The 115,343-nt window shown below is 42.0% G+C and carries 101 protein-coding genes, 4 tRNA genes, 1 other RNA gene, 2 riboswitches and 1 other annotated feature (1 of these 109 running past the window's edge); of the genes, 12 read left to right on the top strand and 94 right to left on the bottom strand.

Features of this window, described 5'->3' with window-relative positions; genetic code table 11:
• The 4 genes from tuf to rpsL all read right to left on the bottom strand — a co-directional run.
• Positions 1-302, bottom strand: the 5' end (the start) of a protein-coding gene (tuf, locus tag LI164_RS02610; RefSeq protein ID WP_005331928.1) for an elongation factor Tu. It extends 892 nt beyond the left edge of the window; only the first 302 of its 1,194 coding nucleotides appear in the window; the start codon lies at positions 300-302; the stop codon falls past the left edge of the window.
• A 129-nt stretch (positions 303-431) separates the two neighbouring features.
• Positions 432-2,549: an elongation factor G gene (gene fusA / locus LI164_RS02605; protein ID WP_005331926.1), complete on the bottom strand. Its 2,118-nt coding sequence runs from the start codon at positions 2,547-2,549 to the stop codon at positions 432-434.
• A 17-nt stretch (positions 2,550-2,566) separates the two neighbouring features.
• Positions 2,567-3,037: a 30S ribosomal protein S7 gene (gene rpsG / locus LI164_RS02600; RefSeq protein WP_207635665.1), complete on the bottom strand. Its 471-nt coding sequence runs from the start codon at positions 3,035-3,037 to the stop codon at positions 2,567-2,569.
• A gap of 257 nt (positions 3,038-3,294) precedes the next feature.
• The gene (gene rpsL, locus LI164_RS02595; RefSeq protein WP_005331923.1) at positions 3,295-3,714 is read right to left on the bottom strand and encodes a 30S ribosomal protein S12; all 420 of its coding nucleotides are present in this window, start codon (positions 3,712-3,714) and stop codon (positions 3,295-3,297) included.
• Positions 3,715-3,999: 285 nt separating this feature from the next.
• Between rpsL and LI164_RS02590 the strand changes: the two genes are divergently transcribed.
• The gene (locus tag LI164_RS02590) at positions 4,000-4,761 is read left to right on the top strand and encodes a TSUP family transporter (protein ID WP_227086702.1); all 762 of its coding nucleotides are present in this window, start codon (positions 4,000-4,002) and stop codon (positions 4,759-4,761) included.
• A gap of 86 nt (positions 4,762-4,847) precedes the next feature.
• On the opposite strand, the gene LI164_RS02585 is transcribed toward LI164_RS02590, so the two are convergent.
• From LI164_RS02585 to LI164_RS02490, 20 genes are all read right to left on the bottom strand, one after another.
• The gene (locus LI164_RS02585; protein WP_117657457.1) at positions 4,848-5,537 is read right to left on the bottom strand and encodes a response regulator transcription factor; all 690 of its coding nucleotides are present in this window, start codon (positions 5,535-5,537) and stop codon (positions 4,848-4,850) included.
• Positions 5,530-7,026: a HAMP domain-containing sensor histidine kinase gene (locus LI164_RS02580; protein WP_227086701.1), complete on the bottom strand. Its 1,497-nt coding sequence runs from the start codon at positions 7,024-7,026 to the stop codon at positions 5,530-5,532. Before LI164_RS02580 ends, LI164_RS02585 begins: the two co-directional genes overlap by 8 nt.
• Positions 7,027-7,157: 131 nt before the next feature.
• Positions 7,158-8,345 carry a methionine adenosyltransferase gene (gene metK / locus LI164_RS02575; protein ID WP_040015373.1) on the bottom strand — a complete coding sequence of 396 codons (1,188 nt, stop codon included), beginning with the start codon at positions 8,343-8,345 and terminating at the stop codon, positions 7,158-7,160.
• A gap of 135 nt (positions 8,346-8,480) precedes the next feature.
• A riboswitch (SAM riboswitch) is annotated at positions 8,481-8,579 on the bottom strand.
• A gap of 86 nt (positions 8,580-8,665) precedes the next feature.
• Complete coding sequence (locus LI164_RS02570) at positions 8,666-9,958, bottom strand: UDP-N-acetylglucosamine 1-carboxyvinyltransferase (protein WP_005331917.1); 1,293 nt, start codon at positions 9,956-9,958, stop codon at positions 8,666-8,668.
• 272 nt (positions 9,959-10,230) lie between these two features.
• Positions 10,231-10,725 carry a shikimate kinase gene (locus LI164_RS02565; RefSeq protein ID WP_005338021.1) on the bottom strand — a complete coding sequence of 165 codons (495 nt, stop codon included), beginning with the start codon at positions 10,723-10,725 and terminating at the stop codon, positions 10,231-10,233.
• A 102-nt stretch (positions 10,726-10,827) separates the two neighbouring features.
• Positions 10,828-11,238, bottom strand: coding sequence for a C-GCAxxG-C-C family protein (locus LI164_RS02560; protein WP_117606407.1), 411 nt, complete (start codon positions 11,236-11,238; stop codon positions 10,828-10,830).
• A 252-nt stretch (positions 11,239-11,490) separates the two neighbouring features.
• Positions 11,491-11,874 (bottom strand): hypothetical protein, encoded by a 384-nt coding sequence (locus tag LI164_RS02555; RefSeq protein WP_173793735.1) that lies wholly within the window; start codon positions 11,872-11,874, stop codon positions 11,491-11,493.
• Positions 11,875-11,979: 105 nt separating this feature from the next.
• The gene (locus LI164_RS02550) at positions 11,980-12,414 is read right to left on the bottom strand and encodes an ATP synthase subunit K (protein WP_005331894.1); all 435 of its coding nucleotides are present in this window, start codon (positions 12,412-12,414) and stop codon (positions 11,980-11,982) included.
• Positions 12,415-12,437: 23 nt separating this feature from the next.
• Entirely contained in the window at positions 12,438-14,288 is a 1,851-nt protein-coding gene (locus LI164_RS02545) for a V-type ATP synthase subunit I (RefSeq protein ID WP_005331893.1), read from the bottom strand.
• A complete protein-coding gene (locus LI164_RS02540; protein WP_005331891.1) occupies positions 14,285-14,899 on the bottom strand; it encodes a V-type ATP synthase subunit D in 615 nt (204 codons plus the stop codon). Before LI164_RS02540 ends, LI164_RS02545 begins: the two co-directional genes overlap by 4 nt.
• Positions 14,900-14,911: 12 nt before the next feature.
• Positions 14,912-16,207 (bottom strand): V-type ATP synthase subunit B, encoded by a 1,296-nt coding sequence (locus tag LI164_RS02535; RefSeq protein WP_005331890.1) that lies wholly within the window; start codon positions 16,205-16,207, stop codon positions 14,912-14,914.
• An 11-nt stretch (positions 16,208-16,218) separates the two neighbouring features.
• Positions 16,219-17,949 carry a V-type ATP synthase subunit A gene (locus tag LI164_RS02530; RefSeq protein WP_005331889.1) on the bottom strand — a complete coding sequence of 577 codons (1,731 nt, stop codon included), beginning with the start codon at positions 17,947-17,949 and terminating at the stop codon, positions 16,219-16,221.
• 13 nt (positions 17,950-17,962) lie between these two features.
• Positions 17,963-18,484, bottom strand: coding sequence for a hypothetical protein (locus tag LI164_RS02525; RefSeq protein WP_005331888.1), 522 nt, complete (start codon positions 18,482-18,484; stop codon positions 17,963-17,965).
• Positions 18,485-18,496: 12 nt separating this feature from the next.
• Positions 18,497-19,057, bottom strand: a complete 561-nt coding sequence (locus tag LI164_RS02520) for a hypothetical protein (RefSeq protein ID WP_005331887.1) — start codon at positions 19,055-19,057, stop codon at positions 18,497-18,499.
• A gap of 339 nt (positions 19,058-19,396) precedes the next feature.
• A complete protein-coding gene (locus LI164_RS02515; protein ID WP_005331883.1) occupies positions 19,397-19,909 on the bottom strand; it encodes a tRNA (cytidine(34)-2'-O)-methyltransferase in 513 nt (170 codons plus the stop codon).
• Between the two features lie 252 nt (positions 19,910-20,161).
• A complete protein-coding gene (locus LI164_RS02510; RefSeq protein ID WP_005331879.1) occupies positions 20,162-21,328 on the bottom strand; it encodes an aminotransferase class I/II-fold pyridoxal phosphate-dependent enzyme in 1,167 nt (388 codons plus the stop codon).
• Positions 21,328-21,819, bottom strand: a complete 492-nt coding sequence (locus tag LI164_RS02505) for an Lrp/AsnC family transcriptional regulator (protein WP_005331874.1) — start codon at positions 21,817-21,819, stop codon at positions 21,328-21,330. Before LI164_RS02505 ends, LI164_RS02510 begins: the two co-directional genes overlap by 1 nt.
• Positions 21,820-21,846: 27 nt before the next feature.
• Positions 21,847-22,716 carry an AIR synthase-related protein gene (locus LI164_RS02500; protein WP_227086700.1) on the bottom strand — a complete coding sequence of 290 codons (870 nt, stop codon included), beginning with the start codon at positions 22,714-22,716 and terminating at the stop codon, positions 21,847-21,849.
• A gap of 113 nt (positions 22,717-22,829) precedes the next feature.
• Complete coding sequence (locus LI164_RS02495; RefSeq protein WP_227086699.1) at positions 22,830-24,302, bottom strand: VanW family protein; 1,473 nt, start codon at positions 24,300-24,302, stop codon at positions 22,830-22,832.
• 182 nt (positions 24,303-24,484) lie between these two features.
• Positions 24,485-26,233, bottom strand: a complete 1,749-nt coding sequence (locus LI164_RS02490) for a B12-binding domain-containing radical SAM protein (RefSeq protein WP_227086698.1) — start codon at positions 26,231-26,233, stop codon at positions 24,485-24,487.
• A 160-nt stretch (positions 26,234-26,393) separates the two neighbouring features.
• Between LI164_RS02490 and ffs the strand changes: the two genes are divergently transcribed.
• Positions 26,394-26,657: signal recognition particle sRNA large type (ffs, locus tag LI164_RS02485), an RNA gene on the top strand.
• A gap of 50 nt (positions 26,658-26,707) precedes the next feature.
• On the opposite strand, the gene tadA is transcribed toward ffs, so the two are convergent.
• From tadA to LI164_RS02465, 4 genes are read right to left on the bottom strand one after another with little or no spacing between them, the layout of a single operon-like run.
• On the bottom strand, positions 26,708-27,181 hold the full coding sequence (gene tadA, locus LI164_RS02480; protein WP_005331869.1) for a tRNA adenosine(34) deaminase TadA: 474 nt from the start codon (positions 27,179-27,181) through the stop codon (positions 26,708-26,710).
• A gap of 12 nt (positions 27,182-27,193) precedes the next feature.
• Positions 27,194-28,225 carry a hypothetical protein gene (locus tag LI164_RS02475; protein WP_227086697.1) on the bottom strand — a complete coding sequence of 344 codons (1,032 nt, stop codon included), beginning with the start codon at positions 28,223-28,225 and terminating at the stop codon, positions 27,194-27,196.
• Positions 28,226-28,260: 35 nt separating this feature from the next.
• On the bottom strand, positions 28,261-29,700 hold the full coding sequence (locus LI164_RS02470) for a deoxyguanosinetriphosphate triphosphohydrolase (protein ID WP_117657450.1): 1,440 nt from the start codon (positions 29,698-29,700) through the stop codon (positions 28,261-28,263).
• Between the two features lie 35 nt (positions 29,701-29,735).
• Entirely contained in the window at positions 29,736-31,037 is a 1,302-nt protein-coding gene (locus LI164_RS02465) for a hypothetical protein (protein WP_227086696.1), read from the bottom strand.
• Positions 31,038-31,331: 294 nt separating this feature from the next.
• Here LI164_RS02465 and aroF point away from each other — a divergent pair, with 294 nt between their 5' ends.
• Positions 31,332-32,345: a 3-deoxy-7-phosphoheptulonate synthase gene (aroF, locus tag LI164_RS02460; RefSeq protein WP_005331864.1), complete on the top strand. Its 1,014-nt coding sequence runs from the start codon at positions 31,332-31,334 to the stop codon at positions 32,343-32,345.
• 67 nt (positions 32,346-32,412) lie between these two features.
• Entirely contained in the window at positions 32,413-33,474 is a 1,062-nt protein-coding gene (aroB, locus tag LI164_RS02455) for a 3-dehydroquinate synthase (RefSeq protein ID WP_173793729.1), read from the top strand.
• Positions 33,475-34,245: 771 nt separating this feature from the next.
• Here aroB and LI164_RS02450 read toward each other — a convergent pair.
• The 5 genes from LI164_RS02450 to LI164_RS16255 form a co-directional block, all read right to left on the bottom strand.
• A complete protein-coding gene (locus tag LI164_RS02450) occupies positions 34,246-34,971 on the bottom strand; it encodes an HAD family hydrolase (RefSeq protein ID WP_227086695.1) in 726 nt (241 codons plus the stop codon).
• A 113-nt stretch (positions 34,972-35,084) separates the two neighbouring features.
• Positions 35,085-36,245, bottom strand: coding sequence for a phosphopentomutase (locus tag LI164_RS02445; protein WP_005338144.1), 1,161 nt, complete (start codon positions 36,243-36,245; stop codon positions 35,085-35,087).
• Between the two features lie 168 nt (positions 36,246-36,413).
• A complete protein-coding gene (locus LI164_RS02440; RefSeq protein ID WP_118358344.1) occupies positions 36,414-37,976 on the bottom strand; it encodes a glycogen synthase in 1,563 nt (520 codons plus the stop codon).
• Positions 37,977-38,360: 384 nt separating this feature from the next.
• Positions 38,361-38,433 (bottom strand) — tRNA-Lys (locus LI164_RS02435).
• A gap of 264 nt (positions 38,434-38,697) precedes the next feature.
• On the bottom strand, positions 38,698-38,790 hold the full coding sequence (locus tag LI164_RS16255; protein ID WP_227275266.1) for a putative holin-like toxin: 93 nt from the start codon (positions 38,788-38,790) through the stop codon (positions 38,698-38,700).
• 485 nt (positions 38,791-39,275) lie between these two features.
• Between LI164_RS16255 and LI164_RS02425 the strand changes: the two genes are divergently transcribed.
• On the top strand, positions 39,276-39,761 hold the full coding sequence (locus LI164_RS02425) for a QueT transporter family protein (protein WP_005331853.1): 486 nt from the start codon (positions 39,276-39,278) through the stop codon (positions 39,759-39,761).
• A 116-nt stretch (positions 39,762-39,877) separates the two neighbouring features.
• Here the strand turns inward: LI164_RS02425 and LI164_RS02420 are convergent, their stop codons facing one another.
• The 5 genes from LI164_RS02420 to LI164_RS02400 form a co-directional block, all read right to left on the bottom strand.
• Positions 39,878-41,164, bottom strand: a complete 1,287-nt coding sequence (locus LI164_RS02420) for a hypothetical protein (protein ID WP_173793728.1) — start codon at positions 41,162-41,164, stop codon at positions 39,878-39,880.
• A gap of 103 nt (positions 41,165-41,267) precedes the next feature.
• The gene (locus tag LI164_RS02415) at positions 41,268-43,700 is read right to left on the bottom strand and encodes a hypothetical protein (RefSeq protein ID WP_005331849.1); all 2,433 of its coding nucleotides are present in this window, start codon (positions 43,698-43,700) and stop codon (positions 41,268-41,270) included.
• On the bottom strand, positions 43,701-44,852 hold the full coding sequence (locus tag LI164_RS02410; protein ID WP_173793727.1) for an SAM-dependent methyltransferase: 1,152 nt from the start codon (positions 44,850-44,852) through the stop codon (positions 43,701-43,703).
• A 132-nt stretch (positions 44,853-44,984) separates the two neighbouring features.
• Positions 44,985-47,627, bottom strand: a complete 2,643-nt coding sequence (locus LI164_RS02405; protein ID WP_227086694.1) for a HAMP domain-containing sensor histidine kinase — start codon at positions 47,625-47,627, stop codon at positions 44,985-44,987.
• A 51-nt stretch (positions 47,628-47,678) separates the two neighbouring features.
• Entirely contained in the window at positions 47,679-48,374 is a 696-nt protein-coding gene (locus tag LI164_RS02400; RefSeq protein ID WP_215683693.1) for a response regulator transcription factor, read from the bottom strand.
• Between the two features lie 228 nt (positions 48,375-48,602).
• Between LI164_RS02400 and LI164_RS02395 the strand changes: the two genes are divergently transcribed.
• Entirely contained in the window at positions 48,603-48,950 is a 348-nt protein-coding gene (locus LI164_RS02395) for a sporulation initiation factor Spo0A C-terminal domain-containing protein (protein WP_147567315.1), read from the top strand.
• 94 nt (positions 48,951-49,044) lie between these two features.
• Here the strand turns inward: LI164_RS02395 and LI164_RS02390 are convergent, their stop codons facing one another.
• From LI164_RS02390 to moaC, 16 genes are all read right to left on the bottom strand, one after another.
• Entirely contained in the window at positions 49,045-50,415 is a 1,371-nt protein-coding gene (locus tag LI164_RS02390) for a citrate/2-methylcitrate synthase (protein ID WP_227086717.1), read from the bottom strand.
• Positions 50,416-50,433: 18 nt separating this feature from the next.
• Positions 50,434-51,312 carry a 16S rRNA (adenine(1518)-N(6)/adenine(1519)-N(6))-dimethyltransferase RsmA gene (rsmA, locus tag LI164_RS02385; protein ID WP_005331837.1) on the bottom strand — a complete coding sequence of 293 codons (879 nt, stop codon included), beginning with the start codon at positions 51,310-51,312 and terminating at the stop codon, positions 50,434-50,436.
• 209 nt (positions 51,313-51,521) lie between these two features.
• Positions 51,522-52,295, bottom strand: coding sequence for a TatD family hydrolase (locus LI164_RS02380; RefSeq protein ID WP_117657441.1), 774 nt, complete (start codon positions 52,293-52,295; stop codon positions 51,522-51,524).
• A gap of 1 nt (position 52,296) precedes the next feature.
• Positions 52,297-53,283 carry a diaminopimelate dehydrogenase gene (locus LI164_RS02375; RefSeq protein WP_117494407.1) on the bottom strand — a complete coding sequence of 329 codons (987 nt, stop codon included), beginning with the start codon at positions 53,281-53,283 and terminating at the stop codon, positions 52,297-52,299.
• 158 nt (positions 53,284-53,441) lie between these two features.
• Entirely contained in the window at positions 53,442-55,388 is a 1,947-nt protein-coding gene (metG, locus tag LI164_RS02370) for a methionine--tRNA ligase (RefSeq protein WP_005331833.1), read from the bottom strand.
• 130 nt (positions 55,389-55,518) lie between these two features.
• Positions 55,519-55,773: a binding site (T-box leader), on the bottom strand.
• A 227-nt stretch (positions 55,774-56,000) separates the two neighbouring features.
• On the bottom strand, positions 56,001-56,621 hold the full coding sequence (locus LI164_RS02365; protein ID WP_117682843.1) for a hypothetical protein: 621 nt from the start codon (positions 56,619-56,621) through the stop codon (positions 56,001-56,003).
• A 94-nt stretch (positions 56,622-56,715) separates the two neighbouring features.
• Positions 56,716-57,777 (bottom strand): sulfate/molybdate ABC transporter ATP-binding protein, encoded by a 1,062-nt coding sequence (locus tag LI164_RS02360; RefSeq protein ID WP_118447749.1) that lies wholly within the window; start codon positions 57,775-57,777, stop codon positions 56,716-56,718.
• A 130-nt stretch (positions 57,778-57,907) separates the two neighbouring features.
• Entirely contained in the window at positions 57,908-58,612 is a 705-nt protein-coding gene (gene modB, locus LI164_RS02355; protein ID WP_022279449.1) for a molybdate ABC transporter permease subunit, read from the bottom strand.
• Between the two features lie 114 nt (positions 58,613-58,726).
• Positions 58,727-59,617 carry a molybdate ABC transporter substrate-binding protein gene (gene modA, locus LI164_RS02350; RefSeq protein ID WP_227086693.1) on the bottom strand — a complete coding sequence of 297 codons (891 nt, stop codon included), beginning with the start codon at positions 59,615-59,617 and terminating at the stop codon, positions 58,727-58,729.
• Positions 59,618-59,790: 173 nt separating this feature from the next.
• The gene (locus tag LI164_RS02345) at positions 59,791-60,726 is read right to left on the bottom strand and encodes an MOSC domain-containing protein (RefSeq protein WP_005338178.1); all 936 of its coding nucleotides are present in this window, start codon (positions 60,724-60,726) and stop codon (positions 59,791-59,793) included.
• Between the two features lie 4 nt (positions 60,727-60,730).
• Entirely contained in the window at positions 60,731-61,738 is a 1,008-nt protein-coding gene (gene moaA / locus LI164_RS02340) for a GTP 3',8-cyclase MoaA (RefSeq protein ID WP_227086692.1), read from the bottom strand.
• A 6-nt stretch (positions 61,739-61,744) separates the two neighbouring features.
• Complete coding sequence (locus tag LI164_RS02335) at positions 61,745-62,767, bottom strand: XdhC/CoxI family protein (protein ID WP_227086691.1); 1,023 nt, start codon at positions 62,765-62,767, stop codon at positions 61,745-61,747.
• 10 nt (positions 62,768-62,777) lie between these two features.
• Positions 62,778-63,800, bottom strand: coding sequence for a molybdopterin-binding protein (locus tag LI164_RS02330; protein ID WP_227086690.1), 1,023 nt, complete (start codon positions 63,798-63,800; stop codon positions 62,778-62,780).
• Between the two features lie 270 nt (positions 63,801-64,070).
• The gene (yqeB, locus tag LI164_RS02325; RefSeq protein WP_173793716.1) at positions 64,071-64,871 is read right to left on the bottom strand and encodes a selenium-dependent molybdenum cofactor biosynthesis protein YqeB; all 801 of its coding nucleotides are present in this window, start codon (positions 64,869-64,871) and stop codon (positions 64,071-64,073) included.
• 78 nt (positions 64,872-64,949) lie between these two features.
• Positions 64,950-65,918, bottom strand: a complete 969-nt coding sequence (locus LI164_RS02320) for a LysR family transcriptional regulator (RefSeq protein ID WP_227086689.1) — start codon at positions 65,916-65,918, stop codon at positions 64,950-64,952.
• Between the two features lie 85 nt (positions 65,919-66,003).
• Entirely contained in the window at positions 66,004-66,513 is a 510-nt protein-coding gene (gene moaC, locus LI164_RS02315) for a cyclic pyranopterin monophosphate synthase MoaC (protein ID WP_005338187.1), read from the bottom strand.
• 169 nt (positions 66,514-66,682) lie between these two features.
• Here moaC and LI164_RS02310 point away from each other — a divergent pair, with 169 nt between their 5' ends.
• Positions 66,683-68,485 (top strand): DUF885 domain-containing protein, encoded by a 1,803-nt coding sequence (locus LI164_RS02310; RefSeq protein ID WP_227086688.1) that lies wholly within the window; start codon positions 66,683-66,685, stop codon positions 68,483-68,485.
• A 49-nt stretch (positions 68,486-68,534) separates the two neighbouring features.
• Here LI164_RS02310 and LI164_RS02305 read toward each other — a convergent pair whose 3' ends face one another.
• The 4 genes from LI164_RS02305 to LI164_RS02290 form a co-directional block, all read right to left on the bottom strand.
• Positions 68,535-71,897, bottom strand: a complete 3,363-nt coding sequence (locus LI164_RS02305) for an SbcC/MukB-like Walker B domain-containing protein (RefSeq protein WP_304515597.1) — start codon at positions 71,895-71,897, stop codon at positions 68,535-68,537.
• The gene (locus LI164_RS02300) at positions 71,854-72,498 is read right to left on the bottom strand and encodes a DUF4194 domain-containing protein (RefSeq protein ID WP_040015366.1); all 645 of its coding nucleotides are present in this window, start codon (positions 72,496-72,498) and stop codon (positions 71,854-71,856) included. Before LI164_RS02300 ends, LI164_RS02305 begins: the two co-directional genes overlap by 44 nt.
• Before the next feature lie 145 nt (positions 72,499-72,643).
• On the bottom strand, positions 72,644-74,107 hold the full coding sequence (locus LI164_RS02295; protein WP_117657430.1) for a Wadjet anti-phage system protein JetA family protein: 1,464 nt from the start codon (positions 74,105-74,107) through the stop codon (positions 72,644-72,646).
• Between the two features lie 116 nt (positions 74,108-74,223).
• The gene (locus tag LI164_RS02290; RefSeq protein ID WP_029731002.1) at positions 74,224-74,751 is read right to left on the bottom strand and encodes a spore maturation protein; all 528 of its coding nucleotides are present in this window, start codon (positions 74,749-74,751) and stop codon (positions 74,224-74,226) included.
• Between the two features lie 96 nt (positions 74,752-74,847).
• Here LI164_RS02290 and LI164_RS02285 point away from each other — a divergent pair, with 96 nt between their 5' ends.
• Together LI164_RS02285 and LI164_RS02280 are read left to right on the top strand one after the other, a co-directional pair.
• Positions 74,848-76,254, top strand: coding sequence for an MATE family efflux transporter (locus LI164_RS02285; protein ID WP_227086687.1), 1,407 nt, complete (start codon positions 74,848-74,850; stop codon positions 76,252-76,254).
• A gap of 62 nt (positions 76,255-76,316) precedes the next feature.
• Positions 76,317-76,937, top strand: coding sequence for a nucleoside recognition domain-containing protein (locus tag LI164_RS02280; RefSeq protein ID WP_173790491.1), 621 nt, complete (start codon positions 76,317-76,319; stop codon positions 76,935-76,937).
• Between the two features lie 25 nt (positions 76,938-76,962).
• Here the strand turns inward: LI164_RS02280 and LI164_RS02275 are convergent, their stop codons facing one another.
• The gene (locus tag LI164_RS02275) at positions 76,963-77,901 is read right to left on the bottom strand and encodes a hypothetical protein (RefSeq protein WP_227086686.1); all 939 of its coding nucleotides are present in this window, start codon (positions 77,899-77,901) and stop codon (positions 76,963-76,965) included.
• Between the two features lie 364 nt (positions 77,902-78,265).
• On the opposite strand from LI164_RS02275, the gene LI164_RS02270 reads away from it, so the two are divergent.
• Positions 78,266-78,775, top strand: a complete 510-nt coding sequence (locus LI164_RS02270; protein WP_005338202.1) for a hypothetical protein — start codon at positions 78,266-78,268, stop codon at positions 78,773-78,775.
• Positions 78,776-78,842: 67 nt separating this feature from the next.
• Here the strand turns inward: LI164_RS02270 and LI164_RS16485 are convergent, their stop codons facing one another.
• The 7 genes from LI164_RS16485 to LI164_RS16480 form a co-directional block, all read right to left on the bottom strand.
• Entirely contained in the window at positions 78,843-78,995 is a 153-nt protein-coding gene (locus LI164_RS16485) for a cyclic lactone autoinducer peptide (protein ID WP_081472126.1), read from the bottom strand.
• The gene (locus LI164_RS02260) at positions 78,928-79,548 is read right to left on the bottom strand and encodes an accessory gene regulator ArgB-like protein (RefSeq protein WP_173786583.1); all 621 of its coding nucleotides are present in this window, start codon (positions 79,546-79,548) and stop codon (positions 78,928-78,930) included. The genes LI164_RS16485 and LI164_RS02260 overlap by 68 nt, the downstream gene beginning before the upstream one ends.
• A 71-nt stretch (positions 79,549-79,619) precedes the next feature.
• Positions 79,620-80,927, bottom strand: a complete 1,308-nt coding sequence (locus tag LI164_RS02255) for a GHKL domain-containing protein (protein ID WP_227086685.1) — start codon at positions 80,925-80,927, stop codon at positions 79,620-79,622.
• Positions 80,928-81,635, bottom strand: coding sequence for a LytTR family DNA-binding domain-containing protein (locus tag LI164_RS02250; RefSeq protein ID WP_173786584.1), 708 nt, complete (start codon positions 81,633-81,635; stop codon positions 80,928-80,930).
• Between the two features lie 86 nt (positions 81,636-81,721).
• Positions 81,722-82,258, bottom strand: a complete 537-nt coding sequence (locus LI164_RS02245) for a hypothetical protein (protein ID WP_119209776.1) — start codon at positions 82,256-82,258, stop codon at positions 81,722-81,724.
• Between the two features lie 125 nt (positions 82,259-82,383).
• Positions 82,384-83,109 carry a LytTR family DNA-binding domain-containing protein gene (locus LI164_RS02240; RefSeq protein WP_173793710.1) on the bottom strand — a complete coding sequence of 242 codons (726 nt, stop codon included), beginning with the start codon at positions 83,107-83,109 and terminating at the stop codon, positions 82,384-82,386.
• Positions 83,102-83,353, bottom strand: coding sequence for a helix-turn-helix transcriptional regulator (locus LI164_RS16480; RefSeq protein WP_173793739.1), 252 nt, complete (start codon positions 83,351-83,353; stop codon positions 83,102-83,104). The genes LI164_RS02240 and LI164_RS16480 overlap by 8 nt, the downstream gene beginning before the upstream one ends.
• A 278-nt stretch (positions 83,354-83,631) precedes the next feature.
• On the opposite strand from LI164_RS16480, the gene LI164_RS02230 reads away from it, so the two are divergent.
• Positions 83,632-84,141: a hypothetical protein gene (locus LI164_RS02230; RefSeq protein WP_173793709.1), complete on the top strand. Its 510-nt coding sequence runs from the start codon at positions 83,632-83,634 to the stop codon at positions 84,139-84,141.
• Positions 84,142-84,192: 51 nt separating this feature from the next.
• On the opposite strand, the gene LI164_RS02225 is transcribed toward LI164_RS02230, so the two are convergent.
• From LI164_RS02225 to LI164_RS02160, 14 genes are all read right to left on the bottom strand, one after another.
• Positions 84,193-86,376: a glycoside hydrolase domain-containing protein gene (locus LI164_RS02225; protein WP_119209780.1), complete on the bottom strand. Its 2,184-nt coding sequence runs from the start codon at positions 86,374-86,376 to the stop codon at positions 84,193-84,195.
• Positions 86,377-86,463: 87 nt separating this feature from the next.
• Positions 86,464-86,871: a holin family protein gene (locus LI164_RS02220; protein ID WP_119209781.1), complete on the bottom strand. Its 408-nt coding sequence runs from the start codon at positions 86,869-86,871 to the stop codon at positions 86,464-86,466.
• A 96-nt stretch (positions 86,872-86,967) separates the two neighbouring features.
• Positions 86,968-87,486, bottom strand: coding sequence for a hypothetical protein (locus tag LI164_RS02215; protein ID WP_215683706.1), 519 nt, complete (start codon positions 87,484-87,486; stop codon positions 86,968-86,970).
• 11 nt (positions 87,487-87,497) lie between these two features.
• Entirely contained in the window at positions 87,498-89,483 is a 1,986-nt protein-coding gene (locus LI164_RS02210) for a hypothetical protein (protein ID WP_215683707.1), read from the bottom strand.
• 732 nt (positions 89,484-90,215) lie between these two features.
• Positions 90,216-91,376 (bottom strand): AI-2E family transporter, encoded by a 1,161-nt coding sequence (locus LI164_RS02205; protein ID WP_215683708.1) that lies wholly within the window; start codon positions 91,374-91,376, stop codon positions 90,216-90,218.
• Positions 91,377-91,413: 37 nt separating this feature from the next.
• A complete protein-coding gene (locus tag LI164_RS02200) occupies positions 91,414-93,957 on the bottom strand; it encodes a cation-translocating P-type ATPase (RefSeq protein ID WP_215683709.1) in 2,544 nt (847 codons plus the stop codon).
• 263 nt (positions 93,958-94,220) lie between these two features.
• The gene (locus LI164_RS02195; RefSeq protein WP_173822878.1) at positions 94,221-94,415 is read right to left on the bottom strand and encodes a hypothetical protein; all 195 of its coding nucleotides are present in this window, start codon (positions 94,413-94,415) and stop codon (positions 94,221-94,223) included.
• 35 nt (positions 94,416-94,450) lie between these two features.
• Positions 94,451-95,308 carry a YitT family protein gene (locus tag LI164_RS02190; protein WP_117494377.1) on the bottom strand — a complete coding sequence of 286 codons (858 nt, stop codon included), beginning with the start codon at positions 95,306-95,308 and terminating at the stop codon, positions 94,451-94,453.
• Between the two features lie 108 nt (positions 95,309-95,416).
• Complete coding sequence (sdaAA, locus tag LI164_RS02185; protein ID WP_118364776.1) at positions 95,417-96,286, bottom strand: L-serine ammonia-lyase, iron-sulfur-dependent, subunit alpha; 870 nt, start codon at positions 96,284-96,286, stop codon at positions 95,417-95,419.
• Between the two features lie 2 nt (positions 96,287-96,288).
• Complete coding sequence (sdaAB, locus tag LI164_RS02180; protein WP_117494375.1) at positions 96,289-96,960, bottom strand: L-serine ammonia-lyase, iron-sulfur-dependent subunit beta; 672 nt, start codon at positions 96,958-96,960, stop codon at positions 96,289-96,291.
• A gap of 12 nt (positions 96,961-96,972) precedes the next feature.
• Positions 96,973-97,809, bottom strand: a complete 837-nt coding sequence (locus tag LI164_RS02175; RefSeq protein WP_117494374.1) for a YitT family protein — start codon at positions 97,807-97,809, stop codon at positions 96,973-96,975.
• 43 nt (positions 97,810-97,852) lie between these two features.
• Entirely contained in the window at positions 97,853-99,244 is a 1,392-nt protein-coding gene (locus LI164_RS02170; RefSeq protein WP_118398939.1) for an aminopeptidase, read from the bottom strand.
• A gap of 68 nt (positions 99,245-99,312) precedes the next feature.
• Positions 99,313-99,990 carry a GntR family transcriptional regulator gene (locus tag LI164_RS02165; protein WP_005331758.1) on the bottom strand — a complete coding sequence of 226 codons (678 nt, stop codon included), beginning with the start codon at positions 99,988-99,990 and terminating at the stop codon, positions 99,313-99,315.
• A gap of 158 nt (positions 99,991-100,148) precedes the next feature.
• The gene (locus LI164_RS02160; RefSeq protein WP_117494372.1) at positions 100,149-101,312 is read right to left on the bottom strand and encodes a DUF819 domain-containing protein; all 1,164 of its coding nucleotides are present in this window, start codon (positions 101,310-101,312) and stop codon (positions 100,149-100,151) included.
• Positions 101,313-101,478: 166 nt separating this feature from the next.
• On the opposite strand from LI164_RS02160, the gene LI164_RS02155 reads away from it, so the two are divergent.
• Positions 101,479-102,519, top strand: coding sequence for a M42 family metallopeptidase (locus tag LI164_RS02155; RefSeq protein ID WP_117494371.1), 1,041 nt, complete (start codon positions 101,479-101,481; stop codon positions 102,517-102,519).
• Positions 102,520-102,653: 134 nt separating this feature from the next.
• Here the strand turns inward: LI164_RS02155 and sdaAA (LI164_RS02150) are convergent, their stop codons facing one another.
• The 14 genes from sdaAA (LI164_RS02150) to LI164_RS02085 all read right to left on the bottom strand — a co-directional run bounded on the left by sdaAA (LI164_RS02150) (position 102,654) and on the right by LI164_RS02085 (position 115,262).
• Positions 102,654-103,523, bottom strand: coding sequence for an L-serine ammonia-lyase, iron-sulfur-dependent, subunit alpha (gene sdaAA, locus LI164_RS02150; RefSeq protein WP_117494370.1), 870 nt, complete (start codon positions 103,521-103,523; stop codon positions 102,654-102,656).
• A 1-nt stretch (position 103,524) separates the two neighbouring features.
• Positions 103,525-104,199, bottom strand: coding sequence for an L-serine ammonia-lyase, iron-sulfur-dependent subunit beta (sdaAB, locus tag LI164_RS02145; protein WP_117494369.1), 675 nt, complete (start codon positions 104,197-104,199; stop codon positions 103,525-103,527).
• A gap of 31 nt (positions 104,200-104,230) precedes the next feature.
• A complete protein-coding gene (gene lpdA / locus LI164_RS02140; RefSeq protein WP_215683711.1) occupies positions 104,231-105,637 on the bottom strand; it encodes a dihydrolipoyl dehydrogenase in 1,407 nt (468 codons plus the stop codon).
• 127 nt (positions 105,638-105,764) lie between these two features.
• Positions 105,765-106,763 (bottom strand): lipoate--protein ligase, encoded by a 999-nt coding sequence (locus tag LI164_RS02135; protein WP_215683712.1) that lies wholly within the window; start codon positions 106,761-106,763, stop codon positions 105,765-105,767.
• Positions 106,764-106,815: 52 nt separating this feature from the next.
• On the bottom strand, positions 106,816-108,249 hold the full coding sequence (gene gcvPB / locus LI164_RS02130; RefSeq protein ID WP_117657416.1) for an aminomethyl-transferring glycine dehydrogenase subunit GcvPB: 1,434 nt from the start codon (positions 108,247-108,249) through the stop codon (positions 106,816-106,818).
• Positions 108,250-108,252: 3 nt separating this feature from the next.
• The gene (gene gcvPA / locus LI164_RS02125; RefSeq protein ID WP_227086684.1) at positions 108,253-109,563 is read right to left on the bottom strand and encodes an aminomethyl-transferring glycine dehydrogenase subunit GcvPA; all 1,311 of its coding nucleotides are present in this window, start codon (positions 109,561-109,563) and stop codon (positions 108,253-108,255) included.
• Between the two features lie 25 nt (positions 109,564-109,588).
• The gene (gcvH, locus tag LI164_RS02120; RefSeq protein WP_005333840.1) at positions 109,589-109,966 is read right to left on the bottom strand and encodes a glycine cleavage system protein GcvH; all 378 of its coding nucleotides are present in this window, start codon (positions 109,964-109,966) and stop codon (positions 109,589-109,591) included.
• Positions 109,967-110,017: 51 nt separating this feature from the next.
• Positions 110,018-111,109 carry a glycine cleavage system aminomethyltransferase GcvT gene (gene gcvT, locus LI164_RS02115; RefSeq protein ID WP_227086683.1) on the bottom strand — a complete coding sequence of 364 codons (1,092 nt, stop codon included), beginning with the start codon at positions 111,107-111,109 and terminating at the stop codon, positions 110,018-110,020.
• A 53-nt stretch (positions 111,110-111,162) separates the two neighbouring features.
• Positions 111,163-112,404 carry a serine hydroxymethyltransferase gene (glyA, locus tag LI164_RS02110; protein WP_215683720.1) on the bottom strand — a complete coding sequence of 414 codons (1,242 nt, stop codon included), beginning with the start codon at positions 112,402-112,404 and terminating at the stop codon, positions 111,163-111,165.
• Positions 112,405-112,510: 106 nt separating this feature from the next.
• A riboswitch (glycine riboswitch) is annotated at positions 112,511-112,621 on the bottom strand.
• Between the two features lie 263 nt (positions 112,622-112,884).
• Positions 112,885-113,841, bottom strand: coding sequence for a hypothetical protein (locus LI164_RS02105; RefSeq protein WP_227086682.1), 957 nt, complete (start codon positions 113,839-113,841; stop codon positions 112,885-112,887).
• A 126-nt stretch (positions 113,842-113,967) separates the two neighbouring features.
• Complete coding sequence (locus LI164_RS02100) at positions 113,968-114,837, bottom strand: acyltransferase (RefSeq protein WP_227086681.1); 870 nt, start codon at positions 114,835-114,837, stop codon at positions 113,968-113,970.
• 143 nt (positions 114,838-114,980) lie between these two features.
• Positions 114,981-115,053: transfer RNA gene (locus LI164_RS02095), tRNA-Lys, on the bottom strand.
• Between the two features lie 32 nt (positions 115,054-115,085).
• Positions 115,086-115,158, bottom strand: a tRNA-Phe gene (locus LI164_RS02090).
• Positions 115,159-115,188: 30 nt separating this feature from the next.
• Positions 115,189-115,262, bottom strand: a tRNA-Met gene (locus LI164_RS02085).
• Between the last annotated feature and the right edge of the window lie 81 nt (positions 115,263-115,343).

The raw sequence follows: 115,343 nt of genomic DNA, 5'->3' as shown, positions 1-115,343 counted from the left end.
TCCATCTGAGCAGCTCCTGTGATCATGTTCTTTACGTAGTCAGCATGTCCTGGGCAGTCAACGTGTGCATAGTGACGTTTCTCTGTCTGGTACTCAACGTGAGCTGTAGAAATTGTGATACCACGTTCTCTCTCTTCTGGAGCTTTATCGATATCTTCAAAGTTCTCTGCTGTGTTTCCTGGTACTCTTGCTGCAAGTGTCTTTGTGATAGCAGCTGTAAGAGTTGTTTTACCATGGTCAACGTGACCGATAGTACCGATATTACAATGCGGTTTTGTTCTTTCAAATTTAGCCTTTGCCATTTTGAATATCCTCCTTAAATATATGCTTTTAAAGCATTTTCTAAAAATATTTTACGATTACTCGGCTAGTTTTGATTATATTTCAAATCATACAGTTTTTCAAGCCTTTTTACGCCTTTTTACAAGGAATTAAGCATTTTTGTTGGATAATACCTTCTCCTGTACAGACTTTGGTACCTGCTCGTATTTCTCGAAGAACATTGAGTAGTTACCACGTCCCTGTGTTCTGGAACGAAGATCTGTAGAGTATCCGAACATCTCTGCAAGTGGTACATAACCATGTACGATCTTACCACCGCCAAGATCATCCATACCCTCGATACGTCCACGACGTGAGTTGATATCTCCAATAACATCTCCCATGTACTCTTCTGGCATTGTTACCTCAACCTTCATGATAGGCTCAAGAAGTACCGGGTCAGCTTTCTTCATAGCGTCCTTGAATGCGAGGGATCCTGCGATATGGAAAGCCATCTCACTGGAATCGACCTCATGGTAAGATCCGTCGTATACGTTAGCGTGGATACCAACAACCGGGAATCCTCCAAGGAGACCTGACTGCATAGCTTCCTCAATACCTTCTCCGATCTTCGGAATGTACTCTTTCGGAATAGCTCCACCAACTACAGTAGACTCGAATTTGAATGTCTCCTCACCGTTAACATCCATTGGCTCAAATTTAACTTTACAGTGTCCGTACTGTCCACGTCCACCAGACTGTTTAGCATATTTGCTATCTACATCAACAGCCTTAGTAAATGCTTCTTTGTATGCAACCTGTGGTGCACCAACGTTAGCTTCTACTTTAAACTCACGAAGAAGACGGTCAACGATAATCTCCAGGTGAAGCTCACCCATTCCGGCGATGATTGTCTGTCCAGTTTCCTGATCAGTGTGTGCACGGAATGTAGGATCCTCTTCTGCAAGTTTTGCAAGGGACTCACCAAGTTTACCCTGGGAAGCCTTTGTCTTAGGCTCGATAGCAAGCTCGATAACTGGCTCTGGGAATTCCATAGACTCCAGAATTACTGGGTGCTGCTCATCACAGATTGTATCACCTGTTGTAGTGAATTTGAATCCGATAGCTGCAGCGATATCTCCGGAATAAACCTTATCCAGCTCTTCACGCTTGTTGGCATGCATCTGAAGGATACGTCCAACACGCTCTTTTTTATTCTTTGTAGCATTCAGTACATAAGAACCGGAGTTCATTGTACCAGAGTAAACTCTGAAGTATGCCAGTTTACCAACGAATGGGTCTGTCATAATCTTGAATGCAAGTGCTGAGAATGGCTCCTCGTCTGAAGAATGTCTTACAACATTGTTTCCATCCTCATCCACACCTTCGATTGGTGGGATATCTGTTGGTGCAGGCATGTACTCGATAACTGCATCAAGCATCTTCTGAACACCTTTATTTCTGTATGCTGATCCACATGTTACAGGTACTGCTGTACACTCACATGTTGCTTTTCTCAGAGCTGCCTTTAACTGATCAACTGAAGGAATCTCGTCCTCAAGATACATCATCATAAGCTCGTCGTCTAACTCACAGATTTTCTCAACCATCTCTGTGTGATAAAGCTCAGCATCATCTTTCATATCTTCCGGAATATCAGTGATTGTGATGTCATTTCCCTTATCATCATTGTAGATGTAAGCTTTCATTTCCATCAAATCAATGATTCCCTTGAAATCATCTTCTTTACCGATTGGCAGCTGAAGAACGATTGCATTTTTACCAAGTCTTGTTCTGATCTGATCTACAGCATTGTAGAAATCAGCACCAAGGATATCCATCTTGTTGATGAATGCCATTCTTGGAACGTTGTATGTGTCAGCCTGACGCCATACGTTCTCTGACTGCGGCTCTACACCACCCTTAGCACAAAATACACCTACCGCTCCGTCCAGTACACGAAGTGAACGCTCTACCTCAACAGTAAAGTCAACGTGTCCCGGAGTATCAATGATATTGATACGATGCTCAAGAGCACCCGGCTTCGGCTTACAGTTCTCTTCCAATGTCCAGTGACATGTTGTAGCTGCAGAAGTAATTGTGATACCTCTTTCCTGCTCCTGCTCCATCCAGTCCATAGTAGCAGTACCTTCATGAGTATCACCAATCTTATAGTTTACACCGGTATAGTAAAGAATACGCTCTGTCAGTGTAGTCTTACCAGCATCAATATGAGCCATGATACCGATGTTTCTGGTTCTCTCTAATGGATATTGTCTCTCAGCCATTATTGCCTCCTAAAATATTAGAAACGATAGTGAGCAAATGCTTTGTTTGCCTCAGCCATCTTGTGCATGTCTTCTTTCTTCTTTACAGATGCACCAGTGTTGTTTGCTGCATCAAGAATCTCATTTGCCAGTCTTTCTTCCATTGTCTTCTCGCCTCTCTGACGGGAATATGTTGTAAGCCAGCGAAGCGCTAAAGTCTGTCTTCTGTCTGCTCTTACCTCGATTGGCACCTGATAGTTTGCTCCTCCGATACGTCTTGCCTTTACCTCAAGTACTGGCATGATGTTGTTCATAGCCTCTTCGAATACTTCGATTGCTGGCTTCTCGGATTTGTCTGCGATTCTTTCGAATGCTCCATATACAATCTTCTGTGCAACACCCTTCTTACCGTCTAACATGATGTTATTGATAAGCTTTGTTACCACTTTACTATTGTACATTGGATCTGCTAATACGTCTCTTTTCTGAGTATGTCCTTTACGTGGCACGGTCCTTCCCTCCTTAAACATTTTGATTAATTCATAGGTACTCACATGTGTCGTTCTGATGATACAGTGTAGTGCAAAGACATAACTCAACATCTATATGTCTCGCAACTTACTCAATCATAGTTCTGTTTGTGAATATAAATTCATATGGCAGTTCTTCTTACTAAGCTCGTGAACTACCTCGCTAAGTTCCGAAGAACAATCTTCGTACTAAATTCACATTTCCCTTGCGGTCATGCTCATTAAGTGCTCAGGATTTATTTAGCGTCTTTTGGTCTCTTAGCGCCGTATTTAGAACGAGCCTGTCTTCTCTTAGCAACACCTGCTGTATCAAGTGTTCCTCTGATGATGTGGTATCTTGTTCCTGGAAGGTCTTTTACTCTTCCTCCACGAATAAGTACAACACTATGCTCCTGAAGGTTATGTCCTTCTCCTGGGATATAGCTTGTTACTTCGATACCGTTAGAAAGACGAACTCTGGCGATCTTTCTAAGAGCTGAGTTAGGCTTCTTAGGTGTAGCTGTCTTAACAGCTGTACATACGCCTCTCTTCTGTGGAGCAGACTCATTAGTTGCTCTTTTCTTAAGAGAATTGTACCCTTTCTGAAGTGCAGGAGCTGTAGACTTCTTTACAGATGTCTGACGTCCTTTTTTTACTAACTGGTTAAATGTTGGCATTCTCTTTCACCTCCTATGATAGTAATAAGTTGCCTCGTTTACACGAAATATGCGCACTAAAAACTAATGCCTTTTTATGCACGCTAGATTATAGTATTATGAAACCGCTTAATTGTCAAGGGGTTTTGCAAGATTTTTACAGAGATTTTTACAGAGTTTTTCTACGGATTTACATAACGTTTTTCATGGATTTTCCCCTTGTCATTTAAATTATCTTTCTCTATAATAAAAAAGATTTCTTTTTTGGAATCAAAGTATTTTACAAAAGACAGGAGAACACTTGATATGAATATCACACTTCATACATTTTTAGTCGTATGCCCGCTTGTTTTTCTCGCCGGGCTCGTCGACGCCATCGGTGGTGGCGGCGGTCTGATTTCACTTCCAGCTTTTTTAATTGCCGGGCTTCCGCCTCATGCAGCAATTGCAACGAATAAAATATCCAGTCCATTCGGGACTGCACTTGCCACTTACCGTTTTGCGAAAGCAAAACTCATTAATTTAAAGCTGGCAGCGCCTGCGGTAGTCGCTGCGATCTGTGGTTCTTTCATCGGTGCACAGATTTCCCTTCGCGTCCCGGAACACATTCTTTCCTATGTATTAATGGTAATCCTTCCGGTATCTGCATTTCTCGTATTAAACAAGAAATTATTTAACGATGAAGGGAGTGAAGAGATCACTCTGAACCGAAGAACTTACTTAACTGCAACGATAGCTGCATTTATCGTCGGATGTTACGACGGATTCTATGGACCGGGAACTGGAACATTTTTAATTATCGCGTTCACAGTATTTGCTCATCTGAACATCCAGACCGCAAATGCACAGGCAAAAGTCATCAACTTGACTACGAACCTGACCGCACTTGCAATCTTTCTTTACAATGGACAAGGCGTTTTAAGTCTCGGACTTGCATCTGCAGCCTGCAATATGCTTGGCGGATACATCGGTGCCGGACTTGTGATGAAAAACGGTTCTAAAATTGCCAGACCAAGTATTATATTCGTATTATTCCTGCTTGCACTAAAAGCACTTGGGGTTTATTAATTCAGCACAATCACCAAAAGGGACACCCTTAATCAGCGATGAGGACGCAGCACTTTGTTAAAGCGCTACGTCCTCAATTTAATTTTTTATACTTTAAATCTGTATCCCACGCCCCAGATTGTCTCAATGTACTGTGGGTTTGATGTGTCTACTTCTACTTTTTCTCGGATCTTTTTGATATGAACAGTCACAGTCGCAATATCTCCGATAGATTCCATATCCCAGATTTCCCGGAACAGTTCTTCTTTTGTATATACGTGATTCGGGTGGCTTGCAAGGAATGTGAGTAAATCAAATTCTTTTGTTGTAAATGTCTTCTCTACATCGTTGACCCATACGCGTCTTGCAGTTGTGTCGATACGAAGTCCGCGGATCTCAATAATTTTATTCTTTTCCACTGCGCTTCCTGTCAGGCGGTCATATCTTGCGAGGTGTGCTTTTACTCTTGCTACCATCTCGCTCGGACTGAATGGTTTTGTCATATAATCGTCTGCACCGAGTCCCAGCCCACGGATCTTGTCAATATCGTCTTTCTTTGCGGATACCATGATGATTGGTGTATTTTTTTCTTCTCGGATTTTCTTACAGATTTCAAATCCGTCCACACCCGGAAGCATGAGATCCAGTATGAACAAGCTGTATTCATCTTTCAGGGCTTTTTCAAGTCCTGTCTCTCCGTCAGTTGCAACTTCCACCTCAAATCCGCTCAGTTCCAGATAATCTTTTTCCAGATCTGCAATTGTCTCTTCATCTTCTACGATTAATATTTTACTCATTTACTGGTACCTCCTGATACTTTCTAAGCACAAAATACATGGTTGTCCCGGTATGTTCCCGGCTCGTTGCCCAGATTTTTCCACCGTGTTCTTCTATAATCTTCTTTACAATAGAAAGGCCAATACCGCTCCCTCCTTTTGAGGAATTTCTTGATGTGTCCGTCCGGTAAAATCTCTCGAACACATTTGGCAGATCTTTTGACGCAATTCCTTTTCCGTTATCTTCGATTTCGACCTGAACAAAATCCCCTACATCTTTGACGCGCAAATTAATCTTTGGCTTGTCTTTATCCATATATTTTACAGAGTTATTCACAATGTTATGCACCACTCTCTTAATTTGTTCCGGGTCTGCAATAACCTTGACCTCAGGTTCTACATAATTAAAATAACCAAATTCCACATTTTTTGCCTCTAGATCCAAAGACAAATCCTCTGAACAATCATTAAAATAATCATTCACAGATAAAATTGTGAAATTGTACGGAATACGGTTCGTGTCAATTTTTGAATAAAGAGTCAGCTCATTGATCAGTACGTCCATCTCGCTTGCTTTATTGTAAATGGTCCGTACATATTTTGCCACTTTGTCCGGAGTATCTGCCACACCGTCCATGATTCCTTCTGCATAACCTTTGATGGTCGTCACAGGTGTCTTTAGATCATGGGAAATGTTACTGATCAATTCTTTATTTTCTTTGTCGAATTTCAGTTTCTCTTCTGCCGTATTCTTCAGACGTTTGCGCATGTCTTCCAGATCCCCACAGAGCTGTCCGAGCTCATCATCTGTCTCAACCGGCAGTTCAAAGTCAAGATTTCCTTCTTTTATACTCTTTGTTGCCTCCCGCATCTTCCCGACCGGTCCCATGACACTTCTGTAAATCCAGATGATCAGCACACATGCGGTAAATACAAGTACCAGGAAAATGCATACGATAATCTCCACGAACAGATTTTTCACTTCCGGAATCAGGCTTCCTACATTTGTCACAATAAATGCACTGCCTTCACTTCCATCCGAATACTGAAAATCAATCTGTTTTAGAAGGACTTGCGCTTTTCCTCCAAGATACATACCATTTTCTGATGTCGTCTCGGCCGCTCCATACTCCGGGAGCTGGCTGATGACTTTCTCAGCTTTAGAAGCCTCCGTACCAATATAGGCAATCGTATCATTCTTTCTCACAAGAAGATAAGATTTTTTATCTTGCAGTTCACCATTCAGACTTTCCAGTTGTGCTGCATCTTCCATTTCTTCCGGATTTTCCCGTATCAATGCCTCCAGCTCACGATATGGCTGTTCTGTCAGCCGTGTAAGAACGGTTACAGAACTAGCCAGACTCTCGACTGTCGTATTCTTGATTCCATAATTTTTCTCAATAGAACTAAGTTGATATTTTCCAACCATACACACAAGCGCCGAAGATAATGCAAGTGGAATTAATATAATTGTAAAAAACGCTACTACCAGCCTGGTCTTAAATTTCATAAAATAAATCTCCTTTTAAGTTCAGGTCTCACTCAAAATGCACTTTTGCATCTAAAATCAAGTATAGCATGAAAAAGGACGCTTCACACGAAAGCGTCCATAAACATTTCTAAAAATTTTATAAATCAATCTTACAGATAACTTTTCAGTAACTCTGCTTTGTCTGTCTTCTCCCATGGAAGATCTACATCTGTACGTCCAAAGTGACCGTAAGCTGCTGTCTGTTTATAAATCGGTCTTCTTAAGTTCAACATCTGGATAATTCCAGCCGGACGAAGATCGAAATTCTCACGGATGATTTCAACAAGCTTCTCATCTGAAAGCTTACCTGTTCCAAATGTATCTACCATGATAGATGTCGGGTGTGCAACACCGATCGCGTAAGATAACTGGATTTCACATTTCTTAGCAATTCCGGCTGCCACGATATTCTTAGCAACATAACGTGCTGCGTAAGCTGCAGATCTGTCTACCTTTGTACAATCCTTTCCGGAAAATGCTCCACCACCGTGACGAGCCATTCCACCGTAAGTATCTACAATAATCTTTCTTCCAGTCAGTCCGCTGTCACCGTGTGGTCCACCGATTACAAAGCGACCTGTCGGGTTGATGAAAAATTTTGTATTCTCATCTACCATTCCTTCCGGAATGATCGGGTCAAAAACATATTTCTTAATATCTTCGTGAATCTGCTCCTGTGTCACATCCGGATCGTGCTGTGTGGAAAGTACAACTGCATCCAGACGCTTCGGCGTACCATTCTCATCATATTCTACAGTAACCTGAGTTTTTCCGTCTGGTCTTAAATATTTTAATGTACCGTCTTTTCTGACTTCTGTCAGTTTTCTTGCAAGCTTGTGTGCCAGTGAAATCGGATATGGCATCAATTCCGGCGTCTCATCGGAAGCATATCCGAACATCATTCCCTGATCTCCTGCTCCGATTGCTGCAATCTCTTCTTCAGACATTTTATTCTCTTTTGCTTCCAGAGCTTTGTCAACTCCAAGCGCGATATCTGCAGACTGCTCATCGATTGCTGTAATCACACCACATGTATCTGCATCAAATCCATATTTTCCACGAGTATAACCAATCTCGCGGACTGTATCTCTTACAATCTTCTGAATATCCACATAAGCATTTGTTGTGATTTCTCCCATGACCATAACAAGACCTGTTGTTGTGCATGTCTCGCAGGCAACACGGCTCATTGGATCCTGCTCCATAAGGGCGTCCAAGATTGCATCTGAAATCTGGTCGCACATCTTATCCGGATGTCCTTCAGTTACTGATTCTGATGTAAATAAATGTCTTTCCATTCTCTTCTCCTTTTCATGTTCTTCACTCTTATTCTGAGATTCGCTAAAACCCTGAAAATGCACATAGCATGGCGGGTTCATTGCACAAAGAAACAGCCCACACTAAGTGGACTGTTTATATTTCATAAGCCAATCCTCTTATTGTTCGATTACTCGCTCAGGTCGGCACCTTCCCGAACCGGGGGTTGCCGCAGCTTCACAGGTCCTTTGTACCTCCACTGCTCTGAATAAGAGAAAAATATTATTATTATCTTGTAACATGTATGACTTTATCGCAATACATAAGAAATGTCAATATACATATCTTACTTTCTGTTGTATTAGCTGACTTTCAGCTTGAACTTCTGAATCTCACGCTCTGTAGACACACGTTCAATGATTCCGCCGATTCCACGAATCTTCTCCTCGAAACGCTCATATCCTCTCTGGATATACACAATGTCGTCAACAATCGTGATCCCGTCAGTTGCAAGACCTGCAATGCAAAGTGCTGCTCCTGCTCTAAGATCCGGTGCGCTTACCCTTGCTCCTGAAAGCTTCTCAACACCTTCAATCGTTGCAGAATTTCCTTCTACTTTGACATTTGCACCCATTCTTGCGAGCTCGTCAAGATATTTAAAACGATTCTCGAAGATACTCTCTGTCACAATACTTGTCCCTTTGCATAAAGCCAGTGTAACGCCCATCTGTGGCTGCATATCCGTCGGGAATCCCGGATATGGTAATGTCTTCACATGTGTGCTTCTTAAGTCTCCCTTTGACACTACACGAACTGCATCGTCAAATTCCTCTACTTCGCAGCCAATTTCAAGAAGCTTTGCAATTGTTGCTTCCAGATGTTTCGGGATTACATTCAACACTGTCACATCGCCTTTTGTAGCTGCTGCTGCAAACATAAATGTTCCGGCTTCAATCTGATCTGGGATTACAGAATAATCTGTTCCGTGAAGTTTCTGAACACCACGGATCTTGATCACATCTGTTCCGGCACCACGGATATTTGCTCCCATGCTGTTGAGGAAGTTTGCAACATCAACAACGTGAGGTTCTTTTGCAACATTCTCCATAATGGTAAGTCCCTCTGCCATTGTAGCTGCCATCATAACATTAATGGTTGCTCCAACACTGACTACATCAAAATAAATGTGCTTTCCGACCAGGCGGTCCGCTTCAGCAAGAATCTTACCATATTCTATCTCTACATCTGCTCCAAGTGCACGGAATCCTTTCAGATGCTGATCGATCGGTCTGCTTCCGATATTACATCCTCCAGGCAGTGCAACTTCTGCATGCTTATACTTTCCAAGCATAGCTCCTAACAAATAATAAGATGCACGAATCTTTTTAATATAATCATATTCAATATTGAAATCATGAATTGCTTTCGCATTAATCTTAACAGTGTGGCGGTCTGTACGCTGTACCATTGCTCCAATACCTGCAATCGCATCCAGAAGTACATTAATATCATTAACATCTGGAAGGTTCTCAATACGGACTGTCTCATCTGTCATAATTGCTGCAGCAAGAATCGCAAGTGCCGCATTCTTCGCTCCACCAATCTCCACCTCGCCTACAAGCGGGTGACCTCCCTTAATAATATATTGCTCCATAGATAACACCTCTATATATTCTACCAATATTCTCTAAAATATTATGCACCTTTCCTTCTCTCAAGCTCCTTATCCCTGAGCGAGACAAAAATGCATGGTCGAGGGACAGTATATTATATAAACTCCCCGTATGTCAAGTCATATTTTTATGGCATGACAATAACACGCCCTCTTATGGGTACCACAACAGTATAGCACAAAACACTTGCCACGTAAAATATTTTTTATATTTACGTAATGTTTTTGTAACATTTGAACTTCCGTCGCATGGATTAGTTCAGACTCGCCAACACTTTCTCAATCGTTTCTTCCAGTTCCAATCCATCTTCGCACACTGTAACATCTGCATATTTTTCAAACAATTTTACACGTTCTTCGTATAAATCCTTCAATGTCTGTCCGTCACGCAGTACGACTCCACGGCTCTTTGCATTTCTAAGTCTCTTATTTATTGTTTCAAATGATACCTGCAAATATACGACTTTTCCGATTTCTTTGTAATGTTTCATTGCATTTTCACAATATACAACGCTTCCGCCCGGTGCAATCACTGTTTTTTCCGCCTCGATTTCAGCATTAATCCTATCCTCAACTTCCAGGAAACCGTCCGGTCCAACCTCCGCTATGATCTCTCTAAGAAGCTTTCCTTCCTTTTCCTGAATGACCAGATCTGTATCTACAAAATTATAACCCAGGCGCTTTGCAACAATAACACCCACGGTGCTTTTTCCAACCGCTGGCATACCTATTAAAATGATGTTATCCATGATGTTTTTATCCTTCTATTTTTGCTTTTCTTCCTTTTATAATAAATGTGCTTTCATCTTTTCCTTTTATTATATGCAGCCTCTAATGGACAGGTGACTTTTCTACTCGCCAAATACAACCTCTTCCAATATGCGGGCTGCATCTTTCACACAATCCGGACAGGCTTTTGCCGGCGTTCCTGTCTCGACTCCCTTTAATTCCTTACAGATTACACTGCCACTCTCCTCTTTGAATCTGCGCACAATTTCTTTGGATATTTTATAAGTTGCCCCTTTACTTCCCGGACCACCCATTTCCACAGTACTATTCTTGGCACCGGCAATTACACAGGCTGCTGTGACAGCTCCACATGTTCCTTCCATGCCGCCCATTCCAAGGCCAAGCCCTTCTGTCATACGAAACATCGTTTCTTCATCAATTCCAACCAGATCACAATATGCACACGCTACTGCCTGTGCACAGTTGTATCCACTCTTATGTTTTTCTGCAACTTTGTCTACTCTTGTTTCCATTCCTATCTCCTTATCTTTTCCATAATTTACAGTATATCAGCCTATCTCACGACATATGCTATGCATGACTTAATTGCATTTATCCGCTTTTCCAACAAGATATGTCACTTATGCATTCCGTGCTCCTTCACTTTCAATTTTCAAGCTATAAAAGATACTGTATATTTTATCACGAATCTTTTCTTTTTCCCATCCCTTATCTTTTTCTTCTTTATTGAGAATTCTAATACTACCTGATTTTAAACAGCTAAATCAATAATATTTCCGTCTCATACTTCTGTTTTCCCGTCTTCTCTGACACAGTTCCTGATAAGTCATGACCTGGATCAGATTCTGCAGCCACTCGCCTGTTTCCTCGCCTTCTTTTGCTTCATCTTTCTTTGTTTCATCTGCTTTCGCGCGATTATAAATTCTTCTGCAAAGCAGCAGCAACTGCAGCCGGTCCGGATATTCGTCATACATAACGCTCCCCATATACTCCAGACGGTCACATTCCTCTTCGATATATGGTATCAGACGCTTTGCCGTTCCTGGATATACACTCTTCATATATTCATAATCCCTCTGGTTCTGACGCTCATCATCATACAATAGCGGCATTGGATACGCCATATAGTAAGGAAGTTTTTCATCCATGTTCATACACTCCCACAAAATTCATCTGCTTTATCATATGCAGAAAGGAAAAAAGCGGAACAGCAATTGCTGTTCCGCTCAAATTTTTCTGTATTCTGTTTTTTATTAACCTAAGAGCAGTAAGCCGAATACCAATGTGAAGAGGGCTACTGTCTCTACGATACCTACTACGATAAAGTAGTTAGCTGTACCTTTTCCGGTTGCTCCTAATGCATCAGATGCTCCAGCGGCACATTTACCCTGGAATAATGCTGAAAGTCCGATTGCGAGTCCACAGAAGATACCAACACCAAGTGCCAGTCCTGCGTCTGCTCCGCCTTCTACTGCTGATTTGATAAAGTTCATAAGAAGGAATCCGTAGATTGTCTGTGTAAGAGGTGCTCCAGCGAACGCGATCATGATGAACGGTGCCGGTTTTCCACTTGCATAACACTTTTTCCATGCTCCTACTGCTGCCTGTCCTGCAAATCCTGCACCGAATGCTGATCCTGAAGCAGATAAACCAAGTGCAGCTGCCATTCCAACAAATGCTAAATTCATAATTTTTCTCCTTTAATTAAATACTATTTAATAATTTTATCGTTTACTTTAAATGGTTCGTATGCAATTCCTGTCCACTCCAGTCCTGCCTGTCCTGAGAACTCCAGAACGTTCAGTCTGACACCGTGTACTACGACTGACAGGAAACACATGATAATATTCAGTCCGTGTCCGATGAGTACAACTACAACAGCGAGAATAATAAGCGGTCCGTGGAATCCTGCTGCGATTCCGTTAAAGCTCTGAGAAATGGCAAGTCCTGCCATACCTACTGCGAACAGACGGATATAACTCATTACGTTACCAAAGCAGCTGATCGTATTCAGGAATACGGTAAACGCATCTGCAAGACCAGCTTTCAGCCCCTGTGCAAATGTACGATCCGGTGACATTGCACCGAAGAGAACAACAAGTAAAAATGCTACACCAATCATTGCAAATACCGGTGTGATGTTAATGCTCTCTCCGATTACCAGATAAAGTGATAATAAATACATTGCTACAATTGCTACGAGCCAGCCAAGGTCTGCAACCCAGCTCAGGTTCTTCTCAGCAATCTTTTTCTTAATAGAGATCAGACTACCAAGCGCCATCTGAATTGCTCCTACAGAGAATGAGAACTTCATAATCGTGTTCTGCTGTGCAAGAGCTGTAACTCCGAAGTAATCCGGATAGTTTGCAAAGCTTGGAATTACCAGTGCTTTCAGGAACGGAACATTCATTGCTGACTCCATTCCGAACCAGGTACCGGTAATCGCTCCCCATATAACGGTTGCAATTGAAAGTACAAATAATAAGTAAACTATGTTGCTATATTTCTTTTCGCCTTTTGTCTTCACTGCAAATACTATTGTTCCGATCAGAATCAGCATACCATATCCGGCATCACCGATGATCATTGCAAAGAACAGTGTGAAGAACAGGAAGAACCAAAGTGAGATATCAGACTCTCTGTATCCCGGAAGGATTCCTAAGATATCAAATACCGGCTGGATCAGTCCGGAGACTTTTCCGTATTTAACTTTCGTAGGCACTTGATCGTCGTCCTCTGCTACGTCTTCCTGCGCCCAAGCCCATTTATTTGCTGAAGCCGCTTCTTTGAATTTTGGAAGGTCTTCCTCTGGAAGATATCCTGAAATCCATACGAAATCCTCATCGCTTTCTGCGGTCTCACTTGCGGAAGAATAATTCTCCTCGTTCTGAGCTTTGAGCATCTGAGCCTGAAAACTGGCATCATATACAGCAGCTTTTTTAAGAATCTCGTCGCACTCTGCGTTCTGACGCTGGCACTCCTCAATCTCTTTTGTAAGTTCACTGATTCCTTTTTCCGGAATTGCGAACTCTGCTGCCGGAATTGTTGCCGGTAAAGCTCCGATTACAGCAACGGTATCCATCTTATCAATAGTAGCAAGACGGATCATTTTAACTTCCGGATCCTGCTCAGCCATCTCAAATTCATTTTTTGCCAGACGGTAAAAATGAAGATCATACCCTGCTTCTTTTAATTCTTTTAATTCAGCCGGTGCGAAATCGCCCCATGCTTTTACTCGTTCTATCTCTGCACCTGCTGCACTCATTTCCTGGGACAGCGCTGACTTTTTGTCTAGTGCTGCAAGCACGCCCTGATACATCTCTTCAAACTGTTCGTCTGAAAGGATCGGAGCTTCTTCTTTCCCCTTGGATTTTTTATCCGGCGCATAGTCTAATAATACTCCGGCAGTCTTAGAAAGTGTTGTAAATCTTTCTGACGCTGCGCGTGCCGGACTTTTCTTCTCTGCCAGATGCAGAAGTCCGAGATCCCGAAGTCCATCGAGCATCTCATCTTTCTTGGAGACGGATGACACGACATAGACCATTTTCATCTTTTCAATCATTTTGCCGCCTCCACAAGTTTTTTCTTTGAAATCTTTCCGCGAACAACTGCCGCTGTCTGCTGATCTCCAAGGAATACACCGATCACACGGATATTCTCCTTTGCCTCCGGAATCTTAACTTTCTCGAACAGATTTACTCTCTGAGATGTAGCACGAAGCTCATTCTCAAGAAGTGTTTCCTGTTTTCGAAGTGTAGATACCAATGCATCCAGACGAGCAATCTCACGAAGTTTTACAATTGCAGTATCAACCCACAAAGGATAGTCGTCAACATCGTAAACAATGTCTTTAAATGTCAGCTCCTGAAATGTTGGAACCGTTACACCTGCGATGTTCTCATTCTTACAGATAACTGTCTCTGGCTGTACCAGGTGATCGAGTTTTTTCTCTTCATCGAAGATTTCATTCTCCGCGAAAACTGCAACCCAGTCATCCAAGTCTCCAATCATCTGAGCACGTTCGACTTCCTTCTGCTCCAGTTCAGCTTTCGTCTTCATAATTACCGATTGCAACTGCTGTTTTTTAAGCTGCAGAGTAGGAAGATAGCGCTGATACTGTTTCAGGTGGTCTTTCTGCACCTTCTGCTCATTTTTTGTAAGTTTGATAGCCATCAACTACTCCTTTTAGTTTAATGCCTCTTTCTTTGGCCATCTTTCTTTCAGAAGACTTGTCTTCAAACCAGTCTCATTTGGCTCGAAGCACTCTGCAAGAATTTCCCAACCAAGATCAAGTGCATTTTCAAGTGGGATATTAACACTAAGGTCCATTAATTTTGTTTCGAACAATTCACCGTATTTCAGGAGTTTCTCGTCCCATTCACTCATAAGGAATCCCATGGATTTCTTCTCGAGAGCTTCCTTGTACTGTGAGTACAGACGAATCATGCCATCCATCAATGCACGGTGGTCATCTCTTGTCTTACCATTTACGTTCTGTTTCAGACGTGAAAGAGAACCGAATGGCTCGATATGTCCATTTTTCAAATAATACTGACCTTCAGTGATATAACCTGTATTATCAGGTACCGGATGAGTTACATCATCACCTGGCATTGTTGTAACACCAAGGATTGTGATAGAACCTGCACCCTCGATATCAACCGCCTTCTCATAACGAGATGCAAGGCAACTGTAAAGGTCTCCCGGATAACCACGGTTTGATGGTACCTGCTCCATCGTGATAGCCATCTCTTTCTGTGCATCTGCGTAGTTTGTCATGTCAGTAAGAAGTACAAGTACTTTCTTTCCGGCAAGAGCGAACTGCTCTGCAACAGCAAGAGACATATCTGGAACCAGTGTACACTCAACGATCGGGTCAGCTGCTGTATGAATAAACATAACTGTGTGGCTCATTGCTCCACCTTTTTCAAGTGTATCGCGGAATGTAAGGTAATCGTCATATTTCAGACCCATACCTCCAAGTACGATAACATCTACTTCTGCCTGAAGAGCGATACGTGAAAGTAACGCATTGTAAGGCTCACCTGAAATAGAGAAAATCGGGAGTTTCTGGCTCTCTACCAGTGTATTGAACACGTCGATCATCGGAATACCTGTACGGATCATATTCTTAGGAAGAATACGTTTTGCAGGGTTAAATGAAGGTCCACCGATCGGAATCATGTTCTCTGTAAGTGCCGGACCGTGATCTCTTGGAACTCCTGCTCCGTCAAATACACGTCCGAGCAGATGCTCTGAGAAGGAAACCATCATAGGTCTGTCAAGGAAACGAACAGAATCGTTGGTTCCAACACCCTGTGCACCTGCAAATACCTGAAGAGATACAATGTCTCTGTCAAGTTTAATAACTGTCGCGTAACTGTCACCTACTAAAGCAAGGTCGCCAAGACGAACACCTTCTGCTTTAACAGTAACAACGTTACCGACGATTGATTCAATTTTTGTATATACTTTCTGCACTTTAGAACCTCCTACTCAACTGCTTTTGACTTGTAGAATTCCTCAATCTTCTTCGCCTGCTCATGGTATTCTGGTGTCTCAAAGACAGTACCATGCCAGTCAAGGAATTCCTGTCTCAACTGGTTGAAGAAGCTTCGAATTTCATTCTTGTCTTCCAAATCATAGGACGCCATTAATGCTTCATAAAGTTTATCGAATTCCTGTCTCTGTCTCTCCGGTGGGCATGCTGCGTCAATCGGATCGAATGAGTTCTGCTGAAGATATACAGCATCAAGAAGTTCGCCTTTCTGATAAATGATGTAGTCTTCTGCGGATGTTCCTTCCTCACCAACTACCTTCATCATCTGATTGATCTCGTTTCCTCTTGTAAGGATTGCACGAGCCTCTTCGATACGTCCCATATCTACAACACCGGTATATTTAGACCATGAATCCATCGGATGGATTGCAGGGTATTTACGAGCATCTGAACGCTCTCTTGAAAGTCCGTGGAATGCTCCAACTACCTTCAGTGTTGCCTGTGTTACAGGTTCCTCAAAGTTACCACCGGCTGGTGATACTGTACCACCGATTGTAACAGATCCGACTTTACCATTCTTAAGTCTTACTTTACCAGCTCTCTCATAGAAAGAAGCGATTGTAGACTCAAGGTAAGCCGGGAATGCCTCTTCACCTGGAATCTCTTCCAGACGTCCTGACATCTCACGCATCGCCTGTGCCCAACGGCTTGTAGAATCTGCAAGAAGAAGAACGTCAAGTCCCATCTGTCTGTAGTACTCTGCAAGTGTTACGGCTGTGTAGCAGGAAGCCTCTCTGGCCGCTACCGGCATGGAAGATGTATTACAGATGATGATTGTTCTTTCCATAAGAGATCTTCCTGTCTTAGGATCTTCCAGTTCAGGGAACTCTTTCAGAATCTCTACAACCTCACCGGCACGCTCTCCACAAGCTGCCACGATAACGATATCTGCCTCACCATTCTTTGCTTCCATATGCTGAAGAACTGTCTTACCAGCTCCGAAAGGTCCAGGAACGCAGAATGTTCCACCTTTTGCTACCGGGAGGAATGCGTCTACACAACGAAGCTGTGTTACCAGCGGCTCGTCCGGACGAAGTCTCTCATCATAGCATTTTACAGCCTGTTTGATTGGCTGTGAGATTACCATGCTGAGTTCTTTCTCCTCACCTTTGCTGTTTGCGATCACGCAAATTGTTGCTCTTACATTATAAGAGCCTTTTTCTTTAATAGATTTAACTGTCCAGTCACTACCTTTCAGTGTGAACGGAACCATAATTTCATGTTTAAATAATCCTTCAGGAACACTACCGATTGAATCTCCTGCTTCTACGGAATCTCCAACTGCTACAGATGGTGTGAACTCCCAGTCTCTATCTGGAATAGGATCAAGATACACACCTCTCTCAAGGAAGAATCCACACTGCTCTGCAAGATCCGGCAACGGGTTCTGAAGTCCATCAAATACCTGGGTTAACAGACCTGGTCCAAGTTCTACGCTCATCAGCTCACCAGTAAACTCTACCTGATCTCCGACTTTGATACCATTTGACATCTCGTAGATCTGCATGCTGGCAACACCATTGTTGATTCGGATAACCTCTCCTTTAAGACGTTTTCCATCAACAAGAATATAAGCAACTTCGTTCTTATGAACTGCACCATCAAAGCTGACGTTTGCCAGGTTTCCGTTAATACCAGTTACATATCCTGTTACTGTTTCCATCAATTCTCTCCTGTTATAAGCTATATACGCGTTGCTGCACCTGATCAAAAAGACGTTTGAATTCCTTCTGTCCTTTTGACTGAACAAAACAGCTCTGGCGTTCAAGCAATTTTAATTTAATCGCATACCCGAATAAATATACATCATCGAAAGTATGCAAGCCTACCAATGAATCAAGATTATCAAATTCATAATCCAGCAAGATCTTCTCTGCTTCCAGCGGATTCTTTGCAGCCAGCGCTGCTCCTGCTACCTGTGCAGTCACAGAATCCTTATCATAGGATGCCAGATATGGTCTTCCCAGATTTACACTTCTCTGATAGTTGAGTTCGCTCATAAGATTCTTATAAGAGGCAGCCCACTCTTTCATGATTGGTCCCTCTTCTGACGAAAGTGTCAGGTTCTTTAAGCACTCATACTTTGATTCACTTACATTTGACTGGCACATGCCAAGAAATTCCTCATAGGAAAATGGCATCTCCCCGTCTGTTCTCAGGTCCGGCAGGCTTGATATCAAGTAATAATATGAAGCCATATGCACCTCCTGTTAGAAATCGAGATCTCTGAAGTATGGCATCAGCATCTGCATGATCTCATCATCAGAACAGTCGAAATAACCTGAACCGTCTTTTGCAGCCAAACGGAATCCTGCGCGGACACCCTTTGTAGGTCTGATTTCAAGTCCATTCTTGATCTCTTCTGCAAGTTCTGCTTTGAGTGAATCGTTCACTTCTGAAACTTCAACTGCATAATTCTTCACATCTTCATCTGATACTACAGCGTGGATCAGTTTTCCAAGAGCTGCGTCTGAGAGATTGTTCTCAATCTTTGCTGAAAGAATCTTTTCAAATTCAGCCTGTACCTCAGTTTTGAATGCAAGCATAGCATCTCTTTTTGCCTGCTCTGCACTGATTGCAGCGCTTTCTTTAAGAATACCGATCTCTTTTTCTGAAGCTTCCTGAACACTCTTAGCCTCAGCCTTCGCATCTGCTACAATTGTTTCTGCTTTTTTCTTAGCTTCTGAAATAATTGCTTCTGCTTCTGCATTAGCCGCCTCAATTCCGTCTTTGCGGATTGACGAAACTAAGTCTTGAATCTGTAATTCCATAAGTTCACTTCCTTTTCTTTATTTTCTTGGTTCTGTTATGCCACAGCATCTGCTGTTATGGCATTTTTCGGACTTTTAATTCTTCTTTCAGGCTTTCATCCCATTGTCCGTGTCTGGGACTCAGCAGTACAAAGCTTCCCCAAGCTTCACATTAAGAACTCCAGAGGTTTTCCGTTCCCCCTTCTTCTCAATGGCTGCTTCTGCCGTTTGCTCACCACCTCTCCCTTTAGATAGAATAAACCTTCTAATTGAAATTATAATATACCAAACCTGGAAAATCTATAAATTTATCATTTTTTCATATATTTACAGAGTGTTTTTATATTTTCATGAAGGCTATTATAATAGTTTCCCTGAGTCTCCCCAGTGTAATCTGTGCAGATGTCCTTCCAGATTCATCCCTGCAAAGCCATTTTGCCGCAGAGCTTCATAAAGAACAATCGACACGGAATTGCTTAAGTTTAAAGATCTGATATCACCCACCATCGGAATTCTTACACAGTCTTCCTGATGTTGTACCAAAATCTCCTCCGGTATCCCCGCACTCTCTTTTCCGAACATAATATAGCAATCCGGTTCATAACTCACTTCCGTGTACACCTTCGGTGCCTTGGTCGTCGCCATGTAGATCTTTGCTCCTGGATTGCGTTCCAGAAAATCCGCATAATCAATGTATGTAGTCACATCCAGACTTCCCCAGTAATCCATACCGGCCCGTTTCAGGTTTTTCTCATCCAGACGAAATCCTAATGGTTCGATCAGATGTAATCTGGTATTAGTTGCCACACATGTGCGTCCGATATTCCCAGTATTCGCTGGTATCTCCGGTTCGTGCAGTACGATATTTAGCATTTATCTATCACCTTTCTGCATTTATTCAAAAAAACTATTTGTACAAAATTGTACTTAATTTTATACAATAAGTCAATGGTTTTTCTAGTAAAAATGTGTTTTTCTTTCTATCTTAATTGATATTTTTTGCATATTATGAACAAATTACTTGCAGAAAGAGACATACCTGTATGCTTGCAGATATGTCTCTTCCCTTTCATTTTTTCTTTATTTTCAGGCTTTATTAGCATTTTTTTAACAATATCAAAGCCTCTATTTTTTTCTCAGTTTTTCGATAAAATGATTTACCCGTCCGAGCGCTTCTTTCAAATCGTCCAATGAATATGCGTAGGAAATTCGGATATATCCTTCTCCACTTGCACCAAATGCACTTCCCGGAACAACTGCGACCTTCTCCTCTCGAAGCAGTTCCGTCGCAAATTCTTCAGACGTCATCCCAAACTCCTGAATGTTCGGGAACACATAAAATGCTCCAAATGGCTCAAAGCAACGAAGCCCCATTTCTTTAAACGTATGCATAAGATAACGTCTTCTCTCATTATATGCTGTGCGCATCTTCTGAATCTCATCATCACAGTTCTTCAATCCCTCGATTGCTGCATACTGACTGTTTGTCGGTGCACACAGGATTGCGTACTGATGGATCTTCACCATCTGCTCCATGATGATCTGCGGTCCGCATATGTACCCCAGTCTCCATCCCGTCATGGCAAGACCTTTTGAGAATCCATTTACGACCAGCGTCCTCTCCCGCATACCAGGAAGGGATGCAATGGAAACATGTTCTGTCTTATAAGTCAGTTCTGAATAAATCTCATCAGACAATACATAGAGATCATATTTCTCTACAAGTTTGGCAATCGGTTCCAGGTCTTCTTTTGTCATGATCGCGCCGGTCGGGTTATTCGGGAACGGAAGCACCAGAATTTTTGTCTTCGGTGTGATTGCAGCTTCCAGTTCTTCTGCTGTTAGTTTGAATTCATTCTCCTCTTTCATCGGAATCGGCACCGGCACACCATCTGCCAGTGTGACACACGGTGCGTAGGATACATAAGACGGCTCAGGCACAAGCACTTCATCTCCCGGATTTAGCATAGCACGCATGGTAAGGTCAATTCCCTCACTTCCGCCAACCGTTACCATAACCTCATGCACATAGTCATAACGCACATGGATCTTTCTGTCCAGGTAGTTGCTGATTTCCTGACGCAGTTCCTTAAGTCCTGCATTTGACGTATAAAATGTACGTCCTTTTTCCAGAGTATAGATTCCTTCCTCCCGTACTCTCCAAGGAGTGTCAAAATCCGGCTCCCCCACTCCAAGGGAAATTGCATCTGGCATCTCGCTTACAATATCAAAAAATTTACGGATACCTGACGGTGCAATGCCGGTTATTTTCTTAGATAATGGATCTCTCATTATGGCATCACCGGTATCCTTTCTTCTTTTTTCTCATGTTTCAGGATCGTTCCATGATCCTTATATTTCTTTAAGACGAAATGTGTCGTTGTTCCTACTACACCTTCCAGAGTCGATAACTTCTCTGATACGAATCTTGATACTTCCATCAGTGTCTTTCCATCAATGCTGACAAGGTAATCATAAGATCCGGAAATCAGGTAAACTGCAGTTACTTCCGGATAGTTCACAATACGGTCAGCCATATGGTCAAATCCACGCTCTCTCTGCGGGGTCACGCGAACTTCGATCAATGCATTCACAAAACCTCTTCCGGCTTTGTCCCAGTCGATTAGTGTATGGTAACCACAGATAATCCCTTCTTTCTCCATGTCTGCGATTTCATTTGCAACAGAAATTTCGTCTGTCCCAAGTAAAATTGCAAGTTCCCCAAGATCAGCTTTGCTGTTCTTTTCCAGATGTTTTAATATCTCACTACGAATTTCGTTCATCTTAAACCTCCACTTTGGAGGATTCTGCTATATCTTCATCAATTCGTCCGGAGCAGGACGGTCGATATAGCGGATGTCCTCCCCATTCTGTATTATTTTGTCATTATTATCCGTAAGGCGTCCGATCACAGCCGCCTCTGTCTCTTCTTTTCGAAGCGCATCTGCCAGTGCTTCCCCGTCATCACATATCATTAATATGTTTCCCGTGGAAGCAAGCTGATACGGATTGAGCTTGTAATATTCACAAATCTCGATTGTTTCTTGTCTCACAGGCATTGCCTTGAGATCCACTACAAGTCCGGTATCAGCTTCCTTAGCCAGTCTGTAAAGTGCGGCAAAGATACCGCCTTCTCCAACCTGGCGCATGACAGATACGCCTCCGGCTTTTGCAACCCTGATTTCACGTTCTGCGAAGATGGTCTCTCGGAATTCCTCTACCTGATGCAAAAAAGTTCCGGAAAAACGCTTTCCAAGTTCTCTTCTTTTTTCATCCAGGATACGAAGAGTTCCCTCCAGGCCAATCCATTTTGTAAGGACAATGTCCTGACCGGCTCGCATCGTCTCCTTGTTCCACGCCTGCTGCTTTACATCAGCCGCCAAAGCGTTCACCTGTACAAATGTACCTGCTGCCCAGGCTGCGCGGATAATTTCCGGCTCCCAAAACGTCTGACCGTGTTCTCTTGCGCAGCGCGCGGCTTCAGCTTTCACATCATAAAGATGCGTTTTCTTTTCTTCCAGCGGTGCACAGACTCTGATTTCCATCTGATCCACTCGTTCCGCCCGCGTCAGCACTTCATTCATTGCCGCCGCGACTGCATATCGTCCAATCTGTTTTGAATTTCCGTAAGCTGTTGCCATCTCACTGACCACACAGCCATGTTCTGTCTCAAACTTCATATCTTGTCTGTTCACCTCCTGTCTTTTATTTCATTTATTTTCTCATTGATTTCCTGATTTTCAAAAAAACAAATCTGTTCTTTTTACCCGGCAGAAAATTCCTCCCGGCATTCTTACTGCTCAGACGAAGATTCCATGGAACTCGCCTCGCTGATTGCCGCCTGTATCTTTGCTTTATCCTGTGTTGAGACTGCTTCTTTCACAACCGCTGCCGCACTGCTGTTCTTTGTCTTGATTCCTACAGAAATGGTTTTGTCCGCTTTGCTGTAAGTACTTTCGTTAATGACATCTTTGCTCACCTGCTTACCATTCTCATAGACAATCTTCCAAAGTTTTACTTCTTTCCCCGTATGTGCACTTCCGGTCACTTCCATCTCTCCAAGCGCCAGTTCAGCATCTGCTTTATACTTGACTCCCGGCTCTTCTGTCGATACCTCTTCCGACTCAAATTCAATCTTTCTTGTCTTATCTCTTGTCTCTTTTCCGTAAATTGCAAAACAAAGCTGATTATCGTCATCAATCTCTCCAAAAATGTAAATCGGAGTATCATAGTTATTTTCAAACACAAAATCTTTCGTGTCACCAGCAATTGCCGCATCTCTTGACGGCGGTACATAGGACACCAGCATCGAATGTGGATACCGTTTTACGACTTTCAATTCAGAGAATAGCACTGCATTGTAGAGTGTCGTGGAAACCTGACAGATGCCACCGCCATATGTATCTACGACCTGACCATTCTCATAAGAACCTGCCTGCACATATCCATGTTCTTCATCATATGGTGCTGTTACATCGTGAACCGAAATCTGTTCTCCCGGCATCACGACTGTACCATTCAGTTTCTCCATACCATTTTTCAGATTCTTCCAGCGTTCTCCGCCTCCGGCATCTGTAGAAAATGAGCCAAGTTCATCCTGTATCGTGGACAAATCCGCCTCTGTCACACTTGGCTGTTCTTCTTTTACCTTTGCCTCCATGGCGAATGATCCATGATCCCAGGAGTCATTTAAATGTTTCTTAATTGCTTTTATAGTTCCACTCTTATCTACGGTCTCTCCAATTTCCTCTTTGTTAATCTGAAGTCCGCTTCCACTTTTCGTAATGGTCGCATTCTGTGCGTGCTTTGCAAATGGAACTGCCCGTTCTTCCAGAATATTCTCCGTCGCTTTCTGATCCAATGTATATTCCGGGCTCAGGACAACTTTTTCTTTAGATAGTTTACGAAGACTCTTATATCGTCCAAAAAGTCCGCCGCTTTTTCCATAGTCCATGGCAGCCTTCACATTCGCCTTCACGTCTGCGTAATCAAATCCACATTCCTCAAGTGTCGCTTCTGTCTTCTGACCTTCCACAGTCAACGATACCGTCTGCTTCTGATCTGCTTTCTTCTGACCGGCCAGTTTCTCTAGTGCCTCTTTTTTTGAAAGCCCGGACAGATCTACGGTTCCGACATAGATATTCTCTGCAATCTTATCCTCCGGAAACTGTGATACATAGTGATGAAACGCGCCACAGACAATTCCAAGTATCAGAATACAGCCTGCAAGACAAAATCCTGCAATCCTGATTCTGCGTCTTCTCATTCTCGCCTGTTTCCTGGTCATTCTCCTGCGTCTTCTTCGCGCCATCTTATTTTCTGCATCCTTTCCGGTTTATTCTAGGCCATCATATAAGGGATAATCATCGTTGCCACCATCGCGACAATCACAACAAGTACTACGATTGAAATGATTCTCCTTGTCTTTTTATCATTGAAATTCATTCTCTATCCTCTTCTTTCCAACGAATCTTTCTTTATCATACACGTTCTCGCTTCCTGATTCAATGGATTTCGAAACTTGTAATCAAAAAGTAACATTTTCCCCATATGCGGGAAATATTCCAGGTGCGTCATCTTGCGCATCTGATTTCTATCAAACTGTTCATATCCCGGCAAATGCTTTCGTTCTTTTTCCTCTTCTTCATAAAATGCTCTGACAAACCGCTTGTCTGTTGCATCTTCGCCTGCAAATTCCGGACGGCTCTTCGCATTTTCCCTGAGATAATAATCATAAGTCAGAAGTTCCCGCATTACGTCTGCCTGCTCTGGATATTTTTCTTTCACAAAATCCAGCACGATCTCATACCGGGCGCTTCTTCGGTGCTGAATCCCCATGTAATCATGCTCTTCATAATACTGCCACAAATCTTGGTACATCTGATATGCAGATGCATAGTTTTTCACCAACGCTTCCACTACATGGGTGAATTGTCCACTATTATAGTAGATTTCCACCATTTCTTCAATCCCTTTCAGCTCAATTACATCTGAATATGGAAGCCATTTTGTAGAAAGTACTTCATACGGCGGCTCATCTTTATATCGCAGCTCATATTCCTGCTGCATCTCCTGCATATACGAACCTTTTAACACTTTCAGAAAACCAAGCTGTAACTGGTCCGGGCGCATGCTGTAGACATCATCAAATGACTTTCGAAAGCTTTTTATGTCTTCATACGGAAGTCCTGCGATCAGATCCAGATGTTGATGGATATTTCCCTTTTCTTTTATCCTTGCCACATGCTCACGGACTTCCTCAAGCCTCATTGTTCTTCGAATCTCCCGAATCGTATCCGTATTCGTAGACTGCACCCCGATTTCCAGCTGGATCAGTCCCGGACGCATCTGCCGGATCAGTCTGATTTCCTCATCATTCAGCAAATCCGCCGCAACTTCAAAGTGAAAATTCGTGATTCCATTGTCATGCTCCTGAATATATTTCCAGATTGCCATAGCATGGTCATATTTACAGTTAAATGTACGATCCACGAACTTCACCTGCGGAACCTTATGATCCAGAAAAAACTGCAGTTCATTAAACACCAGATCCAGGCTCCGGAATCGAAGCCGCTTATCAATCGAAGACAGACAATAACTGCATGAAAATGGACACCCCCGGCTCGTCTCATAATAAATAATCTTGTTCTCGAACTTTTTCATATCGTGATAGACAAATGGGACCTCACTCAGATCCATTGGCACACGCCACGGCCGCTCACAGATCGTCCCATCCGGACATCGGAATGTAATCCCGTCTATCTGCTCCAGCGATAATTCTGATGTTTCGGAACGCTTCCCATACACTTCACATAATTTTGCAAATGTCTTCTCACCTTCCCCTTTCATCACACCAGTCAGTTCCGGCAGCCTCCCCAAAGTCTCCCGGGAGTCATAGGACACCTCCGGTCCCCCTGCCCAGATGATTACATCTTTCATAACTTTTTTCACATCCCGAATCATCGACTCCACATAATCCAGATTCCAGATATAGCATGAAAAACAGATCATCTCTGCCTGTCTCCTATAAATATCTTTTAAAATCTCATCTCTGTTCTGATTGATCGTATATTCCGCCAGTTCTATCTGAACATTCACATCCTGCGGCATATTCTTTTCGGCATATGTCTTCAGACAATACACGGCAAGGTTCGAATGTATATATTTCGCATTGATCGCGACAAGTAAAATCTTCATAAATATATGCTCCTTTTCGAACGATTATACCACCTGAAATCAAAAAGGGACAGGTTAAAGTTCAATTGGGGACGGGGTTTTTTTGAAAAAGAACCGGGGTAAAACTGAAAAAACCCCGTCCCCAATTGACTTTTCCACCATCTTCCGTTATAATATGGACTTGTGCAGCCGGGGTGGTAGCGGTACCTTGAACCTGCAATCCGCTATAGCAGGGGTGATGTTGTGCCGAGGGCATTGGTCTGGTGAAGCCGCCCCTGGTATGTGGCGTTGATATCTGGGTCTTACGCGACGAAAATCCATGAACCGTGTCAGGTCGGGAACGAAGCAGCACTAAGTGGAATCTTTCGGGTGCCGTAAGGGTGCCTGGGTTGAGTTTACTGCCAGGGTAACGTTCGTTGGATCGTGTTCGACGCACAACGCACGAAAAAAATAATATTCGTGCAAAAAATAAAAGCAATAATCCGTAACTTTGGATTATTGCTTATTTTTTTTACGCTTTTCCCTCAGTTCTTTAAAAAATGTTTTCATCATCTGACTGCATTCTTCTTCCAGAACTCCTGTTGTAAGCTCTACCTGATGATTGAACTGTGGCATCTGCAACAGATTTAATATAGATCCTGCGCATCCTGCCTTTGGATTCATGCAGCCAACTACAACTCTTGTCATTCGAGATTGAACGATTGCGCCGGAGCACATCTGGCACGGCTCCAGAGTCACATACATCGTACATTCTTCCAGCCGCCAGTCTTCCATTTTCTTACTTGCTTTACGGATTGCCTGAAGCTCCGCATGAGCCAGTGTATTTTTATCGATTGTTCTTCGATTATATCCGCGAGCAATAATTTTGTCCTGATACACGATTACACAGCCAATCGGAACTTCTCCGATAGCATATGCCTTTTTCGCCTGTTTGATTGCCTCCCGCATATATTTTTCATCTGCAGTCATTTTTACTCCTTACTATCTCGGCGGTCTTCGCACCTGCCGGCACCAGTAGCCGAATTGCTGATTTTCATTTCTTTCCTGTGGTTCAAGCGTCACATTCACATCTGCTTCTGCAATAAATTCTGGAAATCCAAATGTTGCCGCCGCTCTTGCTTCCCGTTCATGATAAATGCCAGGAACTCCTAGCTTTAATTGATTACCTTCGTCGATCAGAACAAGATGCCGGTAATTATAATATCCATGAAGCAGAAAATTATTATTGGCAAGTTTCCACTCGCATCGTGGCAAGATACTGATTTCTCCACGCTGGATTTTCATGATCTGCCGCCGGAAATTTTGCAAATCTATGTCTCTATCGTCTTTCCTCAGATCTTTTTTCTCCGAGGATTCTTCTACTGTTTCCTGTTCTTTTTTCTCCGGGAGCTCTTCTACTGTTTCCTGTTCCTTTTTCTCCGAGGATTCTTCTACTGTTTCCTGTTCTTTTTTCTCTGGCTGTTCTTCTTCCAGATTTTCTGTCTCTTCATCGTCCCCGAACTGCGTTTCTACCTCTGCCTCTTTTTCGTCTATACTCTTAATACTCTTAGATTCCTCGGCGGTTTTATCACTATCGAATTCTTGAAAGACCTTTGCCCTCGCAATATCAAGGTCTCCATACATTTCCTCATTCCAAAGCGCTACATAAAATGCTTCCTTGGGATCACCAAGACCAAGCCCACAAATGTCATCTTTTTTCTCACACGTCTGACCGACACTCTGCTCTGTCTTTCCATAGCCAGCTCTTATCAGTTCTTCTGTATAGCAAAAACATCCCCCGCAGGAAATCATTCCAATCTGTATCTCTCCTGCCGGAACGAAAAGTATATTTCCCATCTCAGAATCCAATTTTATAAAATAACAGGAAATGTTTTCATTGCTTTTTCCACACAGCCCTTTCCCATGTACAGAAATCGTTGTTTCTTTCCCATCTTGTTCGACTTTTACAAACCCGACATTTCTTTTTTTCTGATTTCCTTCATATTCATACAGATATCGAATAAACCTCTTCAATCCTATCCGTCCTGACTTGTATCATTTACCACAGTCTATTCTGTTCCACTCAAAAACATTCCTCGCATTTCCTGATAAAGACGCATTGCATAGCTGTCCGTCATTCCACATATATAATCTGTCACAAGCAGAATCCTCAAATACAGTTTTTCCGCCTCTGTCTTGCCCTCTGCCTGACAATGATATGCCCGCTTATAGTTATCAGAAATAAATGACACAATCCTAAGATCCATGGAATTTAATTTCTGCGACGGGTCATCATATTTGATGATTGCTGTCATAAACTTATCCAAAAGATCACTCAGCATGACAGATTCTGTCACTTCCATTCGATAAATAGGTTCCGATGTAAAGACTTCTCTGTATGCCAGGTCACCAAGAAGCTGCATCAGCCTCTCACAGTAAGTACCGTGAAACAAATCATACTTATATTCACCCTTCATAATTGCATCATAATTCGATGTAAACCCATAAGTTGCGCAGTTGATCACAAATCCCTGCACACGGATGATCCAGTTCTTTACTGCATACTCCTCTGGATTTGCCACATGCATCTCTTTCCCCCGAAAATATAACTCTTCCAGCTTATCCGCCGGACGAAATATATTCGTTTCCTGATGATACATCATTTGCAGTTCCTTAAGTTCCTCCAGCAATGTATGATAACTTAAGTACCCTTTTACAAATGCATCCTCGATATCCGCAGTCTTATATGCAATGTCATCTGCCGCCTCTAATATAAACGTCAACGGATGCCGACAGCCATTCGTTCCAGTCTCCCTCTCGATCTCACGGAACATTTTCTCATCTGCCAGATAATATCCCATCTTGCGCGTCTTAATATCCCCGGAATCCAAGTCGATTCCTGTGGACGGCACCGGATATTTTACAATGGTGCTCAGAAGCGCATACGTCAGGTTCATACCTCGCTCATCCACCAGAAAATGCAGTTTCGTCACAAGCCGGAACGCCTGTGCATTTCCTTCAAAATGATACAGATCCTCTACCATCTGCCGGCTCATCACTTGTTCCATCGGCTTTCCATGATATGTCATAAGTGGCAGCTTCCGTTCGAACCACTCCCGGATCACATCTTCTCCAAAATGCCCAAAGGGCGGATTCCCGATATCGTGAATCAGCCCTGCGCATTGCAAAATATTACATATATCTTCTTTCATCTGTGGTGTAAACTCAGAATCTTTTTTGTAAACTAAAATGTTTTCTCCGATGTTCTGTCCAAGAGATTTTGCAAAAGAAGAAACCTCCAGAGAATGAGTTAGTCTTGTCCGGATAAAATCACTTTTATCCAGTGGAAATACCTGTGTCTTATCTTGAAGTCTTCGAAATGAAGCACTGCCAATAATTCGATGGTAATCTTTTTCAAATTCACTCCGCAAGTCTGAACTTTTAGCATTTCTCCCTCTCGTCTGTCCACCACGACATCTCTTTGCCGACAGAAGTTCTTCCCATCTCATCTTCTTATTTCTCCTCACAAATGATCTACTATTACTTAATCCAGATAAATCGGAGGCTCGTAATCCTTGCCGAGAAGCGCTTTCTTGCGCTCCTGATATCCAAGGAATGCCCACTCTGTCATGTCGGTCCACTGATGATCACTTCTGTCATAGACCTGGACATAACCGATTCTCTTTGGATGCATTCTCACACTGTTTGATTCATATTCCATGCCTGTATATGGATTGATATCACCCACATTTTCTTCTTCTGGCGCTTCCCAATCCTGTGCGGTATCAGCAAACTCTTCTTCCATATCCTGTTGATTTTCCTTAACATATTCTTCGTATGCCTGCTCCTCTTCCTGATACGGTTCTGACTCCTGATACTCTTCAGCTTCCTGATATTCTTCCGGCTCCTGATGCTCTTCAGCTTCCTGATATTCTTTCGGCTCCTGATATTCTTCTGACTCCTGATACGGTTCTTCTGATACAGCCTCTTCTGTCTTGTCTTCCGGCTGCGCCTGATTCATCGCAGATTCTGCCTCCAACTGTTCTGTGGCAGCTTCCTGCTTGTCCTCATGAACCGCCTCTGCTTGCTTTTTCTTACGGCGCGGGAAATAAGCCCTCCAGCCACGTGGCTTCTCCTGCTCTTTTTCCTGTTCCTTTTCTCGCTCTCTTTCTCTTTCTCTTTCTTCTCTGTCTTCTCTTGCCTTCTTCTCTTCAGCCTCTATCGCAGCCATTTCTTCCAGAATATCCTTCACATCCTCCTGCTTGTCATACTCAACATCTTCCGAAGACTGCGGCTCTTCTTCATATTCTGCCGGTTCTTCATATTCTGCCGGCTCCTCATATTCTGCCGATTCTTCATATTCTGTCTGGTCTGCATATTCTGATGTTTCTTCCATCTGATCTAAATCTTTATGGATATCTACCAGTTCTCCAATTGTAATATCACGTTCTGCTCCAGATATGCCAAATTCCCTTGCTTTTACCGGCTGTTCTTCCTGTACCTGCTCTGGTTCATCATACTCCAGATTCAGTGTCAGCTGTTGTGGTTCTTCATCTATAATAATATTATTTTCAGCTCGCTTATCGATTTTGATATTTTCACGGGTTGTATATTCACTATCCGCATTCTCTTCCAGTATACTCAGATGAAATGGGCACTCTAATATAGATGCAATTAAACGCATGTCCTGTTCCTGAAAATTATCTCTGGCCAGTCTCTGCGTCAGATTCTGTCTGGACATTTTCTTTCCTGTTCGTTCTTCAATCATCTCCGCAAGCTGCTTGATCGTCATATCTTTACGGTTCAGAACGATTTTGACCTGTTCCCCAAATGTTAACTCTAACATCGCATTTCCTCCTTATTAAATTTCCCTTACTCTCCCTTGAAAATTTTCTGTCTTTGTAAACTTTTTTGTTGCTAGATAAACCCTTATTTTTCCTCTTTCATTTTAGCAAATGCCCTGTATCAAGTCAACTTAATTAAACTGGAACATAATGAGAGATATTTTCATAAAACCCATTGACAAATGCTATTCTAACGGGGTACTATATGTATTAGTTTCACACTTTAAACAACTAAAATTTTACAGTGCGAATATTATAGATGTTACATATATAAAAGTATAGAAGGAGTTACTATTATGATTATTGTATTAAAACCACTTTCCCCAAAGGAAGATATTGAACGTGTTGAAAATATGGTCAAAGCAAGAGGTCTGGACACTCACGTAATTGAAGGAGCAGAGATGACGATCATCGGCTGTATCGGTGACACATCACGTATCGACGCGAAACTCTTCGAAGTTGATCCTGCTGTCACAAAGGTTATGCATGTGCAGGAGCCTTACAAATTAGCAAGCCGCGCTTTCCACCCGGACAACTCCATCATCGATGTGTCCGGAGTCAAGGTTGGAGGAGATAATCTGGCGCTGATCGCCGGACCTTGTTCTGTAGAGTCTGTAGACCAGGTTCTTGAGATTGCAAAAGCTGCGAAAGCTTCCGGAGCCAACATGCTCCGCGGTGGTGCTTTCAAACCTCGTACAAGTCCATATTCATTCCAGGGACTCGGTCTTGAAGGTCTGAATATCCTCTGTGAAGCAAAAGCTGCAACAGGACTGCCAATTGTTACAGAATTGATGTCCGCCGAATATCTGGATGTATTCAACGAAAAAGTTGACCTGATACAGATTGGTGCAAGAAACATGCAGAACTTCGATCTGTTGAAACAGTTAGGACAGGTAGACCGCCCGATTCTTCTGAAACGTGGTCTAAACGCTACCTACGAAGAGTGGCTGATGTCTGCAGAATACATTATGGCATCCGGTAATGAAAATGTTATTTTATGTGAGCGCGGTGTCCGTACATTTGAATCCTATACAAGAAATACACTGGATCTCCAGAGCATCCCGGTTATCCAGAAACTTTCACATCTTCCGATCATCATTGATCCAAGCCATGCCGGTGGAAAATGGTGGCTGGTTGAACCAATGGCTAAGGCTGCTGTTGCTGCAGGAGCAAACGGTCTGATGATCGAGGTTCATAACAATCCTGAGATGGCACTGTGCGACGGTTCCCAGTCTCTGAAACCTGCGAAATATGATGCACTGCTGAAACAGGTTGCTGAGATCGCAAAAGTAGTCGGAAAAACATTTTAACTATTCAAGACCCGTTCGCGGGTCTTGACGTTTTCACAGGTGTAAAAGAAAGAAGAGGATTATCAGCATGGAATTATATGTAGACCTCGGAGCACACAGCTACTCCATTTATATTGAAAATAATATTTTGAAAGATACCGGAAGCTATATCGAAAAAGTTTACTCCGGAAAAAAAATCATGATCATCTCAGACGACAACGTATTTCCTCTGTACGGAGATACTATTGTAAAAACACTGGAAGATAAATATGAGGTTCATTCTCTTATTCTCCCACACGGTGAGCCAACCAAGAATTTTCAAAGTCTTCCGAAAATCTATTCCGCACTTTTGGAAGCCCGTTTTTCACGAAGTGATCTGATCATTGCCCTCGGAGGCGGTGTCATCGGAGATCTGGCAGGATTTGCAGCCGCAAGCTTCCTTCGCGGGATCAAGTTTATCCAGATTCCGACCTCACTTCTGGCACAGGTCGATTCTTCCGTCGGTGGAAAAGTCGCCGTAGATCTGCCGGAAGGCAAGAACCTGGTCGGTGCTTTTTATCAGCCGGCTCTTGTGCTCATCGACCCACTTGTATTAAATACACTGCCAGATCGTTACATCAACGACGGTATGGGCGAGGTCATCAAATACGGCTGCATCTGGGATGCTGATTTATTCAAAAATCTGGAGGCACACACCTCATTTGAAGATTTGAAGAAAGATCTGACCGAAGTTATCTATCGCTGTGTAGATATCAAGCGAATCGTTGTTGAGCACGATCAGTTCGACACCGGCGAGCGCATGCTCCTGAACTTTGGTCACACTCTGGCACACACAATCGAACAGCATTACCACTACACACGCGAAAGCCACGGTGAAGCAGTTGCCATCGGAATGTATCAGATTACAAAGATTGCAGAGGAAATGGGACTGACGAACCCCGGCGAAGCGGAACATATACGCAAAGTCCTGGATGTCTATGGACTTCCACACAAGTGTGACCTTATGCTCCACGACCTGATCGGAGCCATTGCCCTCGACAAGAAAAACCTGGGTGGAAAATTAAATGTCGTGCTGCTCAAGGAAATTGGTAAGAGTTATACCTACCCGACTACAACGGAATTTTTCACAGAGCATGATCGGATGGTGTAAACGAAAATATAAATTGTAATTTTGACCCTATATATAATAGTAACCCCTGAATAAAATATGAGACAATTTTCTGTAGTTGCTGCGCCGCTTATCTCTGTGTGATTATACAAACTCGCCATAAAGACGGCTCAAACAGTGTATAATCACACAGGCTATGCTCGCAACTACAACGCAAATTGCTCAATTATTTTATTCAGGGGTTACTATTTCTATAGCCGGGAATTTACAATTTATATCTTCTTCCCGCCACTAAGCAGTTATCTGAACCGCAAGCAGACCTTCATGAAATTTTCCTATTCTTGAAACTTCCGCCGACTCCCACTACTCCTTCTTCTTATGAAATATAAAATAACCTAACCTTCACAACTTTCGCATACGCGAAGTGAAAAAGGCAAGAGCTCCCTCTCCTCCCGCATAAATTTAACGCTATATACAAAGCACCAAATAGCTGCTCTACAATAATTGAGTCATTTTCGTCATAGTTGCGAGCATAGCTTTGCTGATTATACACTGTTTGAGCCGCTTTTGGGCGAGTTTGTATAATCAGCAAAATATAAGTGGCGCAGCAACTATAGAAAATAACTCATATTGTAGAGCAGCTATTTGGTGCTGTATATATCCTTAAATTTAATTTTAGACAATAAAATAGGACTGCATGTTTGGGAGGTTGCAGCCCTGAGGAAAAAGTTATGAAAAAGAAAATTGTTTTGTTCTTTCGAACAATTAATAGTATAGACACAAAGTGTGATGAAACTATGTTTAAAATGAAAACTAATTGTGAACAAAATATGACTGAAACCATTCATATAATTCTTCCATAGTCCCTTTGTACTCTGTCTCAACTTCTTCTAATGGAATGTTCTTTTTATTTTCCAGTGTATCTGTTAATAAATATGTCTTTACGCCAAGGGAGCGGATCGTCAGGTCTTCCTGCACATCATTTCCTACCATGAGGCATTCTTTTGGATTAAGTCCAAACTCCTCCATAACTTCCTGAAAATATTTCGGATTCGGCTTGCAGTAATGATATGTTTCATAGGTCGTAATAACTTCAAAGTCTTCTGCATCGATTCCTGCCCAGCGGATACGGTTCATAGTTCCCACACGCGGGAAGATCGGATTGGTCGCAAGGTACACTTTCACACCATGTTCTTTCAACAGTTTAACAACCTGGTCTGCGCGCGGATTCGGTTTTGTAGATGCAATTGCCTCATTAAATTCATTTGCATAAAAATCCAACGTCTCCTGCTCTACCTCTGCTTTGGAAAGCCCGGATATTTTTTCAAAACATTTCCAGAAGGCATCCTCGTTGGTCGTGCTTCCATCATTCAGTACCATTGCCTCCACACCTTTCCAGATCGTCCCGATCAGCGCTTTCGGCTCCATTCCATATTTTACAAATCGTTTTGCCAGAAGTGGCATATAATACTTTACAAATTCATTCTGATCCATAGGAAGTAATGTCCCATCCAAGTCAAATAATACATGTTTTATCATATTTCGTTTTCTATCATCCTTTCTATTTTCGCTTATGACAGTTACAGGGGCAAAATCGCCCGTCAGGCGCTTCTGCCCCATTCATTACTTTAATTACTATTCATTTTCAGTCTTTATTTTAGCATTTCAAGAAATCCTGTACCATCACCATGATACTCGATTTCAAATATCTGTGCAAGGGTGGCCGCTATATCAGCGTAAGTATCTCTTGTTCCGATATTCACGCCCTGTTTCCAGCATTTACTGTAACCCAGAAGCGGTACAGACTCACGCGTATGATCAGTTCCTTTATATCCCGGATCACAGCCATGATCAGCTGTGATAAATAACACATCATCGCCGCGCATATTAGCAAGAAATATTTCAAGATCCTTGTCAAATTCATTTAATGCAGTTGTATATCCTAAAATATCTCTTCGATGGCCATATATCATATCAAAATCAACCAGATTAATGTAGCACAGTCCATTAAAATCTTTCTTTTGCAACTCAAATACTTTCTCCATGTTCTTTTTATTTCCATGGTTCGCAGTTGTCTCTGTGATTCCTTTTCCGGCAAATATATCATATATCTTGCCAACACCGATGACATCTTTTCCGGCATCTTTCAAATCATCCAGCACCGTCTGTTTTGGCGGCACAAGCGAAAAGTCATGTCTACGGTCTGTTCTTTCGAAGTTCGGATATTGTCCTACAAATGGTCTTGCAATGACTCTTGCTACTGCATGAGCGCCCATCAGAATCTTTCTTGCTATTTTGCAATATTCATACAGAGTTTCTACCGGCACAACATCTTCATGAGCTGCAATCTGGAACACACTGTCAGCGGATGTATATACGATCAACGCACCTGTTTCCATGTGCTCACGCCCATAATCCTTGATAACTTCTGTTCCGGAATATGGTTTATTACACAGCACTTCCCGTCCTGTCTGCTTTCGGAATTCATCCAGCACATCCTTCGGGAATCCGTCTGGATATACCGGAAATGGTTTCGGAGATATCATACCTGCCATCTCCCAATGCCCGATGGTCGTATCTTTTCCCATAGATTTTTCATGAAGTCTTCCGTAACATCCAATTGGACTTAAAGACTTATCCCCATAATTCATCTCGTCAATGTTATAAATCCCCAATTTTTCCATATTCGGAATATGCAGTTTTCCGGAATCATAACAAGTCTTCCATGTATTGCTTCCCTCATCACCAAATGCTTCTGCATCCGGTGCATTTCCTATTCCTGCACTGTCCAGTACGATCCAAAATGCTCTCATAATAACCCCTGCCTTTCGTATTATGCGTTCGCTTTCTTATAGGCAACAAACTCTTCAGGACTCAAAAATGCATCCTTATATCCAAATTCTTTAAATCACTATCGTCTCTTGCTTTCCCATGTATAAATAAAAGTTTATCAAGAAGGACTTTTTATTGCATATATTTTTTTAGTTTCTCGGTGTCAGCTCTACATACAAATCTTTGTATTGTTTTGCACTCTTTTCCCAGGAAACATCTTTGTTCATATCCCGGATCACCATATCATCCCAATACTTCCTGCTCTCAAAATAGAGCGTCTTTGCCCTGTTAATGGCATCGTAAAGAAGTCCGCTTTCATACCGGTCAAATGTAAAACCATTCCCTGTATTGTCGTACATATTATAAGGGGAAACGGTATCTTTAAGTCCTCCTGTTTCTCTGACAATCGGAATCGCACCATATCTCATAGCTATCAGCTGTGTAAGCCCGCATGGTTCAAATCTTGACGGAACCAGGATCGCATCACAGCCCGAATAAATACCGTGGGCGACATTTTCATTGTAATCAATGTATGCGCAGAAACTGCCTTTATATTTATATTCATAATAACGGAATGTATTTTCATACCAGGCATCACCGGTACCAAGAACCACCACCTGTGTATTTCCATCCATAATCCCCGGAATTACAGCATTTACAAGATCAAGGCCTTTTTGGTTGGTAAGACGTGAAATAAGTCCGATCACCATCTTATGGTCATCCACTTCTAATCCCAAAGATTCCTGGAGTGCTTTCTTGTTTATCTTTTTATTTTCTACTGCTGACTCGGCATCATAATTAGCTGTTAACAGTTTATCTGTTGCAGGATTCCAATTATCTGTATCAATTCCATTCACAATTCCTCTGATTTTATTATTATGATATCTCAAATGTTCCGCAAGACCTTCACCGTACTCTTCCGTCTGAATCTCGCCCGCATAAGTATTGCTAACTGTCGTAATTTTATTACAGTAAGCGATACCGCCCTTTAACATATTGGCATCCAGCCAGTTCTGAATCATGCAGTCTTTATTGAATACATAATCCGGAAGACCTGACCAGTATTGAATCATTTTTCTGTCATATATTCCCTGGAATCTCAGATTATGTATCGTAAGTACTGCATTTGCCCGTCCAACATTCGTATTCTGAAAACAGGTTCTTAAATAAAGCGGTACTAAAGCTGCCTGCCAGTCATGACAATGTACGATGTCAGGTGTCCAGTCCAGATAATTGAGTGCGGCAAGAGATGCCTTCGCAAAATAACAGAACTTCGGAATATCATCTATGAGGTTCGTATACGGATTACCCCAGGAAAAGAACTCGTCATTGTCGATAAAATCATAGACAACTCCATCTTTCTGATATTCCATGATTCCTACATAATACTGTTTCCCGTCAGAACAAAGATCCATATAAAAAGAACCTCTGTACTCCATCTTTTCCTGAAACTTCTGAGGAATACATTTATATCTTGGAAGAATTACCTTAACATCCAGATTTAACTTCGCCAGAGTCTTTGGAAGCGCAGACATAACATCTCCCAGTCCGCCCGTCTTAACAAATGGATAGCATTCCGAACCGATGAACGCAACACTTCTTCGCGGTCCTAAATCCAGCTGTACCATCTGTTCCTCCTGTTTCACAGGGGTTTTGTTTACAACTGCTATTTGCTTAACAAAATTCTTTTTTCTATTCTTTTTTCTACTCATATCTGGTCTCCAATCTGCAAAACATTTGCCCCATCACGGATAATATCATCCTATTGTTTTATTTCAAGAATGCCTCGGCATTCTTGCTGCGAGGTGGGAGTCATCTCCCAGCTGATATAATAATTGTAGCGAATAATGCAACGATTATCAATGATAAATCATCGAATCCAGCATTCTGGCAAATCTTAACGGATCAGGAATCTACATCTTTCCTGGACTGTTTATTTTCTCGCGACGAGCTCGCGACAGAATCTGCGACAAAGGCACTTCACCCTTGCTTTTCCTGGTGATTTCCGTGTTATCCCCCTATAAAGCCCCTATTTTCAGGCACAAAAAAATCACCGTCCCCAGAGCTCTAAGCCTCTAAAAACAGTGATTTAATAGTGCGCGATCAGGGGTTCGAACCCTGGACACCCTGATTAAGAGTCAGGTGCTCTACCAACTGAGCTAATCGCGCATCTCTTATTTTTCTGTCGCATCTCTTAACGACAAGTGTTATTATATAATAGCCTTTCTGAAAATGCAAGCACTTTTTTCTTTTTTTACAAATTTTTTCATTAGAAAATTTTTCATTTGGAACATCAGTAATTTTCTTGATGCTCTTGCGTCCCACTACCGGATATGCTATATTTAAGTTACAAAGAGGGAAACCGCAAGCGGCTACCTTAGTTATAATATTAAGCTATTGTACAATAGCCGTCACTATTTGCGGTAGTGGCGGCTATCTTCGTTTGCCCTTGAAAATCTCATAGCAAAGACCTACAAGGGCAACAATGAATATACAAAACTGAATCATATCAGAATATGTGACCATCGCATCGCCCTCCTTTCTTTCGTTAGGAGGGTGTTTTATCCCTCCGTAAAAGAAGGGTAGCCGCCTGGCTTTGGTTTCCCTATCTGTATCATAACATAGCATTAACGAACAGACAACCAGATTGATTCTATTAGTATATTTTTATATTTCCAGATTTCGCATTATCAATAATTTTTTCTCTATTTCTAAGGTTTTTCCCCTATATCCTTGAAAATCCCTCTTTTCCCATTTTGGCCATTTTTTTTGTACTTCCCTTGATTTTTCAGAACTTCCATGCTATACTATCACCCGATGTAAAACCCGAAAAACCAAGGTCTTACAAGGGTTTCGCCGATTTCCGGCGTAGGTCATATATCAACATATATGCCTCCGCGGCATTCGTCAGATGTCCATGCAAGCATGCACGCCTGACTCATTGCTACGCGAAAATGAATCGTGTGTTCGTGACCTTCCACACGTAAAACAAAACTAAAGGAGATTTTAAAATGAAGAACAAAAACATCAGTTTCATGACACAGGCTGCTATGATTGCAGCTATCTATGTGGTGCTCACTTATGTATTCGCACCATTTTCATTCGGAGAGGTACAGGTTCGTATTTCAGAAGCCCTGACCATTCTTCCGGTATTCACACCAGCAGCAATTCCAGGATTATTTATCGGCTGCCTGATAGGTAATATCCTCGGAGGCGCAATACTCCCTGACATTATCTTTGGAAGTATCGCAACATTAATTGGAGCATTCTTTACATGGAAGCTTCGCGAGAAGAGTCCTTACCTTGCCCCGGTTCCACCGATTATTGCAAATATCCTGATCGTTCCGTTCGTTCTGCGTTACGGATACGGAGTTGCACTTCCAATTCCATTTATGATGTGCACAGTTGGTATCGGAGAGATTATTTCCTGTGCAGTACTCGGAATGGTTCTTTACTTTGCACTTAAAAAATACGCAAAGACATTATTTGCACAGTAAAATATCAATCATTGACAATTTTATCGAAACATATATTTCAAAGATAATTTTTTATCAGAGTCCGGAACTTATCTAAAGTAATGTTCCGAACTCCTCCAAGAAGAGAGCGTAACGGTTTAATCCTGCTCTCTTCTTTTTATTTTCTGCGCCAGAGCCGCTATCATTCCGGCAACACCTACAACTGCCAGCATTCCTCCTGCATTTGCTTTGTCTCCGGTCTTAACCGACATAGCTTTCTGAGAGATTTTGCTGTTATCGTACTTATCTACGGCATCTTTCTGCTCGAATACCTGTCGTATTTTTTCTGTCTCTTTTCTCGATTCTTCATCAGCTTTTGCCTGGGCAGCTGCTTCCTGCGCTTTCTGTTCCGCCAGATACTTATCATAGGTTGTCTGGGCAACTGCCAGTTCTGCAAGTGTTCTCACATTTTCCAGTTTTGCCTGTCCATATGCTTCTTCACTTTCCGCCGCTTTCTGCTTTGCCGCGTCATAAGCTTTCTGCAACAGGGCTTCTCTGCTTTGGGCATCTTTTACTTTCGAAATCTCATCATTTAAATACGTGAAATCCGGATCTGTAATCTGATTTAGAAATGCAGCATCATAAGACAATGCCTTTGCCCTTTCTTCCTTTGACTGGGCTTCTGCCTGAGTGTCTTTCGCATCTGCCAGAGCTGCTTCCAGTGTATTCACTATATTTTGGGCATTTTTATACTCCGTTTTTGCCGTCACCTCTTCCTGCTGTTTCTGATTATAATCTGCCTGTGCACGAAGAAGCTGCATAATCATTGCCTTTATTTCGTCATATGCTGCCTGCTTTTTATCCACTTCTATCTGCGCTGCTGCAGCATCTTCTGTCTGTGCTGCCAGCTCTCTCTGTAGCACAGACAATTCTGCCTCCTGTTCTTCCAGTGCCTGTTCTGCTTTGTTTTTCTGTTCCACGGCATCAGATATGGACACATTTTTCTCCTCTAATTCTTTTTCTGCAATATCCAGTGCATTCTCTTTTGCCTTGACATTTTCGTCTGCCGCATCTGATTCCACCTGTGCCTGATTTAAAAGTGTCTGTTTCTGATTCACTTCATTCTCTGCTGCAATTTTCTCTGCCCTCGCCTGTGCAAGTGCCGCTTCTGCCTGCGTCTGGTGTGTGGCTGCAGATTCCGCCGTGGCACTTGTATTTCCGCCAAGTGCTTTTACCTTTGCAAATGCATAATCGTAATTTTTTTGTTTTTCTTCCTGGGAAGCCTGTACAAGATTCAGCTCGTTCTGTGCCTGGTCTACTGCCTGTTGCTGCGTTTTCACCGCCTGACGCGCTTCTTGGGCTTCTTTCTCAGCCTTTTCCACCGCTGTGTGCGCTGCGGCATTTGCCTCTGCACTCTGGCTATATTTGAACTTTTTATCTGTCATTCTGATTATTGCACGAGAGCAAAATGAATCTGTAATCGAGAAGAGCCAGAACCGACAATTGCCGGTTCTGGCTCTTCGTAATGCCAAAACAAATATTTCACTTCTATTTTGCTGCCAGATATACACTGACATTTGCAAAGTCACTTTGTGCATGATTGCTGCGTGCACCGCTTCCGATATCTTCACAGCTGACTATTCCGTCACTATAACCAACAATCATCAGCGTTGTTTGCGCATCTAAGACGGCAATTAACGGTCGTCCCTGATTAACATTGTAAAGCAGTTCGTCTATCGTACAGCCACTTAAATCCATCACGCTTCCATAAACTTCTGTAATTGCATCAACCACAGATTTTCCACCTGCGAGTGCCTGTCTGAGCTGTTCTGTATCTGCATCTTCCGTGTCAATCGAATATTTCAGATCGCGGTTTCCACGCTCCCAGATGTAATTCTGATCAGCATCAACCACGACTCCGCCACAGTCATTGGCTTTCTGAATCGCTTTTCCTGCAGTATTATAAGTTCCCTGAAGCCTTCCATGACCATACACATAAAATGCGTCTGTTTCTTTTTTGCGGTCCAGACTGACCTGTGGAACATTTTCAAGTACCACCTGTTTCGGTTTTAATAGCTTCGGCTCCTTGTCAGAAATGCCATCATCATACGTCAGGCGAACCTGTGTCTCTTTCAGATCTGTTTTATATGTCTGCACATAAATATTGCTTTCTTTCGCCTCTTCGCTGCTTGTAATATAATCCTGTGCTGTTCCGGTGTAAGTATCGCCGTCTTTTACCGCACGGTCAAGGGTGATCATATTATCCTCAAATGTAGCACTTAACATATAGATTCCTGACTGTTCATAAGTTTTGATCACCTTATCTTTACTACTTGTAATCTCCACTTTATACATCGGAATGACCTGGGCTCCTGACAGTGTTGTTCCGACTTCTTCCGTTTTTGCAACACCGTAGACAAAATCACCATCCATGAAGCCAAGTGGTTTGATACACTCGCCATCTTTGCAAGTCACTTCATATTCTTGATCAGTCTCCAGATTCATAACTGTCACAGACTTGGACTTCGAAGGATCTTCTTTCTCATAAGCTACCAGATGTCCATCTTCGCTTGCAACATACTGATCTTCATTCAGTCCTGTCGCAAGCTCCTTTTTCGTACCTTTATTCATATCCATTTTGTAGAGTACGTCATCTGCAATCGTATACAGACAGCCATTTTCTACATTATAGTAGACCAGTCCGCCCACTTCTTCCTGGGCACGGTCATAAGCCTTGTCACTGGATACGAATAATTTTTCCTCAACAGAATTCTGTTCAATATTATAATAGTAGACTGCTGATCCAGTCTCACCTTCATGGCTGCCCCGGTTCATGTATCCGCATACAGCAAATGTTGTATTTCCCTTTTCGTCTACATTTAAAATCTTAATATCATGCTGCATCAGCATATTCCGGATATCCGTATTCTCCGCATCTGCAAAGCTGAACACAAGAGAAACTTCATCCCGATCACGATTATAATTCCATAGTTCTCCCGCCTGCACAAATGACACAACGGTTCCGTTTTTATTTACCATGTAGACCGGATTCTTATCTGTGATGCCAAGAAGTACACCTTTTTCATTCAACACCTTCTTCGTCGCATCAAATATCTGGTCCATCGTCCGGTCATAATCTAACAGATATGTCTTCTGGCTTCCGGAAATGTAACGCACACGGAAATATTCCCGTACCTGGTATTCGTCTTGCTCATTTTCCTCACCAGTACAGTTCACACGATATTCCAGCTCCACTGCCATATATGTGCTGTTCAACTCTTTAATCGTCCAACGCTCACTTCCATCAACCTTCGGGGCCAGATCTCCCCATGTTACATGCGTGTAATCCGAGTGGATCGTCACATGCTGTAATGTCGTGTTGTCTCCTTCATCACTGGGCTCAATCGCCGTTCCAATTCCAACACCTTCCGCTTTCGCCAGTGCATTTTCATGGAAACTTTGTACATAATCCAGGCTTGGCGCCGCATTTAACTTGGCTCCGTCCACGATTCTCGTATAATAATACATGTCGTGATTGTCCATATGCAGCGTGATCTGAAGCATACGCTCCTCAGACAAAATATTTTCACCATCGACATTTCCTACTTCCAGCGTTGCATTCTCTCCTGGATTCTTCACCTTTTGTTCCAACAGCTTTTCTTTGCCATCGATCGAATAAACCGTATAGTCCAGGCTGTCGATCACATTTTCATAAGCTTTAATGGTGACCTGAAGCTGGCCATTGCTGACCGGTGTGATGGAATCACGTACGCCTGTCAAATCCATCTCATTCTTATATCCGGGCAGGTCATTGAGCGAATAACCGTTATAAGAAAACGCAATCTGGGGACGTGTTGCTGCCCCCATATCTGTCGTCATGTTACTGTTCTTTTTATTTGTCACATAGCCAAATATGACCACCGCAGCAAGAAATACCAGAACCAGTACCCCTGCGTGGATCACGCGATTTTTCCATTTCATTTAAAGCTCCCCTTTTTCGTCTAGCAGTCTCCCCAGTGTCGGTGTCACGCGAAGAAATGTCTCGCATGCGCGGATGCTCTCTTCATTGTCTGCCCGACGACCTGTTTTCACCGCACGAAGCAGAATATTTTTCGGTGTATGTTCCATGTCAATAAATTCCAGAACCTGCACGTCGTATCCCTCCCTCTTTAGATACTCCGCACGTAATCCATCTGTCACAAGCGCCGCCATACGTTCTTTCAAAAGTCCATAATTCATGATCGGCGAAAGCACATCGTTCTTCATCTGCCGGTTCAGTTCATGCTGGCAGCAAGGCACCGATAAAATAACCTTCGCATTCCAGCCAATTGCTTTTGCCAGCGCAAAATCCGTTGCTGTATCACAGGCATGAAGTGTCACAACCATATCTACTTCCTCCGCGCCCGTATAGTCTGCAATATTTCCCTCCAGAAACGTCAGCTTATCATACTGATACTTCTTCGCCAGCTCGTTACATTTCCGGATTACATCCGTCTTCAGATCCAGACCGATAATCCGGATGTCATAAGATTTCAGCTCATGAAGATAATAATACATAGCAAATGTAAGATAAGACTTTCCACAGCCAAAATCCAGAATTGTAAGCTCTCTTCCAGAATCAAGCTGTGGTAAAATATCCTCGACAAATTCCAGGAACCGGTTGATCTGCCGGAACTTGTCGAACCTTGCATGCACAATCTTTCCTTCCTCCGTCATAACACCAAGATCCTGTAAAAACGGAACCGGTACACCTTCCTGCAGGATATATTGTTTCTTCCGGTTATGATTCAGATCCAGCGGGCGCATCTTTGCTTTCTTCTGCTTCTTCTTAATTGTAACCTTTCCCTTCTTGCTGATAAGCACAGAAACTTCCGCATCCGCCGTCACAAGCTGCATCTGCTTCATATTCTCCATAGCCTCCAGCATCTTTTCGCACGCCTCATCCGCACTTAAATTCTCATGAAATGCCTGATTCCCACGAAACGTCTCCATCTGATAGACCCTTGTATCTTTCATGAGCACCGGGCGTACCTTAACCTTTGCCGAGAGCTTCTCATCTCTCGGATTACTCAAAACCGCCGATATAAAATTGTCATTTAAATTTTGTTCTAATATATTTTTTAATTCATTCATAGTAGTAATATTGTACTAGCGGTACGGGAAAAAGTCAATTTTGGACAGGGTAAAAGTTGATTGGGGACAAGGCAAATTAAAGTTAGGGACGTAGTACTTTGGCGAAATGCTACGTCCCTAACTAAAAATTTATCAATTTATTTTATCAAATATAATCACGACTTTGAATAGATCACCGTCCAGATACAAATCAAATGTTCCACCCATCATTGTGGTCAATGTCTTCGCAATAGACAATCCAAGTCCGCTTCCTTCGGTACTTCGTGACAGGTCGCCGCGGATAAATCGTTCAGTCAGTTCTTCTGCCGAGGAAATGTTAAGTGGCTGCTCAGATATGTTTTTCAGACTGAAGATTACTTTTCCGTCCAGTGTCTGCAGATCTGCATAGATGCGTGTTCCTTCCATAGCATATTTTGCAGCATTATTATAAATATTTGCAAGCACGCGCCACATTCTTCTTCCGTCTACCCGAACAATCGCATCTTCTTCCGGGAAGTTCATGATTTGTGTCAGATTTCTGGCCTGGAATTTTTCTTCAAATTCTCCGCTCGTCTGCTGGATGAGTTCTATCATATTGATATTCATAAACTCGAGAGAAATATTACCTGAGCTGACTTTTGATGCCTCTACAACATCTTCTGTCAAAGTCTTCAGTCTCTGAGATTTTTCTTCCAGAACTTCAATATATCTTTGAATCTTCGGATCATCAAATTTTTCTTGTTTCAAGAGATTTACATAATTAATAATGGAGGTCAGCGGTGTCTTGATATCGTGAGATACATTTGTAATCAGATCTGTCTTTAACCGCTCACTTTTCATATTCTTCTCGACTGCCGCATCAAGTCCGCTTCCGATAGAATTGACTTGTTCTGCAATCTTGCGTTGTTCTCCATGTATATCTTCGAGATCAATCTTGTAATCCAGCTCACCTTCACTGATTTTCTCAATACCTTCTTTAATTTTCTGTCGTCCGACTGCCCAGTTGACAAGGATTACAAATCCTGCTGTCTGCACAATGAAAATCACGAATGACCAAAATGCACTTGGCCAGCCTGATGCCAGATATGCCACCCAATGTACTGCTGCATACGCAAGATATAAAACAATTATTTTTGCTATGTGTCTGGCATTTCGAATCAATAATTTCACAAACTCTACGACACTGTACAGAAAACTGTTCTTCCATGCAATTCCTGCTTTTATTCTTCTGGCCAGACTCAAAATACCAACGAGAAACATATTACATGTATAGACTGCAAGTCCTCCGAATCCAATCATTCCAAAAAATGTTTCGTAAGAAAGAATACCATTTCCTACTGCAAATGTTTTCTGGGAGATAATTCCTGCAGCTCCCATGAAAAGCACGGTCAATAGTGACGGTACGAACCATGCAAATATAACTGTTGCAGCTCCGATTTCTGTCTTACATCTGTCAAATTTATATAAATGCAGTTCTCCATCTCTTTCCGTTCGACCTGCGATTACAACAAGCCATACTACACTGGCAAAAAATATTAAAAACGCCAAAATCATTCCTGCACTGACTCCTCGGACAAACGGACTATACTTTTCATAAAAATGTGCATTTTTATAATAACTATCTTTCACAGGATACTTCGTATCCACACCTGTCATAAACACAAACTCTCCTTTATCTGCATTACTCAGATAAACGGTCTGTGACTGCCATAGTTCTGCATCTGCTTCCTGAATATTCGTCTCAAACTCTGACAGTTTTGATTTTACTATGACATATTTCCCCATCTTACGAACACTTTTAGCAACATCATTAATATTATTTTCCTGCCCCAGCTCCTCCCGATTTGTGACGACTTTTCCACTCTTTAAATCTAAATAATAATAGAAAAAATTACTATCTCCTTCTTTATACTGCTCTGTCAGGCTCTCATAATTTGCATAGCGCTCTCCAATCTGATAAATACAGCTTTCCAGCATATTATAAGCTTCATTGAGCCTGCCATTCCAGTTGGAATTCTCGTTAACTATCTGCAAGAGATTTTCTGCTTCCAGTGGAGCTGCCTCCTCACGGAATAACACTCCATCATATTTCCAGCAATCTACATAGAGCATAGTTCCCTCTGCATCTTCGATTCCCCGAAAATTCTTTTCCTCTTCCGTCATTTCATTTCTATCTGATATATCCACATTTTCCAGCTCATCTAAGATCTGCTCCGATGTCTCCGCACCTATTCCATCTGTCATTACAAATTTTAATTCACCATTTAACACCTTTTCATTAAAATCATCCTGACTATAGTAATGATAACTTCCATCTGATAATTTACAAACGATCGGAGCCTTCAGATCTTCTGCGTCGTTGCCTTCTAATTCTGCTGAATCCGTGTTTGTATCTCCGACATAACTGGTACTCTCACTGTAGATCAATTTCTGATACCAATTCAACAAATCTCCCAATCGATATGAAAGACCGCTTTCATTCTGACCACTGATCGTCTCACTATTGTTATATACCTGAATATCGACCAGCTTATCCTCGTCAATCTTTCCATCTGTCTCAAACATCTGCTCACTGTCAATGCCGGACATCACTTGATACGCACTATTCATAAGCTCTGTATCAAAGTCATAGGAATCTTCATAGCTCTGCGTAAGTTTTCCTGTTATAAGGTCATCGAAAAGTTCTGCGTAAGACATGATGCTCATAACGCCGAGCATCATCGAAATAACCATAACATTTGCAATTATGATCAACAAAATTCTGGTCTTTTTTTTCTTATGCCATATCTTTTCCATAACGTCTCCCTTCTGTTAGCTTTTTCTTGCTGGTCTTACCCCGACCTGCTTTTACTGCTTCTCGATCTTATACCCTACGCCCCACACGACTTTCAGATATCTTGGTTCTTTCGGGTTGATCTCAATCTTCTCACGGATATGACGAATATGCACTGCCACTGTATTATCAACACCCACCGCATTTTCATTCCAGATATTTTCATATATCTGGTCAATGGAAAATACTTTGCCCTGATGCTTTACAAGCAGCAGCAAAATGTTGTACTCGATCGGGGTAAGCTTCACCTGCTCGCCATCTACTGTCACTTCTTTCAGATCATCGTTGATCGCCAGTCCACCGACTGTATAGATTGCCTCGCTCTCCTTTATCGTCGTGCTTCCAAGCTGCATATATCTTCGCAAATGTGATTTCACACGGGCAACCAGCTCCAGCGGATTAAATGGTTTCGTTATATAATCATCAGCTCCGATATTAAGTCCCAATATCTTGTCTGCATCCTCGGATTTCGCAGACAGAATAATGATCGGAATATTGTGCTTCTCGCGAATTTTTAAAGTTGCCCTGATTCCATCCATTCTCGGCATCATGATATCCATAATCAGAAGATCTACACTTTCTTTTTTCAAGATCTCCACTGCCTCGATTCCATCGTAAGCTTCCAGAACCTGATGTCCATCCTGGGTCAGATATATCTCGATCGCCTCTACAATCTCTTTATCATCATCACATACTAATATTTTTGCCATCTCATTTCACCTCTCATATCTACTATACAAGATTAGCAAATAAAATTTAAGACATAGGAATGGATTTCTTAAGAAATGATGAATATTTTCAAGAATAACGTCGAAAAATGTCTAAAATAATGTAAACGAAATCTAAGACCCTTTATTTTCAACAAATTTTGATAAAATACTAAAAGATAAAACTTACTTAGACTTCATAATTTCTAGTTTATAAAGGGGGAGTTTTCTATGTACACTCACGACATTGACTATGTAATCCGTACCCTTGGAGTAGGTGCTACATATAGGGGATATCGCTATCTAAGTTATGGGATTGAATTATGTCTGACAGACGAGGAATATCTGCTTGCCATCAGTAAACAGCTTTATCCGGAGATTGCCAGAAAGTATAAGACGACAGTCGGAAGTGTTGAACGTGATATCCGCACTGTTATAAGAGTCTGTTGGGAAAATGGTTACGATCAGCTTCAGTCCTACTCGTTCCGGCCATTACATGTCCGTCCAACGGCCGGTGAATTTTTCGACATCCTTGTCGCCTATCTAAGCCGTAACAAACCAGTTCTTCAGGCTGTATGATCCTAAGTAAAAGAAACGGAATTTTATTATCAAAAACAAAGTAAAACCCCGCAAGCTTTGGGCCGCTGCAGGGTTTTATTTTTTTTACCGGAGACTAACGATCTTCCATCTTCACATACTCACGGTATGGAGACAACGGCTTATAAGCCGGTCGGATAATCTTATCTACATTCTTGAGCTCTTCCAGTCTGTGGGCGCTCCAGCCTACAATACGGGCCGCCGCAAAAATCGGAGTGTAAAGAGATGCCGGAAGATCCAGCATACTATACACAAGACCACTGTAAAAGTCCACATTTGCATTTACACCTTTGTAAATTTTACGCTTTTCGCCGATGACCTGTGGAGCCATGCGCTCTACCATAGCATACAGTGCGTACTCTTCTTCCCGTCCTTTTTCTTTCGCAAGCTGCTCTACGAATTGCTTGAAAATCTCCGCACGCGGATCGGATACAGAATAAATCGCATGACCCATGCCATAAATCAGACCTTTCTGGTCAAATGCTTTCTTATCCAAAAGGTCTTCCAGATACTGATGTACTTCATCTTCGTCCGTCCAGTCGGAAATTTTTTTCTTCATGTCTGCGAACATCTGCGTTACTTTGATATTGGCACCGCCATGCTTCGGTCCCTTAAGAGATGCCATCGCTGCGGACATTGTAGAGTACGTATCTGTTCCTGAGGACGTAACTACGTGAGTGGTAAATGTTGAGTTATTACCACCGCCGTGATCCATGTGGAGCACCAGTGCCATGTCCAAGATCCTTGCCTCAAGCTTCGTATATTTCTTATCCTCGCGGAGCATCATCAGAATGTTCTCAGCTGTGGACAGATTCGGCTGTGGTGCATAAATATACAGGTCTTCTCCCATGCGGAAGTTATATGCATGATAACTATAGACCATCAGCATCGGGAACTGGCTGATCAGGTTCAGACACTGTCTCAGTACGTTCGAGATGGTCGTATCGTCTGCTTTATCATCGTAGGAATAGAGATTCAGGATTTCTCTGGACAGACTGTTCATCATGTCGCCGCTCGGAGCCTTCATGATAACGTCACGCACAAAATTCGGCGGAAGCGTTCTTCTCTCCACCAGAGTTTCATGGAACATCTCAAGTTCAGAACTATTCGGAAGTTCACCAAATAAAAGCAGATAAGCAATCTCTTCGAATCCAAAATGATCTTCTTTCAAGAAACCGCCAACCAGATCTTTGATATTGTAACCCCTGTAATAAAGATTGCCGGCACATGGAACCTCTTCGCCATTCACAATCTTCTTGGCACATACATCAGAAATATTGGTCAATCCTGCAAGCACACCTTTTCCGTTCAGGTCACGGAGCCCTCTTTTTACTTCGTACTTAGTATACAGCTCTTTATCAATGGCATTATTCTTCTCACACAATCCTGCAAAATGCTGAATCTCCGGAGTAATCTCAAATAATGCACGGTCTACGCTTTTATTCACTGTCTTTCCTACCATAAATCATCTCCCTTTCTTTTCCCACAAGTCGTTGCTAAGCGCAGCAAATTCTTCCAGCGATAATGATTCACCGCGAACACTTTCTCCTTTGCCAAGCTTTGCGATTGCTTCTGTAATCACATCTTTCGGCAAATCAATCTTGTCAGAATTAGACAATCCATTTGCCAGTGTCTTTCTTCTCTGGTTGAAGGATGCTCGGATAATATCAAACATCCACTTCTCATTGTCCACTTTCACCGGAGGAGCCGCATGTCTTGTAAGACGAATGACTGCGGAACCAACCTTCGGTCGTGGCATAAAGCAGTTCGGAGGTACATTTGCCACTATATACGGATCTGCATAGTACTGGACGGCCAGTGACAATGCTCCGTAATCCTTGTTTCCCGGTCCGGTCTGCATACGGTCTGCAACTTCCTTCTGCACCATGACCGTAATACTTTCAACCGGAACATTTCCTTCGAACAGCCCCATAATGATCGGAGTCGTAATGTAATATGGAAGATTCGCAACCACCTTCACCGGACGTCCGCCGTTCTCCTTCTCCACAAGACCACGGATATCTACTTTCAGTACATCATCATTGATCACCATGACATTGTCATACTCGCTGAGGGTATCTTCCAAAATCGGGATCAGATTCTTATCAATCTCCACGGCAGCTACCTTTCCTGCCGCCTCAGCCAGATATTGGGTCATGGTACCGATTCCCGGTCCAATCTCCAGAACCATGTCATCTTTTGTAATTCCGGCCGCACTGATGATCTTCTCAAGCACATGCGTGTCAATCAGGAAATTCTGTCCGAATTTCTTCTGAAAATTAAAATGATACTTTTGCAATATTTCAATTGTATTTTGTGGATTTCCAAGTGTTGGTTTACTCATACTTCTTTCTATTACTCCTTCATTCCATCAAACCATAAGCCAGATGAACAAACAGCAATTTATGTTCATTTGGCTCAAGTGCCGGTACTGGAAGGATTGTCCTCCTCGTACCGGCACTGTTGCCATTAAAGATATTATACACTATGTCGATAAAAAATGTTATTAAGATTGTATGAAATTTCCGACATATCACTTCACATATTTTTAATTTATGATACTGCCCGCAGCTGATATACCTGCTTCGCATTTATCTCAGTCTGTGTAAGAACCTCCTCCACAGAAATTCCTTTCAGCCGGGCGATCTCCTCTGCCACATACTGGATATATGCAGATTCATTTCGCTTGCCGCGGTTCGGCTCCGGTGCCAGGTACGGGCAATCCGTTTCCAGTACAATCGATGTCAGTGGTATTGCTTCCACGACACTTTTTAGTTTCTTTCCATTTTTAAAAGTGACGACACCACCGACTCCGATATAATATCCCAGTTTCACATACTCAGCCGCCATCTCTTTTGAACCGGAAAAACAGTGAATAATTCCGGTCAGATCCGATGCGTGCTCCTTTATAATACGAAATGTATCTTCCGACGCATCACGACTGTGGATATTTACCGGAAGCCCGACCTTTCTCGCCAGATCAAGCTGTCTGATGAACCACTTCTGTTGAACCTCTCTCGGCTCCACATCCCAGTGGTAATCAAGACCGATCTCACCGACAGCAACCACTTTCGGATCGTGACACATTTCCTCCAGACGCGCCAGCGCATCATCGTTCAACTCGCCGACCTCGTCCGGATGGACACCGACAGCCGCATAAACTGCCGGATACTGATGTGCCAGCGCAAGTGCATTTTCACTTGTCTGCATAGAAGCACCCACCGTCACAATTGCTTTCAGCCCACGCTCCTTTAAGTTCGTCAGCAACATTTCCCGGTCCACATCGAACTGTTCGTCATCGTAATGTCCATGTGTATCGATAATCATATTACAGAATCTCTTTTCTGAGCTGCTCTGGTGTCTTCATAGATAACAATGCAGGCGCAATATCAAATACACTTCTTGCTCCGTTCTCGCCCTTCTGATTCAGGCGGTAAGCTGCTCTTGCATAAGCAATCAGAACGCTCGCTGTGAACTCTGGATTAGAATCCAGCTTCAGAGAATACTCAATCACATGCTTGTTGCCCTCTTCTCCAGTTTCACCTGTGCGGATCACGAATCCACCATGAGGCATCTTGCTGTGGTCTCTCTTCAGCTCTTCCTCAGAAATAAAATGAACGGTCGTGTTGTATTCATCAAAATAATTCGGCATAGTCTTGATCGCATTTTCAATCTCAGCTTTGTTGGCACCCTCTTGCGCTACGACATAGCACTCACGCGTATGTTTGTCTCTTGTAGTCAGCTTTGGCTCACTTCCACTTCTCACCTGATCAACAGCCTCGTCAACAGGAACTGTATACTGGATCGCATTCTTCACACCCGGAATACGGCGGATAGCATCAGAATGTCCCTGGCTTACACCCTTGCCCCAGAATGTATATGTGCTTCCCTGGACAAGAATAGACTCCGCATAGAGACGGTTCAAAGAGAACATTCCCGGATCCCAGCCAACAGAAATAATACTGATATTATTTCCCTCTTTTGCAGCTTTGTCCACATTTGCAAAATACTCTGGGATCTTGGCATGTGTATCAAAACTGTCAATTGTGTTAAAATTCGCTGCAATCTCTGGACCCATGACCGGAAGATCCGTTGCAGAACCACCGCACAGAACCATTACATCCACGTCACCCTTCATAGATAACATATCATCCATGTGCACTACTTTCGCACCCTCAGTCGCAACTTTGACAGACGCAGGATCTCTTCTTGTAAAAACTGCCGCCAACTCCATGTCCTCATTTCTCTTAATTGCCTGCTCAACGCCACGGCCAATATTACCATAACCTACAATACCAATTCTAATCTTACTCATATTTCCTCCTTTGGGGACGGGGTTTTTTCAAAAAAACCCCGTCCCCAATTAAATTGTGTAATTATTTAAACTGCCTTTTTCCGCTTCTTACAGCGATTGTTAACCTGTCCCTTTTTGAATTGTGCTTCACCGTACACAAAATTTTTAAGCTCTGTATATTAGCAAATCTCTGCTCCTGCCGGCATTGCTTTTTCCGGTGTCATCAGGGCCAGATTTCCTTCTGCATCTTCTGCGCACAGAAGCATTCCTTCTGAAAGTACTCCTGCAAGTTTTGCCGGCTTCAGGTTCACAAGTACCATAACTTTCTTGCCGACCATTTCTTCTGGTGTATAGTGTTTGCGGATTCCGGATACAATCTGTTTTACCTGACTTCCGATTTTTACCTGTGAGCACAGTAATTTCTTAGATTTCGGGACTGCCTCGCATGAGATGATCTCACCTACCTGGAACTGCATTTTTCCAAAGTCGTCAAATGTAATTTCTGGTTTTGCATCAATATCGATTACTGTCTCTTCTTCACCATCTGCCTGATTCTCTTTCTCTTCTGCTGTCATCTGTGGGTGAAGTTCTTCTACTTTCTTCATTACTTCTTCTACGTCTAATCTTGCGAAAAGAATTTCCGGCTTTTCTGTCACTTTTCCGTCACCAAGTTGTGCAAGAATCTTCTCAGATGTTTCTGGCATGAAGGACTCCAGAAGTCTTGCGCCTGTTTTGATGCTCTCGATCAGATTATAGAGCACTGTCTCCAGACGGTCTTTCTTAGCCTCTTCTTTTGCAAGTGCCCACGGCATTGTCTCGTCGATGTATTTGTTGCAGCGTTTGAAGAGTACGAAAATCTCTGTGATCGCATCTGCCACACGCAGCTCGTCCATCTTAGCTTCCACTCTTTTTGGCGTATCCTCTGTGATTGCTTTCAGATCCGCATCAACTGCTTTGTCTTCTTCTGTCTCAGCAACACCTTTATTCGTCACCGTTCCGCCAAAGTATTTATTTGTCATAGAAATGGTTCTGTTGACCAGATTTCCAAGTGTATTTGCCAGATCGGAATTCATACGCTCTACCATAAGCTCCCAGGAAATAACTCCGTCATTCTCAAATGGCATCTCATGAAGTACGAAGTAACGTACTGCGTCAACTCCGAAGAAATCTACCAATTCATCAGCATACAATACATTTCCCTTGGATTTACTCATCTTACCATCGCCCTGCAGAAGCCATGGATGTCCAAATACTTGTTTTGGAAGTGGAAGATCCAGTGCCATCAGGAAGATTGGCCAGTAAATAGTGTGGAAACGGATAATATCCTTTCCGATCAAATGTAAATCTGCAGGCCAGTTTTTCTTGAACTGCTCTGTGCTGTTTCCATCACAATCGTATCCGATTCCTGTGATGTAGTTTGTCAAGGCATCCAGCCATACATACACAACGTGCTTTGGATCAAAGTCAACCGGAATTCCCCATGTGAAGGATGTTCTGGACACGCACAGATCCTGAAGACCTGGAAGAAGGAAATTGTTCATCATCTCATTTTTACGAGATACAGGCTGAATAAATTCCGGATGCGTGTTGATATAATCGATCAGACGGTCAGCGTATTTGCTCATTCTGAAGAAATATGCTTCTTCCTTCGCTGGTTTACATTCGCGTCCACAATCCGGACATTTTCCGTCTACTAACTGAGACTCTGTCCAAAAGGACTCACAAGGAGTACAGTACATTCCCTCGTATGAACTCTTATAAATGTCTCCCTGATCGTACAGTCTTTTGAAAATTTTCTTGACCTGTGCTTCATGATCCTCATCAGTCGTACGGATAAATTTATCATAGGAAGTATTCATTAAATCCCAGATCTTCTTAATCTCTCTCGCTGCATTGTCAACGAACTGTTTTGGTGTAATACCTGCCTCGTCCGCTTTCAGTTCAATTTTCTGACCATGTTCGTCAGTTCCTGTCTGGAAAAATACATCGTATCCCTGACTTCTTTTGTATCTTGCAATTGCATCTGCAAGAACGACCTCATAAGTATTACCAATATGCGGTTTGCCTGATGCATAAGCAATCGCTGTAGTAATATAATACTTTCCTTTGTTGCATTTCTCACACATATTCTTCTCTCCTTCTATAATCTTAATTTTTCATTATTTAATGATAATTTTTTTCACATCCTGCCGGTGGCTTTTTGTATAGGTAGGAAATGCAATTTCCTACCTATACAAAAAAACCGCCTTCTCATACTGAGAAGGCGGGATATTCCGCGTTACCACTTCTTTTCGCTCTATCCTCACGGATCAGAACCTCATCGAGTGCCATCTACACTCTTTCGCTGTAATGGGCGAATCCCATTAAGTGCTAAATTCCTGACCTGTCTGCCACTCTTCACACTCACTGCTCCAAAGCCATCTTCCGCTTGTTCCAATCCGCCCTTCTCAGCTTAACTGGGGCTTCTCTGTAGAATCTTTCCAACCGTACTCTCTTTTTCCACGCATTTTCTGTTTCATTTTCAATATTCAGCAATTTCCATAAGTCATTCTGGCTATCTTATGAATACTTACATCTCTTTTAATAGATATAAAAGAATTTCAACGTAAAAATCGTAGCACAGTAAGGACTGGCATGTCAAGCCTTTTATATAGCTTTCCTATGGCCAGCTATTAATACCCTGCCATTAATACCCTGCCATTAATACCCCGGCTATTAAATACTTTGTTTTGTCTAATTTATTCGCCTGGGAACATAGTTGCTTCCAGTGTCTCCATCTCCGATTCTTCGATTCCGTATGCCCCATCCTTGTCCGCTGTTACATGAACTTCCAATGTCGTCTCATCACCGTAAGAGTTTGCTTCAATCGCACGGTTCAGGCTCTCAACTAAAATATCCATAAGCACATCTGTCTGTGTCGGATCTTTTCCCTGATTTGCATACTCTGTTGCAATATCATTTACATAATTGGAAGAATTACTGAATACATCTGATGGCTTGATCACTACAGTTACTACATAGCTGTCATCATCCTGTTTCTTGGCATCTTTTACTGTGAAATCTGCCAGATCATAGGCCTTATCAGCTACCTCTATGTATTTATCCATCATCTCATCACTAACGTCCATTCCTGTAAATGCGCTCTCGATCTGAGTTCTCATACCTTCTGTCACTTCTTTTTTCGCATCACTCTCAGAAATTCCACGGTATTCGGCATATTTATCATACTGCGCATGATAATTTGCATCTAATACCGATTTTGTGTATCCTGCTGCATCAAAATCTTTGCCACATGCAGTCAGCCCCATACACATCAGTACCGCCATCCCCAAAGCCAATACTCTTTTCATTCTCTTCATACCTTTTTCCTCCTTGTTTTGAGTTTTTTTCAAATCTATTCTATGCTCAGTCTAACATACCCCTATAAAACCCGCAACTACTTAAACCTCTTTTTTATCCTCTCAGGAACATCATGCCCTCTTCCGTAAGTTCCAGATAATCCGGCATTCCTTTCTCTCCGATTTTTTCCAGCTTTTCTCTCTGAAGAAACCAGCAGATCGTCTGTTTATTCTGATTTTCTTCCCCCTCCGGGTAAAGGTAATAATTTCTTTCAAAAGGAAGTGCTGCCTCACTTTCAACATTTATCTTCAGACAGTTCTCCTTTCGCTTTCCCCACACCGGCACAAAATCATGAGCCCGATACCCAAACCAGGTTGCCTGTTCATCAATCTCCTGATTCGTATGTAATGTAATTCCCCAGTCAAGGATCTCTGCCGTATGTGCATCTACACGTTTTATTCTGGAAAAGTTCTTACAGCCGGTCAGTTTTGCAGCCTCTTTATATACAGGCTTCGCAAATATTTCTTTCGTTTCTCCATAAATGACCGGTTTCCCCTGATCCATGATCAACAGTTCCTCGCTGAAACGATAAATTTCGTCTCTGCTGTGCGATACCATAATAACAGTTCCTTCATAATCCTTCAGCATCTCGATCAGTTCCTGCTGAAGCCGGTCTTTTAAAAATACGTCCAATGCGGAAAATGGCTCATCCAACAGAATGACATCCGGCTCATACGCCATGATCCTCGCCAGTGCAACTCTTTGCTGCTGCCCACCGGAAAGCTGTCCCGGCAACCGGTCAGCAAGTCCTGTCAGCTCAAATTTTTCAATCATTTCCTGTACTTTTTTTTGCTTTTCTTCCTTGCTGCCTTTCAGACCTGCCGCAATATTTTTTGCAACTGTCATAGTTGGAAACAACGCATAATTCTGAAAGAGGTAGCCGACATTTCTTTTCTGTGGTTTTAAATCCACTTTATTGGCCGAATCAAACAGCACCTTATCATCAATCTGTATCATTCCAAAATCCGGTGTCTCAATCCCCGCGATACTCTTAAGCGTCATGCTTTTTCCACAACCAGATGCTCCCAGAATCCCGATTCGTTTCGATTCTGTCTGAAAATGTATATCAAGACTGAATTCTCCCAGTTTTCTCTTAATATCTACTTTAATTCCCATTTTTTATCCTTCCCGCATCTTTCCACAATTTCCCGTACACCCCATGCATTCTCCATCCACAATTTCTTTTTGTCGTATGCCTGGCAACTCAAACAACATACAGAAGATGCAGTATGTTGTTTAACCGGATCTACCAGCGTTTGATATTCTTCATCTTTGTGCCGGATATAAAATTCATGGAAAAGATTACAAGAAATGCGATGAGCATAACGATCGCTACCCATACTCCCGCTGTTGCATAATCTCCATCCTGAATGACCATAGCAATTTTCTGAGAAATCGTTCCCGTCTTTCCGGGAATATTTCCAGCCAGCATAGATGTTGCTCCGTACTCTCCAAGGGCTCTTGCAAATGTAAGAATGGTTCCGGATGCAATTCCAGGTCCTGCACTTGGAATCACAACTTTCCAGAAAATCCGGATGTCAGACATACCAAGTGTGCGCCCTGCATAAATCAAATTGACATCTAACTGTTCAAAAGCAGCTCTTGCATTACGATACATTAACGGAAATGCGATAACGGTTGCTGCAATAATACAACCAAGCCATGACTGCACGACCTTAATATCAAATGTCTCATACAAAAAAATTCCAAATGGTCTTCTTTTACTAAAGATCAAAAGCAGGAAGAAACCTGCGACAGTCGGTGGCAGTACCATCGGCAGTGTCAGTATTCCATCAATGACCGCCTTCTTGCCCGGTGTTGTCTTTACCACTTTTCTCGCCGCATAAATTCCTAAAAAGAATGATATAAAAGTCGCCACGATTCCTGTTTTTAATGATATAAAAAGCGGGCTCCAGTCCAGATTTTTAATAATCGATTCCATTGCATCCATCTATATTCCTCCTCCGACTTCAAGAATGTCCCTGACCTGTTTTTAGTCAGGAAAGGGACTTTTTTGCTTTTTTAATTCCCAGTCAACTTTTTGCTGGCTTAGGAAAGATATTTCTTACTCTACATCTGTATCGAAGTAGTATTTCTGAAAAATTGTTTTTGCTTTATCAGATGTTACAAAATCGATGAAATCTTTTGCTTCTGAGACTTCTGCATCACTTGCTTCGTCATTTTTAACCTGAGCGATCGGGTAGATTACATTTCCTGTAAGATCATAGCTTACTGTCTGAAGGATATTAAGCTCATCCTCATATCCATATGTATCAGAATAGTATGTTGTACCAACTTCACAAGATCCCTCTACAACTGCTGCCAATACTTTACTTACGTTATCCTGCTCGCTGATCTCAACTCCGCCAAGTTTCTCGGAGATTGTCTCTGTAGGAATTGTGGATACATCATCAACTTTGTCAAGAATTCCAAGGTTTACAAGTGCCTGTCTTGTATATTTTCCAACTGGTACGCTTCCACCTGCAAGAGCGATACTGGAAGCATCTTTTAAAGTCTCAAGTCCGGTAACCTTTGTTCCACTGTCTTTGCGTGTTACAACTACGACCTGGTTGTTTACAACATTCTTACGTGTTCCGTCAACTACAAGTCCGTCTGTCTTCTCCAGCTGATCCATCTGTTTCTGAGCTGCTGAAAAGAATACATCACACGCATATCCTTCCTCGATCTGTGTAAGCAGTGTTCCTGAACTATCTGCATTAAATGTAATCTTCACATTTGGACGATCTTTCTGATACTCTGTTGCGACTTCATCCATAACTTTGCTCAAGCTGGCGGCAATAAATACCTGAAGCTCTACATCTTCTGCAGCATCAGCCTTCGCCTCTGTTTTTGTCTCCTCTTTTTTGTCATCTTTGCTGTCGGATTTACTTCCGCATGCTACAAGTCCTAATACCATAGACATTGCAAGTAATGTTGCTAATACTCTTTTTTTCATCTCGTTTCTCCCTCTTTTGGATTAGCATAATGACTGTTTTTGAAAATGCGATTCGTTTTGCAAAAACAATCGGTGTTATAAATAATATAGCGGTCGTTTATGCGTGTTTACACATTTTCATGTCTGCTCTCACATGCAACCGCTATTATTATCCTCTCTGATATCATGAATTATCAGCTATTTCCACATTCACCATCTGTGCCACGCAAAATTCCAAGTCCATGTCCCAGATGTGGCAATACATACTCCAGACTCTCTTTTACAGCCTTCGGGCTTCCCGGAAGATTAACGATCAACGTCTTTTTTCGAATTCCGGATACAGCCCGGCTTAGCATTGCTCTTCCGGTAATAGAAAGTGAATACTGACGGATTGCATCTGCAATTCCCATCGCCATGCGGTCACAGACTGCCTGTGTTGCCTCTGGTGTCACATCTCTTTCTGCAAATCCGGTCCCACCTGTCGTAAAGATCACATTGACCTGTCTCTGGTCTGCCAGTCTCATAAGCTGATGCTTCAAAGGCTGCTCTCCGTCCGGAAGCAGTAATGTCTCTATCACGTCATATCCTTCCTTCATAAGCATCTCCTGAATCAATGGACCACTCTTATCCTCCCGCTCTCCTGCAGCACCTTTATCACTCAAAGTAATAACCGCCGCCGTAAACGGACGATCTTTTTCTAATGGAAGCATTGTGATCTCATCACCAGCTTTAATCTCGCCACCTTTCAGAACCCTTGTGAACACACCTTCTCTTGGCATGATACAATCACCCATAACCTTGTAGATCGCACAGTGGCTATGGCATTCTTTTCCAATCTGCGTCAATTCCAAAATTGCTTCTCCAATCTGAAATTTCGTTCCTACCGGGACTTTACTCAGATCAAAACCTTCCACAACAAGATTCTCTCCGAATGCTCCAAAGTCTACATCCGCACCTTTCTCTCGAAATGCTTCAATCTTTTCAAATGAAAGCATACTCACCTGACGGTGCCATTTACCCACATGGGCATCTCCTTCAATTCCCCATTCTTCCACCAGTCTTGCAGACTCGATTGGTTTTTTCTGGGTTCCTTTTTTCTCACTAATACAAATTGCTAATATCTTTCCCACAGCTTTATCCCCCAATTTGACTCATTTTCTTATCTTCTGTAATTTCACTTAAATTTTCAAAACGGTGGCTTTTTGGCTTTAACTGAATTGCCTCCGTGATTGCCTGATACAAATATTCCAATGTTTCTTGATCTGCCATTGTTGTTCTGCATCTCTGCGGCTTTTCATGCCTGTCAAAAATATCCTTCAGCTCCACGCCTTTTCCATAGCACAGACAAGGTTTTAAACACCCTTGCGCCGTCATGCGTATCCGGTTGCAATACTGACAGAATTTTCCATGAAGTGCACTGATAAATCCTACACTTCCCTGCCCTCCCGGAAGCTTCACATAAACTGCCGGTCCATTTCCATGAATCTGCCGATCTTCCTGAATATCAGGATATTGTTTCTTTAACTCTTCCAAAATGTCTTCATTGTAAATCGTCTCAAACTTTTTTCCAAGCCCAATCGGCATCATCTCAATAAAACGTACATCCAGCTTTTTCTCCAGCGTCAATCTTGCAAGTGCCAGAAATTCATCCTCATTCATACCTTTTTGAAGTACACTGTTGATTTTCACCGGGATTCCGGCATCTACTGCCTGATCCACACTTTCCAGCACCCTGAAAAGTTCGTCCCGTCCGGTAATTACCTGATAACGTTCCCGGTCCAGTGTATCCAGACTAATATTCACCGCATCCAGCCCATTTTTCAATAGTTCTGGCAAATATTTTGACAGCAGGACACCATTCGTAGTCATTGTTACCTGCTCTACTCCCGGAATCTTCTTAATCTTTCCAATCAATTCCGGACTCCCCAGTCTTACCAGCGGTTCTCCTCCTGTAATTTTGAATTTACGGATTCCGGCCTTTGCAGCCGCCTGACAGACCATCTCAATTTCTTCGTAAGAAAGAATGTTCTTCATCGGAACTAATTCTACTCCTTCCGGCATACAATACCGACACCGGAGATTACACCGATCCGTAATGGAAATTCTCATATAATCTATTATTCTTCCATACTGATCCTTCATAAATCTTTAAACTTCCTCCAACAATACCTTTACTTTACCACCACACACCATGCCTTCTTCCTCGGCATCTTCACCAGTCATATCCACATGCACGATTTGTGGCGCTTTTGCGCATCCTCGCAATATTAATAACGCTTTGCTTACAATCGTGGCTTCAATACAGCCGCCCCCAATAGTGTCTACACATCGTCCGTCTTCCATTATCAACATCTTCGTTCCAATACTTCTTGGCGCACTTCCTTTTCGTTCAACTATCGTCGCCAATATCTTTTTCTGATCCTCACATTTCACGATTGCATCCCGGATTTCATTCGAATAACCGGCTCCTCGTTTATCCTGATTCTTGACCTGTATAATTTCTGCCATAATGGATATTGCGATTTCTTCCGGTGTCTCCGCCTTTATATCCAGGCCGATCGGAGAATGTAACTGACTGAGCACCTGTGGATCGGCTCCATTTTCAAGGACACTATGTTTTACCTGTGCCACTCTTCTGCGGCTTCCCATCATTCCAATGTACGCATGTGGTTTTCTTACAATACTTTCCAGACAGATCCGATCATACACATGTCCGCGGGTAACGATTACAAAAAACGTATCTGAATCACCGGGAATCTGTTCCAGTCCCGCTTCAAATGTATCACAAATAACTTTGTCTGCTCCTGCTCTTCTGGCGTTATCTGCAAATTTCGGTCTGTCTTCCAGTACTGTTACATAACATCCAATCTGTCTGCCAAGCTGAATAATCGGCATGGAAACATGTCCCCCACCACAGATCACTATTTTCTTCTGTCCACCTATAACTTCACCAAATATTTTTTCGCCATCAACAAGCGCTATACCATTTACTTCTAACTGCTCTATCTGCTGGTCATGCTGTTCTAAAAATCCCCCTGCAACAGATGCCCATACCAGCTTTCCATTCGATACAAGCGCTTTTTCCCCAAATGCCTCTCCTGTCAGTCCTGTCAAAACGATATTTTTACTCTCCGGCTGCAGTTGTTTTAATTTTTGTAAGAATTCCCACATCTGCACTCACCTACTTTCCAAATCCGCAATTCGGGAAAGTACAGACCGGACAATTCAAGCATAAGCCGCCTTCTCCCAGTGTATCAATATCTGCTTTTTTCAGAATCTCTCCAGCCACGATCCGTGGCAGAACCAAATCAAAAATAGTCCGTTTCGCATACATAACGCATCCCGGAAGACCAATGACTGGTCTTTTTTTCTCTCCATAGTAGGACAGCAAGAACATGGCTCCCGGAAGTACAGGTGCTCCGTAAGTCACGATTTCAGCACCTGTATTCTTAATCGCAAGCGGAGTACGGTCATCTGGATCCACACTCATTCCGCCTGTACAAAGTACCATATCCACCCCTTCATCCAAAAATTTCTGAATAGCCGCTGTAATATGTTCATGGTTATCATCACTTACTACATGCCCGACGACCTCTGCTCCATATTCTTTCAATTTTTCGATAATAACCGGTGTGAATGTATCTTTGATCCTTCTGTAAAACACTTCGTTTCCAGTATTTACAATTGCAGCTTTCATCTTTTTAAATGGAATCAGCTCAAAAATCGGTTCTTCACCAGCTAATTTTTTTGCACGCTCCATTTTTTCTTTTTCAATAACAAGAGGAATAATCCTTGTCCCGGCAATCTTATCGCCCTTTTTTACCGGAAAATTTCCATGACGACAGGCAATCATCATTTCACCAAGCGCATTTACTGCATTCAATCGCTCTGTATCAACCTTTAAAAGACCGTCACACTCCGCGATCAATTCAATTTTCCCTTCTTTGATTTCCGATGGGGTCATGTGCTCATTTGCACACATATCATACAAGATCTTAGCCGCATCATTTTCATGAAGCATATTCTCATTATTCTCCCAAATGTAAATGTGATCTTTTCCCACACTTAAAAGTACCGGTATGTCTTCCTCTGTAATAATATGGCCTTTTCGAAATACGGCATCCTTCGTAACGCCTTTGATAATTTGTGTGATGTCATGGCACAATACCTGCCCCACTGCATCTTCCGTTCGCATTAATTTCATTTTATCCATTCCCTCCGAATATTTTTTCAAAACTATTCGCAGTTTAAAAAAATATTTTTATAACATTTCTCAGTTATTTTAATATCAATTTTTTTGATATTAAAATAGGGATTTTTCACCTTTTATCTAAGGTAAACAAAATCCCCTATAATTTCGCTCAAATTTATATAATATATTATAACAAAACAGGTTTTTTTGTCAACCAATTCGTCATATTCTTCAATCATTCAAAATTCACAAATTCTTTTATCCTGTCCCTCGCATCATTTCTTATAGGATATGTTTTTCTCCATTGAAATGCTCCATGATTGCTTCCAGCACCCCGCCACCGATTGCTCTGGCTTTATCCGAAATTGTATAGCAATATTCTTCCTTACATCTGGCATCAATATCTCCACACTTCATGCCAATTGTAACATTTACCCCTGGCTGCAGCATTCCCCGGACAATACCACTCATCAACGCTCGGACAGATTTTCCACCGCTATAAGCAACAATCTGATCTTTTTCCACATGATCACCGATTTTAACCACAGGCTCATAAAGTCCGTCTGCCGATGCACGGATGATCCTTTCAATAGAATATCCTCCTATTTCTGCCGGGATTCCTGTATTCGGAATTGCACAGCCTTCATGGATCACTTTACCAAGATTATGTCCTCTCATAGTCTCCACTACTACGTGGCAGTCTTTTCCAGCGGTAAATCCAGGTCCGACCCCAATTACAAATTCAGCAGCGTCTATCGTTGTTCCCAGATTTTTTTTTGCCAGTATTGCATCTACAACTACATCTGCCTTATACTCTTTCAGATACTTAAGTCCTGGATCCACAAGAAGCGGTATATACCCCTTTTTTATTCTGTCATCTATCTGTTCCGATCCGTCAGTCAGTTTCGCAGTAACATGTTCTACTTCTGCATTTCCTTCATACACTGCTCTAGAAAATGCAATTGTCCGTCGTACAGTCAATGGAACTTTCGTCTCTGTCATAATAATTTCAAATCCGCATTTATATAGGCGATATGCAATTCCTGTAGCCAGATCTCCTGCTCCTCTTATTAAAATTCTCATGCGCCAGTCTTCTTTCCCTTTTTGTTATTAGCTGCTCGTCCCCCGTAGAAGTGCTTTTAACTTAATTCCAGAATTTAATTAAAATAATTCACCATCTTGAAAAACATCTTTATAAATGTCCTGGGCTGCCGCTTCAACGCGTTCCCTGTAAAGTTCATATTTTTCAAGAAGCATATGCCCACGCTCAGTTATATAGGCTTCGCCACCATTCTTTCCACCGCTCATGCGCTCCACGATCTTCCAGCCAGTCTCTTCCTCCGCTGTATGGATGAGCTTCCAGCCTTTACTGTAAGACATACCGGTCTTTGCGCAGGCCTCCCGCACAGAACCCAGACGATCGATCTGAGTCAGAAGTGTTACAACACCCGGTCCAAAAAAAGAACGATTCACTGCAAGACTTACTTTCACATGACCTCGTATCTGCTTCTCTGCAAATATCTGCCGTCTTTCTTCATATTCCTGTGCCGATGTCACCTTCACAAGAATCCCTTCATTCTCAACCTCTATATGCGCGATCCGATAACCGAACTGCTTCCAGAAAGCCGCCACACCGGTACTTCTGACGGTTCCTTCTGCCATCTCTGCACTCTCATCAATCTGTTGTTCCAGTTTTTTGCAGATATTTCTTGCGCATGCCTGACTGGTACAGATCAAGTCGCCAAACATACCTCCATATACTGCACCAAGCAATTCTGCCCGACGCTTCTGCATCATTACCAATATATCCGGTTGAAAAAAAGGGAAACGAATATCTCCGACAAAAATACGTTCGCATGTATCCGATAGATAAGAAAGTCCCTTCAGAACTGCTAATTCAAAGGAATCTGACTCTATATCCAAAAATGTAACCCCGCGACGATGCAATGTCTGCTCTATCTTATCTGCCATTCCATCCCGTGTGACCAGAGCAATGTCTGCCACACCCGCACGTTGATAGCTTACAATCATCTGTTCGAAAATGGTCGGTCTCTTCATCTCAAGAAACTTTTCCATCTCCTCATCTGGTATCCCGACTCCGGCCACCAATATTACTGCGCCTATCTTCATCTGTCCCACCATTTCTAATATGTAATAAAATTATTATAGCAATAACCTCTTATTTGTCAACGAATTTAGCTCTCCCCTAACTTCCCTAGTTCTGGCAAGGTCTTGCTTTCTGACCGTCAATCTTTTCGTTTCTGATCTCACCACTTTTTCCGCCACTTTTATGACAAAGATAAATCTCTCCGATTTCCATAGATTTATCGATGGCTTTACACATATCGTATACAGTAAGAAGTGCCACACTGACACCTGTGAGGGCTTCCATCTCCACACCGGTCTTCCCGGTCACTTTTACTGTACAATAACAGTCAATTGCACATTCCTCTGGTTTCATCTCGAAATTCACACGGCATTTTGTGATTGGAAGAATATGGCACATCGGAATCAGTTCGGAAGTTCTCTTTGCACCCATAATTCCGGCAGTTGTTGCCACTCCGAGCACGTCCCCCTTTCCGACTGTTCCGGCTTCAATCGCATCGTAGACTTCCTTGCTCACCAGGATACGTCCTTTTGCCGTAGCCTCCCGGACTGTGTCATTTTTCTCCGTAACATCGACCATGATTGCTTTTCCATTTTCATCAAAATGTGTTAGCTGCATTTTCTGACTCCTTTCAAATGTGATTTTCTGTAAATTTACTACACATTTTACAAAAATCACTTTTTTTCAATAATGCCTGCTTTTTTCTATGTCATGTATTCCATGATAACACATTTTCTCCGAACTCTGTTCATAAATATTATAGAAAGGCACTGAAAGGATTCTTTGTATGTCTCTTTATAAAAAACGGCACTTTCTGTTGGTTGGTTTTATGTCCGGCCTGCTGATTTTTGCGCTGCTTCTAAGTGCGATTGTTGGTGGAACTTCAGCTTTGGATATGAATTCCCGCTTCGACCGATACGTGGAGGAACTATTTAGGCAGGAGGTGTCTGCGAATACGATCACGCTTCATTACACAGTAAAAGAGCCGGAATCTTATGGAATTCAAAATCCACCTGTCTCTTGTGGATACGCCGGAACAGACTCGGCGCTTATATGTGCTTCTGCGGAAAATGCTCTTGCAAGCCTTCATCAGTTCAAACGAAACAAGCTGTCTGATTATAATAAGCTGACTTACGATATTCTTGAACACTCCTATACCTCTTCTTTGGAAATGGGGCCTTATCTTTTATATGAAGAACCTCTCACACCACTTACCGGTACTCAGGCACAGCTTCCTATTCTTCTGTCAGAATATCGTTTTTATAATACTGACGATATTGACACTTACCTGAAACTTCTGACTACCATTCCCGATTATTTCCAATCTATTCTCACATTTGAGAAAGCAAAAAGCAACGCCGGACTTTTCATGGCTTCCTACGTCGCCGACGACATTATCACGGAATGCCAAACATTTGCCACCATGAAAAATAACTATCTTTATGCCACATTTGATTCTAAAATTGACGCTTTGAATTTGCCTGCTGTAACTTCTGAAGATTATAAGAAACAAAATCGTGACGCCGTTTTAAATTACGTTCTTCCGGCGTTCACTTTTCTTAGTGACGGACTCCAAAATCTTCGTGATACCGGAAACAACAAACGGGGACTCTGTTATCTTCCTGATGGAAAAAAATATTATGAACTCTCGGTAAAAGAACAGACCGGTTCTGCCAGAACCATTCCACAGCTTCAGAAACTTGCACAAAGACAAATTCAAAGTGACCTGCTAACGATGCAGAAATTATTAAACAATTCCAGTTTCCATAAGAACTCTGAAGCTCATTCTGGCTCTGTACAAGGTACCACGCCGGGAGCGGCTTCTGATTTATTCAAAGGTCACGGTACCGAATTTTCTTCTGATGATCCGGTCAACATTTTAAATACGCTGCAAGATAAAATATCCGGCTCATTCCCAGAACCTCCAAAAGTTTCTTTCGAAATAAAATATGTTCAGGAAGCTATGGAAGAATATTTAAGTCCTGCTTTTTACATGATTCCGCCAATTGATAACAGTGGCGAAAATGTCATCTATATTAATCCCGGACACATTTCTGATGACCTGACTCTCTTTACAACTCTGGCACACGAAGGTTATCCGGGGCATTTATATCAGACAGTCTACTACTCCGCCACCAAACACCCTCCGATTCGAGATCTTCTGTCATTTGGCGGATATACCGAAGGTTGGGCTACATATTGTGAAATGCTGAGTTATTACTATTCCCCGCTTTCTCATGATATGGCAACACTTCTCCAACATAATGCCTCCGTCATTCTCGGACTTTACGCCCTCGCCGATATGGGCATCCACTATGACGGCTGGACTCTTGCTGAAACAGTTACCTTTTTCCGAACCTATGGAATCACGAATGAAAAGACAATCGAGGACATTTTTGATCTGATTGTCGCAGATCCCGGCAATTATCTCAAATATTACATCGGATACGTGGAATTTCTGGAATTAAAGAAACTGGCAATAAAAACCTGGGGAGATGATTTTACCCAGAATCAGTTCCACCAATGCATCCTCGATACCGGACCGGCGCCATTTGAAATTCTACAGAAGCAAATTAAAAATGCGTATTAGCGGAAAAGTTTCAGGGGAAAGTTTCAAGGGAAGATTTGACTCATGCGAGTCAAATCTTCCCCTCAATCATATCCAGATATTCTCCTTTATCGATATGCATCATACTTACCTGATTCTGATATCTTCTAAATCCGTACACACTGTCCACATTTCGGATCAAGGACTGCAGCCGCTCGTCCGGTACGCACACGATCAACTGCAATTCCAGTTCTCTTGCGTAGTGCAGGCAGACTTCACTTCGTTCTTTGTCCATTTTGGAAAATGCTTCATCCAAAAGTACCAGTCTTATCTTGGAATCGCGGTTTGTCTGCTGCATATAAAGCATTGCAAATCCAGCCAGAAGTGCCACATATTTCGGATTTTGTCCTTCTCCTCCGGAATCACGTCCTGCCATGTCATCGACCGCATTTTTTTTCACATTTCCATCTTCATCTTCTACTCGTTCATACATACTGAAGGTCAGATAATTCCGGTAATCCACGTACTGCTCCATCTGCTGACGGTGCTGACTTAAGGACTTGGCATCTTCGTCTTTCGGAGGCATGAATTTCTCTGTCAGGCGCAAGATCTGTTGCTCGTACTTCTGATAAAATGTGTCTTCGCCAAGCGTGATCTGTCCGTCGAAACCATCATCGTCCAGCACTTTGCTGTCCAATTCCGGTGCCATCAGCATCTCATAGAACTGTCCATTTTCATTTTCTGCCGGAAGAATATCAATCTGGTAAATACTGTCAGAGAATTTAATCTTTGCCAGCATACGATTGATTTCTTTCCTGTGACGGTATGCCGCTTTGATTTCACCGTGGATCGTCGCGATTACATTTTCACGAAGCGTATGGTAGATCAGATCATACTGTTTCTGAAATTCATCTTTATACTTCGGCTCAAAGTCCTGTCTGCATTGATTCAAAATCCTGTCATAAGAAACATTTTCGTGTTCTACGCCCGTCAGACCATAGGATGGATATGCCTGATTGAACTGATTTCTCGCACGGGTCAGAAGATCACGTACTTCCTCTTCCTGCTTCATCAGCTCTTCAGATTCTTTACTTTTCTTACGTCGGTATGTCTGCTCAGATTGTATCTTTAATGCTTCCTGGACTTCAGTCTGCAGTTCTTCATTCAGCACAAATCCCTGCATCAGGAAATCCATACGATTCTGGAAATTCACAATATCCTGTTCTGCCTGTCCCTGTGTCTTGGCATAGCCCAGTATTTCTTTCTGAAGCTGTTCAGATATCTTCTCACTTTCCCGGATTTTTACTTCTAATTCTGTCTTCTGCTGATTGAGTTCCGCAGTTCTGCTTCCTTCACGAAGCTCTCGCAGTTCCTTCTCCAGCTGATCCTGTTTCTCGTAAAATGCCTGCAGTTCTTCGCCTGCCCCGGCCAAATGCAGAATCTGATCTGTGCTTTGGTTCAGCCGCTCAAATCCCTGGGCTGCTTTCAGGCTTTGCTGCATCTGCTGATCTTGCAATACTTCTTCACTCAGCTTCAGAACCTCATCTTCCATTTCACGAAGCTTTGCCTTAGAAACCTTCGTTCCAATGCAGGCATATTTTTCGTAATCATTTTTCTTCAGATGACGGAAAATGTAATTATTATAGGAATAGCAGTCGGCTGTCACACCATTTCCGGAGGCACGGAGTTCTTCCTCTGTCTCGCATTTGGCAATTCTTCCGAGATAACGGCGCAGGCACTGGTCCACGTATGGTTCTTCTGCATGAACAGCCTCATAGATCGAATTGTCATGAACTTTTGGCTCAGACCTCACAATTGCGGCCGTATCTAACAGATCTACTTCATCAATCCCACCAAGATATTGAAGCTTACGAAATACTTTCGCTGCATCAAGGGCATACTCCGGTGCGGTCACAAGACTGTGTTTCACACGCCCCATACGACCTTCAATCGCATTTTTCCACTTCTCATCTGTAATATCAAAAAGATCTGCGAAAATGTTGACGTGAATGGTTCTTCCATATTGTGTGCTCAGACGGTTCTGTAACTCCTGCCTTGCCTGTTTCAACTCTTTTCGGTACGGTTTGCGGTCGTTTTTCAGATCCTCCACCATTTCCTTTTTCTCTTTCAAATCCTTGCGGTTCTGACTGATTCTTGTACCGATTTCATCAACTTCTTCATTAATGCTCTCCAGCGCGTCACTTAGTTGTTTCTTTAGCTTCTCAATTGCTTCCTTTGAAACATTTCCCGACTTGATCTCATCAATCCTCTGAAGTGCCGGATTGCTCACATAGGCACTGATCTCTTCATCTTCCTCCCAGCGGGCAAGTCCTTTTACAACCTCTCGCCACTGCTCACTGTTGCGGGCCAGAAGCTTGATGGTCTCCTTAAGACTCTTCAGCTCCTTCTCCTTCTGACCATAATCACTGGATTTTAGTTCCGCTTCTACCTCAACAAGTGCGTTCGTAAGCTGTGTCTTTTTCTCATTATTCTCATTCTGCTGTTTTTCTCTGGCACGAATCTTCTCATTGATATCCATAAGATCCTGACTTCTCGCCTCAATCTTCGTCTTGAAGCTTTCAATATCAATATATTTTAACACCTGTTCCACATGGATCTTATCCGCACGCGTCGTCTGAAGTGCCAGATTCTGCCGGCTGATCTCATCCAGAAGATGGATCCGATTCTCCAGGTCTTCCACACGCTCTTTGATCTCACGGTACGCACCAAGCTGGTCACTGATGGTCGAAACCGTGTCCTCCTTACTCTTCGGGAACATATAATCACGGATAAACTGACCCGTTCCATTTGTCATGCGAAGGGCAATCGCACTCTTTTCCATGGTCATCATGCGCCCCGGCTCCACATATCCAAAGATCACATCATAAACCGTTTTCAGATATGCCTCTTTTGACGGATAAAGGCGATTCACATCACCTCGTCCACGATTGTCCGAAGATTCCACCCGCTTTTCCACAAGCTTTCTGAGTCCTGCAATTGTATATGGCACACCTTTCTCCGTCAGATACTCGTCCTCCGGAATTTTCCCGGAATGGCTGAAAAATGTATACTTTCGGATATCGGTATCATTTTTTCCAACTTCGAATGCAACACCGATACAAGTGCTCACCTTCGTTCCGGTGTCAAATATCTCCAGTACGATCTGAGAGCAGAAGTCCTGTCCATCACGATTGTAAGAGCCGTCTTTCTGCGCACCTCGCAGGTAACTGAGCACACTTCGGCGGTTCTTCGCATCGTCCGCCGCCTTATTTAGAAATGTAGCGGAAATACTTCCGTACAGAACGACTTGAATGGCATCCATAACTGTTGATTTTCCAGAGCCACTCTTACCACTGAACAGATTCACATACTCATGGAACTCCATGATCTTGTGGCTGACACCGCCCCAATTATTCATCAGCATTCTTGTAAATATCTTCTTCGCCTGCTTCAACTTCTGCACCGCCTTCCTCATCAACATATTCTTTCATCAATGCCTGAATATCTACACCACTGCAATACAGATTAATTGTGCTGTAAATGTAAATCTTTGTCTGATCTTCTACGTTCTGGATCGCACCCGGCACCTCGATGATCTGATGCTTGCTCATAACATACAGCGCATCTTTCCACTCTGCCATAGTCAGCTTCTCATTGATCAGATTCGTGTTCTTTCCATACTCACGGATCTCCGCCAAATTCGTCACTGTCGCATTCAGACCTTCGCCAAGAATCTTATCCCGATAGATTATTTTAATAAGAAGAATGATCTTCGTAGCCGTCACATTCAAACGTTCCACAGCCACGCCTTCCCCGGTCAGCCTGAAAATGTGTTCCTGTGGGTCATGTACCAGTTCGCACCCAAGTACGGACAAATAGTCTTCTATAAATTTCCGGTGTCTCACACAGATTTCATAGTGAAGGTTATCCCTCGGCGTTAATGTGACCGGATCGTATTTTACTTGTAAAATGCATGTCTGCCGAAACAGCGCGGAAATGGTTTTCTTCAGATTCTCCGCCTCTGTCACAGACAATTCTTCCATATAATTTACCATATGTTTTCCCTTATCCTTGTCTTTCTTGTGTTGCTTTTATTTTACTGCCTATATCTCTTATAGTCTGTATTCTAACTGTTCCAATGCTTTTTCTATCAGTCCTGTTACTTTTCTGTCCAATATCCTAATCATCGAAACCCTCTGATTACTGAGATTTTTTAATCACAAGCTTAGAGAATCTCAGACCATTCTCGTTCTCAAGTTCTTCTCCGACCTCAATCTCTTCTGTTCCTTCCGCAACTTCCGTAGCATCCTGCCAAACAAGAAACAGCTTTTCCAGATCTTCCATGGATTTTACTGTGTCTTTCGTCACAATAAAGTTTCCATCCTGCTCGTTTTGTTTCCGGAACTCTCGGATTTCCTTCTGCGTGTAAAGCGGCTTCAGAACATACTCATTCATTTCTTCCGAATCTGCCTGTTCTGTTACCTCTGTCACCGCCTGCGGTACAAATGCTTCTTTTTTCCGGTCACGTCTCTGATACAGACTCTTTTCGTTCATCACACGGTATGGTTCGGTCAGCTTCATTTTCTGCGACAGCTTGTCCAAAATTTCATCACGTTTTTCACTCTGAGTCAGAAGATTTACAAAGGCAATTGTCTGATCTTCCTCAACCGCGCCTTCCATCAAAATGTACCGGATTCTCGCAGCAGCCCGGCTTGCAAATACAGTCTTCTGCTCAATCAGCATATTGTATCTTCGCTCAATGGCATCGAACTCTCTGGAAATGCGGTACAACATTTCATTCGCTTCGTCACAGAGCTTCACTGCCCGCTCCAGACGGTAACGCTGAATGCTCAGCTTATTCTGCACATTTCGTTCTTCAGACTTCTCCTGCTCCTCTCGCGCCAGCTGAACTTGAATATCCCGGAGCTTTTCCACAAAACCTTCGCGCCTTGTCTCATTTTCCCCAAGATTCTTCTCTATCAGCTCTTTGACCGCTTCCTTGTAACGATAAAAGCTGTCGGTTGTCGTCAAAATCGCATATTTCTGGCTGTCACTATTGTTGATTTCCTTTACAAGAACTTCCTGGATTCCTAAAAAACTTCGCTGGCTCGATAATTCATCAAAATATCCACGCATCCCTTCCTGCATATTTGCCAGCATCTGAAGCAGGGATCTTGACGTATGCAGTGCACTTTTCAGAATGTCATTATTCTTCTCCCGATCCGAACTATATGTATAAAGGTGACTGTACACTGCCAGCACACTCTCACGCTCCTTGCTGTCCTCATCACTATAAAGATTACGGAACAACTCCACATACAACTGACTATACTCCGGGAAAGATACTACATAGCTGTTTAGTGTTTCGTCATAGTCGCGTCTAAGCCATCCCCAGTCTTCAAAATGCCGTAAACTTATCATCGCCATGTTCGACCGCGTCAAAAGCTCCCCTTCCTCATCAAAACGCTCCTCACTCCAGTCTAACGTCATACGGGCAAGCTGCTCATTCATAATCGCCTGACACTCACCCTCAGTCAACCCCAAAAGCGAATACGACTGGCTGCTCTCCTCGTAAACCGCCACAAGAAACTGCATATAGAATTCCATATATTTACTTCCGAATACCTTGTAAAAATCCTTCGGAATCCGACTGATCAGATTCATTCGTTCCTCCTTCACCCACAAACACACGGGATTTGCTCCTATCAGTATACCGAATTTTGCCCCTAAGAGCAACCTTTTGGGGACGTAGTTATTCTGCGTTTTCTACCGTAACTTTTCTATTTTACTACGCCCCCTAGTACTACGCTGGCCGCCAATCCGGCGAGTGTTGCCAGTAATGCCCCTGGCAGTGTGTATCTTGTTTTTGTTACTTTTGCGGTCATGAAGTAAACGCTCATAGTGTAAAATATTGTTTCTGTGCAGGACATGCTGATTGATGCCACTAGTCCCAGATAGGAATCTGTCCCGTACTCTTTGTAGACATCAAGGAGTAAACCTGTCGCTGCGGACGAGGAGAACATCTTTACTATTGTGAGTGGAACTAATTCGCCCGGGAATCCGATATATTGTGTAACTTTTCCAATCATTTGTGCCAGAAATTCCAGAAATCCGGATGCTCTTAGTACTCCGACTGCTACCATAAGCCCTACCATAGTCGGCATAATTTTGATAACGGTCAAAAATCCGTCCTTCGCTCCTTTTACAAATGTGTCATAAACTGGAATTTTCATTGTAATTCCGTAACAGATAATCCCGAATATCATGAGTGGTACAATAAAATCCGACAGGTAAAGAAATAGTTTCAATTCTTGAATTCTCCTTTTGCTTGCCCTATACTATCTGTTGTATATTATGCCGGTGGGATAAAATCCATACCGGCATCAGAAAGGAAGTTTCCGAAATTGAATCTTTTACATAAAAATAATACAAATGCTTTACCAAAAGCAAAATCTACGGACACTCATGACTTTGGTGAGGGCAGCATCTCTGGAAATATTCTGCGTCTTGCAATTCCTATGACGCTTGCGCAGCTCATTAATGTCCTTTACAACATTATTGACCGCATTTACATCGGTCATCTCCCAGACGTGTCCACCCAGGCGCTGACCGGAATCGGTCTGACTCTGCCGGTCATTACAATCATCACCGCTTTTGCCAATCTGTTCGGTATGGGCGGCGCACCGCTTTTTTCTATGGCAAGAGGTGCCGGTGAACCTGCGCGCGCCCGGAAAATTCTCGGCAACTCCTTTTCCATGCTCCTGATTTCCGGCGGTATTCTCATGATTTTGTGCTACCTGTCCAAGCGCCCATTGCTTTACCTGTTCGGCGCCAGTGATATTACTTATCCTTATGCAAATGCATACATCAGTCTCTACCTTATCGGCACGCTTTTTGTCATGATCAGTCTTGGCATGAACAACTTTATCAACGCCCAGGGATTTGGAATGACCGGAATGCTCACCGTCTCCATCGGTGCTGTCCTGAACCTGATCCTTGACCCGCTTTTTATCTTCGTTCTCCACATGGGAGTCCGTGGAGCCGCTCTTGCGACCATCATTTCGCAAGGAATCTCTGCAATCTGGGTATTACATTTTCTAACCGGAAAGAAAGCAATCCTTACACTCTCACTTGCTTATATGAAACTGGACTTCCGATTAGTAAAGGAAATCTGTGCTCTTGGACTTGCCGGATTTATTATGGCGATTACAAATGGATCGGTACAGATTGTCTGTAACGCAACTCTTTCCAGATACGGTGGTGACCTGTACGTTGGAATCATGACCGTTATTAACTCCGTCCGGGAAATCATTACCATGCCGGTCACCGGTCTTACAAATGGTGCGCAGCCTGTCATGAGCTTTAACTATGGTGCCAGAAGACATGCGCGTGTAAAATCAGCAATCAAATTTACAACGATTGTCTGTATCTTATTTTCCTGTTTTATGTGGGCATTACTGCTCGCCTTCCCACGCTTCTTCATTCACATGTTCAACAGCGAACCGGAATTGTTAGCCGAAGGCGTACCTGCGATGCATTTATATTTCTTTGGAATCTTTATGATGTCGCTGCAGTTTGCCGGACAGTCCACATTTACTGCACTGGGAAAAGCAAAACAAGCCGTATTCTTCTCCCTGCTGCGAAAGGCAATCATCGTCATTCCACTGACACTGTGGCTTCCGACTGTAGGCGGACTTGGAACAAATGGAGTCTTTCTTGCCGAGCCGGTTTCCAACTTCATCGGCGGAACCGCCTGCTTTGTCACGATGATCTTTACCGTATGGAGAAAACTGGATGATTCTCTAAAATAATATGACATACTTATTACACAAACCTCATAGTTTTTATAAAGCGAAAACTATGAGGTTTTCTTATGCTCAATTATCTCTGGGCCGGTATGATGATGCTTGGGATTATCTACGCCGCATTTACCGGACGCATGCCCGACATCACCAATGCCGCACTGGATTCTTCCAAGGAAGCAATCACGCTATGCATTACTATGATCGGTATCATGTCCTTCTGGGTAGGGCTTATGGAAATTGCAACAAAAGCCGGCATCATCGAACAGCTTTCTCGAAAGTTGAAGCCACTGATTCATTTCCTGTTCCCAAATCTTCCGGACAATCACCCTGCTGCCACCCACATCACCACGAATATCATTGCTAACATTCTGGGACTTGGCTGGGCTGCGACACCTGCCGGACTGAACGCAATGGAAGAACTGAAAAATCTGGAAGACGACCGCCGCAAATACCACCTCCCGGGAAAAGTGCGCGCTCCCGGAACCGCCAGCAATGAAATGTGCACATTTCTTATCATTAATATATCATCCCTGCAGCTCATTCCTGTAAATGTCATTGCCTACCGCAGCCAGTACGGCAGTATCAATCCTGCTGCCATCGTCGGCCCCGGCATACTGGCGACCGCTGTAAGCACATTAGTGGCCGTGATATATTGCAAATGTAAAGAAAAACCAGATGCTGGACATTAACACAGCATCTGGTCTTGTAAAATTTTTAATCAAGATGAAATTCTTCCAGCAATTTCTTTCTGTATTCAACATCTTTTATAGCTTTCCAAATATCTTCTTCTCGATTTAAGTCATGCAATTTATCATACAAATCATTCACTTGTTCTATACCTTCCTGCCTGCTTTCTTCTCGTTCCTGCCTCATATGTTCTTCTTCATCATATTCAAATATGCTCACTCTTAACACCTCTGCTCTGTTCTTCCTTAAAAACTCCGCAAGAATACCCTTTTTTATACATTCATCAATTGCCTTTTCCACTGCTTCCGGAAATGGCATTTCCTGCTGATATTTGCGGACTGTATCTACAAATTTCACATATTGATATAATGTCGGACTTTTTTCTATCATTTCCTCATTATATCCAGGATTTATATTTACAAACCGAATCTTCAACTCTAAATCTAATTCTTCAGATTTACTTTCATAAGCATCGGATAAACGTAAAACACTTTGTTCCGGCATCTTGTCCCTTCCATTATAGAATACCACAAATCTCGGTTCGGGAATCTTAATTAACTTCCGTCCATACAGATTATCCCCAAATACATACGCCATATAAACGCAGGCCACATATGCCAGATTCCGTAACGGCATGTTCGGATTTGGCGTTGATTGATGTTCGTATAGAACCAACTGTGTTCCCAATATAAATGACACATCATTCTTCATACCCAGATAAACTGCATTTTCCAACGTTGTTATAATCAGTTCGTCTGGATTATCGTACGAAGTTCCATTCATAGCGTTGTAAACTTCCAGTGCAACTTTGGGATCCTTCAGCAACATTCGGAACACCCTGTCTTTGTACTCGCGATTCGGATATCCAAATACTTGCGCCATTTTCTTAAAGGCTTTCTCCATATTTTGTGAGATTCTTCTGTTATCTGTTTTTCTGTCCCTTACTGCTTTCATACTTTTTGTCATTCAGTATCCTCCTTCTTCTGTGTTCGAAAGGACTCTCCTCCTGACTGTTTCTAAGCTTTCTAAGAATCCCTTCTGCTTGTTCATTGTGATAATTCAAGCATTGAAAATTCCTAGAAAATGTATTGAAAATAGAAATGGTACAAACCTTCAAGATCTTAGAAATATAATGCTTGAAAGGATTGTACCATAATTGATATATTATGTCGAGATATTTTTCTAAAATTAATATAGTCAGAATTGTATCTGAATTTACAACTTAACATTTTAATTTTTTTGTAATTCAGTTTACATTCCCACATATAATTTCTTTTTAATAATTGAATAATCGATTATTACATTTATGAATTAAAAAGGAGATTTTATTATGGGAACTTTATTTGTAAACAAAAGCGGTCGTGCCTTTAAAATCACACGAACAAACGGAGGATCTGATGTTATCGGAACACTCCCAGTAAATGCTATTTTTGCATGGACAGATTCCTGGGCTGGAAACGGCGCTGGAGCCGATTATCAGGGGATTTATTGCAACGGTATGTATGGTTGGATTGATGGAGCTACTGGTACCGGAGCATTTACACCTCTAACAGAATGTGGACTGTACAATGTTGACGTAGACGGTGATGGCACTGTTGAAGCTGTGTTCCAGACAAGACGTGCTGCAAAATACTATGACAAAACCGGGAAATACCTTGGAACTGTACCGAAAGGCTATTTTGTTGCTACTTCCAGCAACACTTCCGGTAAGTCTCATCCAAACTTGATGTACGTAGAGCGTTGGGGGGAAGAAGATCCTAGCAATGGACCAATGTTCATGGATACTGGCATGGATCGTTACCCAAGTTTTAGAGACTGCAATATCATCGGCAATCTTTAATAGCATTGCTCAATACAAAAAATAAATGCTATTTAAGAGGCAGGGCGTTATTTTCAACGCCCTGTTTCTAAGAATTATGTTTTGTTCTATTTTTCAATTTCTCTGGTATGGGCGTTTCATAAAATCCCCATCTTGATGGATCTTTACTGGATTTAAAAGCTACTCGTTCTACCAGTGTAATTGTTCTTTTCAATATTACTTTTTTTATCTTTTCTCTCATTCTTTATCTTGTCAATTATCGTGAATAAAAATACTGCAAAAAAAGATAAGAGAATTCCTCCTTTTATCCTCTTATCTTCAAGCAATAAGACAAGCATTATCCATGTCAGTTCTCTCAGTATTACTTTTTTTTTCAATCTTTTTAGTTCTTTATCAATAACAGTTCTTTTATTGGTAATCGCAAAATTAATTAATGTAATTATCCCCATTAAACTACACACAATTAACCAATTTGAAACACAAAAAATTTGAGTGACTTTTTCTAAGCATAACACGATTGTAATATACGTCACACACCCCAATATTTCACATCTCAAATATGTTGATGCATGATATCCTCCTGTCAAAGTCCGAATTGTCGCTAATATTAAAAAATGACATATACTCAACAAAACTGTTTTCGTAATAATTCCTATTACCAATAAAAGCATTATATTAATTGCCGTTGATATTAAAACCTCTATTCCATACTGATAAACATCCTTGTCCTTATTCTTCACTAAATTTTTTTCTACTAATTTTTCAGATATATATTCTGCTTTTTTTTCTATCATGGCATTTATAATGCCATCAATACCTGTCCATATCTACTTTTAGGGATAATTTACATATCAATCATCATCATTTACATCGGCAAATATATATGGGCACAGAACATTTCGTCCTCATAATATTCTACCATACCGCCAAGTCTCTTCACTTGTTCTTCTACAATCAGATGTCCCATGCCATGCTGGTCTTTCTTGTCCTTGGTAGTTTCAAATGACGGGTTTTCTGCCAGTACCGACTGATCAATACTATTTTCTAAAAATATATTTACCTCGTCCGCTTCTCTGGCAATCTGGCAAACGATTCTCTTTTCTTTTTTATTTTTCTCACACGCCTCAATTGCATTGTCCAGCAAATTAAATAAAATACTCCCAACACCCATATCATCAAGGCATTTCACACTTCCTGTAATATTGCATGAAATATCAATCCCTTTTTCTTTACATATAGACATCTTATTATGAAATACTGCATTTATAATCGGACTATCTGAGTATATTGATCTAACCTCTCCAAGTTCTTCTGACACAAACTGTTTTAAATACTCGTCCAAACTTTCATACTCACCTTTCTCAAGTAAATGCTCCATATTCATGCAATGATTCTTATAATCGTGGCGAAACTTTCGCATACTCTCTTCGGAATGTTTCCACTCTTCCAGTTGTCGCTCCTGCTCCTGACTTTTTAACTCTATCAATTGATACAATTGCATTTTTTCATTTTTCTTACTAATCGTTATCATCATATAGATAACATAACCACACAAAGCAATAATCCCCAAAAAAACAATCATAAGCAAAACAACTATGTAATGACTGACACCTTTCTGCGAAACTGCCAGAAAGATGCACCCTTCACTTACTGTCGTAAAACCAATCATTACATTTGTAAGAACAATCTGCTCTTTAGGAAAATGTATTGTCATATAATCCAAATAAGTATATACGCCTTTATATACCAGCCATACTACGATTTTAGATACAATTGCCCCTGTTTGAAAAATCATTCCTTCATTTTCAAGAAAATCAAAAACTGACGTGTTGATAATATAAGCTGTCAATTGCATAACACTTAATGTACAAATGGTGCTTATTATCTGCTCTAAGATACATATCATAAGCTTCATGCCTGCCGTTTTTTTTAAATACAGATAACTAAACAAATATGCTAGACACATATCAAACGCTGCAATAATATTATAACTTCCTGCAAATCTTCCATTTCCCTGTGCAACTATAAACCATATCAGGCAAACACCTATATATAACTGCTTTCGATGCCTCACCCCCTCTTTCCAGCCGAGGCATTTTATTATAAAATCAATCGCCAAAAACGGTTCTACTAATCCTACCAGTTGTCCAATTAAAAAATTTATTATCTCCACTTATCTTCTCCTACCTATCATAAATTGTTCTTTTGTCATTTGTTTGCGGTCTCTGCTCACCGGAATTCTTACGTCACCAACAAGAATAATGTCATTTTTTTCAAACTTTTTGCAGTACTTGAGCGCAACGATATATGCTGCATGTGTCCTCACAAATCCTTTCCCTGCCAGTTCTTTTTCAAAATCCTGCATATTTTTCCGTATACAAAGAACGGTTTGATCCCGCAAATGCACATAAACATGATGTTGACATTTTTCAAAATATACAATATCAGACACTTTTGTATGTATAATTTCTCCTTTTACCTGAAATTCCAACACTTCCTGTTTTCTTTGACGCATTTTCAAAAATCTACTTACCGCTTTCGGCAAATCCTCTTCCAGCCGCTCTTTTCTAATGATTTGAAATGGTCCATAAGAAAACGATTGTATTGCAAGATTGTCATATGCCGTAACCAGAATCACCACTTCATTCCTCTGAATCTTTTCAAGCTCCTGTATGACATCTATTCCACTTTTTATCGGCATATCCAAATCCAATATCACCAATTCGTCGTCTCTGATTATATATTGATTTAAAAATTCTTCCCCATTTTCAAAAGTCCCTACATTTGCCAATAATTGCTCTTGTTCCAGTACTTTCCCCACGATTTTCCTCATCTTTTCCACAGCAACTATCTCATCATCGCAAATTGATATATGTAACATACCTTAAAATCACCTCCCTAATTTTATTTTCCATCTACGATTGTACCATATCAAGTTTTTCTTTGGAATCATTCTATCAAATGCTTTTATATTTGATCTTTTAGTCTCTTCATCAACTGCCTTCTTTTTCGATTAATATACTGTCTGGATACATGTAATAAATCTGCCAGTTCTACATCACTTATTTCCCATACCATTCCATCGATAATATGGCACTCCATAGGACTGCTTTTATCTTTCAATTTTTTTAATTCCAGCTTCCACTCTATTTCAGAATAATCATCTGTACACGTTATATTTGTATTTACATCAATCTGTTCTGAATGCATCCGATACTCATATTCAACGATACTCTTTCTCCGCAATTCATAAAATTTTAATTTGATACCTTTTACAAGATAAGCAATACTTTGTCCCTCTGCATTACACACATCTATACTAACTACTGCCATTATCAAAGCTTCATTAAGTTCTTGAACTGCATCTTCATATTCCAAAGAATACAATTTCCCTGCATATTTACATATAACTGGTTGAAATTTCTGAATTATCCAATTTAGATTCCCTTCTCGGTTTTTTCCAGCCTTGCACTCCATGATTGCCTGGTTTACGGTCTGTTCCATTTTCTTATCCCCCTTTGTAAGGAATAAGAAATTATTTTCAACAAACGCAACACGCTGGTATATTCTGACTATATATTGGCATATGTCGATATATGTCGAAATACGCATTAAAAAAGCAGAAGGCTTTATTTTCTTCTGCTTATCATAAACTGCTCTTTTACCATATTCTTTCTGTCTCTGCTAATCGGAATTTCTGTTCCATCTTCCATAACAATCTGTCCTTTTTCAATTTTGGCACAATATTTCATTGCTACCATATATCCTGCATGAACTCTGACAAGCCCTTTGCCAGCCAGCTCAAATTCATAATCTCGTAAATTCTTTCGAACCTTTACACAACGATGATCTTTCAAATAAATGTATGAATAATTTCGCCGTTTTTCTATATAAAAGATATCCTTTATGTCTACAACTCTTTGTATTCCATCTTCTTTTATTTTCAATTGTGCATTCTGGTCATTTCTTATTCTCAGAAATCTTCGAATTGCTTTTTCCAAATCGATTTCCATTAAATCCTTTCGAACAATTTGAAATGGACCATACATTAAAGACTGTAATGCCAGATTATCATATGCAGTAAGTAAAATAACACGATTATTTTTACAATGTATTTCAAATTCTTTCAAAATATCCAACCCACTTTTTCCCGGCATATCTATATCCAAAATTAATAATTCATCTTTTCGTTCTTTATATCTTTCCGTGAACTGATTCCCGTCTTCGTATGCAACTATTTCCGCTGCCAATCTTTCGTCATTCAAAAGGTCTTTCGTTATTTTTATTGCCTTTTCAATAACAACTGGATTGTCATCACAAACATGAATACATATGTTCTTATTCTGCTTATTCAAAATTATCTAACCCTTTTCTTAATCCATCTACGATACTGTATATAAGTGCTTTTTCCTTCTCTGAACGTACTTCTATCGAAATCGATAATTCTGATGAATTTTCTTCTAAACTATCCTGTAACAAATAATCTACAGAGACATGCAATGTATTCGCGATTTTTACTAACAATGGTAAACTTGCTTTTGTATGACCTGTTTCTATATGTGAAATGTGTTGAACAGAGCAGCCTACTCTCTCTGCCAGATTACTCTATGTAATACCATATATTGTTCTCGCTTCCCGTACGCGGTTTCCGAGTTCCTTGTAATCCATGTTTTCTCCTCCAATACATTTCTACACTCAATTCTATAGATAAGTTGAGTAATCTAAAATGTATTAATAGAGATAGTTTTTATATTTTATTAGCTATATAGTTTAATTCTACTATTTAGCTAAATAATTGTACTATATGTACCAAAACTGTTTCTTTAAAGTCCCTAAGCATGGTATACTTAAAAAAATGACTCTGGAGGTACACAAATATGGAACCGCTTTTTATATCTCAATGGACTCACGATAATCATTCACTATACGAACTGGTGCCGATTTTTCGGAAACATCCCAGTCGTATTTTGCTTATTACTATGCCAATGGTCATTATTATTGTTATCTTCTTTCTTGCTCTTTGGGGAATATTTGGTTTTCAAGATTACACATGGCTTATTCCTCTGCCAGCGGCTTGTTTCTATTTCATTTATGTATTTATAGACCCATATTTAAGAATTCACAATTCATTTAAAAATAAAAATGATTTTGAAAAAATTTCTTTTTATAATGATTCGTTTCAAGTTCAAATATACCACAATAACCAAATTGCTGTATCCTCTACCTATGCATATACATCTATTACCTCTATCACAACAACTACTTCTCTTTATTGTTTTAATATAAAATTAAATAAAAATTATATCATACCCATTATAAAAAATTCTTTTATAGCCGGAAACGAATCTGATTTCATTACATTTTTTAAAAGTAAATCACTGTTTTAATCCACAGGTCAGACATTGTTCTGACCTGTGAATTCCTATCCTCTTTTATCATTATATAAATGCTGCCTCCACTGCAGTTAGAACTGATGGGATTGTGACTGCAGACGTACCTCCAGTTGGTACCATTATCGCTACTGTTATAGCTATTATCAGCACAAACGCAGCCCCCATGACTACTTCTTTATTTTCTTTTATCCAATCAAAAAATTCATCATATGCATATTCTTCCTGTGGTACAGAATTATCTTTTGGAAGATACTTAAACTCAATTTCATATCCCATTGTATAACGAACTAAAACATCTTCTCTTAAAACCGACTCACATTTCAGAACTAATACTAATTCCCCTGCAGTGCTTAATTTATAATCAATACCAATAGTTCCATTCTCTATTTCTAACGAAAGCATATGAATCGCCATGGTACTTGTCAATCCCAGATCTGCTGTATACTTGGTTTCTAACTCACCAAAAACTGTATCCACTTTATTAGCCATATCTGTTGGTATTTTTCCATTTTCTACAGTCATTGATAACTTAATATCTTTATCTGGTAACATTTCTGCTGTTCTATATACCGAGTATGTAACTTCCAAAAATGGCTGATAAAATTTATATTTTTCTTCCATTTTGAACTCATTTCCCAACGGCAGTCCTAATGCTTTAAATAATTTGACAGCCTTTTGTCTTCGATAATCATCACTAACATCTGGCATCATCTCATTTGCTTTTGTCACTGATGCAAAACCATTATATCGTCCAGAGTAACCAACTTTATCCAATCCGAAAGTTCCATCTGTTGACGGGAACTGATACTCATGAAACTGATCAAATGCCCAGTTTTCTGGTATTTTATATCCCAGATTTCCACTGAAACCGGTAGACATATCACTAACATAACTACTTTCAGCTAGTCCGCTGTTACAAACTTTTGAGCACACATTTCTAGCTCCATAAATGCCAGCATGATAATAATATCCTGCTTTTTCAAATACTCTTCGTATACCAGCAAAATATTGTTTCACAGCATTGATTCCTGACTCCATTACATCATAATCAATCGCAAAATAAATGATTGCATTTTCTGGAATCCCGAGCTGACGTGCTGCTGATAACGCTTTTTGGGCTTCACTCACTCCACTTTCCAAAGTATATCGTGACATACTTGGTGTTCCTTCCTGGAAAATTGCAAAAATTCTTAATCCTGCCTTGAATATATCTGCAATTTCTTCTGCTGTCATCGCTTTCGATCTTTTGCCGCCTACTGTTCCTGATAAATATCTTCCAACATATCGGTATCCTGCATCATACAGTGACTTAGCTTTTGCATAATTTAATACGGTAGATGTATCACACGCTTTTGCCACCCTTGAAGTTTCTCCTTTACTTGACAGTAAGGAAGCCCATGTAATCCTGTCTACTGTTCCTGATGTTACCCCTGAAAGACAATAAAATTTCTGAAATTCTTCAATCTGTTTTTTCAACGCACTTCCAAATGCTCCATCCATACCTGCATTTGTCTCCATCATACACATCAGACACATTTGTACAATTTTCACATAAGCAGTTTTTGCTGTACCCGAAGATAGCGTTGGCGCTTTTGATAAAGTATTCTTTCCGTAAATTCCATCTACTCCTGATGTAGAATGATTAGCCTCTTCATACTGCAATCCGGCAATAATTGCTTTCATCATATTTCGGTCCGGAATTCCATTACACGGAATTAGTGCCCAGTTGCTTAATTTAACAATATATGTATTATTTAAATACTGCTGTGCTTCTCGCACATAATCTTTTCCATTCTTTACAAGAACAAATGCATCCGTATTTAACAATGCACGGATAAATATAGGCTGGAGTTCTCCATTTCCAGCATCAAATCCTGCGTCCATTTTGAATCTCTGAGCCGCTATTTCTACTGCCGCACCATAATGTCCGGTAATTCCCCCACACTCGTATCCCTTACAGTAGAAACCGCACTGAATAATCTTAATCAGATTTGTATTTGTTACTGTAGCTCCAATTGTCGGGCATACTGCCAATGTTCCTGCTCCAATAACTCCATCAACATTTTTCACGCCAATTTCATACTGCAAGGCTTTGCACAAAGCTTTGCATGTTCCTGCTCCGGTCATTCCGTCAACTGTCAGTTTTGTAAACCAGGATTGTGCTCCATATGTCTCATTCAACCACTCCTGAACCTCAGTTACTCTTGGATCTCCTTTTGCTTCACTCATCTTAAAACATCTCCTTTATTTCTTTTCTAGTGATCACTTATTTATAAAGAAGATATTTCATAATGATTTGTAAACTTATCACAATATTTATCCGTTCTCATTCAAAATATCAATTATATTCTTCAAAACAGTTGGCATTGGAATTCCCATAATTCCTGCATTTTCAATAATACTAATCAATTCATTTACAATAAATCCTATACAAATAGTATTTCCTATATAATCATTATTCATCAAGATATCAAGATGCACACCAACAAATACATAAATAAGCATCATTCCTTTTTTACATATTCCTTTCCATCCCACCTCACTTTTTAGAGTTCCTCTCTCACTCTTAGGTGATTTCTTAAAAAATACAGCAATCAAAATTCCTGATATATAATCAATAACCATAAACAATATTAATGTCCGCAATGGTATATCACATTTACCATGTACACAACTAATAAAACTTCCTAGTACACCTAATACATAACAAAAAAACTTTTCCACATTGGCACCTCTTTTCTATATTTCATCATATAAAAAGAAATTTTAACAGAAAAAAGCAACTAACCTATTACCGTTAATTGCTTTTCTACTTATATTTTACTTTACATTCACCATAATACTGCCTTGCACTACGCTAAATCTTAGCTTCATATTATCCTGATCTAATTTTTCCCAGTCACTTTCAGACATGAGTTGTCTATATGCCACATATGGTATAACAATTGTTTTCGTTTCGCCTGCCGGTATCGGCCAGACTAACTCTGAGTTGTCATTCATTTCCGGAAATAAATCCCAGCTCACTGCAGAAGACCATTTTCCAACTTCCAGATTCACTTTGTAAATGGTAAATGACTGCCAGTCTTTTGTAGGATTTTTTATATCTACCGTCAAAACCGGAATCTTGATATCTTTTCCTGATTCTCTCAGGTTTTCCTTTACAGAGTCACTGCAAGAAACCTGCCCCAGAGTCTGCACAGTCAAATCTTTTACAATCATCTGTGTCGCTCCCAGATCTACTTCCTGTTTTGGTTCTTTCCATATGTGATTGACAAGCATAGCTCCCAATCCTGTTCCCAATAGAACTGCCAAAAGACCTATACATATTTTCTTTCTCATAGCAGCTTCCCCTACTCCGCCAGTCCTTCTGCCGCGGTTCCTTCAATCTGAATCTTCTTTTCTCCGGTATACTCTTCTGTCGGATTGCTTTCCGGCACATATTCTTTTACTTCTATCGGCAGGAATTTTGCGGAATATGTCGTACATTTATTTTCGTCCGACCGCTCATCGTCTTCCCCTTCTCCGTATGGAGTATTCCGCTTGGAATCAGTTCCAATGTTAGTTCCGGCCGCGTACATTTTTCCGTCCTTTGTCAGGATAAATGTATCATCATAACAGGTCGTACCGTAATCATTCGGGTTTACATTGGCCAGATCTGTCCAAATTGCATTCTGCTCAATCTCATCACACCAGACCATTCGTACATTTTCCATGACCTTTTCCGGCTCTGTCAGAAATGTTTTCTCACCGGTATATCCACACTGGCCATAGGTGTTATCGCCCCAGGTGTACAGGTCACCATTCACCGTTATCGCTGCTGAACGTCTGTTGGTGGTCGTGACGTAAATTGCCTGATCCAGCATCTTGTGTGGTTCGGTGTACATCAGCGTTCCTTCCCCGTAAATGCTACTTGCTTCGCCGGACATAAACTCACCCCACCAGTACGCTTCCCCATTCTTTTTGAGCGCAACCGCACAGGTCGCACCAGCCCGCATATAAGACACATCACTCATCAGAAGCTTCGGCTGGTTCACCACATTTTGCTGTGGATTCATGGCATCGTTTTCGCCTGGTTCTTTTCCAAGAATTCCCTGCAGATTCGCACCTGCGCCGTACAGTTCTCCATTTTCCGTAAGATACATCATAAAATATCCATTGGCTGATGCATCTACATGAACAACATGCTCGGCTATTTTCTGAGGTTCCATGTACTCCTCGTGATACCAGTTGCCCACATCTTCCGGGTGATTGATTCCAAGCTGGGCATAGTAGTTCATGCCCTGTCCCCACAGCACATGATTTTCATCAATATAATATCGGTTGCCTGCAATCACCTTATTCGTAATATAATAATCAGAAATGTGAAAATCTTCCGGCTGGTTCAATAAAGACATATCTGTTGTATAAAATTCCTTCTTTTTCTGATTTTCTGCCTTCTTTTCGGCTTCTTCTTTTGCTTTTTCTTCCTTCGATTTTTTCTTCTTTTTGTTCAAATCATCTGTCGCTTTTTCCAGGTTCTCTGCCTTCGCAAATACATTTTCCCCAAGCTTTATCTCTCGGATATTCTCCCAGTCACTAAGTTCCAAGGCATAATAACAACGGTTTTCTTCTGATTTTTCTTCCCCTGTGGAAGTTACTTTCGGGACGATAATATCCGCAGCTTCATACTCTGATACGTCTGCATTTGGATCAAACTGAATCTGTTTCTCTTTCCCATTTTTCCAGCATACCGTCATAAGCCCGGCGGTCATTGCCTGCGAATTGTAAAATTCTTCGTCAGTTCCCGCATCTAACAGAATTCCTTCCTCACTCACATACAGATCTTTTCCCCGGTACTCATATCTGCGCGCGTCCTTTTTGACTTTCGGTGAAGTCTTAATGTTGATAAGCTCCTTACCCGTTTTTGCGTCATTCATCACCAGATGCATTTTTCCTTGCCTGCCGGAAGCTTCATGGTTTACATAATAAAGCGTAAGATACTGAATCCCGCCGGCATTTTTCTGCTCATAAATATTTCCATCATAGGCAGACGCATCATCGACAATCCCCAGTTTATAAGAATCTTCTACAATCTGAAAAGACTGGCTCTGCTTAAGCTCCTGCTGTGTCTGCAGCAGCTTAGCCTTCTTTCCGCCTTTTCGCCTGATCTGCAGATCCACTCGCCCTGTCTGCGTCTTCTCACAATACACATTCTTCTTCACGACAATATCATAATTCTTATAAGTGGCATGGGAATTCTCCCAGCGGATCCACAAAACTAGCAGACTGACTGCAATTACAGCCAGAAAAATAATAAGTTCTGCTCGAAACACATTTTTTCTTTTTGTCCGTTCCATAGGCACCTCTCTTTTCCCCTAATCAACAGCTTCACCGGTTCATCCTGATAAATTCAAAATCCCCATTTATCATAACATTTTTTCTATACATATGGAATCCATTGGCATAACTGGTAACAATCCGGTATTATCTCGCACATTTTCCTGATTGTATGAAAATACCGCTGGCAATTACTATAAGCAACTCCAGCGGTATCTTAATGTCTTATTCTATAAAATTTTAATCAAAGTGAAATTCTTCTAATAACTTCTTCCTACATTCGGAATCTGCAGCCATTTTTACAATATCTTCCATTCTACCTTGTCGATTTAATTCTATAATCAATTTTGCTATTCGCACTTCACCACATTTTTCGCCCTCTTCAAAGCCTTTCGTTCCTGCCTCATATGTTCTTCTTCATCATACTCAAATATGCTCACCCTTAACACCTCTGCTCTGTTCTTCCGACTTACTTTCATAAGCATCGGATAAACGTAAAACACTCTGTTCCGGCATCTTGGAAATATAATACTTGAAAGGATTGTACCACAATTGATATATTATGTCGAGATGTTTTTCTAAAATTAATATAGTCAGAATTGTATCCAAATTGATTTATTCAACTAATATTGCATTCATGTAAAATAGTGTGATTTTTGCCTTATTTTTCACACTAAACTGCATGAACTTTTATTTATTTTTTACATTATTCTGCACATAAGCACTTTATTACTCTGACTTAATTGTCTTTATTAACCCTCCAGCTCTGCCGGATCTACTCCCTGTTTCTTCAGCTTCAGATACACAATTTCCCGGAACAGTGCATATGCCACCGACACGATCGGTATAAATATCAGCATTCCGACTACTCCCATAAGGCTGCCTCCGATGCTGACTGCTGCCAGCACCCAGATGGACGGCAGCCCTACAGAATTACCTACTACATGCGGATAAATCAGGTTCCCTTCTATCTGCTGGAGCACAAGAAACAACACGATGAACATAAGCGCCTTCATGGGATCGACCATAAAGATTAAAAATGCTCCCACCGCACAGCCTAAGAATGCTCCAAAGATCGGTATCAGTGCGGTAAATGCGATAAAGATTCCCACCAGCAGTGCATACGGCAGCCGGAAGATCGTCATGGCCAATACGAACATGCTTCCAAGAATCACAGCCTCCAGGCACTGTCCGGTCAGGAAGCTTGAAAATGTGCTGTAAGTCAGGGAAGAGACTTCCACCACAGCCTCCGCACGACCTCTTCGTACGAATGCAAACAGCACCTTTTTCGCCTGTATCCCAAGCTTTTTCTTCTGCAGCAAAATATAAATCGCAAATACAAAAGCTATGACAAATGTTGAAACTCCGCTGATAATGCTTTTTGCAGCGGTAAGTGTCGAATTCAGCATATTTCCTGCACCATTTTTCAGGAAATCAATCAGTGCCTCCACAATCTTGTCCCAGTCAAACTGTACACTGTTGATCAGTTCGACAACCTCCTTGTTTCCATGAAAGACCTCTTTCCCCCACGCCTGTGCATGTGGGATGAACTGGGTAATACTCTGCCCCAGATTTCCAAGTGTATTTACAAGCTGAGGTACAACACCAAAGATCACTACCGTCAACACGCCAACTACGATACAAAGTACACTCAACAGACTCACCGGTCTCGCAAGCTTATCTGCCACTTTATTTTTTCTTACTTTTTCCGTAAACAAGTGCCGCTCGATAAAGTTCATCGGTACATTCAGTACAAACGCAATGGCTCCTCCAAGCAGAAATGGAAAGATCAGATGCCCCACATATCCCAGTACTTCCAACACCTCTTCATATTTCCACAGCACCACGATCAGCAGTGCTGTGAACAAAATCAGCTCCCGAATTTTCCGCATATTTTCCTTATTCAGTTCCATTTAATTCCTTCCTTTATTCAATATCCTGTCAAATCCTCTATTTCTTTCGCGTTCTGATCCATTTCAGCAGCTGAATAACCGGCAGATTCAAAAGAGCCAGTCCATATACAGTCATCAACTGTGCCACCGTCAGTGTCTGCACTTTGAACATTCCCTGAAGTGCCGGGATCATCAGTACTCCTGTAATCAAAAGCCAGCCAAGTACAAATGCTCCGATCAGATAAATGTTATTCCAGAATCGTTTCGTAAAAATGATCGGTTTGTTTGCTTTACAGTTAAATCCGTGAACCAGACGGCTGCTGCAAAGTGTTCCAAATGCCATCGTACTTGCCAGCACTGCATTTCCATTGCGATATCCGATCATAAATGCTGTCATGGTCATGATTCCGATACACAGACCTTCCACTCCGATGCTTGTAAGAAATGGTTTTGTCAAAATGGATTCTCCCATGGCACGTGGTTTTTCTTTCATCACTTCCGGATTGTGCGGCTCCAGTCCAAGCGCGATCGCCGGCAAGCTGTCTGTCAGAAGGTTGATGAACAGCAGATGTACCGGTGCAAATGGAACCGGCAGACTTGCAAGTGATGCGTACAAAACTGTAAGAATCGCTGCAAAATTTCCAGAAAGCAGGAACTGAATCGCATTTTTAATATTCTGATAAATGTTTCGTCCATTTTCCACTGCCTTGACGATTGTTGCAAAGTTATCATCCGTCAGCACCATAGCTGCCGCATCTTTCGCCACTTCACTTCCCGTGATTCCCATGGCAACTCCGATATCCGCCTGCTTCAGTGCCGGGGCATCATTCACTCCGTCTCCCGTCATTGCCACAATATTTCCACGCTCCTGCCATGCCCGCACGATACGGATCTTGTGTTCCGGTGAAACTCTTGCATACACAGAAATGTTCGATACGAACTCCTGGAGTTCTTCGTCCGTCATATCTTCGATGACCGCACCTTCACAGGCTTCCGACATATTTTCCAGAATTCCGATCCGTTTGGCAATAGCCGCTGCTGTTACTTTATGGTCTCCTGTAATCATGATTGGTTTGATTCCAGCCTTGATACATTCCGCAACTGCATCTTTAGACTCCACTCTCGGCGGATCCATCATGGAAATCAGTCCCAGGAATGTCAGGTCATTTTCATCATTTAATGTAAGCCCCTGCTCCTGTTCCATCGTCTTAAATGCAAATGCAAGAACTCGCAGTCCGTTTTCTGAAAAATATTTATTCTGCACTTCAATTCTGACGCGGTCTTCTTCTGTAATCTTTCTTAGAGTATCTCCATCCTGAATGTGGCTCATACGCTCAAGAAGCACGTCGACCGCACCTTTTACGACCATAACGTACCGTCCGTCTATAAAATGCTCCGTGGACATGAGTTTTCTGTCACTGTCAAACGGCACCTCGGAAAGCCTTGGGTACTCCTCACGCACTTGTGCATAATCTACTCCCAGAAGACTGCCAAGATTAATAAGAGCCGTCTCCGTCGGATCCCCGATTTCCTGACCATCATGATTTGTAGAATCATTGCAAAGCATACTGAACATCAGTAACTCTCGCTGTGCCGAATCCTTCAGATCAATCTCTTCGGAACAGACACTCTCACTATTTACATAATAATTTTCCACAGTCATTTTATTCTGCGTCAAAGTTCCTGTCTTATCAGAACAGATGATTGACACACTGCCAAGTCCTTCGACCGCCTGAAGCTTACGGATAATCGCATGCTCCTTCGCCATCTTTTGTGTGCCAAAGGAAAGCACGATGGTCACGATAGAACTAAGCGCCTCCGGGATAGCTGCCACCGCCAGCGCTACCGCAAATAAAAATGCATTTACAATCGATTCTCCGCGGATCACGCTGATTGCAAATAAAATTCCGCAAAATACAAGAATCGTAATAGACAACTTCTTACCAAAATCATCCAGATTCTTCTGAAGCGGTGTCTGCTTCTCTGATGCATTTTTCAGAAGCCCGGCAATCTTACCGACCTCCGTACTCATTCCGACTTCCGTTACTTCAAATGATGCTCGTCCATAAGTCACGAAGCTTCCGGAAAATACCCGGTTCGTCTGATCTCCAAGTGCTGCACCTTCCGGTACTTCTTCTAAAGACTTCTCCACTGGGAGACTCTCACCTGTCAGTGCACTTTCGTCCACTTTAAGACTTGCAACTGTAAGTAACTTTCCATCTGCCGGAATTAAATCTCCCGCCTCCACAATCACTTCATCACCGACGGTCACTTCTCTCGCCGGTACCTGCATGAGCTGCCCGTCACGCACAACTTTCGCGTCCGGTGCCGACAACTGCTTCAAACTATTCAATGACTGCTCCGCCTTCACCGTCTGCACCGTTCCAAGAATTGCATTCATCGTAATAACTACAAAGATTACAATCGCACTCTCCACATCTCCAAGAAATCCTGAAATCACCGCGGAGATGATCAGAATAATTACCAGAAAATCCTTGAACTGTTCTAAAAATATTTGAAAGACACTTTTTTTCTTTCCCTCTTCCAGTTCATTCGGCCCGTATTTCTTTAGATTTTCCTTCGCCTGCTCATTTGTCAACATAATTTGTACCTCCTTTTAATCGCTGTGGTCAAACGCCCTATACTGCTTTAGAGCTGATCAGGTGTACAAAAATAGAGACCTTTATTGCACACCAAAAATATGCAATAAAAGTCTCACCATTTCATTACGATACGGATGATCACTCATCGTACTGACGACATCGCAAACGCCTGATTTTCTACTTTACAAGACTGACAGGCGCCAGTTACTCCCTTTTATTAATGTTAATATAGTCGATTCTTTCGAATCTGTCAACGGGGTTTTTACCTTTCCAACAAAAAATCTATCATATTCTGATGTATAATTCCATCTCTTGAAAAATCAAATCTGTCCATGGAAAGTACATACTTCGGATAATTATCCTGAATATCTTTATATGCTCCAAATTCTCTTTCTATGACATCTTCTGTTGCCAGCAAATAGGCGACCTGGTAATACTCTTTCTTTCTGTCTTTCACTGCTACAAAACCAATCTCACCCTTTGTCGTTTTTCCTACATCGTATTCCGGAATCCTTTTCCAATGATCTCACTACTGTTTGTGATCATCATAAATGCGTGTGGTTCTACGCTTCTTACGAATTTCCGCAGTTTTAATGCCTGATCTCTGTTCACAACAGTCATGATGACTTTCTTCGGCTCGTGTGAATAAGAGCCTTCTGCAGACATAATTGTCGCACTGTGATTCAGCTCTTTATGAATATAATCGCAGATTGTATCAGCATTATCTGACACGATTGTAAAATATTTACACAGGTTCAGACTCTCAATTACGGAATCAATGAAAAATGATTTCGCAAGGAATCCGGCAAATGAAAACAGTCCAACGGTCGGATTATATACAAAGAAAGAAATCACAACAACTGCGAAGTCTACCAGCAATAATGCCATTCCAATTGACACATTCGTATACTTTTTTAATATCAAAGCAATAATATCGGTTCCTCCGCTGGACGCATCCATGAAGAAGAATATCGCGGAACACACTGCCAGCAGCATAAAAGAAAATACAAGCTCCAGCACCGGCTGGTTCGTGATTGGCTTGTCTATCGGATACACATACTGCGCAACTTCCAGCACACCACTGAATACGATACTGACATAGAAAGACCGCATTGCAACTTCCTTTCCCAATATTGGAAATGCGATCAATAACAGTAACATATTGATTACAAATGTGTACGTACTGGCGGAACCTCCAAACATTCCACTTAAAATAACTGCAAAACCGGCTACACCTCCGAAACTGAAATGGTTCGGAAACTTAAATACATAGTTCGCCAGTGCAAGTACGACTGCCCCCACAGTCAGTATACTGTATTTTTTAATCGGTCCCATATGCTCATCTAACATAATATTTTCTCCCTTTTTACCTTAACTCAAGACACTTGATTGTTTATCTTTGTTATAACATACTCTCCCCAAAAAAGGAATGCCATCCGGCATTCCTTTTCGTAATATTTACATTCCAAGTCTCTCTGCAATTTCAAGACCCTTCGGACTTGTTGCGACACCACCCATACTTGTCTCTCTGAGTGACACGTCCATCTTCATTCCGACTTCGCCCATGGCATCAATGACCTGATCTACCGGAATCTGGCTGATGATTCCTGCTAGTGCCATGTCTGCTGCCGCCAAAGCGTTGACCGCACCGCCTACATTTCTTTTCACACACGGAACTTCTACCAGCCCAGCTACCGGATCACAGACAAGTCCCATCAGATTCTTAAGTGCCATGGCACAGGCATGTCCCATTTGCTCTTTACTTCCGCCACGTACAGAACAGATTGCTGCTGCTGTCATTCCGGAGGCTGAGCCAATCTCTGCCTGACATCCGCCGGATGCTCCTGCAAGAGATGCGCGGTTCGCAATCACCTGTCCGATTCCTGCTGCCACATACATAGCCTCGATCATACGATCTTCCTCTACACCATACTCTCTGAAATAAGTGACAAGAACTGCAGGCATAACACCACACGCTCCGGCAGTCGGAGCTGCAACAATTCGCTTCATACATGCGTTATTACATCCCATTTTTAATGCATTTGCGATAACCTTTGACACAAAATTTCCGCATAATGGCTTTTCATTCTCCCGATATACATCCATCTGCTTACCTTCACTTCCTACAAGCCCACTTCTGGATACTGCTTCCGGATCATATGCCTCCACACTTTCTTTCATTCTTGTCCACATTAAAGTCATCTGCTTCCAGGACTCTTCTTCACTGATTCCATTTTCTTCACAATCTTCAAGCTGGACAGCTTTCCAGAACTCCACGCCATCCTTCTCACATCTTGCCATAATCTCATCCACTGCCTGATATGCCATAATTATCGTCCCTCCTCCAGATTCAGAGATATTACTTCCAGAATATCCTCTTTCTTTTTCAGTTCATTCACTACATTTTCCGGAATGAACTGATCTGTCTCTACGACCATGACTGCACTTCCACCTCTTTTATGGCGGAATACCTGCATCGTTGCAACATTTATCTTCTCGTGACTAAGTGCCGCACTGACTTCCGTAATACATCCCGGCCTGTCCATATTTCGAACGATCAGTGTATTACTCTCACCACTAAAATCTACCTCGATCCCATCCAGAACACTGACACGGATTCTTCCTCCTCCAATGGAGTATGCCTGCATGACCATTTTTTTATCCGCATCATTTTCCATAATGATTCGTGCTGTATTCGGGTGTGCCCCTCTGATTTCTTTCTTATCAATGACAAATTCCATGCCACTTTCTTTTGCGACTGTAAAACTATCTGGAATTCGGAGATCATCCGGCTTCATCCCTAGAAGACCTGCGATGATCGCCTTATCCGTCCCATGTCCTTCTCCGGTTGCTGCAAATGAACCATGAAGATATACAATTGCCTTTTTCACCGGCTCCCCAAAAAGTTGTCTGGCTGTATATCCAATTCGCACCGCTCCTGCTGTATGGGAACTGGACGGACCGACCATGACCGGTCCCAATATATCAAATATGCTGCTCATCGCAAGCTCCTCCTATTCTATAAATCCTTTACCAATAATCTCGCTGCTGTTGGTGATCATCATAAATGCGTCCGGATCTACTTTGTGAACATAGTTCCGGAGATTTCTCGCCTGTTCGCGTTTTACAACTGTCATAACTACCTGTTTGTTATCTTTCGTATAAGCGCCTCTTGCATCGTAAATCGTCGCACCGTGATTCAACTCTGCATTAATGTAATTGCAGATTGGCTCTGCATTTTTGGAAATGATTGTAAAATATTTACATAGATTCAATGACTCAATGACCGTGTCAATAAAAAATGACTTTGCAAGGAATCCGGCCAGTGAAAATAAACCTACAGTTACACCATACACGAAAAATGCCACAATGACAACTATGAAATCTACGACCAGCAGTGCTGTTCCGATTGAAATATTGGTATACTTTTTTAATATCAAAGCAATAATATCCGATCCACCGCTGGATGCATTCATGTTGAAGAAAATTGCGGAACATACTGCAATGATCATAAAGCAAAATACAAGTTCCAACACCGGCTGATTTGTAAGTGGCTTTGACATCGGCCACACATACTGTATGACTTCCAGTGTTACACTGTACAAGACGCTCACATAGGCAGACCGCATTGCCACTTCTTTTCCCAGCAATACAAATGCAACTACAAGTAAAAGCATATTAATGACAAATGTATACGTGCTCGCAGAGCCTCCAAGCAGACCGCTCATAATCACGGCGATACCGCTGACCCCGCCAAAACTAAAGTGATTCTGAAATTTGAATATGTAGTCCGAAATTCCCAATACGACAGAACCAACTGTCAATATTCCATATCTTTTCACTGCTTCCATCTCATTTTATACCCTTTATTTTATACTTTATGTTTCATACTTTTTATTTCATATCTTTTAAAAAGGCTTTGTATCCGCGATATACTTCGTATATATCAGATTTACTTGTCACTTCGTATGGTGCATGCATGGACAGAACTGCCACACCACTATCAATAACGCTCATTGCTTTATTTGCCATGACATAGGCGATGGTTCCACCGCCACCTTGGTCGACCTTTCCAAGTTCTGCGGTCTGAAAAGCAACATGATTATTGTCAAATACATTTCGTACTTTCGCAACATACTCTGCGTTAGCATCACTTGTTCCATTCTTTCCGCGGCTTCCGGTGTATTTATTCAACACAAGTCCTCTCCCGAAATATGCTGTATTCTTCTTTTCGAATACTTCCGGATAAAGCGGATCGTAAGCGGCACTTACGTCAGAAGATAACATGCAGGAATTGCGAAGCACTCTTCTTACCTTCACCGGGCTATCCTCCCCTGTCAGTGCGAGAACCTCTGCAACCATATCCTCGAAGAAACTTGACTGCATACCGGTCGCTCCCATATTTCCAATTTCTTCTTTGTCCGCAAGAATACAGCAACCTGTACGCTCCGGATTTTCTGCCTCAAGCATTGCAAAAAGTGAAGTCAGAGCACATACCTTATCGTCCTGTCCATATCCGAGAATCATACTTCTGTCAAATCCACAATCCCTGGATTTTCCTGACGGCACGATTTCAAGCTCTGCAGAGAGGAAATCTTCCTCCTCTATATCATAAGCTTCTTTCAGATAACGAACTACCCACGCGCGTACTTTTTCTTTCTCATCTTTATCTGCATTTTTTACCGGTTTTGTTCCAACCAGAAGATCCAGACCTTCGCCCTCAATCACGATTCTTGCTTTCTTTTCAAGCTGATCCTGGGATAAATGTATCAGAAGATCAGAGATTACGAATACCGGGTCGTCTTCCTTCTCACCGATAACGACCGGCACGACTGTTCCGTCTTTTTTCACAACAACGCCGTGAATTGCAAGAGGAATCGTCACCCACTGGTATTTTTTCACACCGCCATAGTAGTGTGTGTCCAGATATGCCATCTGTGTATCTTCATATAATGGATTCTGTTTTACATCCAGTCTCGGTGAATCCACATGTGCACCTAAAATGTTCATTCCCTCTGTCAGCGGTTTTGTTCCGATGTGGAAAAGTGCCAGCGTTTTCTTCATATACTGTGCATAAACCTTATCCCCGGCTTTCAGTGTCACACCCTCACGGATACAGTCCTCAATATTCTGATATCCCTTTTCCTCTGCCATTGCAATGGACAGTGTCACACACTCTCTCTCCGTCTTGGACTGATCCAGACATTTTCTGTATCTGACTGCCAGTTCCTCCAGTTCTCTTTCCTGCTCTTCCGTATAGTGTTCCCACATATTTTTACGTTCCATACTTAAACCTCCACAAAAAAGATGCCGTCCCCCCATGGACCGGCATCTTTCATTCAATTCATATACTTCTACACTTTATATTTAAAACTTTCGTCTGACATGGATCCCTCTTTTATCAGACGCTTTACTGTCTTCATATAATGCTCCGAAATTGCGTTGCAGATTGTCTCTTCGTCTTTACTCCTAAATACATTCAAAAGTCGTTCATGAATATCATGCTGCCGGTTTGCCGCTTCCTTCCGGTCCGAATTTCCGGCAAAATAGCAGACAATATTGCCGTAATTCAATTCGGTCCAGGCTTTCAGAAGTCTGTTCAGACCTGCTTTTTCGACGATTACTTGGTGAAACCTACAATCACAATCTACAAGATCCCCTAAATCATCCTCACCAAAAATCTTCATCTCTTCCACGATGGATTCCATCTGTGCAAGATCTTCATCGGAAAGCTGTCCCTCATATGTTCGAACTGCTACCTGCTCATAAGTTGCACGAAGCAGATAGATTTCATAAATATCTTCCAATGTAACCTGCTTGACCGAACATCCAACATTTCTCACATATTCTACGAGTCCTTCCTGTTCCAGCTGACGCAAAGCTTCTCTGATTGGTCCTCGACTTACTCCAAGTTCATCGGACAGGTTCTGCTCTACGATTCGCATTCCCGGTTCATATTCCCGGTTCAAGATTTTCATCCGAATTTCATCTACAACATTTTCTCTCAATGTACGATATCTTAATTTTGCCATATGATTTCATTTCCTTACTACATATAATATCATTCTGCTCCCAGCAGTTGTTTTCATACAATGCGCAATATTTTTGATTTCTTTAATCATAGCATAACAAATGTAGAAAAGGAAACTCTTTACTGATATTTTTTTGCTATATACTGCCACTTACAAGCCTATAGGCCGCATATAGCCTTAACCACATAGGCGACAAATATTCCGACATAGTTTCCACATGCTCCGGCGATAACTCCCATGATCAATCCGACATTAATCAGTGATTTCCAGTTTCCACCTGCTGCTGTCAGAGATGCTGTCGGTCCGTCTACGATACATCCTACCATAGAAAGAAGTACATACTCGTATTTGATCTTGAACAAACGGCAGATCAGGAAATGTAATATTGTACATCCGATTAACATCAGGAATACATATAATGTCATCATAAATGCTGATCCTACGAACTCTCTTAAATCTACTGCAAATCCGATTGTTGCAAGGAAGCACAGGGAAATGAAAAGTCCAAGGTCCAGGTTACCACGAAGTTTCTTCACTGGTTTTAACTGTGCAAGACAGATAGAAATTGTTGTAACCATAAGGAGTCTTCCTGCTTTCCAGAATGTATCAGGGAAAATGCGCTGTGCAATTGCTGTTGTAATAAATGCTACACCAAATCCGATTGTAAGAAGCCATGCTATATCTTTGATGGACCATTCTTTGTCAGACATCAGTGGCTTATGCTCACCTTCATCAAGCTCTTCCTCTGTAAATGAGTATGGCCATAATTTATTCCATCTCTTAGAAGCTTTGAAAATAGCCGGTGCTGCAAACATCAGAACCATCAGTGGTGTAGATACTACATAGTCTGCTGCATTTGCTGCTGCAAGTGTCTCTCTTGAACAGTCAACTCCTGTCGCAATTGCCGTTAAGTTCGGTGTTCCTCCTGTGTATGTTCCTACGAACATTCCTGCACATTTCCATCCTTCTGTAATCTGTGGTGCAAAGATGATACCAAGACCAATTGCCACGATACATACGGAGAAGATTGCAGATACTAAAGCAATAACCGGCTGACGATTCAGCTTCTTAAGCTCTGTCACATTCATGCTTAACAGACAGATGGAAATTCCTGCCTGTACACAATAAGTAGAAATTGAGCTGTACAAATCATGTGATATCGGCACAACATGTGTGTTAGAAAGTACGATTCCGATGATTACAACTGTCAGTACTGGTCCCAGTGAACGGAATACCTTGTACCTCTGAAGCCAAAGTGAGAATGCTACCATAAGTAAAATTACAAACAACAGACCCTCTGTACTTGAAATTAAAGTTTTCATTTTTCTTTTGTTCCTCCTTGGTTTACTCAAGTCTTACAATTTTACTATTAAGACTTGACAATTTGTTTTGTTTATTGTAGATTGTTAACAATAGGATTTGTGGTTTAAATATACCACGGTGATTGACAAATTGCAATAACAACTTTTTAATATTGGAGGTTTTACTATGAATTTTGAACAATATCAGAATTATCTGATCGACACAGCAACTTCTCTTCTGTCCATCGACAGTACCAGTGGATTTACAGCAAAAGTAACTGACTATTTGATCGATACAGTAAAAGAACTGGGGTATCCTGTTTATAAGAACAATATTGGTAATGTTATTGTAACCGTAGAAGGTGAAGATGACTCTGAGCCAGTTGCTCTGTCTGCACACGTAGATACATTGGGACTTATGGTCCGCTCTATTACATCTGACGGAATGTTGATGATTACTTCCATCGGATCACCACTTCTTCCATCTCTGGACGGTGAGTACTGTAACATCCACACAAGAGACGGAAGAGTTTACACTGGAACCATTCTTTCCCTGTCACCGGCAGTTCACGTATTCCCGGATGCATCTACAAGAGACAGAGATGAGCAGAACATGGCCGTTCGTATCGATGAGATTGTTCACTCGAAAGAAGATGTAGAAGCGCTCGGAATTCATGCAGGAGATTTCGTATGCTACGACCCTAAGACAACATTTACAAAAAGCGGATTCTTGAAATCTCGTTTCATCGATGATAAAGCTTGTTCCGCGCTGGAGCTTACACTTTTAAAAATCATGAAAGACAACGACATAAAACCAAAGCATAAGACATATATTTGTTTCTCAACGCACGAGGAAATCGGATACGGCGGAGCAACACTCCCGAAAGATATTAAAGAACTTCTCGTTGTAGACATGGGATGTGTCGGTCTTGACCTGACTTGCACAGAAGAACAGGTATCCATCTGTGCAAAAGATTCATCCGGTCCTTTCGACTACGAGATGACAACTAGACTTGTTAACCTCGCTAAAAAACATAATCTTGACGCTGTCACAGACATTTATCCACGTTATAGCTCAGATGCTTTAGCAGTATGGAGAGCCGGATATGACACACGCGCTGCACTCATCGGACCGGGCGTGCAGGCTTCCCACGGTATGGAACGCACACACATCAAAGGACTGATGAACACATTAGAACTGTGCGCAGCATACCTCGAGCTGATCTAAACAATCAGCAATATGAAACAGACGTTTTCATTTCCCTATTGATAAATCTTATAGAAAAAAAGCTGTCTTCAAAGACAGTTTTTTTTCTATATCCATACACTTCTTTTTCAAACTTAAACTTCGAAAGTCCCTACCTACATTCCAAGCTTTTCCGCAATCTCCACCCCTCGTGGACTGACCGCTACGCCCCCAAGACTGGTTTCTCTAAGACTTACATCCATCTTCATTCCGACTTCACCCATAGCATCAATGACCTGATCCACCGGAATTTGACTGATAATTCCTGCCAATGCCATATCTGCTGCCGCCAATGCATTGACTGCACCGCCTACATTTCTTTTTACACACGGAACTTCTACAAGCCCTGCTACCGGATCACACACAAGCCCCATCAGATTCTTGAGTGCCATCGCACAAGCATGCCCCATCTGAACAGCACTTCCTCCTTTGACTGCACAGATTGCTGCCGCTGTCATTCCAGATCCTGAACCAATTTCTGCCTGACATCCACCAGATGCCCCAGCCAGAGATGCTCGGTTTGCAATGACTTGTCCGATTCCTGCTGCCACATACATAGCTTCGATCATACGGTCTTCCTCTACGCCATACTCCCTGAAATAAGTGACAAGAACTGCAGGCATAACACCGCATGCACCTGCCGTTGGTGCTGCAACGATACGTTTCATACAGGCATTATTGCATCCCATTTTTAACGCATTTGCAATCACCTTTGACACAAAATCACCACAAAGTGGCTTTTCATTCTGACGATACTCATCCATGAGACCGCCTTCTTTTCCTACCAGACCACTTCTGGATATCTCAGAAGGATTATATGCATCTACGCCTTCTTTCATCCGGGTCCACATCAGTGTCATCTGCTGCCAGGATTCTTCTTCTGTAATTCCATTTTCCTCACAATCCTCTAACTGCACTGCTTTCCAGAAAGGAATGCCTTCTTTTTCACATCGGTTCTGTATTTCTTCCACTGCCTGATATGCCATGTTAAGCCCCCCTTTCTTCCAGATTCAGTGAGATCACTTCCAGAATATCTTCTTTCTTTTTCAGCTCTGACACTACATTCTGTGGAATTGGCTGGTCTGTCTCTACAACCATGACTGCGCTTCCGCCTCTCTTGTGGCGGAACACCTGCATGGTTGCTACATTGATTTTTTCTTTGCTAAGTGCTGCACTGACCTCCGTAATACATCCCGGTCTGTCCTGGTTGCGGACGATCAATGTATTACTTTCTCCACTGAAATCAACTTCAATTCCGTCAAGATTGCTGACACGGATCCGGCCTCCGCCGATAGAATACGCCTGAATGACCATCCTTCTTTCATCAGCATTTTCCATAATCACTCTGGCGGTATTCGGATGTGCATTTTTTAATTCCTTATTTGCAATCGTAAATTCCATTCCAGCTTTTTTGGCTTCCTCAAATGCCACTGGAATTCTCAAATCATCTGGTTTCATTCCAAGAAGCCCTGCAATAATCGCACGGTCTGTACCATGCCCTTTCCCCGTAGCGGCAAATGACCCGTGAAGATATACTTCTGCTTTTTTCACAGATTCGCCAAAAAGCTGCCGGGCCGTATAACCGATCCTGGCAGCTCCCGCTGTATGGGAACTGGATGGACCGACCATGACCGGTCCTAAAATATCAAAAATACTTCCCATATATGTTCCTCTTCTTCAAAGTTATAGAAAATTATTTCTTTTTCTTCGGCATTACATGGATTGCTCCGCCTTCCAGCTCTTCAAGCGCTTCTCCGATTCCTTCATTGTAAGTCGGATGTGCACGCATACCTTTCAGAAGCTGTGATACTGTCATATTATTGGCAACTGCTGTTACGAATTCACCAATCATATCTGTCGCTCTTGCACACATCATCTGTGTTCCGACGATCACGCCACTCTCTTCTTCCGCAACAACTTTGATAAATCCTCTCTCCTCTTTTGTGATGAGCGATTTTCCATTTGCGCTCATAATGAACTTACCAACTTTAACGGCAATACCTTTTTCTTTTGCCTCATCTTCCGTAATACCGACAGATGCAATTTCAGGATCTGTGTATACACAGCCCGGAACTACATTTACATCGACAGACACTTCTTTTCCGGCAAGCTGCTCTGCCACCTGGATTCCCTGGGCACTTGCTGCATGGGCAAGCTGTGCTCCAAAGATCAGATCTCCGATTGCATACACGCCCGGAATACTTGTCTCGAACTTCTCATTTACAACGACACGTCCGCGGTTCATCTCCGGTGTCGCATCTTCTGTAAAGAGTCCGTCTGTGTTCGGGCATCTTCCAACCGCACATAATACATACTGGGAGGCTGCATTCTGCTCTTTTTCTTTCTCCACATACTTACAAATGTACTGGTCTCCATCTGCTTCTACACCCTGTACAGCAGCTGCTGTGTGAATATCAATGCCACGTTTTTTCAAAATTAATTTCAAATTCTGAGAGATCTCCTTATCCATATTCGGAAGAATTCTCGGGAGTGCCTCAAGAATCGTCACCTTACAGCCAAGTTCTGCGTAAACCGTTGCGAATTCCACACTGATAACTCCGCCACCGATAATTGTAAGGCTCTCCGGCACACTCTTCATACGGAACAGTTCATCACTGGTCAGGACTCCCGGAAGATCCATTCCCGGAATCGGCAGGATCAACGGCTTAGATCCTGCTGCCAGAATGATATGCTCTGCTTCCAGCACCTGTTCCCCGCCTTCAGACACAACTTTTACTTTCTTATCCGGAAGAAGGGTTCCTTTTCCGGAGATCTGGTCAACTTCGTTGCCCTTAAACAGCCCTTCCACACCGGAAACAAGCTGCTTTGTTGTCTCTTCTTTGTATTCAAATATTTTTTCAAAATCAAATGTTACATTTTCTGCATGGATACCAAAGCGCTCACACTCTTTTGCGCTTCTATATACTTCTGCTGCATGAATCATTGCTTTTGCCGGAATACATCCACGGTTCAGACATGTTCCGCCTGCTTCTCTTGCCTCAATCACAGCCGTTTTAAATCCAAGCTTTGCTGCCTTAATAGCAGCCACATATCCTCCCGGTCCGGCACCGATCACGATTACATCATATTTCTCGCTCATACTGATGTCCTCCTGTAATTATCCACAATACTGCCAGATGGCAGTGTCTTTTTCCACAACTTCTTTCTTATCTTTCCACCTTGTTCAACTGGATGTAACACTTGAATTCGGAAAGACATTTTTTCTGCTAGAGTTCTTCCTCTTTTATCCACTCGATAATATCTGCTATCATCTCTTCTTCCTGCTTGTCCTCAGCCCAGTAAAGTCTAAGCTCCGAGCAAATATTCTTCTTATGATAACGGATACCTTTTAAATACTTCGGAAGCTTCTCGATCGTCATAGGTTTCAGCGAATCTGAGTACACATTGACATCAGAAATCTTTCCTTTATCCACCTGGAACTGAATATTCATCTGCCCCCACGAAAATCTCTTTGATATCTCATACTGGAAATCAATTTTCCGTCCAAAGCGCCAGTCCCAGGAGGAAAAATGTTTCGTCCTCATTTCGATTTCTTTCTGATCCAGATCTTCCATCTTACACTCATTTGATGTCAGGCCATAGACTTCTTCAAATGCTTCACGAAGTGCTTTTTTCAATGCTTCCAGTGTCAGATCCGGTATGTAATCCACCAGATTAGTCACTCTTGATTTTACAGAATCCACACCTTTGGACTGTAATTTTTCCTTTGATACAGTCAGATACTTGGATAGCATCTCTTTGTTCACATTCATCATCAATGTTCCATGATGATAGCAATGCTGCTCCTGCTCATAAAATGCATTTCCGGAAAATTTCTTTCCATCAATCAAAATGTCATTTCTTCCGGACTTCTCCGCTTTTGCACCTAACTTTTGCACTGCTTTGACAATAACTTCCAACTGTCTGTCAATGCTGTAATTTTCTTTTGATACGAGAAATGTGAAATTCAGATTTCCCAGGTCATGATATACCGCTCCGCCACCAGAGAGACGACGTGCCAGATGTCCTCCATTTTCCTCAAGACTTTCAACTTTACATTCTTTCCAGGCATTCTGATTTCTTCCGATTACAACGGTATTCTGATTCTGCCACAAATATAAAATACATTCCTGAGGCTCACAGTAGAGGAGTAAATACTCCTCCACTGCAAGGTTTTTATATGGATTAAACTGACCGCTCTCAATGTAAGTAATCTTCTCTACCATATGCGATCCCCTTATCCTATTCTTTTTCAATTTTTGTTGTTACATCTGCGAATTATGATTCAAATTCATATTTCAATACCGGATGTCTTGCTGCCTCAACTTCATCCATTCTTGTGACCGGTGTTGTCACTGGTGCCTGAAGCAGGCTTTCCGGATTCTCAAGTGCGTCATTGTAAAGCTTACGAAATACCTCAATTGCATGATCCAGTACTTCTTTTGACTCTGTCTCTGTCGGCTCTACCATCAACGCTTCATGTACAATCAACGGGAAGTACATTGTAGGTGGATGGATTCCATTATCCAGAAGTCCTTTTGCGATATCCATTGCAGATACGCCTGCTTTCTTCTTCAGATCTTCCAGACTCATAACGAACTCATGCATGCATACCTCATCATATGCCATTGTATAGAGGTCTTTTAACTTGTTCATCATATAGTTCGCGTTCAGAACTGCGTTCTGGCTTGCCTCCGGAATTCCTTCTTTTCCAAGTGTCATAAGATATGTCAGTGCTTTGACAACTACAAGGAAGTTTCCGTAGAATTCTTTCATCTCACCGATGCTATGCTCAGCTTTCTCCATTGCCAGAGCCCCTTCTTTTTCTACCACTCTGTAGGATGGCAGGAACTGCAGCAACATACTCTTGCAGCCAACCGGTCCGCTTCCCGGACCTCCGCCTCCATGAGGTGTTGAAAATGTCTTATGAAGGTTCAGGTGAATCACGTCGAATCCCATATCTCCAGGTCTTACAGTTCCCATAACTGCATTCAGGTTTGCTCCATCGTAATAGCAAAGACCGCCGCATTCATGTACGATTTCTGTAATTTTTAAAATATTTTTGTCAAACAGTCCGACAGTGTTCGGATTGGTCAGCATCAGTCCTGCAGTATCTTCTCCACATGCTGCCTTTAACGCTTCAAGGTCTACTCCTCCGTCCGGTGCAGATGCAATGCTGACTACCTTATAGCCTGCCATTGTAGCACTGGCCGGGTTGGTTCCATGCGCAGAATCCGGTACAATGATTTTTGTTCTCTTCTCGTCTCCTCTGCTCTCATGATATGCCTTAATGAGCATCAGACCTGTAAACTCTCCGTGAGCTCCTGCTGCAGGCTGGAATGTCATACCGTCCATTCCTGTGATCTCGCACAGGTATTCTTCGGATTTTTTCAGAACTTCCAGGCATCCCTGTACAGAATGTTCTGGCTGCAGCGGATGGATCTGGGTAAATCCAGGCAATGCTGCCATATCTTCATTAATTTTCGGATTGTACTTCATCGTACAAGATCCAAGTGGATAGAATCCATCATTGACTCCATGGGATTTCTTTGCCAGTTCTGTATAGTGTCTGGAAAGGTCATTCTCAGACATTTGCGGAAGGTGAAGCTCTTTTTGTCTTGCATCCTTCTCACCAGGTTTTTTGATTTCTACATCGCAGGCTGGGAGCATGCTCATGCCTCGTCCGGCTCTGCTTTTTTCAAATACTAACATGCTCTACACCTCCTTTAAAATGCGGATAACTTCATCCATCTCTTCTTTTGTGTTCATCTCTGTACAGCACCATAATACTCGATGGTTTCCAAGTGGATATCCTCCCAGGATTCCATGCTCTTCCAGCGCCTTTAATGCTTCGCAAGGACATTTTTCAGATACAGTTACAAATTCGTGGAAGAATTCTCCCTTATTCTCTACTTTGAATCCGATCTTATCAAGCTCTGCTGCCAGATAATGTGCTTTGGAAGCAGACTGAAGCGCTGCTTCTTTGATTCCTTCACTTCCCATAGCCGACATGTACACGCCAACTGCCAGCGCGCAAAGTGCCTGATTGGAACAAATGTTACTGGAAGCTTTTTCTCTGCGGATATGCTGCTCTCTTGCCTGAAGTGTCAATACATATCCGGTCTTTCCATTATGGTCTTCTGTCTGACCGACAATTCTTCCCGGAAGCTTTCTCATCATGCCTTCTGTGGCTGCCATAAATCCTAAGTATGGTCCTCCAAATCCAAGTGGAAGTCCCAGTGGCTGTCCATCTCCGACTGCCACATCTGCACCGTACTCTGCCGGTGTCTTGATGATTCCAAGGGAGATTGGATTCACACCCATGATATATTTTGCCCCGGCACCATGAGCAATTTCCCCGATTGTCTGTGCATCTTCCAGATTACCGTAATAGTTCGGATGCTGGATATAGACACATGCTGTCTGCTCGTCTATATTTTCTTTCAGATAATCCAGATTTGTCACACCATCTTTTTCCGGAATCTCCACGATCTCCATTCCATTTCCATGACAATACGTATGTATCGTTGCCAGTGCATCCGGCAGGATCGCTGCGGATACGAAGGCTTTCTTACGCTTTCTCTCCTGGCACATTGCCACACCTTCTGCTGCCGCCTCGGCACCGTCATACACACAGGCATTGGACACGTCCATTCCGGTCAGATCACAGATCATTGTCTGATACTCGAAAATGGACTGTAAGATTCCCTGACTGATCTCTGCCTGATACGGTGTATATGCTGTCAGCAGATTTTCTTTTGAAATCACACTGTTCACTATGGATGGAATAAAATGTCTGTATGCTCCTGCACCTCGGAAAATGGTCTTGAATACCTGATTCTTTGATGCGATATTTTCCATCTCTCTGCGGACTTCCAGTTCTGACTTTCCTTCCGGAATATTCAGTCCGCCTTTGATCTTAACCTCATCAGGAATATGTGCGAACAGATCCTCGATAGAACTGTATCCAATCTCTTTTAACATTTCCTGACGTTCTTCTAACGTATTCGGTACATAGCTTCCCATATGCCGTACACCTCCCGTCTTTGCCTTACTGCTCGCTTGCTACAAATGCCTCGTATTCTGATGGGGATAATAATTCCTCTTTCTCAGATACTTCTTTTACTTTGATAAACCATGCATCATATGGTGCTCCGTTGATAGATTCCGGTGCATCTAAAAGCTCCTCGTTAATCTCACACACAACTCCGGAAACCGGTGAATATACATCGGAAACAGCCTTTACAGACTCAACATCACCAAATGCCTCACCAACGGATACGCTATCTCCCTCTTCCGGAAGATTTACAAATACTAAGTCTCCAAGCTCAGACTGTGCGTAGTCTGTAAGACCAATTGTAACAACATCTCCTTCTTCTTTTACCCACTCATGTGATTTTGCATATAATAATCCTTCTCTGATTTCCATCTTAATAATCTCCTTTTTTATATATTCTCTTTTTTAATCCTTCAACAAAACTTATTTCGCTCTCTTGTAGAATGGCAGTGCTATGACTTCTGCCTCGACTTTACGTCCTCTTACATCTACTTCTACTTTATTACCGATCTCTACACTTCCGGCATCTACTAATGCCATTGCGATTGGATATCCCAGGAACGGACAATGTGTTCCGCTTGTTGTATGTCCGATTTTCTTTTCTCCAACATAGATATCCTGATATTCACGGATAATTCCTCTTCCGGTTACTTTGAGTCCGATTCTTGTAATTTTCGGCTCACCACGCTCTTCCATGGCTTTCTTTCCGATGAAGTCTTCCTCTTTTCCCATCTTGACTGCAAATTTCAGGCCTGTCTCAAGTGGTGATATTTCATCATCCATCTCATGTCCGTACAGTGGCATCGCTGCTTCCATACGAAGTGTATCTCTGGCTCCAAGTCCACATGGAATCAGCCCTTCGTCTTTTCCGGCCTCTAAAAGTGCATCCCACATTTTCTCAGCATTTTCACTTGCCAGATATAACTCGACTCCGTCCTCTCCTGTGTATCCTGTCTTGGAAATGATACATGGGATTCCAGCTACCTCTGTATCGAATACTGCATGATAATATTTCTTTGGAATGTTCTCTTCTGCCGTTAATTTCTTCAGGATCTCCATTGCTTTTGGTCCCTGAAGTGCAATCTGCCCATACTGGGAAGATGCATCTGTAAATGTGACCTCTCCGAATTGATGGTCTAACATCCACTGATAATCTTTATCTTTGTTCGCCGCATTTACTACGATAAAGTAATCATTATCTCCACGTTTGTATACGATCAGGTCATCTACCGTTCCACCATTCTCGTTACACATCGGGCTGTATCTTGCCTGCCCATCTACCATGTTGGTAAAATCATTTGTCAACAGCTTCTGCAGGTTTGCAAGTGCATCTTTTCCCTGGCACAATACCTCTCCCATATGAGACACATCGAAAAGTCCTGCTTTTTCTCTAACTGCCATATGCTCTGTGATAACACCTGTTCCATACTGTACCGGTAAAAGATATCCTGCAAATGGAACGATCTTACCGCCTGCTTTCACATGCGCATCATAAAGTGGTGTTTTTAACTCCATATCATATCCTCCTTCTTGTTTTTAATAGGGACGTTAATTATAGGTACATTAATTTATTCATATAATGGATATTTCTCGCAGATTTTTGTAACTTCATCTCTGATCTCATCTGCCTTTGTCTCAAAGTCTGTCACTGTCATCTTGATCAGTTTTGCGATTATCTTCATATCCTCTTCCTTCAGTCCTCTTGTTGTAACTGCCGGTGTACCAATTCTGATTCCACTTGTTACAAATGGGCTTGCCGGATCATTTGGTACTGAGTTCTTATTGACTGTGATGTAAACCTCGTCCAGTCGGTTCTGAAGTTCTTTTCCGGTAATGTTCATGTTCTGAAGATCTACTAACATCAAGTGGTTATCCGTTCCACCACTTACCAGATTGAAGCCTTCTGCAATCAATACATCTGCAAGTGCTTTCGCGTTATTCACTACCTGCTTCTGATACTCTTTGAACTCTGGTTTCAATGCCTCTCCGAAGCAGACAGCTTTTGCTGCAATAATATGCATCAGCGGACCACCCTGAGTTCCCGGGAAGATTGCTTTGTTAATTGCTTTTGCATGTTCTTCCTTACACATGATCACTCCGCCTCTTGGTCCTCTCAGTGTCTTGTGCGTTGTCGTTGTAACTACATCTGCGTATGGAACCGGATTCTGGTGAAGTCCTGCTGCAACCAGTCCTGCGATATGTGCCATATCTACGAAGAGATAAGCGCCAACTTCTTTTGCAATATCTGCAAAGATATCGAATCGGATCTCTCTTGGATAAGCGGAAGCTCCTGCAACAATCATCTTCGGCTTACATTCATGTGCAAGTTTTCGAATCTCATCGTAATCCAGTACTCCGTCATCATTGATGTTGTAAGGAACAAAATTATATAAAATACCGGATTGGTTTACCGGTGATCCATGTGTCAGATGTCCGCCGTGTGCCAGGTTCAGTCCCATTACTGTGTCACCCGGTTTAATCAGTGCCTGATATACTGCATTGTTTGCATTTGCTCCTGAATGTGGCTGAACACATGCATGATCACAGCCAAATAATTCTTTTAATCTCTCAATTGCCAGATTTTCAATAATATCTACATTCTCGCAGCCCCCATAATATCTCTTGCCCGGATATCCTTCTGCGTATTTATTTGCCGGTACAGTTGCCATAGCCATCATCACTGCCGGGCTGATAATGTTCTCAGATGCGATCAGCTCCAGGTTTCTTCTCTGGCGTCCAAGCTCCAACTCAATTGCTTTTCCAACCTCTTCGTCATAGTTCTTCACATAATCTGTTACCTGTTCAACCATGTTCATTTTCTAATCATCCTCCAAATTTCCCCAAAAATTTTTAAAAAAGGGTACAAAAAAAGCAGGTAAAAAATAATTTCTTAACAATCTTAAGACTAATTATTTTTTATCTGCCTCTGTCCTTTCACCTGAAAGATTACTTACCGGTCTTCGCGTGTATGGCAGGTAAGTTACTTCTTCGGTACAATCCCTTCCATTGTTCTCCAGAGTGTTGTCCAGACCCGTTCCTTTTGCCTGAGAGTTTCTGCTTGCCCCTTCGGCTCCAGTCTATCATTCCATGTGTCGCGTCTCACATGATAGTGGTATCTCACAAGTCCTTCCTTCAACTTAACCTCAGAATACAGCTGTCTGATAATAAAGTCAAGCGTTAAATATTTTTCTTACTTGTTAGAATTCTATCAGTGATTATTGTTAAATATCTGACACCATGTTTACAGCCTTTACACCCGTTTTACATGCTTTTTTCTCAGTAAATAAAAACTATTCTGTACTTGCATTTGTACTACTATCATTACTGCTGTCCGTACTTGTGTCTGTACTACTAACTAATCTTGACTTAGGAATTTCGATATTCTCCTTCTTGTATGCATCCAGTACAGCCTCCTTGATACATTTTGCATATGCTTTCGCACCTGCCGAGAGCAAATGTGTATCATCTGCATCAAAATACTCATCATGACCCTCGCTTGCAGCATACCAGTCGATCAGATATGTATGATCATTTTCTTCTACGAATTTTTTTATTTTGCTGTTGCTTTCCTCTTCGAACGTATCATGCGGAATCCGGACTGTTGTCAGAAACAATGGCATATCCTTTCCTATCTTCTCCCGAATAGCTTCAAGTTCACCATTGATCGGACTGTTCGAAAGTGATGCAAATATGACGCCTTCTCCTTCCCATTTCTTTTCATCAATGTAGGAATCAAGAACTTGTTTACCAAGTGATGTGATCCGTCCGATTTTAGTATCACTGACACTGTTTGGAAACATTTCATAAAAATCATCTGTCACATCAACTGCAATAGAATCCCCAATGAGCAGGAGATTTAAACCTTCCAGAATCTCATCATCCGTCAGATCAGCCGTACAGATGGTATCATCACTCTCTGAACCATTCGCTTTCTGCTTTGCAAGTTGTTCTTCCGTCATCTTACCGGTCTCTTTTGCCTTTGTCTCACGTTTTTGTAATGTATCCAATGCATTTTTCTTCGGCACAAATACCATGCAAAGTATCAGTGACACGGTCAGTACAAATGTGCCTGCCATTACCTTTAAACTTCTTCTTGCCACCTGTACCTGGCGCTTCTTCTCCTGCCTGGATTTCGGTCTGCTTCTTAAAATATTCAAATATTCCCCAATAATACCATGTCGGATCGGTGTTTCAATAAAACGATAAGAAAGCTCTGCCAGGACAACACTTAATACAATTTCAATCAATGTAATCCACCAGGATGCCTTTATCCCCTTACTGATTAACAAAATGATTGGATAATGCCACAGATATATGCTGTATGAACGATCCCCAATCCATTTCAATACTGGGTTACTTAAAAATCTGCTAAGCTAGGTCTTTCGTCCTGATACTGCATAGACCATCAATACGGTCAGAATTGTTCCAAAAAATTGTCCTCCTCTGTACCAGAAATTACTGGAACCATTGATTGCTATCGTCATCACGAGCAACACTGCAAAAGACACACTGCCCAAAACCATATTGACACTAGCTGAAAGTCTTCTTGGAACCATCCGGTACTCCCACAGAATTGCAAGTAATGCACCGAATAAAAGGGAAAATGCTCTCGTGTCTGTCCCATAATATACCCGGCTGGCATCCTGCTGTGGATCAAATAATATAATCATCAAAATGACTGAGATCAGCGCCAGCAGCAACGTTACTCCTACAAACAAAAGACCTCTCTTTGCCCGTCCCTCTCCTCTGCTTTTTACTAACTTATAGATTCCCAGAAGAATCAATGGATATATCAGATAAAATTGTGTCTCAATCGCCAGTGACCAACAATGCGTAAATGGTGACGGTACTCCGGCCGCTTCAAAGTAAGATACCTTATTAAAAATCTGCCACCAGTTATTAAATCCCAGAACAGATGCCAGGAAATCCTTACAGCCCTTTGTAAAAATAATCCTGTTTACGACTGCGCTGACAAATATTATAACAACTGCCATTGACATAACTGCCGGAACAAGACGCCTGATACGCCTCAGCCAAAAGTTCTTCAAATCTATTGTTCCTTCTTCTTCTACTTCGGAAATCAGTATGCCTGTAATTAAATATCCTGATAAAACAAAAAATACTGTCACACCAAGAAAGCCGCTCTTAAATAAAGCCAGCTTCAAATGATATGCCAGTACCATAATAACCGCAATTGCTCTTATGCCATCAAGCCCTGTGATGTATCTTCTCTTTTTCCCCATAACTCTTCATCCTCATTTGTACTTTTTATTGTTTAGCTCACAACTTCTGTTGCCTCTCCTCTTGTCTCTAATATCTATTATACATAATATTAAATAAAAGTACAAAAAAAAGCAAGAACCTTTAAAGTTCTTGCTTGTCTGCATGAGCGTGCGGGGATTCGAACCCCGGACAACTTGATTAAAAGTCAAGTGCTCTACCACCTGAGCTACACGCCCGTCTCTTCCAATATGCTAATCATAAAGGAAAATGCCCAGAACCGGAATCGAACCAGTGACACGAGGATTTTCAGTCCTCTGCTCTACCAACTGAGCTATCTGGGCATTCATCACATCAGCTATCGCCAATGTAAGTTGCGGGGGCAGGATTTGAACCTACGACCTTCGGGTTATGAGCCCGACGAGCTTCCAGACTGCTCCACCCCGCGATATTAAAATTTCTCTTTAAAAGAGTTAAGCCGATGATCGGACTCGAACCGATAACCTGCTGATTACAAATCAGCTGCTCT

The sequence above is a fragment of the Dorea sp. 210702-DFI.3.125 genome (assembly GCF_020560945.1).
GTDB lineage: Bacteria > Bacillota > Clostridia > Lachnospirales > Lachnospiraceae > Dorea > Dorea formicigenerans.
The sequence above is the reverse complement of the archived record's forward strand: the minus strand, read 5'-3'. Positions and strand labels throughout refer to the sequence as shown.

What these genes read in the sequence shown, in the direction of transcription:
- LI164_RS02545 (WP_005331893.1), bottom strand. Translation starts at nt 14,288, where the DNA reads ATGATTGAAAAGATGAAAATGGTCTATGTCGTGTCATCCGTCTCCAAG.
- LI164_RS02565 (WP_005338021.1), bottom strand. Translation starts at nt 10,725, where the DNA reads ATGGATAACATCATTTTAATAGGTATGCCAGCGGTTGGAAAAAGCACC.
- LI164_RS02190 (WP_117494377.1), bottom strand. Translation starts at nt 95,308, where the DNA reads ATGTTAGATGAGCATATGGGACCGATTAAAAAATACAGTATACTGACT.
- LI164_RS02280 (WP_173790491.1), top strand. Translation starts at nt 76,317, where the DNA reads ATGCTCAATTATCTCTGGGCCGGTATGATGATGCTTGGGATTATCTAC.
- metG (WP_005331833.1), bottom strand. Translation starts at nt 55,388, where the DNA reads ATGTGTGAGAAATGCAACAAAGGAAAGTATTATATTACTACAGCGATT.
- LI164_RS02415 (WP_005331849.1), bottom strand. Translation starts at nt 43,700, where the DNA reads ATGAAATGGAAAAATCGCGTGATCCACGCAGGGGTACTGGTTCTGGTA.
- LI164_RS02175 (WP_117494374.1), bottom strand. Translation starts at nt 97,809, where the DNA reads ATGGAAGCAGTGAAAAGATATGGAATATTGACAGTTGGTTCTGTCGTA.
- LI164_RS02570 (WP_005331917.1), bottom strand. Translation starts at nt 9,958, where the DNA reads ATGGAGCAATATATTATTAAGGGAGGTCACCCGCTTGTAGGCGAGGTG.
- LI164_RS02490 (WP_227086698.1), bottom strand. Translation starts at nt 26,233, where the DNA reads ATGAAGATTTTACTTGTCGCGATCAATGCGAAATATATACATTCGAAC.
- LI164_RS02400 (WP_215683693.1), bottom strand. Translation starts at nt 48,374, where the DNA reads ATGGCAAAAATATTAGTATGTGATGATGATAAAGAGATTGTAGAGGCG.
- LI164_RS02395 (WP_147567315.1), top strand. Translation starts at nt 48,603, where the DNA reads ATGTACACTCACGACATTGACTATGTAATCCGTACCCTTGGAGTAGGT.
- LI164_RS02375 (WP_117494407.1), bottom strand. Translation starts at nt 53,283, where the DNA reads ATGAGTAAGATTAGAATTGGTATTGTAGGTTATGGTAATATTGGCCGT.
- LI164_RS02530 (WP_005331889.1), bottom strand. Translation starts at nt 17,949, where the DNA reads ATGGAAACAGTAACAGGATATGTAACTGGTATTAACGGAAACCTGGCA.
- sdaAA (WP_118364776.1), bottom strand. Translation starts at nt 96,286, where the DNA reads ATGGCATATCAGGCAGTGGATGAGATTATGGCAAGATGTGAGAAGGAT.
- LI164_RS02165 (WP_005331758.1), bottom strand. Translation starts at nt 99,990, where the DNA reads ATGGCAAAATTAAGATATCGTACATTGAGAGAAAATGTTGTAGATGAA.
- LI164_RS02225 (WP_119209780.1), bottom strand. Translation starts at nt 86,376, where the DNA reads ATGAGTGAAGCAAAAGGAGATCCAAGAGTAACTGAGGTTCAGGAGTGG.
- rsmA (WP_005331837.1), bottom strand. Translation starts at nt 51,312, where the DNA reads ATGAGTAAACCAACACTTGGAAATCCACAAAATACAATTGAAATATTG.
- LI164_RS02540 (WP_005331891.1), bottom strand. Translation starts at nt 14,899, where the DNA reads ATGGCTATCAAACTTACAAAAAATGAGCAGAAGGTGCAGAAAGACCAC.
- LI164_RS02270 (WP_005338202.1), top strand. Translation starts at nt 78,266, where the DNA reads ATGGGAACTTTATTTGTAAACAAAAGCGGTCGTGCCTTTAAAATCACA.
- modB (WP_022279449.1), bottom strand. Translation starts at nt 58,612, where the DNA reads ATGGATGCAATGGAATCGATTATTAAAAATCTGGACTGGAGCCCGCTT.
- LI164_RS02135 (WP_215683712.1), bottom strand. Translation starts at nt 106,763, where the DNA reads ATGGTAGAGAAGATTACTTACATTGAGAGCGGTCAGTTTAATCCATAT.
- fusA (WP_005331926.1), bottom strand. Translation starts at nt 2,549, where the DNA reads ATGGCTGAGAGACAATATCCATTAGAGAGAACCAGAAACATCGGTATC.
- LI164_RS02250 (WP_173786584.1), bottom strand. Translation starts at nt 81,635, where the DNA reads ATGTTACATATATCAATTTGCGATGATGAGATAGTTGCTGTGGAAAAG.
- LI164_RS02230 (WP_173793709.1), top strand. Translation starts at nt 83,632, where the DNA reads ATGGAACCGCTTTTTATATCTCAATGGACTCACGATAATCATTCACTA.
- LI164_RS02300 (WP_040015366.1), bottom strand. Translation starts at nt 72,498, where the DNA reads ATGGTAAATTATATGGAAGAATTGTCTGTGACAGAGGCGGAGAATCTG.
- LI164_RS02580 (WP_227086701.1), bottom strand. Translation starts at nt 7,026, where the DNA reads ATGAAATTTAAGACCAGGCTGGTAGTAGCGTTTTTTACAATTATATTA.
- LI164_RS02590 (WP_227086702.1), top strand. Translation starts at nt 4,000, where the DNA reads ATGAATATCACACTTCATACATTTTTAGTCGTATGCCCGCTTGTTTTT.
- LI164_RS02425 (WP_005331853.1), top strand. Translation starts at nt 39,276, where the DNA reads ATGAAGAACAAAAACATCAGTTTCATGACACAGGCTGCTATGATTGCA.
- LI164_RS02525 (WP_005331888.1), bottom strand. Translation starts at nt 18,484, where the DNA reads ATGGCTTCATATTATTACTTGATATCAAGCCTGCCGGACCTGAGAACA.
- LI164_RS02365 (WP_117682843.1), bottom strand. Translation starts at nt 56,621, where the DNA reads ATGAAGAGAATGAAAAGAGTATTGGCTTTGGGGATGGCGGTACTGATG.
- aroB (WP_173793729.1), top strand. Translation starts at nt 32,413, where the DNA reads ATGGAATTATATGTAGACCTCGGAGCACACAGCTACTCCATTTATATT.
- metK (WP_040015373.1), bottom strand. Translation starts at nt 8,345, where the DNA reads ATGGAAAGACATTTATTTACATCAGAATCAGTAACTGAAGGACATCCG.
- LI164_RS02410 (WP_173793727.1), bottom strand. Translation starts at nt 44,852, where the DNA reads ATGAATGAATTAAAAAATATATTAGAACAAAATTTAAATGACAATTTT.
- LI164_RS02405 (WP_227086694.1), bottom strand. Translation starts at nt 47,627, where the DNA reads ATGGAAAAGATATGGCATAAGAAAAAAAAGACCAGAATTTTGTTGATC.
- LI164_RS02500 (WP_227086700.1), bottom strand. Translation starts at nt 22,716, where the DNA reads ATGAAGTTTGAGACAGAACATGGCTGTGTGGTCAGTGAGATGGCAACA.
- LI164_RS02260 (WP_173786583.1), bottom strand. Translation starts at nt 79,548, where the DNA reads ATGATAGAAAAAAAAGCAGAATATATATCTGAAAAATTAGTAGAAAAA.
- LI164_RS02320 (WP_227086689.1), bottom strand. Translation starts at nt 65,918, where the DNA reads ATGAAGATAGGCGCAGTAATATTGGTGGCCGGAGTCGGGATACCAGAT.
- LI164_RS16255 (WP_227275266.1), bottom strand. Translation starts at nt 38,790, where the DNA reads ATGGTCACATATTCTGATATGATTCAGTTTTGTATATTCATTGTTGCC.
- LI164_RS02210 (WP_215683707.1), bottom strand. Translation starts at nt 89,483, where the DNA reads ATGGAACGGACAAAAAGAAAAAATGTGTTTCGAGCAGAACTTATTATT.
- LI164_RS02295 (WP_117657430.1), bottom strand. Translation starts at nt 74,107, where the DNA reads ATGAATCTGATCAGTCGGATTCCGAAGGATTTTTACAAGGTATTCGGA.
- gcvT (WP_227086683.1), bottom strand. Translation starts at nt 111,109, where the DNA reads ATGGAGTTAAAAACACCACTTTATGATGCGCATGTGAAAGCAGGCGGT.
- moaC (WP_005338187.1), bottom strand. Translation starts at nt 66,513, where the DNA reads ATGCAGCTAACACATTTTGATGAAAATGGAAAAGCAATCATGGTCGAT.
- LI164_RS16485 (WP_081472126.1), bottom strand. Translation starts at nt 78,995, where the DNA reads ATGAGAGAAAAGATAAAAAAAGTAATATTGAAAAGAACAATTACACTG.
- LI164_RS02330 (WP_227086690.1), bottom strand. Translation starts at nt 63,800, where the DNA reads ATGAAATTAATGCGAACGGAAGATGCAGTGGGGCAGGTATTGTGCCAT.
- LI164_RS02205 (WP_215683708.1), bottom strand. Translation starts at nt 91,376, where the DNA reads ATGGAACTGAATAAGGAAAATATGCGGAAAATTCGGGAGCTGATTTTG.
- LI164_RS02215 (WP_215683706.1), bottom strand. Translation starts at nt 87,486, where the DNA reads ATGAGAAAGAAAATATGTATAGGTCTTTTGGCAGTTCTATTGGGAACA.
- LI164_RS02505 (WP_005331874.1), bottom strand. Translation starts at nt 21,819, where the DNA reads ATGAACGAAATTCGTAGTGAGATATTAAAACATCTGGAAAAGAACAGC.
- yqeB (WP_173793716.1), bottom strand. Translation starts at nt 64,871, where the DNA reads ATGAGAATTTTAATAAGAGGAGCAGGAGATCTGGCTACAGGAATTGCA.
- LI164_RS02560 (WP_117606407.1), bottom strand. Translation starts at nt 11,238, where the DNA reads ATGGAAACAAGAGTAGACAAAGTTGCAGAAAAACATAAGAGTGGATAC.
- LI164_RS02520 (WP_005331887.1), bottom strand. Translation starts at nt 19,057, where the DNA reads ATGGAATTACAGATTCAAGACTTAGTTTCGTCAATCCGCAAAGACGGA.
- aroF (WP_005331864.1), top strand. Translation starts at nt 31,332, where the DNA reads ATGATTATTGTATTAAAACCACTTTCCCCAAAGGAAGATATTGAACGT.
- LI164_RS02170 (WP_118398939.1), bottom strand. Translation starts at nt 99,244, where the DNA reads ATGGAACGTAAAAATATGTGGGAACACTATACGGAAGAGCAGGAAAGA.
- LI164_RS02335 (WP_227086691.1), bottom strand. Translation starts at nt 62,767, where the DNA reads ATGTGGGAATTCTTACAAAAATTAAAACAACTGCAGCCGGAGAGTAAA.
- LI164_RS02100 (WP_227086681.1), bottom strand. Translation starts at nt 114,837, where the DNA reads ATGGGGAAAAAGAGAAGATACATCACAGGGCTTGATGGCATAAGAGCA.
- LI164_RS02465 (WP_227086696.1), bottom strand. Translation starts at nt 31,037, where the DNA reads ATGTTAGAGTTAACATTTGGGGAACAGGTCAAAATCGTTCTGAACCGT.
- gcvH (WP_005333840.1), bottom strand. Translation starts at nt 109,966, where the DNA reads ATGGAAATCAGAGAAGGATTATTATATGCAAAATCACATGAGTGGGTA.
- LI164_RS02245 (WP_119209776.1), bottom strand. Translation starts at nt 82,258, where the DNA reads ATGGAACAGACCGTAAACCAGGCAATCATGGAGTGCAAGGCTGGAAAA.
- LI164_RS02550 (WP_005331894.1), bottom strand. Translation starts at nt 12,414, where the DNA reads ATGAATTTAGCATTTGTTGGAATGGCAGCTGCACTTGGTTTATCTGCT.
- rpsL (WP_005331923.1), bottom strand. Translation starts at nt 3,714, where the DNA reads ATGCCAACATTTAACCAGTTAGTAAAAAAAGGACGTCAGACATCTGTA.
- LI164_RS02155 (WP_117494371.1), top strand. Translation starts at nt 101,479, where the DNA reads ATGAATTTTGAACAATATCAGAATTATCTGATCGACACAGCAACTTCT.
- LI164_RS02380 (WP_117657441.1), bottom strand. Translation starts at nt 52,295, where the DNA reads ATGATTATCGATACACATGGACATTACGATGACGAACAGTTCGATGTG.
- LI164_RS02420 (WP_173793728.1), bottom strand. Translation starts at nt 41,164, where the DNA reads ATGACAGATAAAAAGTTCAAATATAGCCAGAGTGCAGAGGCAAATGCC.
- tadA (WP_005331869.1), bottom strand. Translation starts at nt 27,181, where the DNA reads ATGACTGCAGATGAAAAATATATGCGGGAGGCAATCAAACAGGCGAAA.
- glyA (WP_215683720.1), bottom strand. Translation starts at nt 112,404, where the DNA reads ATGGTTGAACAGGTAACAGATTATGTGAAGAACTATGACGAAGAGGTT.
- LI164_RS02310 (WP_227086688.1), top strand. Translation starts at nt 66,683, where the DNA reads ATGTCTCTTTATAAAAAACGGCACTTTCTGTTGGTTGGTTTTATGTCC.
- LI164_RS02495 (WP_227086699.1), bottom strand. Translation starts at nt 24,302, where the DNA reads ATGAGAAGACGCAGAATCAGGATTGCAGGATTTTGTCTTGCAGGCTGT.
- gcvPA (WP_227086684.1), bottom strand. Translation starts at nt 109,563, where the DNA reads ATGGGAAGCTATGTACCGAATACGTTAGAAGAACGTCAGGAAATGTTA.
- sdaAB (WP_117494369.1), bottom strand. Translation starts at nt 104,199, where the DNA reads ATGGGAAGTATTTTTGATATTTTAGGACCGGTCATGGTCGGTCCATCC.
- LI164_RS02160 (WP_117494372.1), bottom strand. Translation starts at nt 101,312, where the DNA reads ATGAAAACTTTAATTTCAAGTACAGAGGGTCTGTTGTTTGTAATTTTA.
- sdaAA (WP_117494370.1), bottom strand. Translation starts at nt 103,523, where the DNA reads ATGGCATATCAGGCAGTGGAAGAAATACAGAACCGATGTGAAAAAGAA.
- gcvPB (WP_117657416.1), bottom strand. Translation starts at nt 108,249, where the DNA reads ATGTTAGTATTTGAAAAAAGCAGAGCCGGACGAGGCATGAGCATGCTC.
- LI164_RS02585 (WP_117657457.1), bottom strand. Translation starts at nt 5,537, where the DNA reads ATGAGTAAAATATTAATCGTAGAAGATGAAGAGACAATTGCAGATCTG.
- LI164_RS02440 (WP_118358344.1), bottom strand. Translation starts at nt 37,976, where the DNA reads ATGAGTAGAAAAAAGAATAGAAAAAAGAATTTTGTTAAGCAAATAGCA.
- sdaAB (WP_117494375.1), bottom strand. Translation starts at nt 96,960, where the DNA reads ATGAGCAGCATATTTGATATATTGGGACCGGTCATGGTCGGTCCGTCC.
- moaA (WP_227086692.1), bottom strand. Translation starts at nt 61,738, where the DNA reads ATGAAGGATCAGTATGGAAGAATAATAGATTATATGAGAATTTCCATT.
- LI164_RS02200 (WP_215683709.1), bottom strand. Translation starts at nt 93,957, where the DNA reads ATGTTGACAAATGAGCAGGCGAAGGAAAATCTAAAGAAATACGGGCCG.
- lpdA (WP_215683711.1), bottom strand. Translation starts at nt 105,637, where the DNA reads ATGAGCGAGAAATATGATGTAATCGTGATCGGTGCCGGACCGGGAGGA.
- LI164_RS02470 (WP_117657450.1), bottom strand. Translation starts at nt 29,700, where the DNA reads ATGAGATGGGAAGAACTTCTGTCGGCAAAGAGATGTCGTGGTGGACAG.
- LI164_RS02510 (WP_005331879.1), bottom strand. Translation starts at nt 21,328, where the DNA reads ATGAGAGATCCATTATCTAAGAAAATAACCGGCATTGCACCGTCAGGT.
- LI164_RS02360 (WP_118447749.1), bottom strand. Translation starts at nt 57,777, where the DNA reads ATGGGAATTAAAGTAGATATTAAGAGAAAACTGGGAGAATTCAGTCTT.
- LI164_RS02445 (WP_005338144.1), bottom strand. Translation starts at nt 36,245, where the DNA reads ATGAGAGCATTTTGGATCGTACTGGACAGTGCAGGAATAGGAAATGCA.
- LI164_RS02555 (WP_173793735.1), bottom strand. Translation starts at nt 11,874, where the DNA reads ATGGATGAAAAACTTCCTTACTATATGGCGTATCCAATGCCGCTATTG.
- LI164_RS02515 (WP_005331883.1), bottom strand. Translation starts at nt 19,909, where the DNA reads ATGCTAAATATCGTACTGCACGAACCGGAGATACCAGCGAATACTGGG.
- modA (WP_227086693.1), bottom strand. Translation starts at nt 59,617, where the DNA reads ATGAAAAAAAGAGTATTAGCAACATTACTTGCAATGTCTATGGTATTA.
- LI164_RS02275 (WP_227086686.1), bottom strand. Translation starts at nt 77,901, where the DNA reads ATGACAAAAAGTATGAAAGCAGTAAGGGACAGAAAAACAGATAACAGA.
- LI164_RS02450 (WP_227086695.1), bottom strand. Translation starts at nt 34,971, where the DNA reads ATGATAAAACATGTATTATTTGACTTGGATGGGACATTACTTCCTATG.